This is a genomic window from Shinella zoogloeoides, assembly GCF_033705735.1.
Classification (GTDB): Bacteria; Pseudomonadota; Alphaproteobacteria; order Rhizobiales; family Rhizobiaceae; genus Shinella; species Shinella zoogloeoides_A.
Map to the genome: position 1 here is coordinate 111285 of NZ_CP131132.1, position 110258 is coordinate 221542.

The 110258-nt window shown below is 60.3% G+C and carries 73 protein-coding genes, 1 tRNA gene, 2 rRNA genes, 9 pseudogenes and 1 other annotated feature; of the genes and pseudogenes, 44 read left to right on the forward strand and 41 right to left on the reverse strand.

Annotated features, from left to right (window positions below):
• Positions 1–374 precede the first annotated feature (374 nt).
• The 6 genes from ShzoTeo12_RS27055 (at position 375) to ShzoTeo12_RS27080 (ending at position 4025) form a co-directional block, all read left to right on the forward strand.
• Entirely contained in the window at positions 375–812 is a 438-nt protein-coding gene (locus ShzoTeo12_RS27055) for a hypothetical protein (RefSeq protein ID WP_318914388.1), read from the forward strand.
• On the forward strand, positions 790–1086 hold the full coding sequence (locus ShzoTeo12_RS27060; protein ID WP_318914389.1) for a hypothetical protein: 297 nt from the start codon (positions 790–792) through the stop codon (positions 1084–1086). Before ShzoTeo12_RS27055 ends, ShzoTeo12_RS27060 begins: the two co-directional genes overlap by 23 nt.
• Positions 1087–1630: 544 nt before the next feature.
• Positions 1631–2095 (forward strand): hypothetical protein, encoded by a 465-nt coding sequence (locus tag ShzoTeo12_RS27065; protein WP_318914390.1) that lies wholly within the window; start codon positions 1631–1633, stop codon positions 2093–2095.
• Between the two features lie 134 nt (positions 2096–2229).
• A complete protein-coding gene (locus ShzoTeo12_RS27070) occupies positions 2230–2421 on the forward strand; it encodes a hypothetical protein (protein WP_318914391.1) in 192 nt (63 codons plus the stop codon).
• 1094 nt (positions 2422–3515) lie between these two features.
• The gene (locus ShzoTeo12_RS27075) at positions 3516–3749 is read left to right on the forward strand and encodes a hypothetical protein (RefSeq protein WP_318914392.1); all 234 of its coding nucleotides are present in this window, start codon (positions 3516–3518) and stop codon (positions 3747–3749) included.
• Between the two features lie 57 nt (positions 3750–3806).
• Positions 3807–4025, forward strand: a complete 219-nt coding sequence (locus tag ShzoTeo12_RS27080; RefSeq protein ID WP_318914393.1) for a hypothetical protein — start codon at positions 3807–3809, stop codon at positions 4023–4025.
• Between the two features lie 2395 nt (positions 4026–6420).
• On the opposite strand, the gene ShzoTeo12_RS27085 is transcribed toward ShzoTeo12_RS27080, so the two are convergent.
• The gene (locus ShzoTeo12_RS27085) at positions 6421–6591 is read right to left on the reverse strand and encodes a hypothetical protein (RefSeq protein ID WP_318914394.1); all 171 of its coding nucleotides are present in this window, start codon (positions 6589–6591) and stop codon (positions 6421–6423) included.
• A gap of 3468 nt (positions 6592–10059) precedes the next feature.
• On the opposite strand from ShzoTeo12_RS27085, the gene ShzoTeo12_RS27090 reads away from it, so the two are divergent.
• A complete protein-coding gene (locus ShzoTeo12_RS27090) occupies positions 10060–10350 on the forward strand; it encodes a hypothetical protein (RefSeq protein ID WP_318914395.1) in 291 nt (96 codons plus the stop codon).
• A 68-nt stretch (positions 10351–10418) separates the two neighbouring features.
• On the opposite strand, the gene ShzoTeo12_RS27095 is transcribed toward ShzoTeo12_RS27090, so the two are convergent.
• Positions 10419–10652: a hypothetical protein gene (locus ShzoTeo12_RS27095; protein ID WP_318914396.1), complete on the reverse strand. Its 234-nt coding sequence runs from the start codon at positions 10650–10652 to the stop codon at positions 10419–10421.
• A gap of 1486 nt (positions 10653–12138) precedes the next feature.
• On the reverse strand, positions 12139–12492 hold the full coding sequence (locus tag ShzoTeo12_RS27100) for a hypothetical protein (protein WP_318914397.1): 354 nt from the start codon (positions 12490–12492) through the stop codon (positions 12139–12141).
• A gap of 374 nt (positions 12493–12866) precedes the next feature.
• Between ShzoTeo12_RS27100 and ShzoTeo12_RS27105 the strand changes: the two genes are divergently transcribed.
• Together ShzoTeo12_RS27105 and ShzoTeo12_RS28335 are read left to right on the forward strand one after the other, a co-directional pair.
• The gene (locus ShzoTeo12_RS27105; protein WP_318914398.1) at positions 12867–13214 is read left to right on the forward strand and encodes a hypothetical protein; all 348 of its coding nucleotides are present in this window, start codon (positions 12867–12869) and stop codon (positions 13212–13214) included.
• Between the two features lie 4406 nt (positions 13215–17620).
• A complete protein-coding gene (locus ShzoTeo12_RS28335) occupies positions 17621–17953 on the forward strand; it encodes a Tn3 family transposase (RefSeq protein WP_413251206.1) in 333 nt (110 codons plus the stop codon).
• A 264-nt stretch (positions 17954–18217) separates the two neighbouring features.
• Here ShzoTeo12_RS28335 and ShzoTeo12_RS28340 read toward each other — a convergent pair whose 3' ends face one another.
• The 4 genes from ShzoTeo12_RS28340 to ShzoTeo12_RS27125 all read right to left on the reverse strand — a co-directional run bounded on the left by ShzoTeo12_RS28340 (position 18218) and on the right by ShzoTeo12_RS27125 (position 22586).
• Entirely contained in the window at positions 18218–18439 is a 222-nt protein-coding gene (locus ShzoTeo12_RS28340) for a hypothetical protein (protein ID WP_413251207.1), read from the reverse strand.
• A gap of 171 nt (positions 18440–18610) precedes the next feature.
• Complete coding sequence (locus ShzoTeo12_RS27115; RefSeq protein WP_318914399.1) at positions 18611–18787, reverse strand: hypothetical protein; 177 nt, start codon at positions 18785–18787, stop codon at positions 18611–18613.
• Between the two features lie 2020 nt (positions 18788–20807).
• The gene (locus tag ShzoTeo12_RS27120; RefSeq protein ID WP_318914400.1) at positions 20808–21278 is read right to left on the reverse strand and encodes a hypothetical protein; all 471 of its coding nucleotides are present in this window, start codon (positions 21276–21278) and stop codon (positions 20808–20810) included.
• Between the two features lie 1041 nt (positions 21279–22319).
• Positions 22320–22586: a hypothetical protein gene (locus ShzoTeo12_RS27125; RefSeq protein ID WP_318914401.1), complete on the reverse strand. Its 267-nt coding sequence runs from the start codon at positions 22584–22586 to the stop codon at positions 22320–22322.
• Positions 22587–24716: 2130 nt separating this feature from the next.
• Between ShzoTeo12_RS27125 and ShzoTeo12_RS27130 the strand changes: the two genes are divergently transcribed.
• The 3 genes from ShzoTeo12_RS27130 (at position 24717) to ShzoTeo12_RS27140 (ending at position 32339) form a co-directional block, all read left to right on the forward strand.
• Positions 24717–24878 (forward strand): hypothetical protein, encoded by a 162-nt coding sequence (locus tag ShzoTeo12_RS27130; RefSeq protein WP_318914402.1) that lies wholly within the window; start codon positions 24717–24719, stop codon positions 24876–24878.
• 2909 nt (positions 24879–27787) lie between these two features.
• Positions 27788–29740 (forward strand) — a sequence feature (23S ribosomal RNA rRNA prediction is too short).
• Positions 29741–29772: 32 nt separating this feature from the next.
• Positions 29773–30015 (forward strand): hypothetical protein, encoded by a 243-nt coding sequence (locus ShzoTeo12_RS27135; protein WP_318914403.1) that lies wholly within the window; start codon positions 29773–29775, stop codon positions 30013–30015.
• Positions 30016–31883: 1868 nt separating this feature from the next.
• Positions 31884–32339: a hypothetical protein gene (locus ShzoTeo12_RS27140; protein ID WP_318914404.1), complete on the forward strand. Its 456-nt coding sequence runs from the start codon at positions 31884–31886 to the stop codon at positions 32337–32339.
• A 204-nt stretch (positions 32340–32543) separates the two neighbouring features.
• Here the strand turns inward: ShzoTeo12_RS27140 and ShzoTeo12_RS28345 are convergent.
• Positions 32544–32839: pseudogene (locus ShzoTeo12_RS28345) on the reverse strand (IS3 family transposase); the annotation flags it as partial.
• Positions 32840–33720: 881 nt separating this feature from the next.
• Between ShzoTeo12_RS28345 and ShzoTeo12_RS27145 the strand changes: the two are divergent.
• Positions 33721–33843: a hypothetical protein gene (locus ShzoTeo12_RS27145; protein WP_318914405.1), complete on the forward strand. Its 123-nt coding sequence runs from the start codon at positions 33721–33723 to the stop codon at positions 33841–33843.
• 2400 nt (positions 33844–36243) lie between these two features.
• Here the strand turns inward: ShzoTeo12_RS27145 and ShzoTeo12_RS27150 are convergent.
• Positions 36244–36474, reverse strand: coding sequence for a hypothetical protein (locus ShzoTeo12_RS27150; RefSeq protein WP_318914406.1), 231 nt, complete (start codon positions 36472–36474; stop codon positions 36244–36246).
• Between the two features lie 761 nt (positions 36475–37235).
• Positions 37236–37628 carry a hypothetical protein gene (locus tag ShzoTeo12_RS27155; RefSeq protein WP_318914407.1) on the reverse strand — a complete coding sequence of 131 codons (393 nt, stop codon included), beginning with the start codon at positions 37626–37628 and terminating at the stop codon, positions 37236–37238.
• 874 nt (positions 37629–38502) lie between these two features.
• Between ShzoTeo12_RS27155 and ShzoTeo12_RS27160 the strand changes: the two genes are divergently transcribed.
• Positions 38503–38985 carry a hypothetical protein gene (locus ShzoTeo12_RS27160; RefSeq protein WP_318914408.1) on the forward strand — a complete coding sequence of 161 codons (483 nt, stop codon included), beginning with the start codon at positions 38503–38505 and terminating at the stop codon, positions 38983–38985.
• 1590 nt (positions 38986–40575) lie between these two features.
• On the opposite strand, the gene ShzoTeo12_RS27165 is transcribed toward ShzoTeo12_RS27160, so the two are convergent.
• The gene (locus ShzoTeo12_RS27165; protein WP_318914409.1) at positions 40576–41232 is read right to left on the reverse strand and encodes a hypothetical protein; all 657 of its coding nucleotides are present in this window, start codon (positions 41230–41232) and stop codon (positions 40576–40578) included.
• A gap of 380 nt (positions 41233–41612) precedes the next feature.
• Between ShzoTeo12_RS27165 and ShzoTeo12_RS27170 the strand changes: the two genes are divergently transcribed.
• The 3 genes from ShzoTeo12_RS27170 (at position 41613) to ShzoTeo12_RS27180 (ending at position 44858) form a co-directional block, all read left to right on the forward strand.
• Positions 41613–41738 (forward strand): hypothetical protein, encoded by a 126-nt coding sequence (locus tag ShzoTeo12_RS27170; protein ID WP_318914410.1) that lies wholly within the window; start codon positions 41613–41615, stop codon positions 41736–41738.
• Positions 41739–42896: 1158 nt separating this feature from the next.
• Positions 42897–43151 carry a hypothetical protein gene (locus ShzoTeo12_RS27175; RefSeq protein ID WP_318914411.1) on the forward strand — a complete coding sequence of 85 codons (255 nt, stop codon included), beginning with the start codon at positions 42897–42899 and terminating at the stop codon, positions 43149–43151.
• 978 nt (positions 43152–44129) lie between these two features.
• Complete coding sequence (locus ShzoTeo12_RS27180) at positions 44130–44858, forward strand: hypothetical protein (protein ID WP_318914412.1); 729 nt, start codon at positions 44130–44132, stop codon at positions 44856–44858.
• Positions 44859–45044: 186 nt separating this feature from the next.
• Here the strand turns inward: ShzoTeo12_RS27180 and ShzoTeo12_RS27185 are convergent, their stop codons facing one another.
• Positions 45045–45620 (reverse strand): hypothetical protein, encoded by a 576-nt coding sequence (locus tag ShzoTeo12_RS27185; RefSeq protein ID WP_318914413.1) that lies wholly within the window; start codon positions 45618–45620, stop codon positions 45045–45047.
• 1624 nt (positions 45621–47244) lie between these two features.
• Here ShzoTeo12_RS27185 and ShzoTeo12_RS27190 point away from each other — a divergent pair.
• Positions 47245–47493 carry a hypothetical protein gene (locus ShzoTeo12_RS27190; RefSeq protein ID WP_318914414.1) on the forward strand — a complete coding sequence of 83 codons (249 nt, stop codon included), beginning with the start codon at positions 47245–47247 and terminating at the stop codon, positions 47491–47493.
• A gap of 939 nt (positions 47494–48432) precedes the next feature.
• Positions 48433–48801 carry a hypothetical protein gene (locus tag ShzoTeo12_RS27195; RefSeq protein ID WP_318914415.1) on the forward strand — a complete coding sequence of 123 codons (369 nt, stop codon included), beginning with the start codon at positions 48433–48435 and terminating at the stop codon, positions 48799–48801.
• Between the two features lie 2424 nt (positions 48802–51225).
• Here the strand turns inward: ShzoTeo12_RS27195 and ShzoTeo12_RS27200 are convergent.
• Together ShzoTeo12_RS27200 and ShzoTeo12_RS27205 are read right to left on the reverse strand one after the other, a co-directional pair.
• The gene (locus ShzoTeo12_RS27200; protein WP_318914416.1) at positions 51226–51543 is read right to left on the reverse strand and encodes a hypothetical protein; all 318 of its coding nucleotides are present in this window, start codon (positions 51541–51543) and stop codon (positions 51226–51228) included.
• Between the two features lie 630 nt (positions 51544–52173).
• The gene (locus ShzoTeo12_RS27205; protein ID WP_318914417.1) at positions 52174–52764 is read right to left on the reverse strand and encodes a hypothetical protein; all 591 of its coding nucleotides are present in this window, start codon (positions 52762–52764) and stop codon (positions 52174–52176) included.
• Positions 52765–58372: 5608 nt separating this feature from the next.
• Here ShzoTeo12_RS27205 and ShzoTeo12_RS27210 point away from each other — a divergent pair.
• The 5 genes from ShzoTeo12_RS27210 (at position 58373) to ShzoTeo12_RS27230 (ending at position 65395) form a co-directional block, all read left to right on the forward strand.
• The gene (locus tag ShzoTeo12_RS27210; RefSeq protein WP_318914418.1) at positions 58373–58609 is read left to right on the forward strand and encodes a hypothetical protein; all 237 of its coding nucleotides are present in this window, start codon (positions 58373–58375) and stop codon (positions 58607–58609) included.
• Between the two features lie 5939 nt (positions 58610–64548).
• Positions 64549–64728: a hypothetical protein gene (locus ShzoTeo12_RS27215; protein WP_271082349.1), complete on the forward strand. Its 180-nt coding sequence runs from the start codon at positions 64549–64551 to the stop codon at positions 64726–64728.
• A 1-nt stretch (position 64729) separates the two neighbouring features.
• Positions 64730–64945: a hypothetical protein gene (locus ShzoTeo12_RS27220; RefSeq protein ID WP_164056977.1), complete on the forward strand. Its 216-nt coding sequence runs from the start codon at positions 64730–64732 to the stop codon at positions 64943–64945.
• Between the two features lies 1 nt (position 64946).
• Positions 64947–65132: a hypothetical protein gene (locus tag ShzoTeo12_RS27225; RefSeq protein ID WP_130521499.1), complete on the forward strand. Its 186-nt coding sequence runs from the start codon at positions 64947–64949 to the stop codon at positions 65130–65132.
• A gap of 11 nt (positions 65133–65143) precedes the next feature.
• Complete coding sequence (locus ShzoTeo12_RS27230; protein ID WP_318914419.1) at positions 65144–65395, forward strand: hypothetical protein; 252 nt, start codon at positions 65144–65146, stop codon at positions 65393–65395.
• Positions 65396–65418: 23 nt separating this feature from the next.
• Here ShzoTeo12_RS27230 and ShzoTeo12_RS27235 read toward each other — a convergent pair whose 3' ends face one another.
• The 3 genes from ShzoTeo12_RS27235 to ShzoTeo12_RS27245 form a co-directional block, all read right to left on the reverse strand.
• On the reverse strand, positions 65419–65628 hold the full coding sequence (locus ShzoTeo12_RS27235) for a hypothetical protein (RefSeq protein WP_164056900.1): 210 nt from the start codon (positions 65626–65628) through the stop codon (positions 65419–65421).
• 76 nt (positions 65629–65704) lie between these two features.
• A complete protein-coding gene (locus ShzoTeo12_RS27240) occupies positions 65705–65992 on the reverse strand; it encodes a HigA family addiction module antitoxin (protein ID WP_130521495.1) in 288 nt (95 codons plus the stop codon).
• Positions 65993–66004: 12 nt separating this feature from the next.
• On the reverse strand, positions 66005–66283 hold the full coding sequence (locus tag ShzoTeo12_RS27245) for a type II toxin-antitoxin system RelE/ParE family toxin (RefSeq protein ID WP_130521493.1): 279 nt from the start codon (positions 66281–66283) through the stop codon (positions 66005–66007).
• A 157-nt stretch (positions 66284–66440) separates the two neighbouring features.
• Between ShzoTeo12_RS27245 and ShzoTeo12_RS27250 the strand changes: the two genes are divergently transcribed.
• The 6 genes from ShzoTeo12_RS27250 to ShzoTeo12_RS27275 are packed head-to-tail and all read left to right on the forward strand — an operon-like array spanning position 66441 to position 70269.
• Positions 66441–66674 (forward strand): hypothetical protein, encoded by a 234-nt coding sequence (locus tag ShzoTeo12_RS27250; protein ID WP_130521491.1) that lies wholly within the window; start codon positions 66441–66443, stop codon positions 66672–66674.
• Positions 66675–66732: 58 nt separating this feature from the next.
• Positions 66733–68208, forward strand: coding sequence for a protelomerase family protein (locus ShzoTeo12_RS27255; protein ID WP_288193628.1), 1476 nt, complete (start codon positions 66733–66735; stop codon positions 68206–68208).
• Positions 68209–68220: 12 nt separating this feature from the next.
• Positions 68221–68640 (forward strand): thermonuclease family protein, encoded by a 420-nt coding sequence (locus tag ShzoTeo12_RS28350; protein WP_130519819.1) that lies wholly within the window; start codon positions 68221–68223, stop codon positions 68638–68640.
• Positions 68641–68655: 15 nt separating this feature from the next.
• A complete protein-coding gene (locus tag ShzoTeo12_RS27265) occupies positions 68656–69459 on the forward strand; it encodes a hypothetical protein (protein WP_130519817.1) in 804 nt (267 codons plus the stop codon).
• 4 nt (positions 69460–69463) lie between these two features.
• Entirely contained in the window at positions 69464–69718 is a 255-nt protein-coding gene (locus ShzoTeo12_RS27270) for a hypothetical protein (RefSeq protein WP_130519815.1), read from the forward strand.
• Between the two features lie 2 nt (positions 69719–69720).
• Positions 69721–70269, forward strand: a complete 549-nt coding sequence (locus ShzoTeo12_RS27275; protein WP_318914420.1) for a hypothetical protein — start codon at positions 69721–69723, stop codon at positions 70267–70269.
• A gap of 156 nt (positions 70270–70425) precedes the next feature.
• On the opposite strand, the gene ShzoTeo12_RS27280 is transcribed toward ShzoTeo12_RS27275, so the two are convergent.
• The 4 genes from ShzoTeo12_RS27280 to ShzoTeo12_RS27295 form a co-directional block, all read right to left on the reverse strand.
• On the reverse strand, positions 70426–70752 hold the full coding sequence (locus tag ShzoTeo12_RS27280; RefSeq protein ID WP_245462439.1) for a hypothetical protein: 327 nt from the start codon (positions 70750–70752) through the stop codon (positions 70426–70428).
• Positions 70749–71957, reverse strand: coding sequence for an ABC transporter permease subunit (locus ShzoTeo12_RS27285; protein ID WP_130521522.1), 1209 nt, complete (start codon positions 71955–71957; stop codon positions 70749–70751). The genes ShzoTeo12_RS27280 and ShzoTeo12_RS27285 overlap by 4 nt, the downstream gene beginning before the upstream one ends.
• 66 nt (positions 71958–72023) lie before the next feature.
• Positions 72024–73055, reverse strand: a complete 1032-nt coding sequence (locus tag ShzoTeo12_RS27290; protein WP_318914421.1) for a transporter substrate-binding domain-containing protein — start codon at positions 73053–73055, stop codon at positions 72024–72026.
• A 68-nt stretch (positions 73056–73123) separates the two neighbouring features.
• Positions 73124–73717, reverse strand: coding sequence for a recombinase family protein (locus ShzoTeo12_RS27295; RefSeq protein ID WP_130521456.1), 594 nt, complete (start codon positions 73715–73717; stop codon positions 73124–73126).
• A 154-nt stretch (positions 73718–73871) separates the two neighbouring features.
• On the opposite strand from ShzoTeo12_RS27295, the gene ShzoTeo12_RS27300 reads away from it, so the two are divergent.
• Complete coding sequence (locus tag ShzoTeo12_RS27300; protein ID WP_130521458.1) at positions 73872–76844, forward strand: Tn3 family transposase; 2973 nt, start codon at positions 73872–73874, stop codon at positions 76842–76844.
• A 288-nt stretch (positions 76845–77132) separates the two neighbouring features.
• Here ShzoTeo12_RS27300 and ShzoTeo12_RS27305 read toward each other — a convergent pair whose 3' ends face one another.
• Complete coding sequence (locus ShzoTeo12_RS27305) at positions 77133–78086, reverse strand: LysR family transcriptional regulator (RefSeq protein WP_130521259.1); 954 nt, start codon at positions 78084–78086, stop codon at positions 77133–77135.
• A gap of 131 nt (positions 78087–78217) precedes the next feature.
• Between ShzoTeo12_RS27305 and glyA the strand changes: the two genes are divergently transcribed.
• From glyA to ShzoTeo12_RS27340, 7 genes are all read left to right on the forward strand, one after another.
• Positions 78218–79495: a serine hydroxymethyltransferase gene (glyA, locus tag ShzoTeo12_RS27310; RefSeq protein WP_130521257.1), complete on the forward strand. Its 1278-nt coding sequence runs from the start codon at positions 78218–78220 to the stop codon at positions 79493–79495.
• A gap of 94 nt (positions 79496–79589) precedes the next feature.
• Positions 79590–80483, forward strand: coding sequence for a bifunctional methylenetetrahydrofolate dehydrogenase/methenyltetrahydrofolate cyclohydrolase FolD (folD, locus tag ShzoTeo12_RS27315; protein WP_130521255.1), 894 nt, complete (start codon positions 79590–79592; stop codon positions 80481–80483).
• Between the two features lie 20 nt (positions 80484–80503).
• Positions 80504–81400, forward strand: coding sequence for a formyltetrahydrofolate deformylase (gene purU / locus ShzoTeo12_RS27320; protein ID WP_130521253.1), 897 nt, complete (start codon positions 80504–80506; stop codon positions 81398–81400).
• Between the two features lie 38 nt (positions 81401–81438).
• A complete protein-coding gene (locus ShzoTeo12_RS27325; RefSeq protein ID WP_130521252.1) occupies positions 81439–82689 on the forward strand; it encodes a D-amino acid dehydrogenase in 1251 nt (416 codons plus the stop codon).
• A 51-nt stretch (positions 82690–82740) separates the two neighbouring features.
• Positions 82741–84075, forward strand: coding sequence for a D-serine ammonia-lyase (locus ShzoTeo12_RS27330; RefSeq protein ID WP_130521250.1), 1335 nt, complete (start codon positions 82741–82743; stop codon positions 84073–84075).
• A gap of 309 nt (positions 84076–84384) precedes the next feature.
• Positions 84385–84663: a type II toxin-antitoxin system ParD family antitoxin gene (locus tag ShzoTeo12_RS27335; RefSeq protein WP_130521248.1), complete on the forward strand. Its 279-nt coding sequence runs from the start codon at positions 84385–84387 to the stop codon at positions 84661–84663.
• Positions 84664–84665: 2 nt separating this feature from the next.
• Positions 84666–84959 (forward strand): type II toxin-antitoxin system RelE/ParE family toxin, encoded by a 294-nt coding sequence (locus ShzoTeo12_RS27340; protein ID WP_130521246.1) that lies wholly within the window; start codon positions 84666–84668, stop codon positions 84957–84959.
• A 117-nt stretch (positions 84960–85076) separates the two neighbouring features.
• Here the strand turns inward: ShzoTeo12_RS27340 and ShzoTeo12_RS27345 are convergent, their stop codons facing one another.
• The 5 genes and pseudogenes from ShzoTeo12_RS27345 to ShzoTeo12_RS27365 form a co-directional block, all read right to left on the reverse strand.
• Positions 85077–85415 (reverse strand): chaperone modulator CbpM, encoded by a 339-nt coding sequence (locus ShzoTeo12_RS27345; protein WP_130521244.1) that lies wholly within the window; start codon positions 85413–85415, stop codon positions 85077–85079.
• Positions 85412–86329, reverse strand: coding sequence for a DnaJ C-terminal domain-containing protein (locus ShzoTeo12_RS27350; RefSeq protein ID WP_130521242.1), 918 nt, complete (start codon positions 86327–86329; stop codon positions 85412–85414). Before ShzoTeo12_RS27350 ends, ShzoTeo12_RS27345 begins: the two co-directional genes overlap by 4 nt.
• Before the next feature lie 377 nt (positions 86330–86706).
• Positions 86707–87065 (reverse strand): annotated as a pseudogene (locus ShzoTeo12_RS27355) (TraR/DksA family transcriptional regulator).
• 305 nt (positions 87066–87370) lie between these two features.
• Entirely contained in the window at positions 87371–88486 is a 1116-nt protein-coding gene (locus ShzoTeo12_RS27360) for an ABC transporter permease (protein WP_318914423.1), read from the reverse strand.
• 39 nt (positions 88487–88525) lie between these two features.
• Positions 88526–89361 (reverse strand): IS5 family transposase gene (locus ShzoTeo12_RS27365; RefSeq protein ID WP_130521628.1). Its coding sequence is split into 2 segments (ribosomal slippage): positions 88526–88974 and positions 88974–89361, totalling 837 coding nucleotides; the frame shifts between segments, so codons are not numbered across the junction.
• Positions 89362–89463: 102 nt separating this feature from the next.
• Here ShzoTeo12_RS27365 and ShzoTeo12_RS27370 point away from each other — a divergent pair.
• Positions 89464–90195 (forward strand): annotated as a pseudogene (locus ShzoTeo12_RS27370) (PLP-dependent aminotransferase family protein); the annotation flags it as partial.
• A gap of 180 nt (positions 90196–90375) precedes the next feature.
• Here ShzoTeo12_RS27370 and ShzoTeo12_RS27375 read toward each other — a convergent pair.
• The 5 genes from ShzoTeo12_RS27375 to ShzoTeo12_RS27395 are packed head-to-tail and all read right to left on the reverse strand — an operon-like array spanning position 90376 to position 97477.
• Positions 90376–92022, reverse strand: a complete 1647-nt coding sequence (locus ShzoTeo12_RS27375) for a choline dehydrogenase (protein WP_299847703.1) — start codon at positions 92020–92022, stop codon at positions 90376–90378.
• A gap of 3 nt (positions 92023–92025) precedes the next feature.
• Positions 92026–93522 (reverse strand): aldehyde dehydrogenase, encoded by a 1497-nt coding sequence (locus ShzoTeo12_RS27380; protein WP_130521235.1) that lies wholly within the window; start codon positions 93520–93522, stop codon positions 92026–92028.
• Positions 93523–93555: 33 nt separating this feature from the next.
• On the reverse strand, positions 93556–95280 hold the full coding sequence (locus ShzoTeo12_RS27385; protein ID WP_130521233.1) for an ABC transporter permease subunit: 1725 nt from the start codon (positions 95278–95280) through the stop codon (positions 93556–93558).
• The gene (locus ShzoTeo12_RS27390; RefSeq protein ID WP_318914424.1) at positions 95273–96352 is read right to left on the reverse strand and encodes an ABC transporter ATP-binding protein; all 1080 of its coding nucleotides are present in this window, start codon (positions 96350–96352) and stop codon (positions 95273–95275) included. The genes ShzoTeo12_RS27385 and ShzoTeo12_RS27390 overlap by 8 nt, the downstream gene beginning before the upstream one ends.
• Positions 96353–96373: 21 nt before the next feature.
• On the reverse strand, positions 96374–97477 hold the full coding sequence (locus ShzoTeo12_RS27395; RefSeq protein ID WP_130521229.1) for an extracellular solute-binding protein: 1104 nt from the start codon (positions 97475–97477) through the stop codon (positions 96374–96376).
• Between the two features lie 253 nt (positions 97478–97730).
• Between ShzoTeo12_RS27395 and ShzoTeo12_RS27400 the strand changes: the two genes are divergently transcribed.
• Positions 97731–98834: an Ldh family oxidoreductase gene (locus ShzoTeo12_RS27400; protein ID WP_130521227.1), complete on the forward strand. Its 1104-nt coding sequence runs from the start codon at positions 97731–97733 to the stop codon at positions 98832–98834.
• Positions 98831–99937, forward strand: coding sequence for a mandelate racemase/muconate lactonizing enzyme family protein (locus tag ShzoTeo12_RS27405; RefSeq protein ID WP_130521225.1), 1107 nt, complete (start codon positions 98831–98833; stop codon positions 99935–99937). Before ShzoTeo12_RS27400 ends, ShzoTeo12_RS27405 begins: the two co-directional genes overlap by 4 nt.
• A gap of 41 nt (positions 99938–99978) precedes the next feature.
• Here ShzoTeo12_RS27405 and ShzoTeo12_RS27410 read toward each other — a convergent pair whose 3' ends face one another.
• A complete protein-coding gene (locus tag ShzoTeo12_RS27410) occupies positions 99979–100683 on the reverse strand; it encodes a GntR family transcriptional regulator (protein WP_130521224.1) in 705 nt (234 codons plus the stop codon).
• Positions 100684–100843: 160 nt separating this feature from the next.
• Here ShzoTeo12_RS27410 and ShzoTeo12_RS27415 point away from each other — a divergent pair.
• A pseudogene (locus tag ShzoTeo12_RS27415) lies at positions 100844–101101 on the forward strand (DDE-type integrase/transposase/recombinase); the annotation flags it as partial.
• A gap of 224 nt (positions 101102–101325) precedes the next feature.
• On the opposite strand, the pseudogene ShzoTeo12_RS27420 reads toward ShzoTeo12_RS27415, so the two are convergent.
• Positions 101326–102613 (reverse strand): annotated as a pseudogene (locus ShzoTeo12_RS27420) (IS110 family transposase).
• Positions 102614–102850: 237 nt separating this feature from the next.
• On the opposite strand from ShzoTeo12_RS27420, the pseudogene ShzoTeo12_RS27425 reads away from it, so the two are divergent.
• A pseudogene (locus ShzoTeo12_RS27425) lies at positions 102851–103686 on the forward strand (IS3 family transposase); the annotation flags it as partial.
• A gap of 197 nt (positions 103687–103883) precedes the next feature.
• Here ShzoTeo12_RS27425 and ShzoTeo12_RS27430 read toward each other — a convergent pair.
• Positions 103884–105171, reverse strand: a pseudogene (locus ShzoTeo12_RS27430) (IS110 family transposase).
• Positions 105172–105320: 149 nt separating this feature from the next.
• Here ShzoTeo12_RS27430 and ShzoTeo12_RS27435 point away from each other — a divergent pair.
• A pseudogene (locus ShzoTeo12_RS27435) lies at positions 105321–105702 on the forward strand (integrase core domain-containing protein); the annotation flags it as partial.
• Between the two features lie 15 nt (positions 105703–105717).
• Here ShzoTeo12_RS27435 and ShzoTeo12_RS27440 read toward each other — a convergent pair.
• The 6 genes and pseudogenes from ShzoTeo12_RS27440 to ShzoTeo12_RS27460 all read right to left on the reverse strand — a co-directional run bounded on the left by ShzoTeo12_RS27440 (position 105718) and on the right by ShzoTeo12_RS27460 (position 110174).
• The gene (locus tag ShzoTeo12_RS27440; RefSeq protein WP_210255084.1) at positions 105718–106182 is read right to left on the reverse strand and encodes a hypothetical protein; all 465 of its coding nucleotides are present in this window, start codon (positions 106180–106182) and stop codon (positions 105718–105720) included.
• 286 nt (positions 106183–106468) lie between these two features.
• Positions 106469–106545 (reverse strand) — tRNA-Met (locus tag ShzoTeo12_RS27445).
• 96 nt (positions 106546–106641) lie between these two features.
• Positions 106642–106756: ribosomal RNA gene (gene rrf, locus ShzoTeo12_RS27450) — 5S ribosomal RNA — on the reverse strand.
• A 230-nt stretch (positions 106757–106986) separates the two neighbouring features.
• Positions 106987–109417 (reverse strand): 23S ribosomal RNA (locus tag ShzoTeo12_RS27455).
• 2 nt (positions 109418–109419) lie between these two features.
• Positions 109420–109791: pseudogene (locus ShzoTeo12_RS28355) on the reverse strand (transposase); the annotation flags it as partial.
• Entirely contained in the window at positions 109713–110174 is a 462-nt protein-coding gene (locus ShzoTeo12_RS27460) for an IS5 family transposase (protein WP_318914426.1), read from the reverse strand. The gene ShzoTeo12_RS27460 and the pseudogene ShzoTeo12_RS28355, both read right to left, overlap by 79 nt.
• Positions 110175–110258 lie beyond the last annotated feature (84 nt).

Genomic DNA, 110258 nt, shown 5'->3' on the forward strand with positions numbered 1-110258 from the left:
GACTTTATCTTGGAAAAGGTTCGCTCCCATAAATTCGCGCAATCCACCGGAAAGTTGTCTCGGCGCTGGAAGAAAGGGCCTTATCTCTCCGCAGTATGCGGCGTACCTGACCGAACCAGCAGAGATATTTGCGCGGGCATTTGAGGCCCACGTGGCGGCTACGCAATCAATGGAACAGATGGGGGATCGCTTTCAAGCGTCGGTTCCCCAAGTTTGACGCCTACTGGCGACAGCTTGCTACCTTCATGTCGAATATGAGGGCCGTGGTGCAGGCAAGTAGGTCTGACCTTGATAGCAAGACACGAGCGCGCCCGGCTGAGCCTAGAAATGCGGCCACACCACGTATGAGTATTTTAACGTCTTAGGGGGACACAATGGCTGAGCGGCCGGATATTACCAGGCTTTTCACTCCCGAAGATTATAGTGCGGGCCTCGTATTCCTTCGGCGAATTCTTGGCTGCACGTTCGATTACCTATGGGTGCCGGGTGGTCAAGCGGCTCCGTCTGGCGGTAGCTGCGATAACACCAACGATATTCTGGCGCAGCTCGTCACAACATTGAATTGGGCGATGCTGGCTGTCATCGCTGTCGTTGCCACCTACCTCATATTCGCGGCCCTTAAAGATACGGCAAATGATGGCGAGGCCGGTGGTCGTTCAATGAACCCAAGCTGGACGCTTGTTTTAGCCGGTTTGGGCGCGATCCTCTGCTTCCCGGCCTTCAGGATACAGCGCGTTGCAAATAGGCACGATGCAGGTGGCCGTATGGTCGTCTGGCCTCGGGGACTCGATGTGGCGCATCGCTGGCGATAAAATGGCAAGTGCCAATGCCGTCAACAAGACGTTCACGAACCTGAATGAGAGCGGCTGGTGGAGTGACGGGGGGATGGCACCAGATCTGATCTGCGGACTGCTGGCAAGCTTGCAGGCGCGGGTGGGCGGCGAGCTTTGCAAACGTTCGCTGAATAAAAGTCTTGCCAGTATGGCAACGACGAACAGCCAGATTACTCCTGTTTCGGGGGCAGAGGTACGAGACACCCAGAAGTTGCGCAACGGAGCATCTCAAAGCTCCTGCTTCGCTGAATGACAGCATTGGGCTTTGCGGCGGCGTTACGGCTACCTATTCCATTGAAAAATCGGTGCCGAACGCTCAGGCGAACGCGAACGCTGATCCTTCAACATCCAGAACCAGATCGCCAGCACAATCAGCAAATATGCTGCCCGAACAGGTAAGGCCGGTGCCGATGCAATCCTCTCGTCGCTCGATACCGAAGCGCAGAGGTTGACTGACATACTGTACCCTGCAGATGGCATGCGGAAGCGGCCCGGCAGAAGTGGACGCTACCCAGACTGGTCTATCTCGACGGTTGTGGCGGCGGCTAAGCAAGCCATCAACACTCAGTTTCAGCAATCTGAACCGGAGCTGCGCCAGACAATGCGCAGGCAATGTCTGCTTCTAATCGAAACGGCTGGTTCTATGCGGTCCTCTACCAGCGTATTCTCGTGAATGCGACCTCTGCCCGCGACGGCATCCGCAAGGGGATATCCGTTTCTGCTACTCCTGCCTCGCGCGATCTGGCGGCAGCTTGGGGCTGCGTGGTCTCCAGCTCGTGGGCCTTCTGGAAATCAACGTGTTCAAATGGCATGAACTGGAAGTCTTCTTCAAGCAGTATTCGTCGGACATGGCCAACCTCGATCAGATGTCGGGCACATTCTTGAACAACGCAAACCGAGATAGCGGATTGGGGACGAACTCGTCTGATATCGCGGCTATTCGCGGTGCGGGTATGGGTTGGGGCCGTCTGACCGATTGGGTGCTCGGCATGATGGGCCAGAACAATGAAGGCAACTCTGAACGGAGAAGGTTGGGCCGATCCTATCCCCGCAACTGCAAACGACGGGCGATGCGATGCTCGGTGCCGGCGGCGCTCTCTCTCGCTGCTGCCAAAGCTGGTGAAATTGCGTCAGGATCGGCGGTGGGGATGGTGAACCCACTGGCGTATATCGGAGGAAGCTGCGAAATGGTGGGTCCCTCGGCTGGCTATTGGTCGCCATCGGCTTTCTGCTGGCTGTGGTCGTGCCGTACATGCCGCTGATCTACTTCTTTCTCGCCGCACTCTCGTGTTGATCTTGGCGGTACAGACGATCATCACGCGCCGTTCTGGCTGATGCAAATGTTCTACCCAAACCGGCAAGGTGGTTTGCAGGGGACGAGCATCGCGCGGCGTTGATGGTGCTGCTGGCATTGCTGGTGCGCCCGGCTCTCATCATCATCGGACTTATCTTCTGCATGATGCTCATGCGCGTGGGGCTGGATTTCCTCAAACTCACACGAAACGCATATGCGGCCATGGCTTATGCTGGACCGGTCAGCGCCGGGGGCAGTTGGGCAATATCGCGTTGGCAATCGGCGGGTTCATGATCTACGCCTCGGCGGCGGTAGCGCTGGTTTCCATCTGCTGCGGCCTGATCGACGGCGTTAAGGGGATGCCGTGATGGATGGCGTCGAGGCAGGTATGAGCCGGTTCCTCGGATCAAGCGCAGCGCGGCGAGGATGCTTGGAAATCCTGCTGCTGCGGCAGCATCGCAGGTGCCATCGGCGGGCGTGGAGTCGTTGGCCGGAACTGGCAGTCAGATTGCCCGGATGCGGAACCAGCCTGGCAACCCGCCCCGTCGCCTTGGTGGGGAAGTAGTTGAATGGCGAGAAGCACGAGAGCGTCCGGGCGTCGACATGCAGACGTTGTTCGCGCGCTCCCGGCGCGAAAGGAGGAAAAGCCTCACCGAATGGGTGAAGGATTGCCACAGCTCCGCTATTCTCAAGCCTATTTTTTGGCGGCTGTCGCTATGCAACTTCGCCGGTTCTTGGGCACCATTCTGGCCGGAGACTCCGGGCGGTGGCGCGACGATTCGGCTCTGTCACAGGGGCCTATGCCGCTAGTGATGGGGATGCCCGCGCACCGGGTTCCGATGGACCTCGGCAAAAAGGAGACGAGTCTACAGGCGACGTTGGCGCGGCGTCGATTTACCACCGGGTAAGGCCGGGGGTGGCCTCGGGAGGTGTGGTCTGCCGCGAGGCAATCCAGACCCACAGAGTGTTCTTGGCGGCACCGGTAACTGGAGGTCAGAGGATATTTGGACTTGTGTTATGCCACTACCTGAACAGCGGTGCGGTCCATGGTTGACGGTAGGCATCGGCCGATACTGAAAATCACCCGCAGCTCGGTAGGGATGAGGGACTCTCAGCGCAGCGGTGGCCCGGCCATTCAGCGGGTGTTGGCCCCTTTCAGCCCCTTTTCGATGGGGTCATCTGACCCGGCACACGCTGATGGAACATTCATTCCGCCAGCAGAGGATCGAACGGCGCAGCGAAGCTGGCGGCTCAGCTCGGAAAAAACTTCCCCGGCCTCTATCGACCGCTGGGGCGGGGATATGTTGACTTGCAATCGCAGGGCCGCCAGCCGGGCGCCTCGTGACAGCGCGCACGACGCTCAGCCTGCCCGGCGGATGGCGTTGAGCATGAATTTTCTTCTTGAAGCAGGCTTGCCGGAGCTGGAGCAGGTTCTTGATCTGCCGGGCTTCTTCCAGGTCCCGAAGAACGCCGCCTCCGCCGTCGACGCCAACGATGCGAAGACCTGCGATGGCGCTGCAGTCTGGCGAAAACGAGGTCAGCCGATCTGCCGGGCTATATCACAAAGAGCTGCCTCCCACCTCAACGATACGACGAAAACGAGGTCGAGCCCCGAGAAATGATAGAAAGCTATCGGAAGGGGTACGGGGCGGCGCGCGACCGAACGCTGGAACACTACAGTGACGATGAGCCTGTCGGAACCCGCTGCGATGCTGACCTATTCCTTCGGGCATGTGTTTAACGCGCAGGTCGGTGAAATCAACATGAGCGACGTTTTTCCTGAACCGTCGCATAGTGTTTGTAATGATCCCTCGCTCGAAAAAGCTCCACCAAGCACAGCGGCTCTTGGAAAGATCACGGTTGCGGCTGAAACAGGTTCTCGGCAACCTGCTCCATAAGCCGCTTGAGGGCGACCGCCGCAGTATTGTGGACGCATCACCTAGCAAATCGAACATGCCCTATCCGCTCATTTTCGATGAGTACGGATATTATGTTGTCGAGGGATTTTCTGTCGCCGCTGCGCAAGCCCGCTCTTTTGGGGTTTCATGCGTTCGGTATGCAGACGCCCCGACTCTCTCGAAAAGCCTCCCCCCCGCAGGAAGCCCAAGAGACGCTTCAGAATACCACGTTGAGCGCATATTGGCCGTTTCGTCGGGGCGAAGCAACACATTTAAGCTGATCCGGGGGTGGGGATCCAAAGTGATGACCCTGTTTCGAGAGGGATGAAGGTTGATCAGCGCGCTGCCTTCAAGACCACCCGTTTGAGTGATGAGGTCAGTTACGAAGAAGAGGACGCAACATGCCGACATCGCAGGGCAGCAAGACGGCCACCCATTTGATCAGGCACGCAGACGGGAAGGCGTCGGATTCGACGTGGTGAGGACCTTGATCCGCTATACCGCTTCATACCGGTGGGCGAGAACGGTTGACGGTGCCGGTAGTCCTCGTGATCCCGAATGATAGAGCAGCCTGCAAGCTGCGATCGCCAAGAAGACGCCGGAGGAGCCACGCGGAGCTTCGCCGCATCAACAAAGAGCGGTCATTACGCAGGTCAACGAGGCGATATCCGACCATAAGGATCGCGGTTCGCGATACCTTACCGACGTTGCGTGATCCGCGACGAAGCGGTTTGCAGGGAGCAGCCGCCGATACGCCTTACGAGGTTGCACCGAAACCCTGAAAATATGCTGGACAATTCCGGGCAAAAAGGCCGCAACCGCCCAGACAGCAGCAGCGGGCGCTGGGTAAACCGCGAGATCGGTTCAGCGGATGCGCTACGCTACGCGGATAGCATTTGTTATTGTCGGCACGGATAGCGAGCTTGCGGCAAGCTCTGCGCCTTGATTGACCAGCCTGCGCGTGGCAAGGCGCAGCTCTTCGCAACAATTTGCCTGAGCGGCGACTTTGAATACAGGGGCGCTTGGGCGCCAAGCGTATGAGACTTTAACTCGCGAGCGACCTAAAACTTGATATGATTGTCCTGAAAACGGAAATTAATGTCGAATTTTGCAGGAGGTCGCCGCCTCTTCGGAAAAACCAAGCCCCAGATGCGCTGCGGATGTTCGCGACCTCTATAACGTTCTTTTAACGGCCTGACGCTTTCTGGGTAGAGCGAAACGCAACGGCAGAAGGCATGCTGACGAAACCTCCTGATCCAAGGCGAATGCGGCGCCGCCCCGGTCGATCTGCTGGAGGAGTTCCGTGCTCTTCACGACGCAGCTTCGGAGAGCCGCCTGACTGGCGACGACTCTCGGAACGCCGCCGTGTCAACTCCGTAACCTGCGAGAGACCGAAGGGCAATTCGCCATATAAAAATGGTGCTTTTATTTGGGGTGAATCATTGACAGGAGAGGACATGCAACGAAACGAATAGCTATTTTGAAGAGCCTGCGGATCGCTTGCTGGCCGCGGAGGAGGCGGAAACCGAAGGAGCTGTGATGCCGCATGGCTAGGAGGTCGCGGCCAGTGTGGTACGCGAGCGGCATGTTATCCGCTCAGGCCGTGAAGACGTTCAATCGACAATACTGGTCTCAGGAGGTCCTTATCTTGCCGATGCGTCAGGCGCGAAGGATTACCGGGCCTGAGTTCGCGGACGATCGGCGGCGTCGTCAGCCAGTAGAGGGCGGCGCGAGGCCTCGCGAAGCGAGACACGGCATTGCCTGAAATGTTTGATGCAGGTTCGATTCTAAATCGTCGTCGTTTAGCGTGGCGAGAGCTGTTCTATGAAACCGAAGTCTATCGTGGGTTCCATGTCATGGCTGAGACCACGTCAGCGAAGGGGAACGCAGAAGATTGTTCAGGGAATTTGGGCTACGGCATCCTTCGGCGGCCTGCTGGGGGGTCTCGTTTTACCGGCAGTTTGCGCCGCAGACCGTCCATGATGGCTACCGCGCCTTCAGCCGGGCCAATATCCGCAGCAACGTGCGCCAGGACCCGCAGCCTGCAGCAGCCGGCTTTATCCGTGCCGTCAGTTCGCCATAACCTCAGTATCAGCGCAACAACTCGCTGCAGCAGCCCACAGCCTCCGCAGGTCCACCGCGCGCCGGTACAGCAGCACCGGTGCAGCAGTCGCTGGGTACGCAGCAGGCTCAGCCGAACGCCGCATCGGCGCACCTCGGTAGCGGGTCGATCCTGGGTATGAAATTGCCGACCTGATCAGCAAACCAATTGCCGACCGGCCTTGGCCTCACTGGCGAGAGCTCGACGCCGCCTCGCCGGTCAGCAGGCGAAGCGAGAAGAACACCATTGTCGTTCTCGACTCTTCGGTGCCGTTGCTTGCTGCTGCGCTGTTCGTCAGGCCTCGATCCATGCCGGTGAGCGCTCGATCACCACAGCTTGATGCGCCGCCGGGCATTCGGGGTGTCCCGGAAACAACAGGACAAGGTCGGGTTGCGCTTCACAATCTGGATGCGCCAGCGCATCGCGGTCTCGACATGTCGCCGGATAACCCGACAGCACGGTCAACCAGACTTCGAGGTTTGCTGACGCTGCGGTAATCTGCCTGATCAGGCCTCAGCTTTCGTAGTGCCGAGCAAAGTCGTTCTCGCTCCATGATGCCGGTTGTCGCCAATGGGGCTTCGATAAGAAGAAGAAATTCAAGGGTGCCAAAGTCCGCAGCCATACTCCGATAATCGCGCCTTCTATCGCGCGTGAACGTTGCGCAAAGCGTCAGCCAGACGGCGCGCCCGTGGGGACGCCGCTACGGCGAAAGAGGCCATTTTGTACACCGACCGGTAGATGCAATGCGATCTGCGGAACATGCGCCACGCTGCTGTCGTTGTTCTGATCGCATTAACGATGCGCAGGCGGTTCGTAAATCTCGGCAACTGCCTCTAAGCACGACTGACGTCATGTGCGCCCATGGCCTTACGAGCCGACGGCGGCAGACGCATCGCCGCCTGCGGGTAACGCGATCCGCACGACCATACGATTGGACTCTTGGCGCGACTATAGCACGTCGCTTTATATGACGCTTGAAGGCCGCGTCACGCCCCGGTCAGCGAGGGGCATCACCGGCATCGTCGTCATCGCAATGCCACGGCCCACGCGGTCCCGCAGCATCGAGCAAGGCCAACCCCGACAGCCGGACGGTACGTTCGCCCATGAAGCGGGAAATCGTCGTCCCAATGACGCGCCAACCTACTGGAACTCGCAGGAGCCGTCGGTCGGAAACCGCTTTATGCGTAACGATCGCCAAAATATCCCCTCACCCAAAGTAATATTGACGCAGCTCGTCGAAGAAGGGGGCGTCCATGCCGAGAATTGCCTGCGATTACCTTGGCAATCCCGGGCCTTGGTGTCGCCAGAGCTTCGCGATGACGGCCGACACCTATCTGATGAAACCTTGCCCTGGCGTGAGCGCAACGCTGCGATCAGTCAAGCGAGGTTTATTGATTTCAAGATGCCGCAGACGCACCACGCTTCTGGCTGTGCTCCTATGTTCAGGAAGTACCGGCCCTCTTGTCGCCTTTAGAGAGAACTTCGCCGGCTTGCTGACCCGGGCGTTCCGAAGAGCATAGGGGACGCCAGCGGCGATGGAGTCCCTATCGTCTGCCAAATGGACACGAGGCGGTCGGACATATTGCTGACGATGCCAGGTTCTCCGAGGCCAACCCGAACGGGACCGGGATACCAGCATCAGCGCCACACAGAATTTCAACAAGAACGAGTCCCTGATGGAGCAGGGCGAAGAGGCCCTCTCCGTACGAGGTAGGGCGGCCGTCACAAACGTAGACACGTGCCGGTTGGCATAGCGATACCCGGCCAGCAGCGCCAGGCACGCAGACCCAGGCCCGGCCTTCCAGGCCCGCGAACTCACGCGGAGGGGCGATGTACCCAGCGGGTGATGCGGCGGAACGGACCAGCAGACCTCAAGCTCGACGAGGTCGAGGACGCCATCGCCCAGTGAGTGCCGCTGTCCGGCCGATCTACTCGACCGACTGGCGCACCGTCCGGGTTGGGGAACGCCGCAAAGACACCGTCGCAGCGGATGGCCTGGTCTTTCGTCACCTTCGTTGACAGCGATGGCCATCCAGGCCGGTGGCGAACGGGTCGTATACAGCAGATGCCAGCGCAGGGATGGGCAGATGCGGAAACGGGCTATGCCAGGCGAGCGAAGCCGGTGAGCGGCCACGACCGTCCTGCACTTCCCCGCTATTTCGAGCGCTTCGGCAATCATCAACGCGGCGCTTGAGCGCGGCCATATCGTAGCGTTGACGGGGTCCGGCTTCCGGCCGCAGGGCGTCAGAAGGTGAGTATCGACATGCCTTGACCGCCGACGAGGGGCGGTCTCCGCTCGCTGAAAGAGGCCGGTTTCTCTGAAGGGGCGGAATGCGCCGAGCGGCAGGAATGTCGCCAGAAGGCCGGTGCCGCAGAGCGACTTGGCAGCATATCATCGGTAGGATACCGGCCGGGGCAAGGTCAGTAGCCTTGGAGGGTGCGCCTGATCTACGTGGCTATACCACGCCTAACGGTGATCTGGTCGTCGTCGGTCATGTTGGGAAATGCTCACTCCGCAGTTCGCGCAAAAGGTCCCCCACACCGGATGGGAGACGGCCTATAGGTTCAATGGGCTACCTTATCGCGTGCTTTTCTCCGACAGATCGGGCGTGGAGCGCCCCGCAGCAGTTCGATACTAAGAGGGTTGACCATGAATAAGCTCGTTATTGGCGCAGCAAGGGGCATTGGTCGTTGCTATCATGCTTTCGGGGCAAACGGCACCTGACCGTGGCGCTGGCACAGCCAGCAATCTTCCGAATGGCCAAAATGTGCCGCGAAACGATCAAATGACGCCGGTTGATACAAACGAGGCCAACAGGCTACCGTCACAATGAGGACGCGCGCGCTGCTCGTTCGCGCCCTACTGCGACAATGTAGCCCGCCGATAAAGGGCGAAGAACCTGTTGTTCCGCCAGAGAAGGCCGAGCCGGAAGAGCGTCATCGAGACCACGGAAAGAACCGCCCATGCAGGTCTGCGCAGCAACAGTCAGCAGCCATTCAGGCATGCGCTTGCTCGCAGGCACGGAATGGGAATGCCCCAGGGCAACGCAAAAACACAGCACCGGAAGAGAAACAGGGCAGGGCCAGTGTTGCCGCGTGACGCTGGCCCGCACTGGCGATGCTGCGCGTTGATCGGGCCATTAATCGACGATCCGGGCGCCTGATTGTCGTGCCGCTCGATGACGCGATCTACGACCTGGCCAGCACGTAGGCCGCCGACGGGCATGCGTCTGCCAGATCAGCATCTCTGGTCAGGCGGCGATCCTCAATCAGATCGTCACCAACACACTGCGACGGCACCGCCGTGTCGGAAAAAGGCCCGCACCGGAATTGCAGCAGACGTAGATAAATACGCCGCAGCGATACAGCGGGCTGTTTCTGTCTCTATCCCGCAGCGCGCCGGCAATAGCAGCTTGTCCAGGACAACAGGACTGCTGGGCGATGGTGTCGTATCTGGCCGCATGTGGACCGCACCTGCCGCTTGGCCAGAACCTTTCACAAGCCGCGTCTGCGCCGCCCTTACGATACCGGCATTTGGCGTCGCCTTCTCTGGCGCCAGTGGCCGCAGCGCGGCGGCTGCGGGAGGGCCGAACCCAAATGTAGAACCCAGAGACCACAAAGGTCGCCTGCATGAGCTTCTGGCACGCCGGTTCGATCCCCGTGACTTTCCACTTGGTCATTTGCCTGAGCACTGGCTGATGGTTCAGAGCGAAATGACGGTTTCACCGGCCACGGTGAGCAAATCGCGGCGTCAGCGATTTCTGTCTGGTGCCTGCTTCGGGGATTTCGTCGTCACCCACGCGCTTTCCAGCATTGCGGGGATAATTTCGGCTATCGGTGACCCCGGTGCGTTTTGGCGGCCTGCCCACGGCGCCAGAGCCAGAAAACCGAAGAGGGTCGAACGACCTGCCGAATTAGCATCGGCAAGGTCGCATGCCTGTTGTCTCCGGCCCACAGGATGAAGCGGCGCCATCGACGGCCGCTGCCGCCGCGAAGGCGGAGGTGAGATCCAGCGCAAAACATGGCGATATCCACGGAATGTATTTGCTCCTGACGATGGATTTGCAGTACCCCGCGCGTAATGAGCTTTGCCAGAATGCGCTCGCGGGTCAACGGCACCTGAAGAAATCGATTTTATCGTCTGTCGACAACGAAAGTCCTGAACCGCCTTACGACGCTGAGACAGGCTCGTACATTGCCAATGCGCCGATGGGGGAAGACTGATGGCGGGAGGAAAGCGTCGCGCCGACATCGAGCTGGGAAGGATGCGGCCTGGCAGCGGCTGACGGCACTCACGACGACGGTAACGGATGGGCGTCGAGCAGGCCGTCAGAAGGGTGGTTTTTCGCCGCATGGTTGAACGGAAGGCCGCGATGGAAGACGCGCGGCAGAGCCGCGTTCGGTGTCTGACCATCGGCCACAGCATCGAGCAGCACCGAGGCGCGGCAGGCGAGGCCCGACCAATCTACCGTCGAGAGACGCCATCCAGAACCCGTTCCGGGCAGTTGGGAAAACTCGATCTGCATCGGCCATGCTAATGGCTACGCAGCAGACCTTGCGTCAGCAAAAGTCTTCGAATCTCGCGGGAACGCCGGGGTATTCACGCCGCTTCGTCCAGTCGAAGGGCCTGTCCAGCTTCTATCAGATGTAGTCCGGACGCGATAGCCCAATTGAGCGCTCTGAGCGCCATGCAGAGTATTGCAGCAGACGCATACCGCACTGGCGCTGATCGAGACGCAAGGCTTCGCTTTGCATCACCAGTATAAATCTTCGAAATCTGCGACTGGCGTTAAAGGTGCAGACAAACGCGCCAGTAAGGCATATCCGGCCGCGCACAGGCTCCCGGCCGATCTATTGATTCAGCTCTGGATGGCCTTCTCGCCGACTGACGGATCATCTGACCGTCGATCTTGATCGCATATGGGTCGATGCGCATTTTTGCTCCCACAGACCGCATTCGCCGTCCAGAACGTCGCCGATCAGTGGTGGAAGACGGCGGCATGAGCAGCCTGTCAACGCTGGGAATGCCGCCTGAGCGGCAAGCCGACGGTAGAGGAGGCTGGAAGATTAATGCGTTGTTATGCTCATGCGCGAGCGTCGAAAATAACGAACGCAATTTCGCCATGCACCTTCGCACGGCCAGCCTGACAGCCAGAGCCTACGGTCAGCGTTTGCTGCCGAAAGAGGGATGGAGCCGCACGCCGCTTCAGTCGAGCGGAAGAAGCTTGCCGTCCTCCGATGAACTGGCGGCGAATGGTCACCGACAATGAAATTCGGTCGACTCACCTGCGCACTTCGTTCGTTGAAGCTCGCCGCGTCAGCAGAATACGGCCCTTCAGATGGATGATCACGTCCAGCTTGAATAAGGCGTCGAGCAGTTGTCGCCGCAGCTCGATCTGTCTCGACATCGAATCGCAAGGTCGCAGATGCCGGCGTTTGGCATACCGCATACAGCCGTAACCTTATACCGGCCAAGTTACCGCCTGAACGTTCCAACGGTGCGGGACCGCGCGCGAGGGCATCTGGCGGCTGTTAGATCGCGCCTCGCCCGCCTCCAAAGAGGCCCTGCAGGCGGCAAACCAGATTGAAGACGCACAGGAGAAACTACAGCGCCACCGCACAGGTCGACAGACAGCAGAATTCGGTGCCCGCCGTGGCCAGAAATAACGCCATCGATGCACCACGGCGACGAACAGAGCCGTCCAAGACAACTTCTGCCCGAGTTGCAGGGCAGTGAGGCTATGACAGCACTGATAGCGGGTCGGCAGGCGACCATTTCCTAATCGCCCGATGAACTTGAACATCGAGCCGAAGGCCCCGCCCAGCACGTCTCCAACACAGATCTTTGAGAATTTACCGATGACGCCGATTTAGGCGGCTTCGTATCGCTTTTGCTCTAGGACGCACATGAGCATTGTTCAACCGGGAATGCCGACCAGCCTTGCGATTTGAGCGGCCACCCGCGTCCGCTTCATTTCAGACATGATGGCCTCGACATCAGCCTGATCGAGATCAGTGGGATCTGTCGATCATTATGCCGGAAGTCGAATGGCGGAGTCGTATGGTCGACATTTTTTCGTCGAGCTGGCGCAGTGCGGGTTTCCAGCGCCCGGCCATAACATGTCGACTACATGAACGCTCCAGCACGCCGAGAAGGTGCCGGATGAGCATCTGGATCAGGCGCCCGACGAGGATGCCGCTGAAACAGCTGGGGGTGAGTACATCCGTAACGCGCGATGTTATCCTGAAAAGGGCGGTCAATGAGCGCCACGGGTTTGCCGCCGCAGCGTGAAATGATGATGCGTGCACAACGATTCGTAGCTGCTGGCGAGCGAAATGGCAGTGTGGCGTCATGTCGAGGATCATGCGACCGAAGCGAGGATCGCGACTGACATAGCGGCAATCAGGCAGGGCATGAGACCAGATGACTGCCGTTCACGGTCCCGGCGACATCCGCCGATCGCGGCTGCGCAGCCGCCGGTGTTCTTCGTCAGCTCCGCCGCTCGTATGCGTAACTGGGGGCCGCGCATTCCGCCTAGTCAGGTTCATCGCTCCCGGCCGCTCAACATACTTCGTTCAAAGCCTGCGGTCGGAAAAATGCCGGTCACCTGCATCTGGAACCCCAATCACGCGGATCGGCGTCATTGGGCTGCGGCCGCCGCGCGCCTTGCCATCTTCACCCACGACAAAACTCATCTTCAGCTCGGGAACGCAGGCGCGCGGTTCGACGAGAGCTGCTCGTGAAGCTCGCGACACGGATCGAGGCCGCAGCCCACGTGCGTGCCCTGCGGGATACCCTGGGGAGACTGTTCGGCCTCGACGTCCCGCAACCGCGGGTCAGCACGCCGGCGAGCCACATCGAGCAGGATGGCGCTCTGCGCCGGCTCGACTTGCAGCAACATGCCTTCGCACTGGCCAGCGCCGGCCGGGCCGGGGATACCTTTCACGGGCTTGCCCCTTCTGGCCACAGCTTCGCCCTGAGCAGCCAGCATGGCTCACGCTGGCGCGCCGGTGCGTTGCGTTCGGGTAGCCTTCAACCGGATGAACCTGATTCGATGGCCTGCAGGTCGCGCAGGACCGCGCCATGATGATCGCAGACGCGGGTGCGTCAACGAGCGGCGCCGCTAAGCCGAGCGTTTCCGCCTGAGCGGCAGAACGAGGCTCCTGTTCGGCCGAAAACGTCGAGCGGGCATCTCCTCGACGGCGACCTGAAGAACTCCTTGATCAGCGATCCCGATGAAATGGCGATCTACCGAGCGCTGATGACGACGCGCATTATTCTCGCGCCTACGAGGTGAAGAGCGACCCCGCGACGAACCATGTCCTGGCAGGCGAACTGGCCCTGCATATGCCGTTAATGTCGCTGGCAGGCCGCCTTGAGCGACGTTGATTTCGCGGAGCCCATGGCGTGCATTTCAACGCTACGCAGCCTGGCTCGCGGATTGCGACCACAGAAAAAAGCCGCAAACGCCAGACTTCGCGACGGAGCCGAGCGCCACCCGGGAGTGTCGCCCGCCAGCCATACACGATGGAAACCGGCGCTGCTCGAGGTCATGGCCGTCGATCTTCAAGCTTGACGGTCGGCTGTCAACGACGAGTTGAGCCGGAAAAACCCTGATGTTCTCATGATGACACGCAAACACCATCCATGACCTCCACAGACGAAAAATATTCGACGTTTCCCCATGAGGATTACTGGTCGTCAGAGACCTGAAGCGCCTGATGATGGACGAACAATTACGTAACCGGCATCGACACCATTAACATGCACCGGCGACAAATGCGCCAGGTCGTAAGCGGGAATCCCTGAAGTTTGCTTCGTCAGTCAATCATGAGGGTTCACGTCGCAGGCCACAATCATGATTTGAACTGATCCGCAGGTCATCGAGCTTGGCGGCAGAAGGCCGATGGCGCCGACGACATATGCGTAACGGTCCTGATTGACCTCGCTCGAAGGCGAATGCGCTGGTGATGTGGCGCTGCAGTTCCATCTTTACAGCGCCAAGATTCGTCGTTCTCGAGCGTGATGCTTTCGGCCCACGAAAGGATCGAGCCGTTCGTGATGAATTACCTTTGCAGGGAACCGTACTTCCGCGATGGAATGAGATCGCACGCCTGAAAGCGGAACAATCGGTCACTCGCGTGGCTGCGCTGGCGGATGAAAAACATGCAGTACGACGCAGCTGCACAGCAGCGCGAAGAATGTCAGCCAGATTACTGGCCCAGGATACGCCGTGAATGCCAGTGGGTTACCGAAATCGATTGCTCGCCCTGGAAACAGGACGAAAAAGAGACGGGAATGAGCGGAGCTGCCATACCGTGAATAAAGATGGCGCACGGCTACTGCGAGCGTATCCAATTTCAGTGCTGATCTACCGCAAGGCATCTGTGCGCCGCTCGATCTCCAGAAACAGGCGCACCGGCCGCAGTCCGAACCTGACGATGCCCACCGGGCCTGAACAATGCTCGGCTCGACCTGTACGCCGGCGCAGTGCGCTCATCATGTTTCGCGCTCTTCCGTTTCATTAAAGCGGTGGGATGTCACAGAGCCGTCACAGTGCTCGGCGATGCGGCAGCGTGCGCCGCTGGCGTGATCGGCATTGTCGGCATTCGTCGGTTGGGCTGGAGGCGGACCCTCCAGCGAGGCGTCACGACAACGAAAGTGTCCGATTTTTAACGTATCCGAACTCAGGTAATTTGACCGCGGCCGTCGCCGTTTCTCTTCGGCCTGGCATTGCAGAGTGGCGGTTTTCCCTATCTTCGTCAGGCCGCAGCCCGGACGCCCAAACCGCCGCCAGATGCCGGCGGGCTTTGCGCTCTGTCCGGGGTTACGACGACTTGTCGGCCACCGCCTGCGGCTTGCAGACCGGCACGCGTTCGTTCCGACATCGCGCCGAACTCGCCAGCAAGCGCCGAACAGAAGACCAGGCGACCGTGGTCGATGTTCTCGGGTGATGGACGAGCACGCCTTGGCCTCCAGTTCGGTGATGATCTCGATGAGGCGCTCATCGACCGGTCGAGGCGGTCGAGCTCCAGACTGCGAGCGCAACGCCGCCGGCGGCGTAGCGGGACCGCCTCGTTTTATCTTTCTCCTGCTTTGCGCAAAGCGTCAGGCGGTGTCTCTGCTCGCCGGTGGAGACCCCGCATGTAGCCGATAGAGTCATGAGAGCTCCGCCGAATCTGACATGATTGCCGCCCCATGACCAAGGCCTGGCGGACAAGAACCGCGGATGCCGCGAAACGCCTGTTTGTCGGACATCGCATTTTCCTCGCTTCGCTGCACTCTCCGCGGCGAAACGGGATATCAGTGAATGGCTGAGCGAGCATGGTAGTAACAGCGACGATCACCCAGGGATCGCCGTAGCTACGCCGGATCGACCGATCTCGACCTGATCATGCGACAGAAGCCAGCGAACAGCTGCCTGCGTTCTGGCCACGCTGTTTATACCCTGGCCGATCGTCTGCGGACGTCCTGCGCCGGCGTCTTACGACTTCGGCGTGGCGAGATCGGCGTCGATCACCACGAGATCACGCTGAGCGCCCACAGACGCGGCGCGAAGACCTGGCCCTGCTTTCACAGAACGCAGATGCGTCCGCCTGTTCGATGCGCGGGCACCACAGGCTGGCTGATGCCAGGCCGATTGCATTGAAGCGGATTATGGTCGTGCGGAAAGAACTGGTGACGCAGGAGAATTCTTGCTGAAGGCGGGCCAGCTCGAAGCCATCATTCATGCGGCATCAGGCGCGGCATTCGCCGTTCTCATCGGGCCTGGCCGACCAGAGCGTCGCGCCGGACAGGGCTTCTCGATCCGCGCGAGGGGACAGCGTGACCATTCTTCCGGGTCGAACGCCGGCATTAATGCCAGTCGTCAACCCTGTCGAGCGCATTCGCTCTTCTCCGTCTCTGCTCATTGATGGACCGAATTCCGCCAGCGTCTTTGACGAATTCTGCGGCACGCGAATGCAGCGTAGTATCTGCGCGACTTAACATCGAACGCCGACATGCTGTCCTGCACAGCTCCACCTCTCGCCATCTCACCGATTGCGCGATCGACATACCATGCTTGACGGGCGAGCCAATAATCAGGCGGCTGCTCGTGTCACCCGATCCGCCCGGCAGACGCCGCTGGCGGACGTTTCAAAGTTCCGCCATGGACATCAAGGCCAGAGAGAAGGGTGACAAAGCGCTTGATCTGGTCAGCCCCAACGGCCGCTTTGCACCGGTGCGTCCAGGCGGTTGACAGATCGCGCCGGATGCCGACGGTGGGGATCGATCAGTCCGGCGCCACAGTTCTCTCCACTCTCGTACCCGCGGTCACGCAGCGGCGGCACCTTCTGCGGGCGCTAATCTCGTATCGCGGGTCTATCGTACGGGCAAAGCGACCATACCCGACAAGGCACCGATCTCCTTGCGCTGGCTGGATGCCTCTCATACTCTGTTGCGGAAAGATTGACGCGGGCCTATGAGCTTCGTTCTCTACTGGGAAGCGCTGGCTCGATGCGGGCGATATCTGGGCGGAAGCGACAAACGCTCCGGTCTTCGAAAGCCTTCATCTCCACGCCGACATCGCCGATGCGCGAGAAGGAGCGCTTCAATCGCCGTTGATTTCGCCGATGTCGAGACTTCGCCAACAGCCGTTGAACGATGGACCGGCTGCCCTGGCGTCTGGCCGCAGCCGGCGAGCTGACGACGTAGAACGACCGGGCGGGTTTGCAAGGCTACGCCTCCGGATATCGCCAGCGTCGCCGAAGCTGCGCGGCGGAAAGCCGTTCGCCTGCGATCTCGTCATCGACCTTGTCGAGGTTGACGCCCGAATGCGCTGAACGCCTTTACCCATTTGCGCAGCGGCCGGACGGCCGACAGCTTGCGCTCTTCACCGCCATCCCGGCGGACGGCATCAATCCGGTCCACGAGAATCGGCGGACGCTTTCCGGCATGATGCGCTTCTCGCCTGGGCGCACGAAGAGCCCGCGCAGGTCGCGCACGCCATTCTGCCTGGTGTTCAGAGGCAATTGCCTCTGAGCTTAGGCGATGGAACAATGTCATCCTCCGATGGCCAGGTTTTCCGGCGGGCGGACACGCCGAGGTGATCGGCGCCCAACGGCCCCGGCGCCGGGGCTCTACCGGTTCACTTCCGACCAGTACGGCGCGCCATCATCGCCATGAATGCCATCGCATGAAGCCAGCCTATGTCCGATGGACCTTCCATTACGGCAGCGATCTCGCCATCGAAACCCACTACGTCACCGGCGTGCTGAGCTTCGCCCTGGCCTCCAGATCTTCGGCTGCGTCTCAAGGATCGCAAGCTCCCCGGGCGAGCGCCTCCCGAAAACCTGGCGCCGCTCGTTGGCGAGCACATCAACGTCGAGCGGATCAAGGCAAACTGGAACGACATCCTGCGGGAAGTCACGACGATCCGTTCCGGGCAGGTTCGGCCTTCGACCCTGTTGGCTAAAGCTGTCCGCATTCGGGCCACGCCAGAACGGACTGGCGTTGGCGCTACGCGATCTCGGTCGCATCAATCGGTCCATCTTTCTGCCCCAGTCGGTGGCAGAACCCCGAAATGCGCAGGAACGCGACGGCCGGCCTCAACGCCGAAGATCCCAGAACACCTTGGCCCGCGCACTGTTCTTCAATCGCCTCGGAGAATTGCGCGACCGGACTTTCGAGCGGCAGTTCTACCGAGCATCTGGACTGAACCTGCTAATCAACGCCATCGTCTACTGGAACACTCTATCTCGAACCGGCGTTCGCCGAGCTCAACCGCGAGGGCATTCCCACGCCCTTGACATCATCAAACACATTACCCCACTCGGCTGGCAGTAATCAGTCTCACCGGCGATTACATCTGGACCCCAACAGACGGCGTTGATCTCGGCCATTGCGGCGCGAAACACCATCCCGCAGCGATCACCATACCGCCTCAAAGTCGGACAGATCCAACAAATGCGATGCCCGAGGGTCGGCCGGTGTGATCGGGGATCGGTTCGCGTCAGGATCCCACAGGTGATGACCAGGAGGAGGGCGCTTCGGGCGCCGGCCAGGCAGCGATTTTTCCGTCGCCGTCGCGGCCTGGAGCCAGATCAGACGTCAGTGCCCGAAGGGTACTGTCGCCCATGCCTGGTTGACGAGATGGCGCAGCGTCTCGACCGCTGATCGCTCACCCAGCTCGGCGAGCGAAATCGCGGCGCGCTCGATCGGCAGGAGTACGTACTGTACCGAGCTGGCGGCGTTCGACGGCGGACGGCACAGGCGGCACTTGGCTTCCAAGCGGCGGTTCTTGGCGTGTTCAGGGCTCGTGACGGAGGCCACTTTGGTGATTTGCGGCGTCAGATCAATCTATCATCGATAGCGGTTACTTATCGGAGGTCAAGTAACCGCCGGCATATGGCGGCACAGAACGCTACTGTGATGGAAGGCTTAACAAATCATTTACCATAAATTCACGTCTTACGATCTCGCCAAACTGCTCCATCCACAGCTTCAGTTGCCGATCTCCGCCAAGCGCCTTGCCCGTCTCGACGCATTGCCCGCCCCCGCCGGCGAGGCCGGCGCAACGCATTTCTCGACGCGCCCGCCTTGGCCGACGGTGAACTCGTTCATCTCGGCCTCGTCCCGCATGACGCGCTCCGGGATATCTCGCGCTCCCACCCACACCATCTGCGACATCCTGACGCCGTGCCGCCCATCCCCCCGCCCACTTCTCTACCGCGCCCGCCTCTTCCGCGGCCAGCGCCCGCCGGAGCAGGCGGAGACCGCGGGAAGTGGGCCGGCAGTGCTGGCGCGCCGCCCGGCCGAGAGGATGGAACATCCCGAGACTGGATGGTCTGGGCGATGCGCCTGCGCGATCGATGGTGGTACTGCTCCGACCGCATCGAAGAGGCGAAAGAGCGCCAGAGCGCCAAAACGCTCCAGTGATCCGTTCGCCTATGACCTCGACTGGGATAGACGAGGCTGGAGGAGCGGCGGCCGTGTCGCGTGCCCAGGATTCTGCCGCCGGTCCTGCAGGCAATGCGGCTGGACGCCTGGCGATCGTTGTCCTCCAGCACGTGCCTTGGCTCGCTCGTCGTCCTGCGCGAGGGCGCGCCACCGGCGGTCATCACGCGAACGCCCGCGCTCTGCCCTTGTCGAGCGGCGCTGTCGAGCCGTGGAGACGCGGTTGCCGGGGCAGCGCTCGCCGCTCAGCGAGCATGACCGGTGCTGGCGCATGCGTAGGCGACCAGGCTGCCGGAGCGTCATGGCGCGGCCGCCGACTTCGGCCGGAGCCGGCGTGGCGAAGACGCTTGGATTGCAGCCGAAGCGCAGCGGGTCTTCGCGAGATGACGGCGCGGAGCCCGGGCGTGGGGACGATGAAGCCCTGGACCGGCAGACATAAAAGGTTATGCTGGTCTCGGGGCGGGGCAGACCGTCACTTAGTTCCGCGGAACGGATAGTAAGGATTAACCTTGGGGGGAATTGCGTTGCAAATTGCGCTGCAGCTGATAGTCCAAAAGCAGAACGGCGGCAGATTGCGCGATGACCACCGCTCGTTACATTGTGCCCCTCTTCTTGCCATCGCCGGCGATGGCGTTCGTCGACGGCCTTCCAGCTAGCCCATGAGTGCGGCAGGGGCATGGCAAGCTGGCGCAGGAGGCAAGATCCAGCTGATACAGCAAAGCACGCGCTACGAGCATGCGCCGGGCGGGTGCGGGGCGCCAGTAGCCGAAGGGTGAACCGCCGGCTCACCCGACACCCAACAGACATGGCCCTGGCATCCCCGCCAACGTCTGATCGTAGTTTTACCGAGCAGCAGGCGACCGCCACTGACTTCGCCGCGCCGCAAGATCCTGCTGTCGGTCAGCCGGGCGCCGGCAGATGACGGCGAGCGCCTTGAGTGGAGAACTGCATCTTCCCCTTGTTCACCATTCTCCTTGACGGCCTCATCACAAAGCTTCTATGGGCGAGACCGTCGAAGTTGCGCTGGCTGATGCCATGACCGCGACCCGCGGCGCCCTTTGATGAGTTTGATGCGATCGGAGAGGGGAGACCGGCAGGATGTCGGGGATCTGGCGTAAAGCCAATCTCTTCCCTTCACTCAGAACAGGATGAAGCCAGGCCTTACCGTCGCTGCGCGACGAACCATCCCGAACTACTGACCGGGCGTTGCGCGTTTCGACGACGTTATCGAATACACGCTTTCCGGATGTGTCATCGAAGTGATCTCGTAACAGGCTTGATCGCTTCGCAACACCGAACTGCCGTGGGTGATGTCGCGAACGCGGGCATCACGGTTTGCAGATTTTCGCCATCATTCTGATAATTCCGGCACGGTCATTGCTGCGCACGCGCTTAGCCAGCGCCGCTTGGCTTTCAAGCAGGATGCGGAGCGTGTTGAGTACTGGAGGATCGCCCGCATTTCCTGCTGAGAGATGTAATCATGCGCCATACCGGCGCCTTAAACCGTAATGATCACCGGCGCTACCTCAACGCAATAGTAGCTCATTCAGGTGCTGCTGGCGTTGGCGTCGGAGGAGCAGCTGAAACTGGGTAACAGCCTTGAGACGCGCGGCTTTATCGAATTCGACTCTGCCTCTCGAGGGGCCGCAGACAGCTCGCGAACAGACAACAAAAACGGAGGCTTGTCCGCGAGCCGGAAGGCGACGGCGGCATCGCCAAGGCCTCGGTGCCCGAGCGTGCAAAACTACTTCCTAAACAAGATTGAGCAGTATCGATCGACGGACACCGACAAAGGGCGTCCTCGAAATGAGCCTCTAATTTCAAGGATCGAAACATCCGCGCGTTCTTCACGGATGACGGCGCCAGCCCACCTGACCGCGGCGGCGGGAAATCTGCGCGAAGGCAGGCGTGAGAGCCTGAGCCATAGCGAAATATCGCGCGCCATCCGGCCTGAGCCGCCAATCTTGGCGTTGGCAAGGCCGTGCTGGATCGCGTCGTTGCTCGCAGCGATACCATCGCTGAGTTGCGCCGGGCAAAAGATACGCCAGCGTTTTTCACAGGTCTTGGAGGTGCAGAACAAAGAGCTTGGACAGACGATCTCGCTGGTCGCGTTCAGGTCTCGCAGGCCGGGTGACGTTGCTATATGCCTTTTGGACAGCGGGTCCGCCGCACTCATCCTTTGATCGAGCCGGTGTTGTCGATCGATGATTGGCATACGATCAATCCGGCTGGGGCGCCGACGACACGCCAGCTTGGCAGGGTCACGGCACGCGAATGGCCGGAGTAGCACTTATAACGATCTGATTACCCGCTTGCTTCTGAGGACGCTGTCGAACTGCAATATCGGCTGGAAAGGGCAGGAATTCTGCCACCTGGCGACGCGGATGAAACCGACCTGATCTCTACGGCGCGATTGGTGAGGCGATTGCTCGAGCCGAGATTCCAGTGCCACAGAAGCCGGGTCGTAGCGACTGCTATAACAAGCACGGGCTCCTTCGCGGGGTGAGCCTCATCCTGGTCTGCTTCGATCGACCAACTCTGCTTCGAGACGGATGCGCAGCGGTTGATCCTGATAGCTGCTGGAAACATACGGGCTGGACTTAAGCCCTGCGGATCACCTGGTTCGCAACGATATCGAACCGCTAGATGATCCAGCGCAGCTTGAACGGTCACGTCGGGGCTTTCACCGTCAGCGAGCTTGCAGCCGGCTACTCGCCGGGAACTTCCGTCACCGGGATCGTCAGCGGCCGGTCAAGGAGGGCGGAACCCGGCGCATGACGGCGTCAACTGCGAGCCGACTGATGATTCCGCGCATTTCGACGACGCACCCGGCCCGAAATCGCTGCTTCTCCATGACGACACAACCGCTGCCAAGCTCGCGGCAGAGCAGGTCGGGGCCGGCCGGGCTCTGGCCCGAGACTGTCCTGCGCTTATTGCTCATTCTGCCGAATGGACACCTGCGACGCCCGCGCCTGCCACGGCACCGTCGCAATTGCAATCGATTTTGGTGCTGCCAGGCGGTTACGGCGTCAGCTGCAGAGCGCCAGCCTTCACACCCATCCGACTTTGATGATCGACGACATCTCGACTCCAGCGAGAAGGGAGCGGATCAGCCCGTGTCGAGAGGACGGCGAAGCTCATCTGCGCCTGGCCGACACCTTGCCAGCTCCGCTGAGCCCGCGAGGTCTCGTCACGCCGTCTCATCGAGCCGAACCCGCCTCGGCGAGCGAGGTTGACTAAATCACAGACAGCGCCTTCACGGATGCTTCCAGACGAAAACAGCCACCGTCGACGAGTTCTGCGCCCTATCACCAGGCGCCGCCCGAAACGAGGAAGAAGGTACACCTCGCTGGTCGTCGGCGAAAGCTGGTTGGCCAAGACAGCGGATCGTCGCACTGATTTCGGCGGGGAACGGCGGCTGATCTCTGCCGAGCGTGACGCCATCGGCATTTATCCAGTTGGTGGTTGGCGGAGCCGGTCGCACCTGACCGACAGCCACGAGAAGCGTGCGGATCGTGACCATTCGCGCGGCCTGGCGCCGTGGTTGATCTTATGCGGTGGTCGAGACGATCTTGAAGACAGAGATCGCTCCAGTGTAGGATCCCTTCGATAATTGGCGTCACCGGCCACACAGGCCGAGGCGAGACTCAACCAAAGGCCTGACGAGCCGGTCGGTAGGCCTGGCGACAATAGCGATGGCCGTATCCCTGCCTAGCCCAACGTCTGGCGGCAGTGGCGATCACCGGTTTGGGCGTGATCCTCTGCGCCGACGTTATCGGTCGCGGGCTCGATTTGCCGGCGGTCACCGCGTGTTGGCGTCAAGCGTCCTCCCAATGCCGGTCGGCGGTGTCTCGACCTGCCTACGGTCATTGATGACGTCATCTACTTTGTAAAGAACAAACACTCCGCCGCCAGAACGTTTGCATCTTGCTGGGCCAGTGCTGGCCCCCCCTTATCATATGAAATGGAGCGAAGGCGAGTTCGGGCAGCGCATCATCCGCACGATCGGCTGCTTCGGCGGTCGTGTGTTCAATGCCGCCCATGAACATCTTCTTTCTCTGGCGACAATAATTCCGCGGAACGAACGCCGTCGTGGCTAGTGATTGGTATCACCGCCACGGTGGTGGAGATCGTCGCCGGAAACATGCTCCGTCTATGGCGACAGATGGCTGGCACAGTTCACGCACGCTGCGCCATGTTCATCGCGGCATTGGCCTATCCTTGGCGTTGCAGCACGCCCGCCGCTTCTTCCGGCACTGGCAAGCTTCTGGTCTTGCATTCCGCCAGCGCCAGCGGATCCTGGCGCGTTAACGTTATCGGCGTGTTTTCTGCAGCCCAGCCAGCGGATCAATTTCGGGGAAGCCAATATCGCGGGTGGTCGGATTGACCGCTTCCTCACAAGGATGATCACTAATACGGAAACAGATCATGGCCATGTCATGGACAGGGCACAATGCAGGCCAGATCAGAATCTGCGCCGCCTACACCACGGCTGGCTGATGCGCTGACCCTGTCTCTGGCGATCGGCGCGCTGGTTCTCGGAAGCCTCTATACCGGGCTCTGGCTTGATCCAGCCGTCGGTACCGCCGCTAACGGGATTAACGCGGGCGGCGTCCCGCCGACTACGCTGAAGGCGAGATTCTCCCCGAGGAAATACAGGAAACTTCGTCAGCTACGCGCGGGACATCTGGGCTGGGCCTGCGGAGCCATCGCCTTATCGTCGTCAATGATCTGCATGCGCCGTCCATCAGCGCCATTCACGATCTACCGCATGTGACGGCGGAGGTCGAAACCCGCGGCTGATAAAACGTTCATACCGAAGGAGACATACCATCCGCGAAAAGCAAAAGCCGATCACCGCGCATGCCGGAGCCCGCGGGCAGATGGAGCTGCGTCGAAGGGTTGTCGAGGGGCACGATCGCGGGTGCGTGGTACATCAACGGTTTGTCGGGCGAAGTCACATCATATCCGCAGTACTTCGCCGCCGAGTCAGAGCGTGAGCGCGCGGCCGAATTGACCGATGTCATTCGCGCTTATCCAAATAAGTTCATGATGAATACAAGCCGCCTTTGCACCGATCTGTGCCGCTTGATCCGCATAGTCGGTGTTTGGGCCGGATTTGGGCGGATGAAATCGGCAAAATGTCGCCCTATCACTGATTAAATTTGTCGACTGAATTGAAACGCCGCATTAAGGGATTTGCGACACCGCATCCGCTTGCCTGTAGAATTTTACACCCGGTCAGAGCGTACGAATGCGCGGACGTCCAGGATTGATGTCGATCAATTTTGCTTGCATCAGCATAGTGCGGGGCTTAAAAAACACGGCTGTTATTTCCCTGGATTGCTGGCAATCCGCAGGGAGCGTATACCCCGGCCGATCTTCAATCCGCCGGCTCGTCCATCGCCGCCTGTATGATCAAAGGGCATTGAGCGCATCATTTCTTTCCTCGCCATTGATGTTGCCGTCTGACCTGCCGTTTGTTTCGGTCGCGTCAACTGCGGGTCGATACCGATGAGTACCGACTAACGGCTTGATCCACATAAAGAATGCTATCCGCAAATACGGCACAATCTTCCCCCAACGCTTTGCGATGGTGTAATCTGCGAGTCGCCGCACGCATCTGCTCTCCGGATCGCGGCTGGCGGTGCAAATGACGGTATCCTGTCGTTATGCCAAGCCTTCCAGGGCGGGCAAGCTAATCTGGATCGCCGGCGTCGCCGGCCCGTGGCTGGTGCGCGTCGATGGCGAATATGCCCCGGTCAGCCCGCAGGCGGATACCGAACAGGCGGATCTTCGCCCGCGAACGGCTTGAGCTGGACGGCCAGCGCGAGGAACTCTGCGCGGCGTCGAGATATCTGGCCTGACCAGCAGTGCAATTAACGAAGGATTTCGCGCGGCCCGCGAAGAACTTCATCTCCGAAACAGCCAGTTGCCCGCCGATCGAGCGATTCGACGTCGCGGTTACGCGATGGTCGCCTCGCAATGGTGACAACAACAACTGGCGATGCTGGTCTTTGTAGCCCGCTTTGCGTTCGCCTGCTCGGCGGCGGATTGGTGCTGAAGGCGGAAAATGTGCCGAGGGTTACGGTACGCGTAATCTTTCTGGGGCGCTCAGTGATGGTGCTGACAGCAGACAGGCGCCTTGCGGGAACAGCCGCTAGTGCGGAATATTGATCAAGTGTTACTGTGCGGTCTCACATCTGCGGATATCGCGCGGAGCCGACGAGCGCGAGGAAGAACATGCCCACACGATAAGCGACCAACGGAATACCATTTGATAAGGTCGCACATGAAGCTGTGCTCGCGGTTGCCTGCGTCCGAAATCGACGCACGAGCGATGAATGCAGAAACTCGACGTCGATACCGGACTATCCCTGACCCTGGGTGCGTGCAACCCGAGATGGCCCTCGAGGCGATGAAGACCGAGCCGAAGGTCGGCGCGATGCCGCCCCGCAACGATCGCACCGGGGGCGCCATCGCGGTCAGCGCCACGACCCCGTGGCCTGGATGCGAAGCTACGAAAACCAGCAACTGAAGACGGTCGCGGCGCACGCGCGGCCTTGAACAGGTCGACTGCGAGCGTCCGAGGACGCGCCGGTCGCCGTTGACAGGCAAGATGTGATGTCTCTAACATTCGTCAGCGACTTCGAATAGCGAGGAGCAACAGGCCCGAATGAAACGCCTGAACTGAAACTGGGCGTTGAAGACATGAACCGAACTTGAGCCACTGCCAGCACGTCGGTTCATCGCCAGCCGAATCGTCCGGATTTGAGGATTGCGACAGCAGAAGTGAAACCCAGCTCGAGCGTTGAACTGCGCCCGCCGCCAATTCGAAAAATTCACCGGAGGCCACGATTCTCACCTGAAAGTGCCGCAGCACACAGTCGCGCGGCATGTGTTGACGGGCGACCGAGGGATCGCTTCGACTTGCGAATTTCGGTTCTGATCACGGCCTCTATCGCCAGTGCCGTCGCGCCCATGAACTTCCAGCAAACCTGCCCGTGAGACCACCAGAATTACCCGACGCCCCGAGGGCGTCTTGTCTTCTCTGATCCTTCGAACCAGGCACGCCACGTGTTCGAGGATGGCCGAAGCTGGGGCCTGCAACTCAGCGGCACCCTGGCGCTCGCCCGTTCGACCGTACCGGAGAAGTCTCGATAGAGGATACGCAGCCGTGGGTGTCGGCGCCTCGAGCGCCCGGTTCAACGCGCTTCTCAGTGCTGTCGGAAACAAAATGTGCGAGCGACTTTCGCGCCCACCCGTGGCGCTTGTGTGCGTGTCGATTTCATTTGTGCCTGCGAGACCCCACGCGGACAGGCGCAAAGTGCTCCGACAGAGGTCGCCAAGGACAACGAGGGCCGTTGTCGAGAAGTTCTTCGCGGGCGGAGCCCGGCGATGCAGACGATAGTGACCGCCCCGGATTCCCGCCGGCTATCGGTCCACCGCACAGGGGGCCCATCTTCTTCGAGAAAGACTGTCTGTCCGTCAGATTTCGGGGATGCGATTCCATCGTTGATGCGCTCATGACGATGCGCTACTGCCGTACCTGTTGCCTCAGGCAACTGCGCAGCGTCAGCCCTTCGCTTCCGTTTCGATAGCCTCGGGTCACCTGGTCAGCGTCGCCGACTTTTCCTCCACTTCGATCTCCGAGCGTCCGGCTCAGCACGCGAATCGCGGCATGGGACAGTTGCCTGTGCACCTGCACGCCCGACGTTCGGTCATCGACAGAGCGCGACGGCATTGGCAGCCGGAAATCGTCAGCAGGCACGCCATGGGTCTTAACGGACAGGGGGCGCGTTGTACATTATCCACAGCCGTTACCCGTTTTTCGTCACTGTGGATTCGTCTTCACCGAAGACCGATCTACGATCTTGAGTTCGAATTTATATTGCCGTCACCCGGTCCGGAAAAGAAGCCAGCAATTCGAGCCTTGCTTTCGGCTTTTGAGACGATCTCGGGCAAGGCAGGACGTGGACGACAGCGAACCGCCAGCGATGGATTGCGTTGAGTCCGAGGATCTGACGGATGCGGAATGGGCTCCTTGCGGAGCGTTACCCTCCAGCAAAGTGCGGGCGCCGACGCGCGAGGTCAATGTTCGCGAGGTCGTCAACGGCCTGCTGTGGCGTGCCGAGCTGGCGGGCCGCCAGTGGCGTCGTCCTCGAAAGATCCGCCGGCCGCGCCAACGCCAACTGACCACTGACCTTGAACCGGGACGGCAGCCACTCGGCCACCCCGCCGACGAACTCTGCGTGAAATGCCGCGAGGCGAGGGATCGCGGAGCCAGTCCACCGCCCGCATCATCGATATCAGTAGTGTTAAAAGCGCCGAAAAAAAAGGGGATTCGGGCATCACTCCGAAGGTGGCGATGCGGGCAAGAAGATCGAAGCGCACATCTCGCATACGGTGGGTTAGCTGCTTCACGCCCCGGCTCACCCGGCCGGCATCCAGACGGTGGCGTGCCGGTCGCCGGGAGGCACTGCCCTGCTGTTCGTCGATGGCGCCGTGACCCGTCTTTGCCAAGGGCAGGTGAAGCTCCCTGCGACCGAAATGTTCAAGCGCCTGATACGTCAGCGTTTCGAGGTCTTGCCGAGCGTCCGCGGTTGCGACCTTCGCGCGGGGTTGGGACGCCGCAGGTTGTCAAGTGACTCGAAAACATGTCACGCACGCACTGCCTTCCTAACAGCATCCATTCGTCCGCTGCCTGTTCAAACCGAACAACTCGACCGACTCTAAAGGCGCCGCATGACCGATAGCGAATAAGTACCGTGAGGAAAGCAGAAAGCACCCCGACAAGGGCGAAATAGAACCTGAAACCGCCGTCTACGCTAAAGCCGGAGTCGCAAAGGCTGACGGCGCACCCGTCAACGACTTGCGTGTCGAGCAAAGCTTGGGCCGGTAGGTGCAGCGCAGCCTGTTTAGGCCTGAACAGCGCCCAGCGGCTCGACGAAGAACACCCGAAACCGAGTACCCAGCCACGAGCAGGTTGAAGGTTGGGTAACACCAACTGAGAGCATCCGCCGCAATATCACGACCCCAGGCTGGGGCGAGCGTCAATCAAACTGAGTTCTCCGCCAGAGCGTCGACCGACCACCAGGGGCAGGTTATCGGACGGCCATGGGGACTTCACCGTCTTACTGATCCTGTTCAAACTCCGACCGCCCGGCGGCCGCCGCAGCGCGCGGTCCGTCGTGAAATCTCCACTAAGCATGGCTAAGGGGAGCGACGCATTCCAACAACCAGACGTTACAGCCATCATTTGCGCCAGTGCAACAGCTCACCGGTCCGGTTTTGCGCCGAAAACGGCCAGTTACGCACCGAGCCGGTGATTGATCCAGCGGTAGCGGAGCGTTCCGTAGCTCGCGAGCGAGGACCCGTGGGTTCTGAGGAATGTCGACACGAGCAACGACAGCGAGTGAGGAGATTCCTCGTCGAAAAGACCAAGGGTTTCGCTTAAAGTTAATCTCGGAAAGAGCCGGCCAGCACCAGGCGTGACACGCGGTCGATAACCACGTTAACATTCGTGGCCTGGTGGTGACGGATTGCGGTACTTGCAAGAGCCCCATTGATTAAGTGCGGGTGAAAGCGTCCCATTGGGGCCCACGTACCCGAAACCGACCACTAGTGGTCAGGCCGGCCAAGGCGCTTGAGAGAACCCGCCGAACTCGGCAAACGGGGCAACTCGAAGAAAGCACGGCACGCAAGTGCTGGGTGGTGGGGGTACCGCCCATCAAAAACACAGGCCCCAGAAGACGACGTAGGCCTGACGCCTCCGGTGCCAAGAGGAGAGGTGCAAGCTTGAATCGAGCCCCAGGGGTCGGCGCCGGCTAACGGTCCTAAGGTACGAAATTTCGTCGGGGTAAGTTCGATCACGAATCGGCGGCGATCTTCGCCGTCTCCAGCAGAGACCCGGCGAATTGAGCCCCCGTGAAGACAAGTTCCCGGGTGGTGACGGAAAGACCCCGTGCACCTTACTTCGGCAAGCTTTGCCGACCCGGCATTCGTGTCGGCATGATTAGCGGTACTTAGGGGACGCCAGTGCCCTGTGGAGCCATCCCAGTCACCACCCATCTTAACCGCGGTTCCGCCATCGATCCGGGACCGTATGGTGGGTAGCCTTGATCCGGGGCGGTCGCCTCCGAGCAACGGAAGTCGATGGCGGGCTTCAGATGGCCGGAAATCGGTCGTCGAGTGCAATGGCATAAGCCCACTTCGACTGCGAGACCGACAAGTCGAGCACAAGACGAAAGTCATCATAGTGATGTCCGCCGAGCGGGCCATTACCAACGGATGCTAACAGGCTGATGACCTCCCAAGAGTCCCGCATCGACGGGGTTGTTTGGCACCATCGCATCCTGGGGTCGGGCAACCTAAGGGTTTGGTTGCCCGCCAATTAAAGCGGTACGTGAGTTGAACGAACGTCGACGTCCGCCTTATCCGCCGTGGGTGTAGGAATACTGATCAGATCCGGGTCCCCGAGAGGACCGGGATGGACATTAACTTCTCGGGCGGACCTGCCGTCCCGTCAGGCTACGTGCTGGTGCCATAGCGAATGGATAACCGCCTAAGCGGGAAACCAACCCCGAAACCCCCCTTGAGTATCGCGGTTGACGACCACGTTGGGCCGGGTGCGGGTGCAGCATGAAGCTTACCGGTAATAATAGCCGATTGGGTCCTTGACCGTCTCGCGCCCGCAGCATGTTGCACTGATGATGCTGATCTTCTGCCCTGACGCCGCGCCTGGACGGGCCGCGCCATCAGGCGCACGGGTTCTTGGCGAAATCCGCCTGAAACGCCAGGCCAAAGATCAAAGATGCGTTCACAAAACTACACCAAACGAAGGCCTCTACCAGCTCAAAGAGCCCTTAGCCGACCTGGTGGTCATGGCGTGGGGTGGCGCTGTTCCTTTATCTCCGAACACGGCCGCGAAAACGCCCCAGCGCCAATGGTGACTTCGTCCAAGACGCGGGAGTAGGTCGCCGCTAGGTCTGCTAAAGGCAATCAAATCTCTCATTAACAAGCCTCGGCCTAGCCGAAATCGGGCCGCCTCAAAGCGGCCCTTTTGTACGCATAACACAACGCAGGGGTGGCGTTCGCCATCGGTGTCCAAATCCCGCCCCCGCAACCGGGGTTTCTTAAAGATCATCAAGACTTCAATCGGCCTCCTTCGGGAGTACTGGCCGCCTTTTTGACCTAGCACACGGTCGCCATCAAACACACCCCACCCGTTTGACGGGGAGGGGGCTTGATGGTGATCCCTTCTTCCCATATCATTTTTCGGGCCGCTTTAGGGCCGGAGGGCAGCGCCGGGGCCACAGTCCTCGGGCGGCCGCGTTCGGCCACTACGTCCATAAAGCGTCGCGTGAGCACCGCGCCGTTTGAGCAGCCAGTTTCTGTACACCGGCTTCCGGCCTGCGGGAAGGCGGGTATTTGAAGACCGAGTTGCTCGAGCAGGAACAGTGGCCGTCACCAAATGGGTGGAGGGTCACATCTGCCTGCGCGACGGGTTCTTCGGCAAGATGGTCCCCGGAAATCAATGCCGGCATAGCCAGGACCATCGCGCGCAAGCGCATTTCACGTCCACGACGGGGAGGCACCGGCACGCAGCGCTGCGGCGGTGGGCCGACGAGGCGGGCACGCCTCTGCGTCCTGAAAACCGCCACCGCCGCGGGGTCGGCCCAGGTCGAGCCCGCCGCCGCAGACGCAGGGAAGATACCACCGGCCAAGGTTCAGCCCCGAGCAGTTGACTCCGCCCGGCCAGGACAGAGCGTCGGCGTTTTTTGATAAGCCAAATGGCGGGGCGGGGGAGCAACCGGCGGAAACGCGGAGCCCAGGCCAAGGTTGGAGGCGATGATCCCGGCATATCCGCCGGGGTCTGCATCCGAGCGATGAGCGCGGCTGAGTTGTAGTCGCCGGTCGGCCGGCGCTGCGAGCATGATCGAAAGAACGGGCTCTTCGGGGTTGAGCAGTTCGCTGCTGAGTTCTCGACATAGCCATTTTGGCATCGGTCCCGGCGCCGACCTGCTGACCGCTAGATTTGGCATTCGATCGCCGGGTCCCGTAGCACCTGGCTGAAGGAAGAACTGGAGCCACCGAGGGAATGCGCGCGCAGCTTGCTGCAAGCGCATCGTTCGAGGTGGCCGTGGCCAGGCCGAAGTACTTAGACGTGAGTGTTCACAACTCATTCCGGAGAGACCGACCATGACCAGCCGCATACCTGCCGGCGCCGTGCCAGCCATCGACATCGCCAAGGTTCGCAATGAAGTGTTGATCGAGCTAACCCGGCTATAACGCCGCCGTTGGTTATCCGTTCCTCAATGGCGCGTACCGACGGATCGCGACTTGCAATCACATGACCGACCGGTCTGCGCCTTTGAGGCAACGGCGCTGTCCGATCGCCTGGCGGTTGGCGGAAGCCGGCTGAAACGCCCGCACGCGAGCAGGCGAACGATCCTGCTGACGTTCAGGTGATCCTACACACGTTGAGGATCCACTGGACTCAGGTCTACCATGATCCCGCGTGCCGGCATCAAGAACGAAGACACACGAGTCATTGCCAACGCCAATATCGAGATCCAACATCGCATCCCGACGATATTCGCCGCCAGCCCAGAGATCATGCTCCGGGGTAACAGTCGGTTTTCGCGTTCTCCCACACCATCGAGCATCACGACACTGACGAAGGAGAAGTTCGTCGAAGCGGCATGGGATGCTGTCGGCAGGAAAGTGAGCAGTCACAGATTTTACCGATATTTGGCGACCGCCCGCACCTCGACTGGCTGTTACTGCCGCTGGATGCGCCCGGCCCGCGACAAGCTGGATGGCTGTCGCCGAAGCCCGCAGCCTGATCCGCCAACGCAACGTGATCGAAGCACAGGCCGACGATCAGAAATCACGTGATTATCAGATCCTGCGGCAGATCCCTGATCGGCCCGATCAACGCGCTGGGCGATCATCGCGGAGGCTGTCTGCCGTTTTCATCATCACCGTCAGTTCAGTTCTCTGCGGGTCGACACCGCTAACCGGGCCAGCAACGCGGCCAAACCTCGATTTCAGCCTGCGGTCGCGCAATGCGACGAACCCTGCGGATTGCCGGGCAAGCTGCGCCATCCGCCGCATAGTCGGGTTTCGATTACAAACTGAACGCCACATCGCGAGATCGCGACAATCCCGACGCAAGGTAGCGTCGGCCACGCCGTCGTCAAAAAGTTCAGGCCCTTCGAAGGGCGGCACAGGCGGGAAGAACCTCCGTCAGCGTGAGTATCCCTTCGAATGACCCTTCTGTATCGCCAGTCTCACTGGAACAGAAGCCCGTGTTGCTGACGGCGAGGCCACGAGGGGACTTCGCAGTTATGGACGAGACCTTCCCGCCGCGGGAAAGCCGCCCGGTTCGACGACGTGATTTCCGACGAGCGTCATGCGCGTGAGTACGCTGACGGACAGAGCTTACCTTCGGGCCACCATTCGCACTTGTGACGCCGTCCGAAATCAACATGCCGGGCTTGCCCGCTCGACCGTCGTCAGTTCCCCTGCGACACGGCGACCAGAGGGCCCGGGGATCGCCGTAAGAGTTCGCGCAGACATCGTCGACCACACAGGATGGCGTTTGCCGCAGGCGAACCGATCGTGAGGCGACCAGCGAGCATTCGTTTGCTTCGACGAGCGACCGGCGCCATCGACGCCCGGCTATGCTACGCAGAGACCTTCCTCGCGATAGAGCCGATAGATGCGATTGAGGCCGATTTGCTCATCGCGCCGAAGCAGAATGAACAGCCGTCAGCACCGCCGTCGCTCATTACCAGTAGCTCGCTCGCACCCCGAGCCTTCGGCGGTCGATAACGGATCGCTGGTCGGCAATACCTGCAGGCCCGCCGCCTGAAAAGCCCTCAGATGCGCCGTCACGCAGAAGCCCTTCATTTTGAAGTTCGCGGAGGCCTGTTCGGCGAGCAGCTAGCCATACGCCCAGCGCCTTCAGGCGCTTCGGGGTTCAGATACCTTCCATACGTCGCCGCATTTGGCTTCCAGCTCATAAAAGGTCGCTTCGGGCAGCCTGCGAAGACCGCCGCTGGGTTCGTCTTCCCGTTCTTCAGCACGACCTGCTCTTCAGCGTTGCCGTCCGTCCCCGTCGGGCCGGACTCTATCCAGCCCTGAGAGTTCAGCGCGGTCATCGGCGTTCGAGGTCAGCCCACCTTCGCGCTACGAGCGAGCAACTGGTTACCGAGGGAACGGTGCGCGCAGCTTTGCCGCAAGCGCGCATCGTTCGAGGTCGCGCCGTCGAGTACCTTCAGAATGTGAGCACCACAACTTCATCTGAGAGATCGACATGACCAGTCAGAATTCTATACCTGCCGACGCTGCGTCATCGACATCGCCAAGGTTCGCAATGAGCGTTGATACCCGGTTAACGCCGTCGGCTCATTCGTTCTCAATACGCGCAGGAACATGACCATCTGATCGCGACGGTCACATGACCGACCGGCGGGTCTGCGCCTTTGAGTGCTAACGGGCAACTATCATCGCCCGATCGCTGGCGGTTGGCGGGAGCGGCTTCGAAACGCGGTTAGCGTCACCGCTATGCTTCGCCCGCACGCGAAGCCTGCACACCACCAGCCGTGACAAAACGATCCCGCTGACGCCCAGGCGATTGAGGATCCACCGTGGCCCACATCCCGCGCGCCGGCATCAACGACGAAGACGAAGTCATCGTCGAGATCCGGAACATCGCATACCGCCAGGAAGCGCTTCAGAGATCGAAGGCTCTGCAATATCGGAGCGACTGAAAGTCCGTACCGACGCCTTCCCCACATCGAATTTGACACCGACGAAGGAGAAGTTCGTCGAGCGGCATGGAGGCCATCGGCAGGAGTGAGCAAGTCACAGATTTTTAATGGATATTTATGAGACTGCCTGCTCCCGATTGGCTTCGCCGTCGTTGATGCGCCTGCGGCTCCGCATGTTTTCGGATACCGAAGCCCGCAGCCCGATCCGCCAACGCAACGAGATCGAGCACAGGCCGATTTGGGTTGCGAAACAGCCGTGATTATCAGATCCCGCGGCAGATTCGGGATCGGTCCGATCAACGCGCCAACGATCATCGCGGAGGCTGGACCTGCGCCGCTTCATCATCACCGTCAGCCCTTCAGTTCCCGCGGGCTGGATTCGTCGACATAGCAATCAACAGGATCGCGCCAAACCCGACCCTCTGTTCAACGCGTGGCTGCACGAACCTGGATTGCCGCTACCCGCCAGCGCGGCGAACGGCCTGATTACGTTCGAACGCTACATCGCGAGAGATCAGACAATCCATCTTCAATGACCGTTACCGTTAAGATGGCGTCGCACGCCGCTGTCGTCGGTCGCCCCTTCGCCGAAGGGCGGTACCAGGTGGAAGTCGCGAGGGCATCCCTTCATCGACTGTAGACCAATGCCGGGTCTTCCACCTGGAACAGAAGCCGTAAAGGCGACGGTACGCCGGCCAGTTGGCGGACGAGACCTTTCCGCCAAAGTGAGCCGCCCGGTTCGACGACGTGAGCCTGACGAGCGTCATGCAGCGGAGCATGCCGACGGACAGAGAAATCTCAGCCTGCCGTCCATTTTCTCCGCACTTGTGACGAGACGATCATGCAGGGGCACGAAGCGAGCGCGATGCGACGAGTCGCCGCCGGATAGCGAGCCAGATCATCAGGCAGCAGACCGCGCCGAATCTGTCGAGGACATACAGCTGACGGAAATGTCGCCCATCAGCGCAATCGAGACGAAGTCCATAAAATCTGTGGCGTTGGTTCGGCTCCCGGACATGCTCGTAGCCCCAGGGCTGTTTGCGCTCACGCCGCCTGCGGTCATTCGGCGCCGGTTGAACTGACTCTCCCTGAACCAGCGAATTGTGGTTGTCGCCATCTCTTTGCATTTGGCTCTGCACATTGTACAAAATGCATTCCGCGCGAAGCAGGAATGCCGCGTGGCGACTGCCAGCAAGCATTGAGCACCAAGACGATAATGAAGCTGCCGAGGAAATTGAGCCGGATCCTGAGGGCGTTTTTCTGGCCGGGGCGTCAGTTGCGTCAGGATCCGGGCGCAGGAATCATCAGCCGCATACCCATCCGCGAGGCCCTTTCGCTCTTGCCGGTTTTGGCGCCCCACCGGCGGCATTGCGCAGAGGAGGTCGAAGAATTAACACGCGCATTTTTCGAGCCGTTTTTACCGAAAGGTCGGCGCCGTACCTGCACCCGCGGATTCTCGAGAAGCCAGATCTGATCAAGGAAACGTCGATCGATGTGTTGACACCGACCGCTGGAAGAACTCCGAATTCCCCACATGCTGCCATACCCATGCGTTCACGCATAACCAGTACAACCAGAAGGTCCCTCCTCGGCGAATGCGACTGGCACACGCGAATTAGCTCAACAGGGCGCGGGCCGTCCGCGAACACAAGCGAACCGGCCTTCGTGGTGAGGCGGCCGATTTCACGCGCATGCATAACGACGTATCCGGGTTTACCGGCGCTCCATCTCGACAGGCCTGGTGGGTGAACAGGTGGGGCCGACGTCGCGCGGCGACGTCATTCTTCAGGCGCGGCCCACCGTGAACAGATGTTCACCTTCACCGGGATCGGTCGGCGCGGCCGAAGCCGCCTGACGAGCGCGGGAGGCTGGCGTGGCCGTCCGTCCGTCGTTGAAGAACGGAGTCGGGCCGGGTCGCTGCCGCCACAGCCGCGGCCGTGATGTCGCCGCCCCACACAATGAGATCGCCATTGTTCAGTTCCTGGCAGGGTCGCGCTTTCGTCAGGCTATGAGGCCGTCGAATTTGAGGTTCACGATGGCCAGCGTCATTACACGCGACAGATGTCGCGGCTTCCATCGACTCGTCGAGAACGAAAGGGAAGCGCTGATCCACGATGCGCGAGGATGCAATGGCCGCCGAGCGGCAGGGGTTACCGACATAGACTGCGAGGCCGGGCCATGCCTTGGCGAGCTCGCTGACGCAAGCGACACGCCGTTTGAATGGCCACGATGATCGTCTCGAACGCCAGCCGCTGGCGCGGGTCCGCGCACATTACGGTTGTTGCCGACGGCCCGGGAAGCGATTGATGCCGGCGGGCCGTCGCGAACTCGCCCATGGATCCTGCCAGCGCCGCCTGCAGATGCCGGCCGCCAGCCGACTGCGGCCGAGCGACGGCCACATCATCCCAGCCGATCGGCCTGGCGAAGTTCCCGCCCCATCAACGTGCTCGGCCATGGGTTGACCATTTCCGGATATTGGTTGATACCGATCAGCGCCTCCGAGAAAATAGCGCGACCTCGAATGTCATCTGAAAGGTCGGCAGGTAGATCGAGCGCCGTGATCTCGCCCTGTTCCTCGAGACCCCGGTCGGTGCGGACGACCGCGCCGCCTTTCCGGCCGCGAGCAGACATGACGTATGCTCGCGGGCATTGTGCCGACGGTATAATTGTAGATGTCCACCCCGGTGATTTTCATGGCCTTCCCAGATTGGCGGCCCGCGCAGCAGTTGCATCAGAACGGGTCATTGGGCCGGCCGACCTGCCGCCAGTGCGCCTCGGCGGCGAAGCGCCGTGACGCAGGGTGCAGTCAAGCCCTGAGTGCTGGAATTCGTCTTCGGCGCTTTGAATGTCAAAAGCCATGATGCCGGGCGGACAGTGCGACGATCAGTTCGCAGGGGGGCGCCGCCGTCGCCATCGAAGTCTGGGATCAGGCCTGTCATGGTCTTCGACTGCGGGTCGCGAGAAGCTCGATCATGCGCGAACCTCTTCAGGCCGCCGAAGCCCGCCTCGCCGATCGACGGTCTGCTCACAGGAATCGGCTGCCGGCGCCGGCGATAGGCGCGATTGGTCGCGAAGTCGAAGATGGGCAGGTCCCGTCGAGGCCGCCGGCGTCGAACTGTGGCGGCCGGGCCGCCGCCTGGCGCGATCACCAGTACCGGCGTCACGGCGGCGATGTAGACGCATCTCGACTCGGCACGAGCGGCGAGCGCGATCGAGGCGGCAACGCCGTGGCCTCGAGCTCTCGTCAAGGCGTCGATCCCCGCAAGCGACCGGCATCGACCCTGACGATGGCGATGGGCAGCAACACACCTTGCCGGCGGCGATGGTCTGCACCGCCCGGCGATGCCATGTGACGCATTCGTCACAGCCAGCGGCGGTGATGACGCTGCCGTTTACCGGCAGGTTTCGTGAGCTCGTACCCGACGAGGATGCGCGGCCAGGGCTTCGACTTCCTGCTCTGGGGTTTTCCCTTCGCCGCGGGCTGGCCTGGAGGAGAGGGAAGTCGGCCTGAAATTCAATATCCGGATTAAAGCGGCACGCGCGCGAGATTTTCGACGAGCCAACAGAATGCTGCGCAGGCGATGTGTAGTATGCGAAAGCGAGCGTAAGAAGTCGCTTTTCCAGTGAGGCAGGATCTGAAGACGGCAGCTGGCGCTCCATGGCGTAATAATCAGGAACCGAGATGTTCCCACGGATTTGAAAAACAGCGGCGTGGTTTTCGGCGGCTGCGGCAGGAACGGCAGCGCTCGCAGCGCCCGCCTCTCATTCGCGATGTCGCGCAGCATCGGAAATTACGGTCATTACCCGGGAAACATAACACGAGGACGCATGGACGCGGAATGCAGGTGGCGTCATAGTCAATGTCGCCTGTGCCGGTTCCGCGACGAGATTTTGGCCCAGACCTGTCGGGCGCGATCCAGGCCGACGTATTCCATTTCGAGTCGGGCCTCCATTCCGCGCTCGTCGGTTGTCCATTGCGCCGACTGACGCTTCAGCTTAACGCGGTCAGCTCGGCCTCAAATATCAAAAACGCAAGGATGGCGATCTCTATGGTAAATCCTTATATTGGGAACGCAGCCGCTGATCGTCGAAGTACCCATACGGCCGCGCCTGGGACGAAAAACAATCTGTTCGACATCATCTTCCCGATGATCGCGCTGCGGCGGCCGTTGCGGATCCCTTCAATCTTCGGACGACACTCGGCGCGCCCAGTGCCGCCGTCCACAGGGTTCAGCCATCGCGCGCTAACGACGCCGCGGTGACGAGCGTCGGCAGACGCGGTCACGGGTTTGCACACTTCCATCGTCTTAATCTTCCAGCGCAAGGGTAGAACTGCTACACCTTCCCGCGATAAGCCGGACGACCTGACAACGCAGCTTGACCCCGCATGGCGATCGTCCGGAAGTCTATCGCCTCCTCAAACCTGACGCTGGAATGGGTGTCCGCTTCATCTCCTTGTCACTAACAACGGCGTACTGACCGACGAGGGCGCCAGACAGGGTGGTGCGGCTGACGATATCCCGCCAAGACCAACATCATCGACAGGAATCAGCCCAGCTCTGGGAGAAGACGGTTTTCGTGCGCCTGAGCGGTCGATCGCGTCCAGATGCGGAACGACTCGCTGTTGAACCCCTCTAGTTTCCGGGCGGGGGTAACGATATGCCTGCACGTAACGACAACATCCGGGTTCGGGTGAACGTCAGCGCTACCCGGCGGACCTGCCGCCTGGTCCACCGAGCTTTTCCCGAGTCCTCGGGCCTGCGGTTCGGGCAAGACGACCGCGCCGTGCCCATCGCTGGCTTCGAGCAGGTCGATCCCGGCCGGCCTTTGCCGATGGCCAGATGTAACCGACGTGCCCCGCCGCACCGCACACAGGCCCAGTCCTATGCGCTGTTCCCGCATATGACGTTGCAGAATGTCGAATATCCACGAGGATGGTATCGAGCGCAGCCGACGTGTCGCCGAGGCGCTGGAATGGTGGCGATGGACAAGATGAGCGCCTGCCGCATCGCAGCCATGGCGGCCGGCCAGCGCGTGGCCGGCCCGGTGCCCCGGTTGGCCGCCCCAGGGTGCTTGCTCGACGAGCGCCGTCCGCGCTCGATCTTCAACCCGGCAGCAGATGCAGTACGTGCTGCAGCGTAAGACGGGTTAACGCGCGACCAGAGTTGCTGGGCATCAATGCCGGCAGCATTCAACAGCTCGACAGTCCAGGCGAGATGCGCCCAATACAGGCCCAGTTCATCAAGGTCCACCTGATCGCCGCAGGCGGCGGTTCGGCGGAGCCGGTGGTCTCGGTGCGTGGCGAAGCCAGGCGGTCCGCGCCGACCCGGTCTGGCCTCGCGGTTGAGGCGCCGACCACCCCGCCGAGGCAGCCGCGCAACCGATCGCCCCGCCTACATACTCGCGAGGTGAGCGTCGGCGACCAGGATTTCACGCCTTTGCGCCGCGCGGCGTGGTGCAATCCCGGAGCATGGCCAGCCGGTTTGGCTGTCCTTCAAGCCGGAAGACGGGGTGGTGCTTGATGACCGACGTCGCCTCTGCAGGCAAACCCACCACTGGGAAGGCCTGTTGCAAGCGTGCGGCATCTCCGCCATGAATGTCGATGCTCCGGCTTGCCCTGCTCGTGGTCCCGCCGAATAATCCCGATCGGCGTCAGCCTTCACCCGAAGGCGGATTCGACGCCGACGGCGCGGGTCGTCAGGCGTCTGGGTTCTGCTCAGTTCCCGGCCACGGCGACAAGCTACGCTGATCGCCCAACTGATGGCCTATTACGCAGCGCGCCGTTGAGCGCGGTCATGCTGTCATCCCGCTCTGGCCTGCCGACGTGCGCTCTTCGCCTCGGCGGGTGACGCCGGCATGGCAACGCACGTCGGATGGGTCTGATCTCGGCTGAGCCCCGGCGCCGCCTACAACTCGCCGTCTTCCTCACCTTCGCATACGCCAATCCTCATCTTCGTCGCCGCACATTCCCACCCTGCCCGTTCGACGGAGCGGCCGGCGCAAGCGGCTGAGGGCTTCTTCACCGTCGTACCGCTGTCGCGTCCCGGCGTGGTTGGCGGTCGGCGACTACATCACGCCGTCGATGGTCGGCGGATCGGGGACGACGTTCGAATGGTCATCGCCTCGGCAGTTCGGCATTGGCAACTGCGCCCATGGCGCGGCGCTCGCATTGGCCGTACAGCAGACGGTCGCCCGCCATCATGATCAGCGTGCGCAAGCCCGGTATCCCGACGGGTGATGTCAGGGCCGGCAGGCCAGCCGTATTTCATTCCGTCACCGCCTTGCGCTGCAGCCTCTTGCCCGGCCCTATCCTTTCATGCGCCACCGCATCATCGCCAACGACGTGACGGTGAAGTTCGCGGCACGACGTTCCGCCGGGTATCAGGATGTCAGGCTGGCTGCGGCGGAATCAACGTTTACGTCGGGCTTCCGGTTCGATGATCGCCGGAACGGGCCTGTTATCTCCGCTCGCCCATGCTTTCCTTCGGGAAGCTGGCTGTTGTCGCTGCCGGCCGCCATACCGGGTGGCGTTGGACCGCTTGTGCTTCGTTTTCCAGCTGCATCCCGACAGGCATTCCGCGCGTGGGCATTGCACACTCGTCATGCTGGTCATTGACGGTGCTCAGCCGCTCAGACCGGACCCTGCCTTGCCGAAGCATCGACCGATCTCGGCCGTGGTTTACATACCGCGTTGCTCACTGCGCGCGGCTCGATCGGCAGCGTTGCTCGGCACTACGTTGCCGGTGGACGAGGTAGGTCCTCCCTGACCGGAACGTAGACGCTGCCGCCCGCGTGGAACGATGTACCGGCTTCACCCTCCGCCTGGTCGCCGAGATCAACGGCATCGGCATCGATCGACATGCCCGCCCTCATTGCGCCGCCGACGCCAAGGGCACCTGACCGCGCTGAATCATCAAGAAGAAAGGAATCGCTACGTCGTCCACTGCTCAAGAGCGCCTGGCTGGCCGAACCAATAGACCGGAAACGAAGTCGACGGCCGCTTTGTCTTGCCAGCGGCAAGCCCGATTGGCACAAGGGCCACGCCGGGTCGCCGAAACCGACCGCGAGGACGTGATGCCGTTGCCGAGGCCCAGCAGTTGGCGCAATCTCGTCTGCGCGATCGTAGTCGCCTTGCTGCGGCTTCGCCGATTTCAGAGAAGCATCAGGAAGAAGTTCGCCGCCCTGAACGCCTCGACCCGCCGCCATCGCCGATGTCGGACGATTGCCACGCTGCGCTGGTATGCCGAGGTGATAGACAGCGAGTTTATGACCGCCGTTCTCCACTCCTCCGCCGATACCGCACCACGGTGGAACAGAGCCCATCGGCAATGTCGGCGCCGTCATCCCCCGGGCTTCGATTACCGCGGTGAAGATCGGTCCGGTTGCCATGGCAACTCCATCGTGATCGCTGCCGGCCGAGCAGACGCCGCTCACGGTCTGCGGGCCTGCGCCCTGCGGCAGAGGCCGGCATCCCCGCGTGAGCAATGGACCGTTTCAGGTTACGGCGACATCCGGACAGGGTAAGCTCGGCGTTTATCGCGACGTCGATTCGAGCTCGGTTGCAGCCCGACGGAGCGGGTATTATTTCAAGCTGAACTAACGCCAAGCGCGTGCTGCTCGGAACTGGGGCCCGCCCACGTCATGGATATCACGATCTAGGTCCTGCCGTGGAACAGACCGCTTCTGGCATCCCGTTTCCAGGGTCCGCAGGCTCTCGGCCGCTACTACGCCGGCCGCCGGAAGCCGTCAACGGCACCCAAGACCATCCCTTGCCGAAGACCAACAAGATGGGCGCCGTTGGCATGGGTGTTGTCGAGGTCGGCAAGGGCGCGTTGGTCGCGCTCGGCAACCGTATCCTCGAACACGGGCGGCTACTTTCATCGAGCCGACCGTAGCCCACGGCGTCGCCAACAGCATGACCACAAGCCTGCGAGGAAATTTCGGCCCCGCAGCGTCGACCATCACGTCAACGACGTCGAGGGCGAAACGCATCGCGAACGACACGAAATATGGTTCATCGCTACCATGCGCGCACCACACCGGCACATCGCCTTCGGGTACTTCGCTGGCGCCGGAACGCCGCTGAGCAGATCGCCTCGGCGGTTACAGCAGCCGGGTTTTGGCGGGCGCGAAAAATCCATGCTGGCGTTAATGACCAGCACCCAGTTCCGGCTGCTGATTACGGGGAACCACGACTATATCGTCGTCGGCGGGTCGGTCGCCACCGCCTGACCGAGGACGGCACGCGCAGTGCTGCCGCTCGAGGCGGACCACGCGACGGCTCGACATCTGCGGATACCCGCCACTGAGTTATCGAGTATAACTACAGCGAGTCGAGCTCCGATTGAATGGGCGAATAGCGACCAGCATCGCGGCCGGGCGTTGGCGGTCATTTGTCAACGGCATGGTTTTCGCGCGGGGGCAACCCGCTCGACGGCACAGGCGGCGAGGGATTTACCGAAAATTTTACGCGCATGTCCTGCCCACGATGGAAACCTTCGAGAAGGGTCAATGCGGTGATCGGTTCGCTGCATGCGGGTTCAACGCCGTGCCGAAAACCCGCTCTACGAGGCCTTCTGCTGCAGGGCAGGATTACCCGCCGCTCAGCACGATCAAAACGGCCTGCGCTAAGGAGTTCGCCCGTCTGCAACGGCGTCCGGCGAGGAGCACGGCAGCGTTCTGCTGGCCGAGGGGCGGCGTACCGGTGCGGACAGACGCGGTTGATCATGGATGGCAGCACAAAAATGCGAGCGATGCGAAGTTGTGCTGAGCGCCGGTGCGCTGATGCTCCCAAGAATTTCCGGCATCGGCGATACCGATTATGCGCCGGCGAGCGAGTGGCCCATCTACCTGGTAAGCCGGGAGGACATGTTATCCAGTATACGACAACCAAGCGGCGTCGCCGCCTGAAATTAGCGGCCTGTCGGGTTGCGCTGGCCGTTGACTGCTGGCTCGGCGAGCAACTATTTCGAAGTCGGAGCATTTTTCCGTGTATACGGTGTTCTATCCGAGCCACGAATTCCTCCCGATGACTCATCGCGGCGAGGGCGAGGGTGCTCGACGGCTTCGCACTTCACCAGCGTCTGGCGTCCTGGAGCGCAGGTCGCCGCCTACCTGCCGATCCGAAGGCCGCCCTGAAAATCGAGATCGGTTTCTGGACCGAGGATGCCGATCTCAACGAGATGGTCGAGGGTGCGAAGACACGCGAGATCATCCGCCGGGACTGCTCGCGGACGGGCGTCACGCCCAGCGCCGACATTCTTCCCGACAGCTGCCCTGGACCTGTCGTAAGCAAGGGGGGGGAGTAACGAACAGGACGATCAAGACGTTGCGCATTACCGGCGTGAAGGGCCGCTTCCATTGATGCCGGCGCTGACGACGGGCAATATGCCGGGCGATCGGCGAGAGATCTTCGATACGCCGCCGGTCGTCGCCGCAGAACTCCTTTATATCGGCCGGTTACCGAGCCGGCCCCACGAGCAGTGATAAAGGGGACTGACGATGGGCGTCCGTCGCACGAAATTTCGCGCGATGATTTCGCCATGTTCTCTCCTTGTACCGGGCCGGAATGAATGGCCTACTTTGTTGCAATGCGGTGATGGCGTCTGACCCATACCGGAATTCGCCAACCTTCCCGATACGGCGTGCAGGCGGCAAAGCCCATCAGGAAAGCTGGCCTGCGGATCGTTACAGCGACAGGCCAGATGCGTGATCTCAATGCGCGGCATCGATGGCCGCGCGCTCGATAGATCGGCGGTCAGCGGCCTGGCCGCCGGCCGGAATGTGTGCGGCTCGACGAAATCCGCCAGGTCTCGCCGGCCAGCACGTCGAGGCGTTCGCGAGACGCGCATGCTGCGGACGTGCGCCGAACGCCCGCCTTCCATGAAGCGGGCAAAGCGTCAATTGCGCCATGGGTGCCGCATGTTCATCCAGCAATGCGTGGTCATCGCCAGAAGCTGCGGCGGCACGATCTGGGTAGACCCGGAAATACGGCCTGGTGAAGGTGCCGATATAGATCGTCCGGTCGCGGGATCGAATTTCGCACGCAGGTCATCGTCGGCGGCTGTAATCGGTTCGCCGTAATCGTCACCTGACGGGCCGCCCACCGGGCAAGACGGCGCTCAGGCGTCGCGCCGGTAAACTGCGGAAGGCGTCAGGTGACCGCCCCAGCCGGGCGGCGTGTTTACGATCTGCCGACTTACCGCCAGGCGCAGTCGGTCCGGAAAGAAGCTGCGTAATCTGAGTCGGTTATGATCTCGGCTTTGAGATGATTTTCGGGCAAGGCGATGGACGACAAGAACTGCGGGCTGCTGCCGATGGATTGCGTTATCCGAGGATTCGACGGATGCGGAATGGCTCTGGTGGAGCCGTTGATTTCTCCAGTATGGGCGCCGAGGTCATCGCCTAAACGGCTGTTGTATGTTGAGCACGGGCTGCCGCGGCGCGCCGTTCCGGAAAGACCCGCCGGCCGCTTGTTGTGTTGTTCGATCCTCATTTCGACCTTGAACTGGGGACGGCGACACCGGCCGTTCACGATGAATTTTACAGAAAGTCGTGAGGCGATGGATCGTGAGGCCAGTCCTCACGCATCGATAGCCAGAGCAGCGCCGCAGGATTCACCGAGCGGGTATGATGCGCAAGACGGCGTCGCCGGTATTGCTCGCCGATGCCCTGCCCGGCCGACATCCAGATCGTACCTGCGGCGTCAATCCATGACGTTGCCTGGGGAGGCACCGTTGTTCGTCGACGGCGGCGCTGGTCAGGACCAGCACAAGGAAGAAGTCACGCCGGGCCTGCTATTCGAAATGTCAAGCCAAAGGCTTCGAGCTAAGCCGACGTTGGGTGGTTTGTCTCGCGCGGGGACGCCGCAGGCTGGCCAGGCGACTCGCAAACATGTCACTTTCAACTGGTATTCATCTGCCCCATGCGCCGAGGCGCTCTGCTCAATCCGATTACTTTCCGACCGACTGCACGTTGATGTGGGCGGCGAATATCCTCCAATCCGGCATGGGTGAATCTCTTTGCGCGATCCGGCGCTTGGTGCTGATTGTCTACGCCACGGCTGCGATTCCACACGGTCAGCGATGCCACCGGGTGCCGCCGACGAGGTGACGTCGACGCAACGCCGTCTTCATCCGCCATGGCGTCGTCGCTCATTTCACCGGGAGAAATGGACAGCCGCAGGCCTCGACCACGCCCGTCTACGTCGAATTTTCAGCGACGCCACGCCGCGCGCCGACGTGACACGCATGTCGCAAGCCTTCATCGGGCGGGGGATGCGCAGTCGATCGTCTCTGGCGAGGTCGGCGAAATTTCACGGCCATCGCGCGCAAATACCGGTCGCCTGAGCACCGAGCCAGCGGACGGTTCGGCGCGGACATCACCTGGATCACCATGCTGATCGCGCTGACCGCGCTGCGCTCATCCCACCTCCCGGTCAGACGTTCGAGATCATGATGAGCAAGGTCCGGCGGCGAGCCTGTGCTCGACGTACGCTTCACTTTTCCCTTGTGTTTGCGGTTGAAGCTCTGCGCCGTGCCGGTCAACGGCTCGACAATCCATTCCAGTGCCGCGCTCGACATCTGCCACGAGCTCGGCATCTTGCCAATGCCGCACTCCGCATTGCTGATGATGGCGCCAGGATGCCGCTTCGCAACTGCGCCCGGCGGCGTCACCGCGACGCCGCCACCATGCTGCCGCACTAACACGCATTTACCGTTGAGTGTTCCGCTCTTCGAAGCGACCGGTTTTAAGTCGCAGTTCGGCGATACCATCATCGGAGCGGCGCTGCTCGTCTTCCGCTTCAGTTAGCTCCGGCGCTATTCGAGAGGTTCTTCCGAACCGCGGCGTCCTCGTTCAGCGGCGGCGATGTCATCGTTCATGGAGGGGCCACGTGACCAACGCCAATCACCTGCCGTGCCGTCGTCACTGCAGGTTTTGTTGCGTGGCGAAGGCGAAAGCTCGCTCATCGCGATCGATGGTCACTGCGCTTCAGGATTATTTCGTGACTTCGCCGCGCCGATACTGCAATATCCACCCTTTGACATGATCAATACCAAGTGGTGCCCGACGACATGTAAATCGTCTCTTGTCAGTACCGAGCGGCCACCATGGCGAGATATTCCTCCAGCATCTGGAGCAAAGCGCGAAGCGAAGTATAGCAAATTTTCTCGCAAATGCGTTCGGCATGACGAGAAGCCCGGAACCGACGATGATCGCCGTAGAACGTCAACGACGAAAAGGAGCTGCAGCACTGCAAAGGAGCTTCGTCATAGAAGCCGCCTGATCGGATGAAAGAGGGCGCCTCGGTTTATGCGTCAAGTGGCCGCGTCCGCACACGCCGTGGTCAGGTTTCCGTCTGCTCCGCTGTACACCACGCCTGTCATTAACCCGGTGTGTAACCGCTGGTTGCTGAAAGTAGAGCAGATAACTTCGTTGACGGCTTCCCGATCCACCGAGGTACGAATCGGCTCGGTCGTAGACCGATGAAAATTGCGGGTGATGACAGCCAGTCATCGGTTATCCACCGGAGCGACAACACCCGAGATAAGCCCAGCACTTCCAGTACCCGCGGCATACCGTGACCGTATTGGCGCGGCCGAAGGTGGTAGGCGCCGGGATCACGGTTGTAGAGCATGGCGCCCCAAACCATGCCGAAGAGGCGGGCGAGGTGTTCACCGCACGAATGACCTTGCGAGATTACTGCGCTGTACAGATCGACAAGCATCAGACGCGTTTGCTGTTCAGCACGCAGTGCCTCACCCCGATCTGCATCCGGACGACAAGACGGTCATTCAAGGTGAACGATCTGCTCGCATAGACAGCGTCGGCGGTTCGATGCAGGCGAGATAGATGCCAGCGGTGTGAAAAAGCCCAGCAGTGTTATCGCGATTTCGCCGATGGATCACACCGCGGCCTCATCGCGCAGGATGGTTTTTCAGCAATGATGATTCGAGACGCGGCTGGCGGGGCAGCAGCAGGCGGAGAAGACCGGGCGGAGGAGATGGAGTGAAAATAACAGTTAAGCTTCATGAACGCGTCAATGGTTGCCCGCACAGCTCCTCGAAGGGAAAGACGCTGAGCGTGTCGCCGTGGGAGGGTGGCCGAAAGGCCAAGGCATTCGGCGGCGGGCCGGGGCAGACGACGCCTTGCTGAATTGCATATCGAACCGCGTTCTTCCATCGCAAGGATGACAATATCCATGTAGATGGGCCGCCAGCAGGGGCGACACTTGGCGCACGAGTCACGACGACGGGTCTCGAAAGGCAAATATCGGTCAGACGCCCCACCGCGACAAGTGGAGCTGACGAATCCGGGCAGGACACGTTTATCACTGAAAACCGCCTGCTGGCGAGAGCTTCCGAGCTGCGTGTTCTCTGAGAGTTGGCAGCCGAAGAATGCATGAGCCCGGCGACGCCGAATGATGCCGATGAAACTGTCGAGCAGACGGCGATCTCGACGCGGACGTCCGGGAGGCATCCGGCCCCAGAAGACGGCATTTTCGAGATGGAATACGCACGCATCCGGCTGATCTGCACCCTGCATTATGACGGAATTTTCCTCCGATCGTCTCCTGGCCGATCAGCTCCACCAACGCCAGCCGAAACCGACAGCTCGCTCAGGATAAGCTGCGCAGGCGGCAATTTCTGAGTATTTGAGTTGCTGGCCGATGAACAGAGTTAGCCGCGTGGCCGCTCACAGTTCCATAGGCCAGGCGCGGCGCCACGCGTGCGATGTCGCTTGATGGCCTCACGCCGACAGCGATTCCTTAAACACGATGCCTGGGAGGAAACTTCCGCCTGCAGCACGCGGACGATTTCGACTGCGCCGCCAGTGAGCCGGTAAAGAGTTGATTGCCTGAGACCAGATGCCGAATACCCGTCGTCGTCGCGCGCCATTCAGGCTGATGTCGTGATGCCAGCGCGTTCACCGTATCGAGAACTGACCGCCAGACCATAGCCAACGGCAATGCATCATTATTTCGCCCATCCTTCGGCACGATCCGCGGAGACAGAGCACATTTAGCCGCGCTGGGTGAAGATCTGCGACGGCGCGCGGCAGTCTTCGCCATTAATCGCGAGATCGCCGTCGATGTCTTCGATAAGGCTTCACCGGTAACTGTAGAAGACCACGCAGGATGCTTCACTCGCCAGCACGACCGCGCCGCACAAATCCCGCCATCTCAGGCGTCAATGCAATGGTAATCTTTCAACCGTCGTCATCGTAAAGCCTTTTTCACGTCCATGGTATGCGATTAGCGTATCGGAGGTAAGATGCCGATATGTTCAGCCCGGGCAACTACTTCGATTTTCTGGCAGCCGTACTTGCCGGCCGAGGGTCCCGGCCGGAACGTCAAGCGCGCACCGGGAGTTGCGATATTCCGTTCGAGTCCTGCGGCTTTAGCCGCTGCCGTTCCTTTCGACAGCAACCGACTGATTGAACCAGCAGCCCCCGCCAGAAGCAGCCCGCGCGGTGCCGGGCTCTGCCATTACTCGCGCTATGATGCGAGCGAAGCCCTGAAACCGCTCCGCCTCGGGCGAGCTCGTCCCGCCGCCGCCTGGGCGAAACCCCACCCTGAGCATGCCGACAATGAAATTCGACCGGTGCCCGCAGCGGCGGTTCGTGCGCCAGTGCCGGATGGGTGATGTCGTCGACGGTGAACACGCCCGCCAACATCCTGCAGACGAGCGCGACCGCCATACCATCTGCGCCCGTCCGGTTCCAGAGGCCGACATCATACTGGTCGGAAGGTCCTCTCAGGAGACGAACGAGGGCACAAGGCGATTGACCGGCTCCACGAAGAGCAATCGGTCATTGTTCGCCTTGCTCGGCGTCGCCGCCGGGCGCGCCGCCGACGGCACGGCAGGAAACAGGGATGTCCGTTATCTGTCTCGACGCCTGGTTGGCCAGGGCCGAAGCGCCGCGAGGCTGTACGAGGAGAAGCCAACGACGAAATAGACGCCGGACAGGCCCAAGAGGACAGCGGGGTATCGGCCGAGGCGTTGATAATCTTCTGTCTCGAGCCGTTGCAGCCGCCCACCCAGGGCCTGGCGTCGAGGACATGGTCGCGTTGTACCGAGGGCGCGAGCGCAACCGATCGAGTCGGTGTCGACAGCGATGGTGCGGCGCGAGATCTTCGCGTCGGTTTCCGGCGAGGCGGCGGATTTTCCTCGTCCTGCAGGGAGACCTCGCCATTGTTCGGCGAGGAGAGCGACGCAGCCGCCGCGTGCCTGATCGAGCCGGCACGGAAGGGCGTTGCCCGCTCACAAAGATGGTGCCGAAACAGCGCTGTCATACGAGGCAGTCACGCATCTGCCAGCAGATCGGAGCGGACTCGCCTTTGCAGGCTTCCAGTTCAGAGGCCCAGGCCTCGAGCCTGGCTGCTCCGCCAGCATGCGCCCGCCCAGACCCGACGGCCGGGAAGCGACCGCATTGTCCTTATAGTTCGGGTCCAGAGCGTCGGGCGGGCGCAATGGCCGGGATGGATTGCCGGGTAGCTGGATAGCCATGTTGCGATCCTGTCTGGGGAGGGGAGGCTGCGCATATCCCGGTTGATTGGGGTCAGGCGCGATCGGGGCGCCCCGGCCGATCTCGGGCGCCCAGGCGACGAGGTCGGCCGGCGGAGCCCGAGCTGCCGGCGGTGCCGTGGCCAGTGCTGGAGGAAGAGGCCGGTACCTGGTCGGGCCGATGACCGGCGTGGGCCATCCGGCGCACGGTCGAAGGCCTCGACCAGAAGCTTGCTCGACACAACACCACCTCGGCGAGGCGACGGAGGCCGTGCTCGCGGCGCTCGCCGAGGATCGTGCAGGAAGCCGAGATTTCGCGCGCCGCCGACGCGGATGCGGTCGCCGAGGCAGCGCGATGGCGATCTAGAGGTCTCGTCCATCACGGCGGATTCCTGGCGCGCGAGGGGCGTCGGTGATTGGGATGGTCAGCGAACAGCCTTGACCGGATAGGTCGGCAGGCTGCGCGGGCGTCAGGAGGGCGAGAAGCCGACGATTAACGGCATCGGCATCGAGCGCAGCCATGGGCGGTGACGACGCCGCGGGATGCGCCGCCTTCCACATCCAGGCCGCGACGATTTTCAATGAATCCGAAGCAGGACGCCGAGCGCCGCGGTCCCTTGTGGCCAGCACACATAACGCGTCGTCCGTCCTTCGGCGGGTCAGGGAGGCCGCCGCCACCTTCCGCCAAGCGCACGTGCTCGGCGTGGGTTCGACGGATGCAGCTGATCATTACTCGTGGGGAGCGCCGTCGGCGGCGAGCTCCTGACGTCTCTGGCGGAGGCGTTGAGCCAGCAGCGTCCCGCATGCGCCGTCATAGTACCCGTTCCCCGCGCAGTGCTCGCCAGCGAAATGCGCGGCAAGGCGCAGCATGCGGCTTTTGCCGGCTTAAGGCGGGCGGAGGTGGCCGCGCATCTGGGTCTGTGACACAGCCGACCTTGGGCCGCAGGACAAGGCGCAAGCGAACAGCCATTTCATCGCCTCGCGGAATCGGCCAGCGCAACGTGAGCGAGACCCATTGGCAGCTCCTTCCGTTTTCGCCGGGCTGGCACCGTACCATGCCCGCTTTGCCGCTGGTAGCGGAGGACGATGGCGCCGAGAACGATAACTTCATACCTACCCGAGATCTCTGCCGAGACCGACCACACGAGCGTTCAACTCATCCGTTCGATACGGTTGCGGGGAGAGGAAAGACGTCCTGTGCCGCCACCGATGAACACGCGCCATGCGGGATACGGGCGAATGGCACGGGCGAAGACTCCGGCTTTCGACAATCGCGGCTCAGGCTGTCGAATGCTCGTCGATAACGACGTCCTGTTCGACGATCGGGCCTTCTGTCGGCGGTCGAGAGGTCAGTTTCACGCCGCGTCGCCTGTTTATAGGGGGCGCACCCTGAAGGACGGCAGAAAGGCGGGATACGATGCGTGTCGAGCCCTGCACATCTCGCCCCAGGCGGGCGAAACGACGTGCATCTGCCGGCTTCGGGTTTGAGTGCCTTCCGCTACCTGATGGCGGAAGGATGTCGTGACCACCACGACCTTCTGGTAGTCGAAATGATTGGAGACGACGTCGATGTCGTATCACAGCGGTAGATCGCCGAGGCAATGGCCGAAGCGCGAGACCGAGCCGAGGAATCTGTGCTTCGTCGTCTCGTCGAAGAATTCTCTCCGCCCGTAAGTCGCCGCGATCCATACCGCGCAGGTGTTCAGCGCGTAGCCCCTGGACTGAAGTCGCGCATGGTGTCGGTGCGCTTGTCGACCATGCCGTCGGGCCGCCAGGTTACTGGCGGACAGGTAGTCGCGATTGCGGCGTCACGTCCGGGAAGGCGACGTGGGCGTAACGATTGGGAAGAAGCGGACATTGGCGACTTCTTCGTCGGTCAGATGGACGTGAGCGCATTGGCGAGGAGGCAGGCGATGGTCAGACGCCGCCTGGAACCGGCGTGATGCGGCGGGTCTTCCTCGAAGGCGACGTCGCCGACGACGCGACTTGCCGCGATTTCACGCCAGCCGACGTCGAGGACACCGCCCCAGGCTTGATCCAGTTCGCCGCGCGGGCTGACCGACCGCGACGACGAAGGCGTGGGCAGCTCCGTGCGTTCCTCGTGCGCGAATGGGCGACGGTCACCGTGCAGCCTTTCCGAGCAGCAGCTGCGCCATACCGGCCTGCCGACAACGTTGGATTTGCCGATCACCACGGCACGGAGGCCGGAGTTCCGCCGAGCCGGTCCTTCAGCAGCACGAGGGCAGCCGAGCGGCGCAGGGCACCAATGGCTGGCTGGTCGAAAGGCGCCCGGCAACTGGACAGGGAAGCCGTCGACACCTGGTCGGATGGCCTTGATGGCGTTGGGCATCGAGGATGGACGGCAGCGGCAGCCGCACGAGACCGTCGTCGGCGGATCGACCATTCGCCGGTCGATGCGCCGTCGGCCGCAAGCTCAGGCCTACCAGGTCTGGCAGTGGCTTCGATTCACCACGCGACGGCACTGGCGGATCCGCGCCGACAAGGACGACGGCGCGCTCGGCACGGCGGGCCGGTCGCGCCCTCTGCCGGGCACGTCCTTGGCGACTTCGCCTTCGAGCAGCCGGCCGCGAACTTTCCTGGGTCGTCGCTGTCCGGTGATTCTATCCATTCCCACGATATCCCTTGCGTGTCACCTCGACGCCTCGCCCAGGGCCTGAAGCTGCGCACCATGCGAGGGCGCGCCTTCGCGGGAGTCTTCGCGCAGACCGGGAAGGTCGCCACCGTCGGCCTCGCCTTCGACGACATCATCCGGCCTTGCCGGTTTCCGGCCTCGGCGAGGTCGGCGATGGCCCAGCGCCTGGCTTCAGGCCGGGCCGTCGCCGTGCCGGATCGGCATGCCGATCCACCTGGTGGCGTACAGTCGTCGGGATTGTTTGTTCGAGGTGTTGCTGGCGTAATCTGCTTGCCGTTGCGTTCTTTGCGCACAACATCTGGCTAGAGTTGCGCCGCACGCCGCGGTCCGCCAGCCAAGCCAGTACTGCTCACCGCGCATAGGTTCCAACGTCGCGTAGTGCCTCGCCGAGGCAGATCGCCTGGCTGCAAGCTGCGTTGCTGTGCGCGAAAGCCCCTGCACGCCGGGGAAGACGGCGGCCTGCAGTTTGAATTGCGCCCCCGTTGCTGGTGAGGGGATGCGCCGCGCGGGCCGCGAGCGTTCGCGGTCGCAGGTGACGAGATCCGCATGCGGAAGGGGATTCGGTGACTGCGCCCGGAGATTGCGCCATGTCGACCATGAACAGGCGCCGCTTGCGATCTTCGCCATGCGCCGAAGGAGTTCAGGATAATACGCACCGGTGATCGAGCTCGGGCGACTTTCCGCGATGCGTTCATCTCGTCGTATCGACGGCGAGCTGACATTGTAGTTGCGCGCCCGAACCAGCGGCCCGAGCGCGTTCATGCCGCGAGACTTCGCGAGCCCGCGTCGAGCGACAGGACCTGCCCGGCCAGCAGGAAGAAGACGGCAGCCTACCTGCGTGCCGCCGGGATCGCCAGAGGGCACAGCCGAAGAGCGCCTGGCGCGGGTCGATGGCCTGCTCGACGATCAACGAACTGCTCGCCGCCATGTCGGCCGTTGTGATAGCCGATATAACGGCCTCGCGGCCGAGCGCGGAACGGCGCGGCCGACGATGTTCTCCGAGGCGACCAGCTGATCTCGGTCTCGCTGGCGGGCGCGTTCGGCCGAGCGCCCGAGCGACGATCGGGTCGAATTCGTGCACCGGCGAATTGAAGTGGGCGCTGGCCATGACCTGTCTCCGCGAGGGTACGAGGGCTTGGAGAAGTTATGACGGCTTCGATCCAGAAAAGCACACGAGAGCCGTGCCTTCAATCATTTGCTTCGTCGTTTCGAGGAGGAGATCATGGATCTCGCCCGGCTCAGCGCTCCCGCGAACTTCGATCCGCAAGACCACGGCGGCAGTCGCCGAGGCGCTTCCATGTCCTCGTCGTCGGTGAGCCTCGCAACAAATCGCTTTCCACGAAGCACCTACCGGTGCCGTGGCCGGGGTGTCGGGTCGGCGTTCACGTGAGCGCAGGTTGGCCTCATCGAGCCGGGAGTCGGCGCGCAAGCGATTGTGGAACTGAAGAAGGTGCCGCCGGTGAGCTACGTGCGGGCGGCGTTCCCATCGGCCGCATCGGCGGCTGGCGCTATTCATGATCCACACCTTCACGGTGCAGTTCGATGAACTGGAACCCGCAATTTCGGCGGTGATCATCGACGGATTCGAACGTTCGGTGCCATCGCATTCCCAATATCGAGATTAATCCTCTGATTGAGGATAACGTGATGGTCTCGCAGACCCACGCCCCGGCATAACGTTATGTTGCACCAGACGATGCTGGGCTGATACGGCCTTCTCTTCCGTTAAATCGCAATGAGTCAGCCGAACACCGCTGCACGGCGGGCTCGAGGTAATGACGCACTTATACGCGACGGTTACGCAATATCGACCTGCTGGCCTGCGGGGCGAGCGCGACCCGGAAGACGCCCGCAGCGAGCCGGATCCGCCGCAGATCTCGGCTTTCCGCGTGGGAAGCGCAGCCCCGTAGCGTTACCGTCAGCAGGCCCGGCAGATCGGCATTATCGCCTGCCGATAAATGCCGGAAGCTGGCAGATCCCGGAGTTCCGATAGTCGTGATAACAGCCTTGCCAAAGAAAGCTGCGACCGCCTCCATCGTCCCCCGTCGATATGGGTTCGCACAGTACCGGATGCGAAGTCAATGGCGGGAACAGCGTAGCGCCGCCAGCTCCTTATCGCCCAAACAGTTCTCGGCATGGTGAACCGCTTCTGCATTCGTCAGGGGGTCGGAATACAGTCTCAACGAATGAATACGCCGCCTGAAAGGATCTCGAAAGCCGCAGGCCCAGCCTTCGCCGGTTGTTCGGTGTCCCAGGAATACGCCGGTGAGATTTATGCCCCAGCCGAGCGGTGAGATGCGCCCCGTGCCAGCACCCGCTGGCGGAGATAGACGGTGTTCCGTCGAAGATGGCGCTGACCACGCAGGTTTAGCCCGAAGCCACGGAACGCCTGTCGTCGCGATACCGATCCGAGCGTCGCGCTCGCGGAAAGAAGACAGCGCGTTTGAGTTGTAGCGGCTTCGCCATTTCGGCCTGGCAGCGCCAGGCGCAAGGCCGGTTTGAATACCATTCGATCACGAACAAGGCACGCCAATACGGCCGAGCCGCGCAAGGCTTCGGCGAGATCACTGACTTCGATCTACGGTTGGATGGTCGATGGCGCAACGGCCCGTGTCGATCGACAAGACGCAAGAACTCGCCCGCTATGATGAGATCGGGAATTGATCGGCACACCAATGTACCAGCTCCGGCAGGCATCCGCTTTCTCAAACGTACGGGAATTTCCGGTCCCGCTGCACGAGAGAAGCGCCTGTTGATAATCGCCACCACGCCGGTGTCGGTGAATCGCCCCTTCGATGTCGAGGTCGCAGTCGAATAGGGCCAATGAATATAGACGGCCTCGCCTCGGCCGGCTGATGGCGCGGATGCCAATACGTACTGGTCAGAAAGTTTCGCTGCCTGATCCCGGTTCATGGGTCGCAGGTTGATGTCACTGCGCTTGGCGGTTCTGCTGCTGGCGCGGAATTGCAGACGCGGTCGTTCGTCGTCCAGTTCTGCGAACGCGGACGCCGCGTGGGCATCGGCGACCCACGCCTGCGCCCGACAGTTCTCCGAGCGGGCGGAGTTCCGGTGGGCGCCGATACCTTGAGGGCCTCGCGCTTCGGGCCGATTGCGCCATCCGCCGTGTCGCCGCCAGCGGCGATGTTTTCGCGGCGCATTCCCGTCTGGACATCGGTACGTCGGCAAACACTTCCCGGCACTGACAGCGGATACATACTCCAGGATTCGAGTATTCGGCCGCGGCGGGAACGTCGCCTGCATGTGGCGTCACGATCGCGTGCCCTCTCCATTCCGACGCCATCTTCGAAACGGGCTGCCAAATAACCGCCTGAGGTTGACATCCGTCCGGCGAATTCGCGAAAGCCGGGTCGCCTGGGATCATCGAGGTCGAGTTCACCAGCATTGCCGGCTCGGCACGGTTCGTCTATCGGCCGGAACGACCACGTCCGCGAATCTCCAGTCGGTCTGAATGCGTAAGCGTCGCGATCTCAATGTCGATCCGGTTTTCCATCCTCGAGGTTGATCAATCCGTTCCCAGATGGCCGATAACGCGATCCGCAATATGACCATCACGCCATTTCATCGATCGTCATGGATCGTGTCGACGAAGCGAAGTGAACGAAGTGGCTCCCGTGAACTCGTGATATGCCCTCATTACTCAAGGGCCAGCACCAAAGGCGAAGCGTCGCTGCTCTTCTGATCTGCGTTCTTCGCCCGACTTTCCGATTTACCATCTCGATCGCGTCTCGTCGGCATCATTGGCGGCGCTGCAGCGCCAAAATCGCATCAGCGAATCAGTCGCAGTGCTCCACGTTTTCCACGCGGGTGTCTGCGCTTGTTGTTGACCCACGGGCCCATCACGATGAACATCATCACCGCGCCGCAGCCGTCGATACCGCGCGGCGACGGTTGGCGCTGAGCCGGTACAGGCCGGTGTTGCCTCCTCTCTATCATCGTCCCACTTCCCATCGCGCCTGTAACGGGGATCAACCAGCGAGCGCACGAAAGGCGCCACGCCTTTCGTCAAGCCGACGCGGTTCCGTTTCGGCAGGAACGCAGCCAATGATAGCGCGTTCAAACCCGGATCGCTAACGCCTAACAGGGCATCTGAATTTCGCCTGAATGCGATCCGACAGCGCGCGCTCAGCGCGACGGTAATGGCACGCGCTGCCAGCTTCCATGCCCCATACCACCGCCGGGCAGGGCGAACCCGGCGCTCCCGGTACGCGGTAATGATCACTTTGCGATCGGCGCCCTGCGTTCGATGGCCAGTCGCCGCACGACGATCATCTGCGGCCGGTGTCCCGCCATTTCCAGATAACCGAGCAGATGCGACGGGAACCATGCGCGTCCCCGCCACGATAGCACCACTCGAATGAGCAGGGTCGGCGCCGATTTGCCCAGCGGCACATAGCGGCATCGCCTTTGGGAGGCGCCTGCTGGCCATGAGCGCGCGGCCGGGTTAGCGCATCAGGTACGCACCGCAAAGCCAAGCCGATTATACCGCGTCGGCAATCCTCGATTGCCGATCGGCCGGCGATAGGCTTTCAGAAAGCTCCCGTCGATCCCATTGAGCAGGGCCCGCCGGGCCACCGCCTACAACAGGCGCTGGCGGGTCAACGCCTGTAGCGGAAACGGTCGATTTCGCACAGGGGCGCAAAACAGTTCGTCCACCGGGTTGATTGATGCTTTTGAACAGGCGGATATTCGACACCTTACCGGGATCGCGCCCGACAATGCGCACCTTGCCTACGTCCGCACCATCGCGATCGGGTAAACCAATCGAAAACCAGATTCAGAAATGAAGTCGCCGGCTAAAACATGCCGCGCCGATCGTCACCGAGACGTCGTTATACAAGCGCCGCGTTTCCCCGGCTTGGCGACGCTGTGCCGATCGCACTGCTGATGTCGGCCGCCATGTCACCGGGCGTGCGCAAGTTCATTGCCCAGCCGGCGGCACAGCTCGGCCGGCACGATGACCGCGACCGGGGCCAACGCCGTCGCCGCGATTGATCGAGCGGATAGCGCGCCAAATCGTAGCGTAGGCGGCCTGCCGATGCTCAGCGACAACAGAGCAGATGCGCGACGATCCCGCAACTGGGATGAAGGGGTGGTTTCAGCGATGTACATGGCCGTCGTATGCGGGTCTGCCCACGGCTACGCAGTTCCGACCCCCTGGGAAGTCGCGATATTCACAGGGGAACGCAATGAAAATGATCACGCCACGGCCGGTGACAGCCGGTCTCGCCGGTCACGACGGCTCGTCCGATATGGTGAAGTGAAGGCGTGGGTACTGCGGCACGGACAACACGGCGCCCGGCTCGGCCATGACGACCGGCCAGACGGAAGTTCTCGACAGCCCTTCAAAGCGTTCTCGGCGACGTCTTCGAGCGTCAAGTCTGTCACCGTCACCGGACAACTGGCTGACGCAGTGCTCACCAACTGTCGACGTCACCCGGCACACGACCATCAGGCCGGCGCGCGAATCCGATCACCGGAGCTCGTCGATCAACTTCTACGATGGGCACGGGCAGGCGAAGACGATCCCGGCGTCACTGCTCGATCCTCGACGGCTTCACGACGCAGGGCTCCAGACCGAGCATGCCTCAAGGCACGCGGCTGGGAAGGCCTAAGGTTTCGACCTACGAGTCCTCGAAAGCTTCGCCGCCCTCCCGGCCGCCGCGGAGGAGCGGACACCAGGTCACGTTGGCCGAAGCCCGACATCCCGCCCGACACGCCGACGCCGCGCGAACGATTCCTGCTGGCGCAACGCCGCGCCAACGCGAACTGAGACCACCCAGGCAAACCGAGGAGAAGCCGAAGAGCGAAGACTTCTTCGCCATGGCAAATTCGACGACTGCGCGCAAAGCTACCGGCGTTCACGGCGACCCACATCGTAATTCGGGCCGAACACCAAGATGTTCCTCGACCGCCGAACGCCCAGCGGCGGGTACCGATCTTGCTCGCCGCCCTGGAACTCGATCTTCCCCATGACCGGGCGGCACGCCGCCCCGTCCCTCCTCGGCCCTGGTACGACATGACCGCACCAACGCGCCTGGAAATGCGGCTGACGACCAGCCTGGCCCGGCCGCCGGCGCAACTGATGGCGCCACTTCCAGTTCGCCGATCGCGCTCGCTGTCGTCCTGGTGGTCCTCTTGCTCCATGCGGTAGCGAAGGCTTGCCTGGCATGGATCACCCGGCTTCGACAGCGAGCAGCAAGACCTTCGTCGCCGACGGTGGCGCTGGCCACCACGGGATTTCGCCGGCCGGGTGCAGGCCTTCGTCGCAGGGCATATTCACCGTCGATCAAGGTCGCCGTCCTCGCCATCGCGCTCACCGCCGGTACGAGCTGGTCGCCGGCCTCGACGAATGCAGCACCTCCTGGTGCGCGAGTTCGGGGCACGCCGCTTCCTGATCTGGTGCTTCGGTCTCGGTTGGGCCGCCGCCGTCCTTCCCGTCGATATCGCCGCCGGCCAGTTTCATGGTCAGCCAGCAGGGCCCGTGCCGGCGGATTCGACGCTCGCCGACCGGAACCGCGACCGCGGCTCCTGTTGCGCCGGCCTGATCTCGACCGCCACAGTTCGCTGGACGAGCGCGGCGCGGTAGCCTGTTCGTCGGCATCATCGCTGACCGGCATCTGGGCCTCGCCCGTCGAGGTCCTGCGCGCGGCAGCCCGCCGCGGCCATCACCGCTATTGAGCTGCGCGGCGCCATCGACGCGTTACCGAGCACCGAGGCCGCGGCCTGCTCGCCCCGACAAGCCGGGACGCGGTCAACGATAAAGCCCGCGTCGTCGTCCAGGCGACAGCTCCGGCGAGCATCCATCGGCTATCCCGAACTCTTCAACACTCCACGGCACCACCGCACCGGTCACAGCCCGAAGGCACGCATCGATGATGTTCCCAGTTGGCCGAGCAGTCGGCTGGCCGATCGCCTGGATGAACGGGAGTCTGCGCGATCGCCAATTCCCTGAAACGGCAGCCTGGCAAACCGTTCGACGCCCCGCTTGACAGCACGGCGCAACGGGATATCGACCGCGGAGCCAGCGTGCCAGATCGGTATCTTCCCAGCCGATCCGCATGGCGCTTGGCTGACGTCGTTTATGCTGCGCCGGATGCGTTCGCATTCAGGATCAATGCCGTCGCTACGTTCTCGCAGTGATCGCACACGCTTGAACCACGGCCATACCACCCTCGCCGCTACGCCATGCTCTGTTTCGTCGCACGACCGCTTCGACTCCGGCTGAAGAACGAACGGTCAAACCGCCAAGGGCTTCCATCGCGCGGGCGCTCAAAGCTCATTTCGGTTCGATCGACTACCGCCAAGCTGTTCTCGCAGGGAACGAAAGCCCCGCCATCACATCAATGTCTCGATGATTATCCAGCCATGAAATAGAGCGATAAAAGACCGGTTTCTCCCTGCGGAAAGCGATCTAGATTTATCGCCAGACGCCGTTGCGGCGGCACCTGGCCTCACCAGGGCAATGCGACTGCTCTTGTGCGATCGAGATAACCTGGCGTCTCTGCATCGGTTTTCGGGTTAAGGAGCGCAACGAGTGGGAAGCTCAGGATAAATTATACAGTGGATCAGCAGCCCCAGCAGCGGGGCAGGATAAATTTCACTGATCTGCGATCGTGTTGATGGACTGACCAGGTCGTGAGACGCTGTACGACCTCTTCATGCTCAATCGCATGGGCGCTGTTCAGCGTCAGTTCGCCTGGCCCCTGCCCCGCTTGCAGATAGAAGACCACGGGCATCCGCGTTCAATTGCTTCGTGCCGCCGTATGCCCGGCGATTTTCACGGGCCTGCGCGAAGCGCGCTGGGATCGCGACGGCATAGTGGTGCCAGCGGTACCGCGAGATGCGCGGGATCGTAAACTGTCAAGCGTCGGTTCATCCACATGATCCGAAGGCATGGGATCAGACCACAATATTCGCCAGCAATCATGCGGCCATCGCCGTGACGGCGAATAGCGACCTTCGCCGCGTCCATCGCCTTCCTCTGGCTTGCGGATGTCTTCCGCCGGCTGGCGCGAACATCGATCACGCGGCTTTTTCGGGTAAGCGCCGCCAGCCAAGCGCGCAAAGGTTTTCCCGGCGGATGGCTTGCGGAGCGGTAGCGGCGCCGCCGACAATACACCAAAATCCACGAGCAGCCGCGGCCGAATAGTTAATGGCGTGCCGACAGCGACGCCGCAAGGTCCGACTTGATCCAGAGTCCACCGCCATTGCGGCGATGATTTCGAAGGGTCGGCGAGACGAGCTTCCATGGGCTCATATTTTCTCACAGAGAGCCGCCATGTGGACGTGCTCATCGAGCACCGAGACCTGTACATCGTGAGGGATATTCGCGTCCCATAGCTCGCTGGCGAAGTTGTCGCTCTGGAGGGTACGTCTTACCCGTATCGCATGAAGGTAATCCGGCGGCGCTGGCGGCGCACGCCCTTCGCCGGGCCATCCCTTCCATGGTCACTGGCGGTGCGGCCGGATTGCCGGTACTGATGCGCAACGCATGGATCTCCATGACTGACACCATTGGCTTCCGATCACTGGTCCTCGCTGGCATGGCCGAGGCCGAGCTTGATCATCTGGTCTGCAATGTTCTGAGCGCCGCGTCATCACCCGTACCGTGCGGGCCATGATCTTCGCCTGGATCTCGGCATTGATGCCGGGCGTGCCATGAGACGCCGAAGGTTAGTGCGCGATCCGCGCGCCGCCCTGTTCTTCGCCAGCTTCGGTGTCATCGACGATCCGGTATTCTGGTGCCGTCCCGCCATCTCCATCGACGACGCAGGCTGACCTTCGCCGGTGATCGGCCATTGATCCTGCGTGTTGCTCGCGGGTGGAGTGCCGGCGATCCCAGCTCTGATATGCAATTTGCCCTTCAATTGTCCTCAATTTCGCCTTCGCTGCCAACGCATCACAATCGCGCCGGCATCCACCGAGGTAGCATTACGGGGGAAGAGGCCGTTCGATCTCCAGTGTACGAGCGCTCTGAAAACGGGCTTTCGCCCGACTTAGGCCGGGTCCGCGATTTCCGTATAGCTATGCGCCTGATCTGGCTCGACTGTTGCCCGGCGTAGCCGAGCGAGATTTTTAACAGGTTTTCGAGATTTTGACGGCGGAAGCGCACTTGCTTGAGCGCGCAGTCTGCTTGAACGCCCTGTCGCCGTCATCTCGCGCCATATTCCGCCACTGTCACACCGACCGGCGACCTTGCCCGTCCGAAGGACGCCACGGCCACGTGCGCCCGTGGTCGGCCATGGGCAGGGGCGAGCCTTGCAGTACGCTCTCGAAGGCGACGGCCGGTAGATCTTCGACGGCGCGTTCTCGATAGACAGAGGGCCGCTCACGAGCGCTCCGCGCTTCAAGAGGTGTCTGCGGCCGGAATAGTTTTCTGCGATCTACTTGCCGTGGCATAGGCACAGGTCGCGGTGTTGCTCAACACCGCATCTCGACAGGATTGATCGGGCGGTACCTTCGGGCGGTGACGGAAAGCGCTGCTCATCATCTGTTCCGCAGCGCTCGCCAGACGGTTGCCGCCCAGAACGGCGTTGCCTTGCGGTTTCGCGCAGCATTGCCCAGCCTGACCGAGCCCGAGGCCGCGCTTATGGGCTGGTTCCAGCCGGGTGACAACGATCGCGTCGCTCTTCTTTCGAGCGCCTGAAGCCGCCAGCCAAACGGTACCGGCGCGGGTTCGCCAAATGCCGCGAGATTCAACTGCGTACGCAGAGGCGGTCGAGGACCCAACGGCAGCGCCGGGTGATAGGTTTCTGGGCCATCAGGCCTGCATTGTGGTATGCGAGGCATAGCGTTCGCGCGTCGATCGGCGGACCTGTCCGCAAATCTCTTCCCCATTCCTTCCCAAAGGTCGGCGGTCATCGGTGCCGGCCGTCAGGTTTGCAATCAGCAACACCGGGTGACGGCCGGTTCTGCGGCTGCCACCAGTTCTTCGCGTTCACTGAACCACTCTGATGTAACACCGGCGAAGGCTTCACGAGCCACTGCGGTCTTCGTCGCCGACTGCGAAAACCACTGCTCACCTTCGATAGTGTACGGCACCTTTGTTAAGGAGTTGATCGGTCAGTGACTTCCGGCAGATCGGTTTCCACGATCTTCGGTGCAGTTAGCCTGTCGTCTTCGAAATGATTATCCATCAATCTGATGACGGGCGTGTGAACGGCGGGGCCTGACGTCATTTGCGATCTCCTGATTGCTGGAGGCAGAATAAAAATAAAAGATATGGTCGGCAACATGCTTAAAATAACGACCGCCTATCTTTAATAAACTGAAGGGAGCAAAGCCCGACCATGCTCCTTGTAGCGCGTAGCGTCACATGCTACATAGGAGCATGATATCGGCTTTCGACACAGGCTCTGAGACTTTGGCTCTGCTCCGCGGTCTCAAGGTCCATGCTTGCTGTCCCGCCCTGCTGCCCAATGCAGCGGCATCGCCCGCCGAACTGGACCAACAGCCTACAAGTTACCACCCTTGAAGGCATTGGTCGATATGGTAAATGGCACCGGAGGGTTACTTCGGCTTGTCGGAAGCCGACGTGGAGCTGGCGATCATGGATTATCACTGAAGGAGACATACAGCGATGAAGAACCATCTCATCTCGCGAGCGTTTCCCCGCGAGGATACCTTGGTGACTACCGACGCGGCGCAGCGCTCCGCGCTCTCCGGACATCAATCGGAAGGCTTGGCATTGGTCTCGATACGATCCGGTTAACGTGCTGGCGTCAGCACCTGCGAACTTTGGATGAATTCCGCAGTTGAACTACGAACTGTTCAGGCCGAAGCGTGATCGGGCCGGTGCGAGGCCATCGGCAGCGGCTTCGGTGGAATCGTTCGTCTGATTTGGCACGCCCAGCGTTACAGTTCCTTGAATATCGAGGGAACCAAGATGAACGTCGCTTGCAAAATTTGCGCCAGCCTCTTTGGCAATGCTCAAGATGCTCAAAGAGCGAAGTGAAACGCTCCGCTTTCAGGCGCAGGAGCCGTTGCGAGACCGACAGGGGACCGGAGCAGGGAGCTATGCGAGGCAGACAAGCGTTTAATCTGCGCCTAGCGGAAACCAAGAGAGCAGCTGAAGATTAATAAGGGCGACAGTCATCGCCTACGCCGGGCGGTCCCGTCATCTCTTCTGCCGTACCCCATGGGTACCCCGGCCTGAGTGGGCGATTGCCCCTGCCTTCACGCGGTTGGGGCGAGATGATATTCGCCCTCCGCTTCACGATTGTCGCGCGGGAACGTTACATCGGCTCTTATTACATCACCATGCGCAGGCCTGACTCGGCAGGAATTGCGGGCTGGCCTGAGTGCGACTTCCACGCGCGGATCTCGTCCGTCCAGGCATTTCGTCACGCCACTTGATCGCCGCTCCGCCTCAGCCGTGCGCACGTCGCATAGCCTGCGTTTTCCACCACAGTGCACCGCTCTTCATCAGCGTCCTTCGGTGATGCTGCGGGCATCGAGCGGACCGCCGTGCGCGGTACGCATCCGTTTCTCTGGTTATGCGCCGCGCTCGCGCCCAGGATATGAGACCTGAGCGATAGTAGAACCAAGATCGCCATACGGCGACGTAGAACCGGGGGCACCCGGCGTGCTGTTTAGCATTTTGTCATCTCATCGTTGCGGCTGATTTGAAGGTGTGCCTGACGGCATCTTGCGAAGAGGGGGACGGAGATTGAGGGCGATTTTGTAGAGCCGTTAGTTTGAGGGCCAGTGAGGATTACGGAGCTTGGATGGTTGCGCGGCAGAACACAGGACCTTTCGTTAGGTATCAGCGCCACTATAGTTTGAGGCCGCAGGCGGTCAACATAGTAAAATAACTGAAAATACCTTATGAGTCAGGCGATTAGCGGGGCTTGCGCCTAAAAAATATCAGGCATATTGAGACCATGAGCGGGAAAGCGGCTCCACTGATGACGACGACGAGAAAAAAGCGAGAAAAATAATTGCTGATTCCGAGCGCAGAAACGGCCATAGATTAAGCAACGCGCAAGAAAAGTAAAAAAATCGCGATATGGGCGATAAAAGTAAAAATAATGCTTGCTCAGTAAAAAATAGCTGCAATATAGTAATATATGCGTTTAACACAAAACTACACCGGTGTAGTTTTATATTAAACGCGCCGCCTGTGTCCCTTTCACCCGCATAATTTTACTATATTACCAGCTATTTTTACTAATCGCAAGCATTATTTTTACTTTTTATCGCCCATATCGCGATTTTTTTACTTTTCTTGCGCGTTCAGCCAATATCGGAGCCTTTTCCAATCCTACTATGGCCGTTTTCTGCGCTCAGGTCAACAATTATTTTTACTTTTCTCGCTTTTTTTTACTTTTCTCGTCGTCGTCATGGTGGAACCCGCTTTCCCGCTCTTCATGGTCTCAATATGCCTGATATTTTTACTAAACGCAAGCCCCTTAATCGCCTATTTCGTAAAATTATTTTCAGTTATTTTTACTTTTTATGTTGACCGCCTGCGGCCTCAAGCCTATAGTCTTCACATGGCGCTGATGCCTAACGAAAGGTCCGCAAATGTTCCAGACGTTCCAGTTCTGCCGCGCAACCGGCCGACGCCTCAAGGCTTCCTTCGCCCGTATCCTCGCAAAGCTCAAACCCAACGGCTCTACCAAAATCGCCCTCGAAATCTCCATCCCCCTCTTCCTCAAAATCACCGTCGAACACACCTTCAAATCAGCCACAAGGAAACGATGAGATGACAAAATGCCTAAACAGCGCCGGGGTAGAAATGCCCCGGTTCTACGTCGCCACATATGGCGATCTTGGCCTTGAGATCGAGTTCTACTTTGATCCGCTCAGATATGGTCGCGATATCCGCAAGGCCGAGCGCGAGCACGCCAACCAGAAGCTGGATACGTACACCTACGGCACGATCCCCTCGATGCCCGCAGCATCACCGAAAGGACGCTGATATGAAGAAGCGATACACTGTGGTGGAAAACGCAGGCTACGAGCGCGAATGCGACGTGCACACGGCTGAGAGCTACGGAGCGGCGATCAAGTGGCGTGACGAATACTACGAGACGGACGAGATCGAAAGCTTGCACGTGGAAATCGCCTGCGAGCTGCCGGACGGCACTCGAACATACGAATTCTAACCGGAGATCGAATGCACATGGTGACTGTAGCCAAAATTATCGCCGATGCTCTCAACGTTCCCACACGAAACGACAAGGCCCTGTTTGGCGCGGTGCGCGCCCTCGGCCTGACAATCAGTAAGCGGGAGGGCGAATATCGCATCTCTCGCCCCAACCTTTCGCGTGAAAGGGCAGAGGCAATCGCATACTACACTCAAGACCGGGAAGACGCATGGGGTACAGCAGAAGAGATGGCGCGGGACGCTGGTACGCTTGGCAGCTAGGCCCCGATGACCTGGCTGTGCCCTTATTGTCTTCCGCTGCTCTCTTGGTTTCCGCTAGGCGCATGGGTCGCCTTTTGTGCCACCTCGCATAGCTCCTGCTCCGGTCCCTGCAATCTGGTCTCGCAACGCTCCTGCGCCTGAAATGGTTGAGAGCGTTTCACTTCGCTCTTTTGAGCCATCGCAGGCATTGCCAAAAAGAGGCTGGCGCTTATTGCTGCAAAAACGACGTTCATCTTGGTTCCCTCGATATCCTGCAAAGACTGGTAACGTTTGGGCGTGCCAAATCCAATGAACGAACGATTCCGATTTTCAAGCCGCTGCCGACTGCAATGGCCTCACTTCCGGCTGATCCCGCGCTTCGGCCTTGGACAGTTCGTAGTTCAACTGCAAATTCATCCAAAACCGTGCGGTGCTGACGCCAGCACGTTCAAGCCGGATCGCCAGATCAGGACTAATGCCAGCCTTCCCGTTGATGATCCGAGAGAGCGTAGACCGGGCAATTCCAAGGCGCTGCGCCGCGTCAGTCACCTCAATGCCGAGAGGCACCAAAACATCCTCGCGAAGCAGCTCGCCCGGATGGGGATGGTTCTTCATCACTGTATGTCTCCTTCAATGATAATCCACGTAATCGACCAACTCCACGTCAGCTCCGACAAACCGGAAAGTAACCCTCCAGTTGCCATTTACCCATATCGACCAATGCCCCTTCAGCGTCCCTTTCAAGGGGTGTAGCTTGTAGGCTGGTTGGTTCAGTTCGGCAGGCGATGCCGCTGCATTTAAGGCAGCAAGGATACGGGACAGCTTCGGCGCATGAGCAGCTTGAACCCCACGGGCAGAGCCGGTTTTGTAAAGGGTCTCAAGCCCCTTGTGTCGAAAGCCGATTATCATACTCCTATGTAGCATGTGACGCTACGCGCTACAAGGGCATAATCGGGCTTTGCTCCCTCAATTTAATAAAATAAACAGTCGTTATTTTTACTTTTTATGTTGCCGACCATATATTTTTATTTTATTCTGCCTCCATAGTCATCCAAGGAGATCGCAAATGGCAACCTACCGTCTCGGATCAAGCCCCGCCGTTCACACGCCCGGAATCGTCGCATGGGCGATTAATGGATATCATTTCGAAGACGACAGGCCCCAACTGCGCAAGGTCATCGTGGAAACCTACAATCTGCCGGAAATCGCGGCCGATCAGCTCCTTAGCAAAAAGGTGCCGTACACTATCGAAGGTGAAACGGTGGTTTTCACAGTCAGCGATGAAAGCGAACCGCAGTGAGCGGCTTCATGAAGCCTTCGCCAATGATCACCGCACATCAAGGAAATGAGAAAGTTCAATGAACGCGAAGAAGACCGACGCCGACGAACAGCAGCGTGCAAAGACCGGCCGTCGCCCGGTGGTCAAGGATGCCATTGCAACATTTGTTGCAAACCTGACAGCCGACGCCGATGATTACGCCGACCTTTGGGAAAAGGAATGGGAGACGTTTGCGGACAAGTCCGTATCGACGCGCAACATCTATGCCTCGCGCTACCGCAATGCAATTCGTGAAGCCTACGGTGACAATCACCCGGCGCTGCACTTCGTTAAGGTCCTCGACCGCTCTGACGATCCACTCCGCACGGTTGAATCTCGCGGCGCTGGCGGGCGCAAGGCGACCCGCGCCGATAGTATTGATCTGTTTGGCACAGCAGCTCAAACGCTCAAAGAAGAGCACGATCGTTCGCTCGCAGAGGGCAAGACCGAAAAGCAGGCCAGCGCCGTCTATAAGCGCGGCCTCGGGAAGCTCTGGAAGTCGGAGCTGGACGAAATGCTGCAAACCCTCAAGAGCAACACCGTTCTGACGACAACCGCCGCCTATCGCAACGAGCTTCGCAGACGCGGACTGGATGATGAACTAACGCTTTCCATCGTCAGACCACCCGAAGATGCCCAAAAGGCCCGATCCATCCAATATCGAGATGCAATTGTTGAGCAACACCGCGACTTGGTGCCTATGCCACACTGGCAGGATATCCTAGATCGCGCAAAGGAGCTTATTCCGGCCACAGACGCCTCTTGGAGCGCCTTGGAACAAGCAGCTCGTGAAACGGCCTCTGATATATCGAGAACACGCGCCGTCGAGATCGGCGTGGCTCTCGGTATCCTGACCGGCCGTCGCCCTTTCGAAATCTTCTGCCAAGGCGTCTTCTCGCCCCTGCCGATTATGGCAGACCCGACCACGAACACAGAACATACCCGTGGCCGTGGCTACGAGACGTGGCGCGTCCTATTCTCCGGACAGGCAAAGACTCGTGGAAACGAGGGGACGCAATTCGACCAGTCGTTTCCGATCCCCGTGCTGACAAAAGCGCGAGATGTCATTTTTGCTTGGATGGTGCTCCGCTACAGTGAAAGTGGCCAGATATGGCGCGAGATGACGAGCGACGAATTCAAAGCAGACTTGCTGCGCGCTCCGAACCCCAAGTGCATCCTTCCCGCCGTCCGTGACGAAATCCTCGAAAAACTCTGGCCAAAAGTCTCGCTCGAAGACACGCCGAACGTGATCGAAGCCAAGAAAATCAAGGCGCATAACGTTCGCGCACTGTACGCGGAAATCGCGGACCAGTTTTTCCGGCCTAAGTCGAAGACGAAAGCCGCATTCTTCGCAGAAGCGCTCGGCCACACTGAGAAGGATATCGAAACGGCCTCTTCCTACATGAAATACTACCTCCCCGATCAAAAAGATGCCGGCGCGACACGCCGGGTAAAAAAACAGTTGGCGAAAAAGATCGAGGCAGCAGCCGAAGAGCGCGAAGCTGAGGACAATTGAAGGGAGCAAGAATTGCATATCAGAGCTGGAATCGCTGCTCTCGCAGCACTCACCACCTCATTACCCGCAACAGCACAGGATCAATGGCCGATCTGCACTACGGGCAAGCGGATAACCTGCATCGTCGATGGAGACACGTTCTGGCGGGACGGCATTAAGTACCGGATCGTCGGTTATGACGCACCAGAAGCTGGCGAAGGCGCTCGTTGCGGTCAGGAGCGAGCGCTTGCGGATCGCGCTACCCAACAGCTTCAGCGTCTCATGAGCACGCCCGGCATCCAATACCGAGATCAAGGCGAAGATCGCTATGGCCGCGTGTTGACGCAGGTGATGACGCAGCATGGAGACATTGCAGACCAGATGATCAAGCTCGGCCTCGGCCATGCCTATCGCGGAGGATACCGTGATCGAAACCAATGGTGTCAGTCGTAAACCGGAGATCCATCAATGCGATTGCACACAGCCCTCGAACACCTGAAATCCGGCCACTACCGCTCAATGGAGCCATGGAAGGCCAATGAGATCGATGAGATGGCCCGGCATGTTGAGGCGTGCGCCGCCAGCGCCGCCGAATTTACCTTCAGCTTTCTCGATGCAGACCCCAAAGACGATACCCTCCAAACATTCATAGACTTTGCCAACGAGCTATGGGACGCGGAAGTTGCTCCTATCCCTCACGATGTTTTTTGGGTCTCGTGGGTGCAGAAGGTGCTCGATGAGCACGTCCATATGGCGGCTCTCTGTGAGAAAAATATGAGCCCTATCGATGGAAAGCTCGTCTCGCTTTCCGTGCGCGTCATGTTCGAAAATCATCGCCGCAATGGCTTGGTCTTCCTGAATCAAGTCGGACAGAGAGTTTGCGGCGATCACAAGCACGTCCTTGTCAGCCACGCCGACAACGATTCGACGCAACTGCTCGTGGACACGGGCTTTGGTGTGTCAGCGGCGCTGATCGGCGCCCTTGCCACTCCGCAAGCCATCCGCCGGGAAGAGCCTGCCCCGGCGCGCTTGAACAAGCAGCGCTTGCAGAAGAAAAAGCCGCCTATTGGCCCAATGATCGTGATCGATGTTCGCGCCAGCCAACAGGCATCACAAAACCGGAAGGGAGAGGGCGGCTGGACCGTCAAACCACACTGGCGAAGAGGTCATATTCGCCATCTGGCTGATGGCCGCATGATCCCCATCCCGCCTTGCTGCGTCAATATGGAAACAGGCATTCCCATCAAGCCCGAATATGTTGTGAAGGTCTGATCCCATGCCTTCGGATCATGTAGATGAACCGACGCTTGACGAGTTTACGATCCCGCACGTCGCCTTCGCGGCCGCTGAGCACTATGCCGTCTTTCCTACCGCCGAGAAGCACGAGCTGATCCAAACTCTCAAGCGCGATGTTGAAGCGCGCTTCGCACGAGAACGTGAAAATGTCGCCGGACATGCGGCGGCTTTGAAAGCAATTGAAGACGCGGATGCCCGTGGTCTTCTGGAAGTGATCTACGGGCAAGGAGACTAGAAATGGAGACAGGCGAGAACTTTACGGCGCTGAACTATAGCGCCCATGCGATTGAGAGCATGAAAGAGGTCGTACAGCGTCTCCCCCCGCATTTTGTTCAGTCCATCAACGCGATCCGCATCGTCAGCGATATGCTTCGCAGATCAGTGAAATTTATCCTGCCCAACTGCGCAGAGCTGCTTGATCCGCTGCACGTATCGCAAGCGCACATAGACCTCCTGAAGCTCCCCTTCCCGCTCGTTGCTTTCGAAGCTCCTTGGCAGAAAACCGATGCAAAGGACGCGGGTTATCTCGATCACTACAAGTCAACCCGTCGCATTGCCCTTTGTTGGGAGCCAGGTGCAACGCCGCCGCAACTGGCGCATCTCAACGTCATCCTAGATCGCTTTCCGCAGGGAGGCGTCTTTATCCTTCCTATTTCATGGCTGGATGTCATCGAGACGTGGAATGTAGGTATCGGCGGGGCTTTCGTTCCCTACGAGAACAGCTTGGGCAGCAGTCGATCAGGCTCAAGTCAGCCCTTTGAGCGCCCGCGCGATGGAAGCCCTTAACAGCGCCGGTTTGCTGCCCAAAAAGCCGCAGCAGTTTGCAGCAGAGCCGTTCATTCTTCAGCCGGAGCATTTCGAAGCGGTCATTGCGAGAAGCGACCGTGAAACCGGATTCGCGAACATAATGAACGACACGAGGGATGAAGGTATGGCCGTGGTTCAAGCGTGTGCAGTCCTCAACTGCGAAAACGTAGCGACAGCGTGATATTTCCTGAATGCGAACACGCATCCGAGCCCCGCACCAACCATGGCAGCGACGATCATGATCGCGACCCAAGCGCGCCATGCCTGATCGGCTGGGAAGATACCGATCATGAGCACGCGCTGGCTCCGCGGAATGATATCCCATTGCGCTACCGTCAATGCCCAGCGGACGATCTGCCAGATGAGCCAGAGAACACCGGGGATGACCGTAAGAGACAGAAGGGCGTCGAACGGTTTGCCGAACAGGTTGTACCGCGACCATTTCAGGGAATTGGCGATCATCGCGAGGCTCCACGTTTGGTCATGCGGCGGTCGGCCCAGCCGACGGCGGCGCTTATGGCCCAGCTGAGGATCAGATAGGACATCATCACGATCACGATGCCTTCGAGGCTGTGACCGGTCTGGTTGGCAATGGTGCCGTAGATGTTGAAGAGTTCGGGATAGCCGATGGCGATGCCCAGCGCCGTGTTCTTCGCCAGGCTGATATACTGGTTGCCGAAGGACGGCAGCACGACGCGGAAAACCTGCGGCAGGATGATATCGTTGACCGCGTCCCGGCTTGTCAGGCTGAGCGAGGCCGCGGCCTCCCATTGCCCCTTCGGCAACGCGTCGATGGCGCCGCGCACGATCTCCGCGATGTAGGAAGCACTGTTGACGACGATGGCGAGGAGGAGCGCGGCCATTTCAGGGCTCATGCTCGAGCCGCCGCGCGCCTGGAACTTCGAGGCGACGGGCACGTCGAGGCCCAGGATGCCGGTCGAGAACATGATGCCGGCAAGCAAGACTACCGCGCCGGCGCAGATCCAGCGGACAGACTTGTGGCGGTCGAAAATCAGGCCGAGGAGCGCAACCCAGAATGCGGTCGCGGTTCCGATGGCGAGCGTCGAATCCCCTCCCTGCCAGGTGGGCACGGGGAAATAGAGGCCCTGCTGGCTGATCACGACGCCATAGAACTTGGCGGCGGCGGCGATCGGCGGGAAATGCAGGACAACGGCGAAGTACCAGAAGACGAGCTGGATCAGGAGCGGCGTGTTGCGCACGAACTCCACGCACCAGAAGGAGAGATTGCGCACCACCCAGTTCGTCGAGAGCCGGCCGACGCCGAGCATCGTACCGAGCACGGTGCTGAGCACGATGGCGAGGACGGCGACCTTGATCGTGTTGAATATGCCTGCGACGAAGGCCTGCGCGATCAGGCGGTCCGACGTGAAATCCGTGAAGGCCGGCCAGAAGCCGCCGTCGAAGACGAAGGTCTTGCCTTCGCTGATGTCGAAGCCGGCGGCATCCCAGAGGAACGAGAAGCTGAATTTGATCCCGTGACGGGCAAGCCCTTCCTTTACCGCATAGGCAAAGAGGACCACCAGGACGACAGCAGCCGCGATGATGGCGAACTGGGTGGCGTCGTACCGTATCCGGTTGCGCCGGCGGCGGGCCAGAACGTCATCGTCAGCCGCATTTCCGGGCGCGTTCGCTTGGTGCACAGTCATGTCGAGATACCAGAACCGAGGAAGGGACTGGGGCGGCGTGCCGCCCCGGTCCGGTCATGGGGAAGATCAGTTCCAGAGCGGCGAGTAGATCGAGCCACCCTGCGACCACTGGGCGTTCGGCGTGCCCTTGCGGTCGAGGAACATCTTGGTGTTCGGCCCGAGGTTACGGTCGTAGATCTCGCCGTAGTTGCCGGTAGCCTTGATCGCCTGCGCGACGAAGTCGTCCGGAAGGCCGAAGTCCTTGCCATAGCCGCCGCCGACGCCGAGGAACTTCTGGACGAAGGGATCTTCGCTCTTCAGCTTCTCCTCGAGATTTGCCTGGGTAATCTCGGATTCTTCAGCCTGGAAGAGACCGTAGGTGATCCAGCGCAGCGCGTTGCGCCACTTGGAATCGTTCGCCGCGACGAAGCCGCCGAAGGGCGACTTGTCGAGCGTGTCGGGCAGGATTAGGTAGTCGTCGGGCTTCGGCGAATTGCCGGCCCAGGCGGCGAGCGCGGACTTGTCGGTGCTCATCGCGTTGCAGCGGCCGGAATTGAGGGCGGCGAAAAGCTTTTCGAGGTTTTCGTAGGTCAGAACCTTAGAGCCTTCCCAGCCGCGTGCCTTGAAGGCGCTGGTTAGGACCGTCTCGGTCACGGAGCCCTGCGTCGTGCAGAAGGTGGCGCCGTCGAGATCGGCGAATTCCTTGACGCCGGAATCCGTCTTCACCATGATGCCCGTGCCATCGTAGAAGTTGATCGGCAGGAAATCGATGGTGATCGAGGATTCGCGCGCCGGCTTGATGGTCGTGTGCGCGAAGACGACGTCGACCTGGTTGGTGAGCACTGCGTCGAAGCGGCTCTTGTCCGTGACGGTGACGAACTTGACCTTCGAGGCATCGCCGAGAACGGCGGCCGCGACGGCGCGGCAGAAATCGACGTCGAGACCTTCCATCTGGCCGGTCGTCGTGTTGAGGTAACCGAAGCCGGGCGCCGTGTTGTCCGTGCCGCAGTTCAGCGTACCGCGTTCCTTCACCGTATCGAGGACGGAGGCCGATGCGTGACCTGCGGTAAGAGCGAGACCAGCAAATGCGCCGGCCGTGAGAAGCTTGATCATTTTCATTGCGTTCCCCTGTGAATATCGCGAGCGCCCTGCAAGGGGTCGGAACAAGATCTGTTCAAAATCCTGCGCTAAGGTCGAACGGATCGTGAACCCTCGTCTCGAACCCGCATAATGGTTTGACGACTGGTCATGAATTTCCTGGCGATCGCTGAAACGCTCATCCCAGTTGCGAGATCGTCGCGCACATCCTGCTTCTGTTTGTCGCTGAGCGTCGAGGGGCGGCCGAGGGCCTTTCCTTCCGATTTGGCGCGCTTGAGACCGGATTGCGTCCGCTCGATCAGCAAATCGCGCTCGAACTGGGCGACGGCGTTGAGCACGGTCATGGTCATCGTGCCGGCCGAGCTGGTGAGATCTGCGCCGCCGAGCGCAAGGCAATAGACGCGCACGCCCATTTCGGCCAGAGCCTTAACCGTGGTGCTGACGTCGATCGCATCGCGGCCGAGGCGATCAAGCTTAGTCACGATTAGAACGTCGCCGGACTCCAGCTTGTCCATAAGCCGGGAAAAGCCGCGGCGCTGCGCAATGGCGGTGCTGCCGGAAATCGTCTCGGTGACGATCCGGCGCGGCTCGACCTGAAAGCCGGCGGCTTCGATTTCCTGAATCTGGTTTTCGGTGGTTTGCCCGATCGTGGAGACGCGGACATAGGCAAAGGTGCGTGGCATAGGTCGAATTTCGTCCGAATAGGATGTCCGAAATATCCCGCCTGTTCAAAAGCATGTCAAGATAATTTGTGGACAGGCTGTTTTGCCCCTGTACGAAATCGACCGTTTCCGTACAGAGGATTGGCCACCAGCGTATGTTGTAAGGAGTAAAACGGTGGCCCGGCGGACCCTTCTCAAGCCTCAGGATCGACAGGAGCTTTTCGACGTTCCAACCGACGAAGACAGCCTGATCCGCCATTATTCCCTATCGCCGGCCGATCGACTTGAAATCGAGATTCGCCGACGCGAGCATAATCGGCTTGGCTTTGCGGTGCAGCTCTGCCTGATGCGCTATCCCGGCCGCGCGCTCATGGCCAACGAAGCACTCCCAAAGGCGATGCTCCACTATGTTGCTGAGCAAATCGGCGCCGACCCTGCTTCATTCGAGTGGTATGCCCGTCGTGAAGAGACGCGCATGAACCACGTCGCGCATCTGCTCGGTTATCTGGAAATGAGGACACCGGCCGCAGATGATCGTCGTGCGGCGTTGCTGGCAGCCATCGAGGCCGCCTCAACAACAGATAAGGGAGCGCCGATCGCAAAAGCGATCATTACCGCGTACCGGGAGCGCCGGGTTCTCCTGCCGGCGGTGAACATGATGGAACGCATGGGCTTGGCAGCGCGTGCCATTGCACGCCGTCGCGCTGAGCGCGCGCTGATCTCGGATCTCGATTCGGAAAAGCTCGAAACCCTAGATGCCCTGTTAGGCGTTGATCCGGCGATCGGACAGACGCGCTATCATTGGCTGCGTTCTGCTCCAGACGCACCGGGAGCGGGGAACCTGGTCGGCTTGACGGAGCGTATCGCCTTCGTGCGCTCGCTGGGGATTGATCCCCGTTTACAGGCTCGCATTCCTTCCGGGAGATGGGACCAGATGATCCGTGAGGGGGAGGCAACGCCAGCCTGGCTTGCCAGTGACTTCAGCGCCAACCGTCGCCGCGCGACAATCGTTGCGCAGGTCATTAAAGTCGGCCAGAAGCTTACCGACGACGCGGTGATGATGTTCATCAAGCTGATGGGCCGGCTGTTCTCTCAGGTCAACAACCGGAAAAAGCAGCGCCACATGAACACCCGCGTGGAAACATCCAAGGCACTGCGACTATTCCTTGATACGATTTTGGCGCTGCAGGCCGCCAATGATGCCGACGAAGACGCGATCGAGATGGTAAATCGGAAAGTCGGTTGGCATAGGCTGCTGCAGATCAAGCCTGGTCTCGAGGCGATGGTGGAAAGCAGCGACGCTTCGCCTTTGGTGCTGGCCGCTGAGCAACATGGGAATATCCGCAAGTTCGCAGGAGCCTTCCTTCAGGCGTTCACGTTCCACTCGCGTCGCCGACACGATCCGCTGCTCGCGGCGATCGCGACTCTGAAAATGCTTTATGTGGAAGGGCGTCGCATCTTGCCGGATCGCGTGCCCGTCGGCCATCTGGGAGCGACCGAGAAAAAGTTGATCTTCGAGGATGGAAAACCGGATCGGCGGCTTTACGAAATCGCGACGCTTACGCATTTGCGAGACCGACTGAATTCGCGAGACGTCTGGGTCGAGGGTAGCCGGTCATTCCGGCCGATAGACGAACATCTCATGCCGAAGCCGGCCTTTGTCGCCCTGAAGGAGGAAAATGAACTCGGCCTCGGTGTCCCGAGCGACGGTGCGGCTTGGCTCGCGGAAGTTCGCCAGATGATGGATGTCAACCTCAAACGGTTGGCTTGGCGAGCCCGTTTCGGGAAGCTCGATGGCGTCAGAATGGAAGACGGCACACTGATCGTGACGCCACATGCAAGCGACGTTCCCGCCGCGGCGGAAGCTCTCAACGCCGAAATCACGGAAATGTATCCGCTGGTCGAGGTGCCGGACCTTCTCAGGGAAGTGCATGAATGGACCGGATTTGCCGACCAGTTTACCCATGTCCGGACGGGAGATGCGCCGCAAAACATCGCCGCTATGCTGGCCGGCGTTTTGGCGGATGGCACCAATCTCGGCCCGAAGCGTATGGCGGGAGCCTCCAAGGGTATCAGCGCCCACCAGATCGGCTGGATGCGCAGCTTCCACGCCCGCTCGGAAACCTATCGGGCCGCGCAGGCGTGCGTCACCGATGCCCACACGCGGCATCCGCATTCGCAAATTTGGGGCGACGGAACGACCGCGTCGTCTGATGGGCAATTCTTCCGCGCCAGCGACAGGGCCGCCAAGCGCAGTGACATCAACCTGCATTATGGCAGCGAACCGGGATCGAAATTTTACAGCGGGCTTTCTGACCAATACGGCTATTACAGCATCCTGCCGATCAGCCCGACCGAGAGCGAGGCCGTCTATGTGCTCGATGGCCTATTCGACCACGACACGATCCTCGACATCGAGGAACTGTTCACCGACACCGGCGGTGTCAGCGATCAGCTCTTCGGGCTTTTCCCCATCGTCAACAGGCGCTTCTCGCCTCGCATGCGTAATCTCAAGGACCGGAAATTCCATACGTTTGAGAAAGCGGATGCCTATCCGGAGCTGGCTAAACACATTGGTGTGCCGATCAATTCCGATCTCATCCTGGAGCATTGGGACGAGTTCTTGCGTCTTGGCGTATCGATCACGACACGAACCGTTGCACCATCGACCATCCTGAAGTGGTGCTCATCGTCAAAGTCCAGTGATCTCGCCAAAGCCTTGCGCGAGCTCGGCCGTATTGAGCGTACCTTGTTCATGATCGAATGGTATTCAAACCCGGCCTTGCGCCGGCGCTGCCAGGCCGGGCTCAACAAGGGCGAAGCCGCCCACAAGCTCAAACGCGCTGTCTTCTTCCACGAGCGCGGCGAAATACGGGATCGATCCTTTGACAGCCAGGCGTTCCGTGCTTCGGGGCTAAACCTCGTGGTCAGCGCCATCGTTCATTGGAACACCGTCTATCTCAGTCGCGCGACGGCACACTTGCGCCAGCGGGGTCGGCATATTCCCGACGAGCTGCTGAGGCACATCTCACCGCTCAGCTGGGAGCACATAAATCTCACCGGCATCTATTCCTGGGACACCGAACAACAGTTGCCCGAAGGCTTCAGGCCCCTGCGGCTTCCCGGCCGAATCCTCCGAGCGGCGTGACGTTCACCGTTCGTTCGACCTTAGCGCAGGATTTTGAACAGATCTTGTTCCGACCCCTGCAAGCGGATGCAGAGCCCGGTTCTCATGCCGAGAGCTGATTTGGGCGATAGGGCAACAGCGGCTCTTGCCGTTCTGTAGCTGATGTTCCCGCCATTGGCCTAAGTTCGCATCGGTACTTGTTGCGAACCCTTATCAATCGACAGGGGGACGATAGGAATGCGCTATGTTCAGGTCTACTTAATTTTCCTGTAGTAACTCTTTAGCAAAACTGTTTCGTTATCACGACTATCAGACTCCAGGGATATCTGCCGCGCTCTGCAGCCCGGCATTTGCCATCGGCAGGCGATAATGTGTGCCGATCCTGCCGTTTACCTCTTTGATGAACGCTTGCACTGCAGGGCTGCGCTTCTCCCCTTTGCGGAAAGCCAGCGAGATCTTGCGGCGAATCTCCGGCTCGAGTTTGCAGACCCAGACATCTTCCAGGTCATAGCTCGCCCGCAGGCCGGGCAAGATCGATATTGCATAACCGTCGCGTATAAGTGCGATCGTCACCTCGAACCCCTTGCACCGTGCAACGATGTTCGGCGTAAAACCAGCCTCCTGACACGCATCGGTAATCATGCGGTTATAGGCGGAAGAGGCCGTATCGAGCGCCCAACGCTCGTCGCGCAGTTGGTGCAACATAACGGTCGGCTGCTCTGCCAGGGCGTGGGTCTGCGAGACCATCACGTTGAAGACATCCTCCATCAGAGGGATTGTCTCGATATTGGGGTCGATGGCGCCCGCAGGAACGTTCAGATCGTCGATGATCGCAATATCCGTTTGCCAGCTGCGAAGCGCCGCCAGGCTTTCTGCGGGTTCCAGTTCATCGAACTGCACCGTGAGGTGTGGATGTGCACGGTGGAGTTCATGAATAGCGCCAGCCACCACGGCCGATGCGACCGATGGGAACGCCGCCACACGTAGCTCACCGGCAATCACCTTCTTCAGTTCCGCAATGTCGGCGCGCGCCGATTCCAGCTCGATAAGAATGCGCTCTGCACGCTCCACGAGCTGTTTGCCGGCCGGCGTAAGCTCAACACCCCGGCCACGACGCTCAATAAGCGCGATGCCCACCTCCTGTTCGAGCAAAGCGATTTGTTGCGAAACCGCCGACGGCGAGACGTAGAGCGCCTCGGCGACTGCCGCCATGGTCTTGCGGATCGAAAGTTCGCGCAGGGCGCGCAGGCGGGCAAGATCCATAATCTCCTCCTCAAGCTGACAACAAATGATTAGCAAATCAGAACGTACATGCAAATATTATTAACTTTTTCTGGATCGAAGCCGTCGCTAGCCTTTCTCCAAGCCCTCATACCCTTCCGCGGAGACAGGTCATGACCGAACAGACAAACGCCCACTTCAATTCGCCGGTGCACGAATTCGACCCGATCGTCGCTCAGGCGCTCGAGAACGAACGCGCCCGCCAGCAGAACCAGATCGAGCTGATCGCCTCGGAAAACATCGTCAGCCGCGCCGTTCTCGACGCACTCGGCCACGAGATGACCAACAAGACGCTCGAAGGCTATCCTGGCAACCGTTTCCATGGCGGCGGCCAGTTCGTTGATGTCGTCGAGCAGGCGGCCATCGACCGCGCCAAGGAACTCTTCGGCTGTGCCTATGCCAACGTCCAGCCGCATTCCGGCACGCAGGCAAACCTTGCCGTCTTCTTCCTGCTGATGAAGCCGGGCGAAAAGGTCCTGTCGCTCGACCTCGCCGCCGGCGGCCACCTGTCTCACGGCATGAAGGGCAACCTTTCGGGCCGCTGGTTCGAGGCGCACAACTACAATGTCAACTCGCAGAACGAAGTCATCGACTACGACGAGATGGAGCGCATCGCGGAAGAGGTTCGCCCGAAGCTCCTGATCACCGGCGGCTCGGCCTATCCGCGTGAACTCGACTTCGAGCGCATGGCGAAGATCGCAAAGAAGGTCGGCGCCTATTTCATGGTCGACATGGCGCATATCGCCGGGCTGGTCGCCGGCGGGGCCCATCCCTCCCCCTTCCCGCATGCGGATATCGTCACCTGCACGACCACGAAGACGCTTCGCGGCCCGCGCGGCGGCCTCATCCTCACCAACAACGAGGAATGGTTCAAGAAGCTGCAGGCCGCCGTCTTCCCCGGCGTGCAGGGCTCGCTGCACAGCAACGTGCTTGCAGCCAAGGCGATCTGCCTCGGCGAGGCGCTGCGCGACGATTTCAAGACCTATGCGCATCAGGTGAAGGCGAATGCCAGGGTGCTGGCCGAAACGCTGGCGGACCGCGGCGTGCGCATCGTTTCGGGCGGCACGGACACGCATATCGTCCTGCTCGATCTCTCCAGCAAGGGCCTTAACGGCAAGCAGGTCGAAGACGTGCTCGCCCGCGCCAACATCACCTCGAACAAGAACCCGATCCCGGGCGACAGCCCGCGTCCCGCCGAATGGGTCGGCATGCGTCTCGGCACGTCGGCGGCGACGACGCGCGGCCTGAAGGAAGCCGAATTCAAGGCGCTGGGCAACGCCATCGCCGACCTCATAGAGGCGGAAGCGGCCGGCAAGGCGGATGATGTCGTCGAAGGCGCGAAGGCGACGGTGGCCAAGCTGACGGCGACCTTCCCGGTCTACGCGCACTAGGCGAAGACTTCCCACGAAGCGAAGGCGCACCCTCCTGCATAGTGCGCCTTCCAGGCCCCTAAGCGGGCATCGAGTGACGCAAAAGGGGAATATCATGGGAATGGATAGAATCACGGACGGCGCGATCATCGACGGCAAGAAGTTCGCGGCCGGCTTGCTCGAAAACGTCGCCAAGGACGTTGCCCGGCTGAAAGAGGCGACCGGCACCGTGCCGGGCCTTGCCGTCGTCCTTGTCGGCGCAGATCCCGCCAGTGCCGTCTATGTGGGCTCGAAGCACCGCCAGACGGTCGCCGCCGGCATGAATTCCTTCAAGCACGAGCTTGCGGCCGACACGACGCAGGACGAGCTGATGGCGCTGATCGACCGGCTGAATGTCGATCCCGCCGTGCACGGCATTCTCGTGCAACTGCCGCTGCCCGTCCATCTCGATGCCAACGCCGTCATCCAAGGCATCAATCCCGACAAAGATGTCGACGGCTTCCATATCTCCAATGCCGGGCGCCTTTCGACCAGCCAGCCGGCATTGGTGCCCTGCACGCCGCTCGGCTGCCTCATGCTGCTGAAGGACCGGCTCGGCGAAAACCTCTCCGGCCTCCATGCCGTGGTGATCGGCAAATCCAACATTGTCGGCAAGCCGATGGCGCAACTGCTGCTTTCGGAAAACTGCACGGTGACCGTCGCCCATTCGCGCACGAGGAACACGCCGGAGCTTTGCCGCACTGCCGATATCCTCGTCGTCGCGGTCGGTCGGCCCGGTCTCGTGCGCGGTGACTGGATCAAGCCTGGGGCGGTGGTCCTCGACGTCGGCATCAACCGCGTGGAGATCGACGGCAAGTCGCGCATCGTCGGCGACGTCGCCTTCGAGGAGGCCCGCCACGCTGGTGCCATCACGCCGGTTCCGGGCGGCGTCGGCCCCATGACCATCGCCTGCCTCCTCGCCAATACGCTCACGGCCTTCCGCCGCCAGCACTCCGTCCATATCGACTGACCGACCCGAAGGGATCGCCAATGTCCGCTCTTCCCAATCGTTACGCCCTGCGCGTCGCCTGCCCCTCCATCCGGGGCGTGACCGCCGCAATCGCGACCTACCTGTCCACCAATGGCTGCAACATTTCCGACAGCGCCCAGTTCGACGACAAGAGCACCGGCCGCTATTTCATGCGCGTCAGCTTCCAGTCCGAGGAAGGCCGCACGCTGGAGCACCTGCGCGAGGGCTTCGCCGAGATCGCGGCGACTTACGAGGCGGAGGAGGAATTCTTCGACGAGACGGCCAAACGCAAGGTGATCCTCATGGTCTCGCGCTTCGGCCATTGCCTCAACGACCTGCTCTACCGCTGGAAGATCGGCGCGCTGCCGATCGACATCGTCGGCGTCGTCTCCAATCATTTCGACTACCAGAAGGTCGTGGTGAATCACGACATCCCCTTCCACCACATCAAGGTGACGAAGGAGAATAAGCCGGAAGCCGAAGCCGAGCAGATGCGCATCGTCGAGGAGACAGGCGCAGAACTCATCGTGCTCGCCCGCTACATGCAGGTTCTCTCCGACGAGATGTGCAGGAAGATGTCCGGCCGCATCATCAACATCCACCACTCTTTCCTGCCGTCCTTCAAGGGTGCGCACCCCTATAAGCAGGCTTTCGAGCGCGGCGTGAAGCTGATCGGCGCGACCTCGCACTATGTGACCGCCGACCTCGACGAAGGCCCGATCATCGAACAGGACATCGTGCGCGTGACACATGCGCAGTCGGCGGACGACTACGTCAGCCTAGGCCGCGATGTCGAAAGCCAGGTGCTCGCCCGTGCCATTCACGCCCATATCCATGGCCGCGTGTTCATCAATGGCAACAAGACCATCGTCTTTCCGCCCTCTCCCGGCTCTTTCGTATCCGAACGGATGGGTTGAACACTCGTGTCGGGTCTCGGCAGAATCTCGGGTAAACCATGAAAGTTATCGTTCTCGGCGCCGGCATCATCGGCGTCACCTCCGCCTACCAGCTTGCCAAAGCGGGGCATGAGGTCACGGTCGTCGATCGCCAGCCCGGCCCGGCGCTGGAAACGAGCTTCGCCAATGCCGGCGAGGTCTCCTTCGGCTATTGCTCGCCCTGGGCCGCGCCTGGCATTCCCGTGAAGGCGATGAAATGGCTGTTCATGCAGCACGCGCCGCTGATCCTGCGGCCCAAGGTCGACATGGCGATGCTGTCCTGGATGACGCAGATGCTGCGCAACTGCACCTCCGCCCGCTATGCGCTCAACAAAAGCCGCATGCTGCGCCTTGCCGATTACAGCCGCATTTCGCTGGCGGCGCTGCGCGAAGAGACGGGTATTGCCTATGACGAGCGCATGCAGGGGACGCTGCAACTTTTCCGCACCGAGGCTCAGCTCGATGCCTCCGCCAAGGACGTCAAGGCGCTCGCCGCCGACGGCATTCCCTACGAAGTGCTCGATCCCGAGGGCTGCATCCGCGTCGAACCCGCACTGAAGCACGTGCGCGAGAAGATTGGCGGCGGCCTCCTGACGCCGAAGGACGAGACGGGCGACTGCTTCAAATTCTCCAATGTGCTGGCCACAAAGGCCGCGGCGCTCGGCGTCACCTTTAGATTCGGTAGCATCATCCGCGGCCTGGATGTGGAAGGCGGCCGCATCCGCGGCGTCGTCACCGCCCATGGCACGCTCGATGCCGATGCCGTTGTCGTCGCGCTCGGCAGCTTCTCGCCGCTCCTGGTACGCCCGCACGGCATTCGCCTGCCGGTCTATCCGGTCAAAGGCTATTCGCTGACCATCCCAATCACCGACGCCTCGCGCGCACCGGAATCCACCGTGATGGACGAGACATACAAGATCGCCATCACGCGCCTCGGCGACCGCATCCGCGTCGGCGGCATGGCGGAAATCTCCGGCTACACCAACGATCTCGGCGAGCGCCGCCGCCTGACCCTGCAGCACTCCGTCACCGACCTCTTCCCGGGTGGTGATGTGTCGAAGGCAAGCTTCTGGTCGGGCCTTCGACCGATGACGCCGGATGGCACGCCAGTCATCGGCCCGACCAAGGTCACCGGCCTCTTCCTCAACACTGGCCACGGCACGCTCGGCTGGACCATGAGCTCGGGCTCCGCCCGCGTCGTCGCCGACCTCGTCTCCGGCAAGGCGCCCGAGATCGACGCCAGGGACCTTGCAGTCGCGCGATACGCCTGACCCAATCAACCGGGATATGCACAGCCTCCCCTCCCCAGACAGGATCACAACATGGCTATCCAACTACCCGACAATCCATCCCGAGCCGATTTGCTTGCAGCCCGCCCGACGCTCTGGATCAACCCGAACTATAAGGACAATGCGATTGGGGACGCCTCGCTTCCCGTACGGCCGTCGGATATAGACGAGGCACATGCTAACTGGCGGAGGCTGGCTTCCCTACTCGAGGCCTGTTTTCCTGAACTGAAACCTGCAAAGGGCGAAATCCGCTCCGATCTTGTCCTGCTGGACGAGATGCGTGACGCACTCGGCTATGACAGCGCTGATTTCGGCACCATCTTTGTGAAGGCAGACAACGCCCTTCCCGTTGCCGGCTCGATCAAGGCACGCGGCGGCGTCTACGAGGTCTTCCTCCTCGCCGAACAACTCGCGATACGGGAAGGTCTCCTGCAGGACGGAGAGGACATCCGCCGCCTCGCCGAAGCCGACGCGAGAGCGTTCTTCTCGCGCCACACCATCGCTGTCGGCAGCACCGGCAATCTCGGACTCAGTGTCGGGGTTGCTGCTCGCGCCCTCGGTTTTAGCGCGACGGTTCACATGTCCTCCGACGCCAAGCCCTGGAAGGTGGAGCGGCTGCAACGGCTCGGGGTAGAGGTTATCAAGCACTCGGCCGACTATACGACAGCCGTCGAAAATGCCCGTATCGTCGCGGAGCGCGATCCGACGATCTATTTCGTCGACGATGAGCAATCCAGGCACCTTTTCCTCGGCTACAGCGTCGCGGCGCTAGAGCTTGCCGAGCAGCTACAGGCCAATGGCGTCAAGGTCGATGCTGAGCATCCCCTGTTTCTCTACCTGCCGTGCGGAATCGGCGGCGCGCCGGGCGGCGTAGCATACGGCGCCAAGACGGTCTTCGGAGACAATGTGCATTGCTTCTTCGTGGAGCCGGTTCAATCGCCTTGTGCCCTCGTTCATCTCCTGAGCGGCTCCGAGGAGCTTGTCTCCGTGTATGATGTCGGCCTCACAAACCGGACGGAGGCGGATGGCATGGCAGTCGCCCGCATGTCTGCCTTCGTCGCCGCCGTCATGCGGGAGATGTTGGCAGGCGTGTTCACCGTCGACGACGCCTCACTGTTCAAGTGGCTTTTGAAAGCGCACGAGAGCCAGAACCTACGCCTCGAACCGTCCGCCGCTGCAGGCTTCGCCGGTCCGGATTTCATTGTCCGGCATGCTCAGGGTAAAGAGTTCTGTAGGCGGCGGCGGGTTGATGAGCACCTCGCCCGAGCAACACATGTCGTTTGGACGACCGGCGGGTCCTTTGTGCCGGAGGAGCAGTTTCAGGAATTCCTTCGCATCGCGAAAGACCTGGGACACGCGAGCCCATAAAAGCGTTGTAGGCAGAGCCCGGCACCGCGCGGGGCTCTGCTTCTGGGTCACGGTTCTCTCCGCACGGCAAGGCTGCTAGTTCAATCAGTCAGTTGCTGTCGGGAAGGTTGGTAGCGGCTAAAGCCGCAGGACTATTGGAATATCACAACTCCAAATTTAGCGCCTTGATGAGATTCGAACCGCGGGCCACCTCGGCCGGCAAGCCGACGCGGAAGAGAATCAAGTAGTTGCCCGAGCTGGACATATCGGCATCTTGCCTCCGGTACGCTAATCGCATACCATGGACGTGAAGAGAAAAAGGCTTTTACGATGACGACGGTTGAAAAGATTACCATTGCATTGACGCCTGAGATGGCGGGATTTGTGCGAAGCGCGGTCGATGCTGGCGAATATGCGTCGACTAGCGAAGCCATCCGCGACGCCGTGCGTGAGTGGAAGGAAAGACGGGATTTGCTTGGTTATACAGTCGAGGATCTGCGAGCGCTTGTTCATGAAGGCATCGACAGCGGTCCGAGTTCGCGGTCTACGATGGCAGAGGTGAAAGCTGCCGCGCGCCGTCGCTTTGAATCTTCACAACGCGAAAGCTAAATGTGCTTTCTATTGTCCGCACGGATCGTGCCGATGAGGACCTGATCGAAATATGGTCCTACATTGCCGTTGAAAACATAGTCGCAGCTGATCGAGTTCTCGATGCAATTGAGGCGCGCTGGCAGCATCTCGCACGACATCCGTACTCGGGAATGGCGCGCGACGACATTGCCCCGGGTATTCGGCATCTGGTCTCAGGCGAGTATCTAACTCTTTACCGGCTCACTGGCAGCGCAGTCGAAATCATCCGCGTGCTGCACGGGCGCCGGAAGATTTCCTCCCAAGTCGTTGTTTAAGGGATCGCTTGTCAGCGTGGCTACGAGCACGAAATCATCCAAGCGACATCGCACGCGTGGCATAACGCCTATTTTATGGAACTGTGAGGGGGAGCCTCGATTAAGCAGCCACGGCAACTAACTCTGTTCATCAGTATTGCTTAGCTCAAATGCCTCAAGAATTGCCGCCTGCACCGACTTATCCTGTGTGACCACAGCAGCTGTCAGTTTCAACAGGCGTTGGCGCGCCTGGTGGAGCTGATCGACCAAGGAGACTACGATCGGGAGAGAATCTGCGTTGACCTCCAAATCATAATGCAGGGTGCAGATCAGCCGGATACGTGCGTATTCCATCTCCGAAAACACCAAATCTCCGCCATCTTCCTGGGGCGAGATCAATGCCTCCCGGATCCACGCGTCGAGATCGTTTCGCTGAAGATCACTTATCTGCTCGACAATTTCATCAACGCGCATCATTTCAGCATCTCCTTGCGGGGCTCATCCACGTTCTTCGGCTGCCAACTCTCCAGAAATTTTGCCAACTCGGGCTCCTCGCCAGCAGGCAGTACGACTTTCAGGGTGATGAGCTGATGTCCGCGATTGCCGGATTTGCGGTCGAGAACTCCCTTGTCACGCAGTCGCAGCGTCTGACCGGTGTTTGCGCCTTTCGGAATCTTCATCGAGACCGGGCCATTGATCGTCGGCACGGTGATTCGTGCGCCAAGTGTCGCTTCTTTTAGCGTGACGGGTACGTCTACATGGATATTGTCATCCTTGCGATGGAAGAACGGGTGCGGTTCGATATGCAATTCAACAAAGGCGTCACCTGCCGGCCCGCCGCCAAAGCCGGGCATGCCTTGGCCTTTCAGCCGTAACATCTGCCGGTCGGCTGCGCCCTCCGGGATCGACACACTCAGCGTCTTTCCTTCGGGCAATGTGATGGTGCGAACGGCGCCATTGACCGCGTTCATGAAGCTAACTGGCAGTACATAACTCACATCCTGTCCTCGCGCCCGGAATGTGCCCTGTGCCCGCTGCGCGCCCCCGCCAAAAGCGCGCGCCAGGAAATCCTCCAGATCATCATTGCTGGCAAAGCCATCCTGCGCTGCGTGGGAGCCGCGGTGTGATCCATCGGCGAAATCGCGGTAGTAGCGCTGCTGGGCTTTTTCCGCACCACTGGCATCTATCTCGCCTGCATCGAACCGCCGACGCTTGTCCTTGTCCTTGAGCAGGTCGTTTGCCGCCGAGATCGCCTTGAATCTATCCTCAGCCGTCTTGTCGTCCGGATGCAGATCAGGGTGAAACTTGCGTGCTAGTTTCTTAAACGCGTCCCTGATTTCCTTGTCGGTCGCAGTACGAGCTACACCGAGTGTCTCATAAGGGTCATTCATGCAGTGATCCCACCTCATCCGCCTCTTGAAATCATTCAGCATGGTTTGGGGCGCGAAAGACACGCCACTCACTCATGCTTCTACAACCGTGATCCGGCGCCCTCTGCACCTTCGAGCCGCACCAGTACGGTCACGAATTATCTGCCGCGAATGCTGGAAGTGCTGGAAGCTATCTCGAATGTTGTCCGCTCCGGTGGATAACCATTGACCTGGCTGTCATCACCCGCAATTTTTCATCGGTCCCGACCGAATTCCGATTCGTACCTCGATGGATCGAGCCGTCAACAGGGGATTCTATCCTAGATCTACTTTCAGCCTAACCAACAGAGGTTCGGCACCCACACACCGGAATTGCCAATGACGAGGCGATGAATGCTCTAGCGAAGTTGGAGCGAACGCGCGCAAGCCTGACAAAACGGCGTGTGCGGGACGACATCAATCCGTTCATCACTTATCGCGCGGCCGCACTTGACGCATAAACCGAAGGCGCCCTCTTTCATCCGATCAAGGGCGGCTTCTATGGCAAAAGCTCCTTTTGCCCGGTCTTTGCCAGCTCCTCTAGCACCTCGTCGTTGTTGCGTTCTACGGCACGATCATCGTCGTCTCGGTTCCGAGGCTGTTAAAAATCATCCTCAATCTTTGCCAGACGCGTTTGCAGCTGCTGCTGTTGGTGGACGAGGATTTGCCTATACTTCGCTTCGCGCTGCTCCAGATGCTTGGAGGAATATCTCGCCATGGTGGCCGCTCGAACTTTGATGCTAGAAGATCGAATTTACATGTCGTCGGGCGCCACTGACATTGATCATGATCAAAAGGGTGGATCAGTACAGTGTATCTTCCGGCGCGGCGGGAATCGCGAAATAATCCTGAAGCGCAGTGACCATCGATCGCGATGAGCGGCTTTCGCCTTCGCCACCTGGCAAAACCGCCATTGATGACGACGGCACGGCAGGTAGTTGGCGTTAGTCGCGCGCGATGGCCCTCCATAGGCAATGACGTCGCCACCCCATGAACCGAGAGACGCCGCGGTTCAGGAAGAACTCACTCTCGAAGATAGCGCCGGAACTGGCTAAGCGAGAAGACGAACAGCGCCACTCCGATGATGAGCATCGCCAGGAGCTGCGGCCAAACCACATCGAGTCCTGCCCCCCGAAAGAGAACGGACTGCGCTAACATGACAAAATGCGTGTTGGGTGCAGCAAGCATGATGAACTGGATGACCTCCGGCATGCTTTCGCGAGGGGTGACGCCGCCAGATAGCAGTTGCAACGGCATCAGCACCATCATCAGCAATAGTCCGAATTGCGGCATTGAGCCGGCTATGGTGGCAAGGAAGATGCCGAGGCAGGTCATGGCGAAGATGTCGAGCGCGGCGCCGGCCAGGAATAGGATTATCGAGCCGTTGACCGGCACGGCAAGCAAACCTTCAACCACAAACACAAGGGAAAAAGTGGCGGCCGTCAGAACCACAAGGCTCATCGCCAGGACCTTGCTCATCATGATCTCGAACGCGGTCACCGGCATGACCAGGAGGTGCTCGATGGTGCCGTGCTCTCGCTCGCGGATGAGCGCAGCACCAGTCAGCACGATCGACAGCATGGTGATCGAGGTGATGACGTCGCTGATCGCGCCGAACCATCCCTTGTTGAGCTCGGGGTTGAACCGGGCGCGCAGATCAAGGGCGACCGGCAGGACGGTTTGCGCACGATGGCCGGCTAGGAATTCGCCGACCTCGCCAGAGACGATCGACTGCACATATCCCCCGCCGGTGAAGGCTTGCGACATGCGTGTCGCATCTATGTTGAGCTGGAGGGTCGGCGCGCGGCCGGCGAGGAGATCGCGCTGAAAATTCGGCGGAATGTCGAGAGCGAACGTGTCGAGGCCGGCATCCATGCGGCTGTCCATTTCCTCAATTGAAATGAGCGACGGCGCCAGGAAATATGGCGGATAGAAGGCGCTGGCGATACGCGTCGACACGGCCGAGCGGTCCTCGTCAACGATGGCGATCGGCGCCCGGTTGAGCGTTTCCGGCATCGCCTTGGAGGCCGTGTAGATCGCAGCCGTGAAAGCGTAGACAATCAGCACCAGAAGCACCGGATCGCGCAAAAGGCCGCGCAGTTCCTTTATGCCGAGATGGAGGATGTTCGCCGCCCGCATCAGCGTGCCTGCTTTCTAAGAGTCGGTCCGGAAAGTTATTCAGTTTGAACAGAGCCTTCTCAGCATGAGGCGAATGGATGCCAATTTGAGGAAGGCGAGTGCGTTGCGTGACATGTTTTCGAAGTCCTTGGCCAGCCTGCGGCAACGTCCCAGCCACGCGAAGGTCCTCTCAACCACCCAACGTCTCGGCAAGACCTCGAAGCCTTTGGCAGTATCGGAGCGCTTGACGATTTCGGTCGCAAGGCCCGGCATGGCCTTCTTCTGCCCCTTGGCAAAGACAGGTCCCTGATAGCCGCCATCGGCGAACAGCCTTTTCAGGAACGGGTACCTCCCAAACAGCGTCTTCAAGACCAGCACGCCACCGTCACGATCCTGGATGTCGGCCGGGTGAACCAGGGCATGAAGCAGCAGCCCTACCGTATCGACGAGGATGTGGCGCTTCTTGCCCTTGATCTTCTTGCCCGCATCATACCCGCTCGGGTCGATGCAGATCCCCCTTTTTCGGCGCTTTTAACGCTCTGGCTATCGATGATGCAGGCGGTGGGACTGGCCTCACGATCCATCGCCTCGCGGCATTTCACATAGAGTTCATCGTGAAGACGGCCGAGTGTGCCGTCCCAGTTCCAAAGGTCGAAATAGTCGAACAACGTGCTCTTGGCCGGCAGGTCTTTCGGAACGGCGCGCCACTGGCAGCCCGTGCTCAGCACATACAGCAGGCCGTTGACGACCTCGCGAACATTGACCTCACGTCGGCGCCCGCCACGCTTGGCTGGAGGGATCAACGGCTCCACCAGAGCCCATTCCGCATCCGTCAGATCACTCGGATAGCGCAATCCATCGCGCTTGTATTTTCCACGGTTCGCTGTCGTCCACATCGCTGCCTTGCCCGAAAAGAATCATCTCAAAGCCAGGGAATCATAACCGACTCAGATTACGCAACTTCTTTCCGGACCGACACTGATGCCTGGCGGCGACCTCTCATAGTCGAGCAGATCATGGCCGCGCCGCCGGCAAGGGCGGTCTACCTGACGCCTTCCCACCAGTTCCCCACCGGCACGACGCTGGCGCTCGAGCGCCGTCTTGCCCTGATCGAATGGGCGGCCCGGCATCAGGCCTGGATCATGGAGGACGATTACGACAGCGAATTCCATTATGCCGGCAAGCCGACGGCCTGCGTGCAGGGTCTCGATCCGCACGACCGGACGATCTATATCGGCACCTTCACCAAGTCGCTGTTTCCGGGTCTGCGGATCGGTTATGTCGTGCTGCCGCCGCAGCTTGTGAAGCCGATGACCGTCGCACGCACATTGCTGGATGGACATACGGCGCCCATGGCGCAATTGACGCTTGCCCGCTTCATGGAAGGCGGGCATTTCGGCGCGCACGTCCGCAGCATGCGCGGCATCTATGCCGAACGCCTCGACGTGCTGGCCGGCCAAGTGGGCAGACACCTGGCGGATTTCATCGAGCCGCGCATTCCGGCCGGCGGCCTGCAGATGCCGTGCGTCCTGACCGCCGATCTATCCGAGCGCGCGGCCATCGATGCCGCGCGACGAGTGGGGATCGACATCCTCGGCCTGTCGGCGCTCCATGCTGCCAACGATCCGCAAGCCGGCTTCCTGATGGGCTTTGCCGCCTACACGCCGGCCGAGATCGAGGTGGCTGTCAGGAGGTTGGCGGAGGCGTTCCGGACGATAACGCGCGAATGACCGGATGGATTGAGTATATCACCGCAATACAACAAGCGTATGGAGACCATTCGATTCCGGCCCGAGCCGCAAAAAGGAAAACATGCTAAAGTCATCGCGCAGGATTTCATGCGACTGGACGCCCTTGAAATCGTCAGTCCCCTTTATCGCGAGCTCGTGGAACTCACACGGCGGCCGGCTTCAATGCCGGCCGGTATAAAAGGAGGAGTTCTGCGGCGGCAGTTGCCGGCCGAGAATGGCGTCGGCGATCTTCTCGCCGATCATGATCGTTGGCGCATTGGTATTGCCCGTCGTCAGCGCCGGCATCAGTGACGCATCGGCGATGCGCAACCCGCTCACGCCGTGTACGCAGCCGTCTTGATCGGTCACAGCCATCTCGTCGTTGCCCATCCGGCAGGTCGCGACGGGGTGGTAAGCGGTTCCGGCATTCTGACGAATCCAGGCAGCAAGATCCTTGTCGGAAGAAATGTCAGCGCTGGGCGTGACCTCCCGTCCGCGAAGCGGATCCCACGACTTCTGGCGGATGATCTCGCGTGTCTTTTTCACACCCTCGATCATCTCGTTGAGATCGGCATCCTCGGTCAAGAAGCCGATCTCGATTTTCGGGGCGGCCTTCGGATCGGCAGAGCGGAGCGAGACGCGACCGCGGCTCTTGGGACGCATGACACTGGTGAAATACTGAAAGCCGTCGAGCACCCTCGCCTCGCCACGATAGAATTCGCCGATCATCGGGAGGAATTCGTGCTCAATGTTCGGATAGGACACCGTGTCATTGCCACGGAAAAATGCTCCGACTTCGAAATAGTTGCTCGCGCCGAGCCCGGCCTTGGTCAACAGCCAGCGCAACCCGACGAAAGGCCGCCCCAATTTCGAGAGCTGTTTTGTCGGCGACACCGACTTGGTTGTCGTATACTGGATAGCCACGGCGACATGGTCCTGGAGATCCCGGCCAACACCGGGTAGATGGACCCTGCACGCGATGTCATGCGCCTTGAGCGTATCGGTATCGCCGATGCCGGAGAGCATCAGTATCTTGGGAGTATCGAACGCACCGGCGCTCAGCACAACTTCCTTTCCGGCCATCGCCTTTTTCACGACACCGCCAATCTCGTATTCGACACCCTGTATTGTGCTGCCATCCATGATCAGCCGCGTCACGGTCGCACCGGTCACGATGGCGAGATTGCGCCGCCCCTCGGCCGGACGCAGATAGGCAACTGCCGTGCTCTCGCGGACGCCGTTGCGAACCGAGGCTTGGGCGCGGTTGACGCCCTCCTGCTGGAAGCCGTTTTGGTCGGTGCTGAGCGGCAGGCCGAAATCCTGCCCTGCAGCAAGAAAGGCCTCGTAGAGCGGGTTTTCGGCACGGCATTGGTGCACATGCAGCGGGCCAGTCGCACCACGGTATTCGTTACCGCCCTTCTCGAAGGTTTCCATCTTCTTGAAGTAAGGCAGGACATGCGCATAGGACCACTTCGGCAATCCCCTCGCCGCCCAACCTTCGTAATCGAGCGGGTTGCCCCGCACGAAAACCATGCCGTTGATAGATGACGAGCCGCCCAGCACCCGGCCGCGATGCTGGTCGCTTATTCGCCCATTCAGTCCGGGCTCGGGCTCGCTCTTGTAGGCCCAGTTGTACTTCGTGCTTTCGAGTGGCAGGCCCAGTGCCGCCGGCATCCGCATGATGATCGAGCCGTCGCGTGGTCCCGCCTCGAGCAGCAGCACGCTGCGCGTGCCGTCCTCGGTCAGGCGGTTGGCGACCACGCAGCCGGCCGACCCCGCGCCGACGACGATATAGTCGTAGTTTGAGTTCTTCCCCATATCCGTCATTGCCTACCTCAATTGCATCCAGATCGTCTTGAACTGGAGATACTGGTCATGCGCCAGCATGGATTTTTCGCGCCCGCCAAAGCCCGACTGCTTGTAACCGCCGAATGGCACGGCCTGATCGCCTTCCGAGAAGCAGTTGACCGAGACCGTTCCGGCGCGGATGGCGCGGGAGACCTTATGGGCGATGTGCAGATTGTTGGTATAGAGCTGCGCGGCCAGACCATATTTCGTGTCGTTCGCGATCGCGACCGCTTCCTCGACGTCATTGAACGTGATGGTCGACAGCACGGGGCCGAAAATTTCCTCCTGGGCAATGGTCATGCTGTTGGCGACGCCATCGAACACGGTCGGCTCGATGAAGTAGCCGCCGGTCTGTTCGAGGATACGGTTGCCACCGAGCGCGACCAACGCGCCCTCGCGCTTGCCGGCCTCGATATAGCCCAACACCCGCTCCATGTGCTTCTGCTCGATCATGGCGCCCATCTTGGTGTCTTCAGCAAAGGGATCGCCAACCTTCCACGTCTTGAAATTCTCGATGACGGCTTCGAGCAGACGGTCCTTCATGCCGGCATGAACCAGCAGCCGAGAGCCTGCACTGCAGTTCTCGCCCTGGGAGAACAGGATGCCAAGAGCGATCTGTTCCACGACAGGACCTAGATCGTCGATATCGTCCATGACGATGACAGGGCTCTTGCCCCCCAGTTCCAGCAGCACGCGCTTGAGATTGGATTCAGCGGCATATTTGAGGAAATAGCCACCCACTTCCGTCGAACCTGTGAAGCTCAGGCAATCGACGTCGCGATGGCGGCCGAGCGCCTGTCCGGATGTCTCGCCATAGCCTGGCAGGACATTTATCACACCATCGGGGATGCCGGCCTCTGCCGCAAGGGCGGCAAGCCTGAGGGCCGTGAGCGGCGTCTGCTCGGCCGGCTTGATCACGATGGAGTTGCCGCCAGCAAGCACCGGACCGATCTTCACCGCGGTAATCGCGAGGGGGAAGTTCCAGGGGATGACAGCGCCGACGACGCCGATGGGCTCGCGAACCACCATCGAGACGATATCGGCGGAGGTGGGCGAAACGGCGTCATAAATCTTGTCTATCGCCTCGGCATGCCAGCGCAGCGTGGCAATCGCGTCCGGCACGTCGGCATTGAGCGCATCGAGGACAGGCTTGCCTGTGTCGAGGCATTCGAGGACGGCGAACTCTTCCTGATGCTTCTCGACCAGATCGGCAAGCCGCAGCAAGGCGACTTTGCGATCGCGCGGAGCGAGATTGCGCCAACTGCCCTTGTTGAAGGCGGAGCGTGCAGCCGCAACGGCGCGATCCACGTCCTCACGGTCGGTTTCGGCGACCGAGGCAACGACCTTGCCGGTGGCCGGGTTGATTGTATCGAAGGACTTGCCGCTGGCGGAATCGACAAAGCGGCCATCGATGAACGCCTTCGTTTCCGGTCTAATGGTTTCGGCCAGCCGGGCGAGCTCTTGAGCGGTGGACGACATGCTTGTTCCTTTCTTCTTGATGATTCAGCGCGGTCAGGTGCCCTTGGCGTCGAGGAAGCGGCGCGCAATGAGGGTGAGCATGATCGATCCGATACCGATGCAGACGAATATGGCATTGACGGAGGGAGTGAAGCCGAACCGCATCTGGTTCCACACCCAGACCGGCAGCGTCGGCTGCGTTCCGGTCAGGAAGAGCGAGACCACCACCTCGTCCACCGACAGCGTGAAACCGAGCAACGCCCCACCGATGATCGAGCCGCGCACGAGTGGCAACACGACATGCCAAACCGTTTTGGCGTAGGACGCGCCGAGATCGGTCGATGCTTCGACCAAGGCAGGATCCAGCCGTCTGAGCCGGCTGAGCACCGTCAGCATGATGACCGGCATGACGAATGTGCAATGCCCGAGCACGACGCGCGGAATACCTGTCGGGATGCGAAGCAACTGGAAAGCAAGCACAAGCGTGATGCCTAGCACTACACCCGGTATGGCGACCGGCAGCGTCAGCAATTGCTCCGAAAGCTTCCCGAAGGAAAGCCTTGCATAGGCGAGCAGGATAGCAAATCCCGTTCCGGCGGCGATCGAGATCAACAGAACCAGAAGCCCGACATAGAGCGACCGGTTCAGCGCCGCAAGCAGCGCTGTGTTGCTCAGTACCTCCTGATACCAGCGGAACGTCATGCCGCTTAGCGGGAACACCTGCACCGTCGCGTCGTTGAAAGAGAATATCGCGATGATTGCGAGTGGCGCATAGAGAAAAAGATAGGGCAGACAGAACAGCGCAAAGGCGAGCCAACGGAATAAAATGTTGCCGGCACTCCTGGCGCCTGCCGGTACTGACAGCATCCCACCCGTCTCGCCGGTCAGGATACCGGGCACGCGCGCTGTCCTGAACATGATGGCGAGAACGACGGCGACCGTCACAAGCAGCATCAATGCGAGCGCCGCGCCATAGGGCCAGTTGCCGACAATGCCGAACTGCGAGGCGATGACCATTCCGAGCATCGTCCCATTCAGTCCGCCGACCATCGACGGCGTGATGTAGTCGCCGACCGCCATGAGGAAGGCGAGCGCCACGCCCACCGAAGTGCCGGGACGCGACAGCGGCCATACGACGGTGAAGAAAGCCCTCAAGCCGCTTGCGCCGCAATCGTTGGCCGCCTCCGTCAGGCTGGGCGGAATGCGGTCGATCGCTGAATATGCAGCGACGAAGATGAAGGGGATTGAGACATATACGAAGGTGAGGAAGACGGCGAAGGAATTGTAGAGCAGCGCCGAACTCGGCTCCGAGATCAGACCCATCCGCAACAGGAAGGCGTTGAGCACGCCGCTCTCGCCGAGGATCACCCGCCAGGCGAAAACACGCATCAGCAGGCTGATCCAGAGCGGGATGACGACCAGCATGACCGACAGGAACCGGCCGCGCTCAAGAATGCGCGCTGCGTAATAGGCCATCGGATAGGCGATCAGCGTAGCAATCGCCGTGGCCAGCAGGGCGGTCGCCACTGTCCGCCAGAGCAGAACCCAGACGCCTGACGATTCCCACGCGCGCGCAAAATTCTGCAGCGTCAGATCGAAATTGGTCACGCCGTTCTTCGAGGTGAGCAGGCTGACGCCGATCAGCAGGATATTCGGCAGGACCACGAGCAGGGCAAGCCAGGCATAAAGCGACATTCGCGCGAGAATGCCGCACAGCACGGCTGGGACAGCGCTCCCAGTGTTCGGGTTTGCGCGCGATGCAAGGGCGACGTCAGTCATCAAGCACCACACAGTCTTCCGGCTTGAAGGACAGCCAAACCGGCTGGCCATGCTCAAGGATTGCACCACGCCGCGCCGGCGCAAAGGCGATGAAATCCTGGTCGCGGCAACGGGCCTTCACCTCGCAAGTATGGCCAAGAAACAGAACGTCGGAGACATGGCCTTTAAGCGCGACACCTTCGGGGCACGGCCGATCGGCGGGAGTTATGGTCAGCGCCTCGAACCGCAGGCCAAGGCTTATCGCGCCGGGTCGGCGGACCGCCGCCATGCCGAAGCTTTCGCCACACACCGAGACCACCGAGGAATCCGCCGAACCCGCCGCCTCTGCGGCGATCAGGTTGGACTTGCCAATGAACTGGGCGACGAAGCGACTGTTGGGCGCATAATAGATCTCGCCTGGACTGTCGAGCTGTTGAATGCTGCCGGCATTGACTATGGCGACGCGGTTCGACATCGACAACGCTTCGCTCTGGTCATGGGTAACATAGATGAAGGTAATGCCGATCTTACGCTGCAGGTCGACCAGCACATGCTGCATCTGCTGCCGCAGATTGAGATCGAGCGCGGACAGCGGCTCGTCGAGCAAAAGCACCCTGGGGCGGCCAACAAAGGCACGGGCCAGAGCCACGCGCTGGCGCTGGCCGCCACTGACTTGATGCGGCAGGCGCTCCGCCATCTTGTCCATCGCCACCATTTCCAGCGCCTCGGCGACACGTCGACTGCGCTCGGCCTTGTCGACCCCTGCCATCCTCAATGGATATTCGACATTCTGCCGCAACGTCATATGCGGGAACAGCGCATAGGACTGGAACACGGTATTGACGTTCCGCCGGTGCGGCGGAACGTCGGTTACATCCTGGCCATCGAGAAAGATGCGGCCGGAATCGGCCTGCTCGAAGCCAGCGATGAGGCGCAGCGCGGTCGTCTTGCCCGAACCGCTGGGCCCGAGGATCGAGAAAAACTCACCTCGCTCGATTGAAAATTCATCGATCTCAAGCGCTGGAGTCGCAGCTCCGGGATAGCGCTTGACGACATTCTCGAACCGGATGATTGCATCGTTACGTGCAGGCATGTCAGTTACCCCACCCGGAAACTAGAGGGTTCCAGCCTTGAAGTCGTTCCACATCTGGACGCGACGATCGACGCTTTCAGGCGCCTTGAAGAAAACCATCTTCTCCCAGAAACTGGGCTGATTCTGATCGATGATGTTGGTCTTGGCGAGGATATCGTCCTTCACACCACCCTGTCTGGCGCCCTCGTCGGTCAGTACGCCGTTGTTGAGTGACAAGGAGATGAAGCGGGACTGCCATTCCAGCGTCAGGTTGTCGTTGAGGAACTGATAGACTTCCGGACGATCGCCATGCGGGGTCAAAACCGCATTGTCGATCCAGGTCGGCGTACCTTCCTTGGGGAAGGTGTACTTGAAGTTCATACCCTTGCGCTGGAGATTAAAGACGATGGAAACGTTATTGCAGTAACCGATGACCGCGTCACCGGCCGCATAGATCGCCGCGGCGTCGTTGAAGCCGCGCGCGATGGTACGGACCTGTGGACGAAGGGCGGCGAGCACTTGGGCGCACCTGGCGAAGTCTTCGTCCGAAAGATTGAAGGGATCCGCAACGCCAGCCTGCAGCGCGATCATCGGGAAGGTGATATAGGCATCATCGAACAGATTGACTTTGCCGGCATGCTTTTCGTCCCAGAGCGCGGCCCAGCTGTCGGTGCCTTCGGTGACGACATCCGCGTTGAACATCAACGGCTGCGTTCCCCAACTATAGGGTACACCATAGAGATCGCCATCGACCGTGTTGCGTTCCTGATATTTGAGGCCGGGCGTTATGTTGACCGCATTGGGGAGCTTGGAAGCGTCAATCGGCACAATGAGGCCAGCTTCCTTGAAGCGCGGAATGGAACCCGACTCGAAATAGAGTACGTCGGCCTGGATCGCGCCCGACTGGGTCTGGGCAAAAATCTCGTCATTGGAGCCGGCACGAACGACATTGACCTTGACGCCGGTCGCCTTGCTCCATTCCGCGATCCATGCGTCCTCGTGATATGTTTCCCAGGTAATGATCGTAATTTCCGATGCTGCACGCGCATCGCGAATGAAGGCGGGCGCTGCGAGCGCTGCCGTTCCTGCCGCAGCCGCCGCCAGAAAGCCACGCCGCCCTATTTTCAAATCCGTAAAATTCTCCATCACTTCCCTCTTTCGGTTCCCTGATTATTGCCGGCGCCATGGAGCGCCGGGCTGAAGGCGAGCTGCCGAGCACGTCTTCAGATCCTGCCTCCGCACGACCTTCGGAAAAGCGGCTCTTGCGTTTCGCTTTCGCATACTACACATCGCCTGCGCAACAGATTTCTGACGAGCTCGTCGAAAATCTCGCGCACAGCGGCGTGCGAACCTCCGGCAGGTCGCGCAACTGAAGTCCGATTGCAGTGGTAGTTTCGAAATGACGGCGATAAGCCCATCCTCCCTCTCCTCCAAAGGCCAGCCCGCGGCAGAGGAAGCCCCAGGACACCGCGTTCTGAGTCTGCAGGAAATCCAAGCCCTGGCCACGCGCATCCTCGTCAGACACGGGCTCACGGAACCGCATGCCGATGCGCTGGCAGACGTCATCACCGCCGCTGAACGTGACGAATGCGCGTCACATGGCACTTATCGCCTCGCCGGGCTGGTGCGGACCATCGCCGCCGGCAAGGTCAATGTTGCTGCCAAGCCGAAAATCCAATCAGATCAATCCGCCATCGTCAGGGTCGATGCCGATATGGGCTTCTCCTCGCTTGCCTTCACGATGGGGATCGACGCCTTGACGGAAAGAGCTCGGAGCCACGGCGTTGCCGCCATGGCGATCAATCGCTGCTTTCATTTCACCGCACTCTGGCCGGAGGTCGAGGCTCTCGCCGAGCGGGGCCTCGTATCGCTCGCCATGACGCCGAGCCACAGTTGGGTCGCGCCAAACGGCGGCCGGACGCCGCTGTTCGGCACCAATCCACTCGCCTTCGGCTGGCCTCGGCCGGGACACCTGCCCTACATCTTCGACTTCGCGACCAGCGTCGTCGCGCGCGGCGAGATCGAACTTCATCGCCAGCGCAATCAGCCGATTCCCTATGGCTGGGCTCTCGATCGGCAGGGAAATCCGACCAACGACCCGATTGAGGCCATGGCCGGCGCGCAGATGACATTCGGCGGCCACAAGGGTTCAGCGCTTTCAACCATGATCGAGCTTCTCGCAGGCCCGCTGGTCGGAGATATGACAAGCCCGCAATCCCAGGCTTTCGATGATGGCGACGGCGGCGCCCCCTGCCATGGTGAACTGATCATCGCACTGTCGCCCGACATGTTCATGGGCACGGAACGCGACAGGCATTTCAAAAGCGCCGAACGGCTGCTTGAGGCGATTCCAGCTCAGGGCGCCCGACTACCCTCGTCACGGCGCTTCGCCGCCAGGGCGCGCACAACGCGCGACGGAGTCCGCATCTCCGGCACCCAATATGACATTCTGATGCAACTGCTTGCGCAAGACGCAGCCGCCAATCTTAAGGAAAGACCATGAAAATCACCGGGGTGGACATCTACAAGTATACCGTCGGCTATGCCCACGGAACATACGTCATGTCTGGAGACCGTGTCGCGGCCACGGAAGACGGCACGGTCATCCGCATCCGCACCGACCAGGGTCTCGAAGGCTGGGGCGAGATCACGACACTCGGCAAGATCTACCTGCCGACCTTTCCAGATGGCATTCGGATCGCGCTGAAGGACCTCTCGGAGGCGCTGATCGGTACAGATCCAACCAATATCGGAATGGTCAACCGCATCATGGCCGGCACGTTGATGGGGCAGGAATTCGCCAAGAGCCCGATCGACATCGCTTGCTGGGATATTCTTGGCAAATCGCTCGGCCGGCCGATCTCGGCGCTGATCGGCGGCGTACTCAACGACCGCTTTCCAATCTACGAGGCAGTGCCGCTGGCCGCGCCTGAATCCATGGGCGAGTTCATTCGCGAACGGCGGGCCGCCGGCATCAATCGCTTCCAGCTCAAGGTCGGCAACAACCCCATGGATGATATTGCGCGGACCCGCGCCAGCGTGGAAGCTGGCGATTCCGAGACGATCATCGTGGCCGATTCCAACGGCGGCTGGTCGCTTGCGTCAGCGAAGCTCGCACTCCAAGGCATGGCCGGCCTCGCAGTCTATGTCGAGCAACCCTGCCGCTCGACGGCCGATTGCATCCTCGCGCATCGTGGATCAGCGCTTCCACTCGTTCTCGACGAGTCGATCGTCAACCACGACGAAATCTATCGCGCCAAGTATGAGGCCAACGCTGTATCGGTGAACCTCAAATTCGGCAAGCTTGGCGGCCTCACTAACACGATCAAAGCCCGCGACCTGCTACAGGAACTGAACATGGCGGTCTCGGTGGAGGACATGTGGGGCGGCGACATCATCACGGCCGCGACCAGCCATGTGGCGGCAACGACCCGGCCGGAATCGCTGCTGATGACTCCGTTCTTCAACGACTGGACGGACGGCCACGTTGCCAGCTATCTTCCACGCTCGTCAAACGGCTTCGGCTCCGCGCCGACCGGTCCCGGTCTCGGTATCGAGGTGGAGGTCGACAAGCTCGAACATCTGTTCACGGTGGGCCGCGCCTGAGAGCGAAAACCGGCCGACGCCGCCTGCGACGTCGGCCCCTTTTACTGTTCACCCACAGTTGCTTCTGTTGCGTCAGTCTGGTCGAGATGGAGAAGCGCCATTAGGCCAACCCGGATACGATCGATATGCATGCGCATGAAATCGGCCGCCTCTGCAAAACGCCGTTCCCGGCAGAGCCTTACGAGTTCCTTGTGTTCGCGGACGGCCCGCGCCCGATCGCCAGTAATGTTGGAGAGCTGAATTCGCGTGTGCCGGTCGCATTCGCCGAGGAGGTTCTGGACTGTACTGGTTATACGTGGGCTCCGCGCATGGGTATAAAGCAGCATGTGGAATTCGGAGTTCAGATCGTTCCAGCGGTCGATATCCAGCTTATCGATCGACGTTTCGTAACGGTCAAGGATTTTATCTAGCTTCTCGAAATCCGCGGGTGCGAGATGCGGCGCCGACCTTTCGAGTAAAAACGGCTCGAAAAGGATGCGCATGTTGAAGAGTTCTTCGACCTCCTCTGCACTTAGCTCTACGACCACGGCGCCGCGATGGGGCTGGATGCGCACGATCCCCTCGCTTTCGAGCAAGAGCAGGGCCTCGCGGATGGGTATGCGACTGATTCCGAATTCCTGCGCCAATTCCTCCTGACGCAACTGACGCCCCGGCGGAAAAACGCCCTCAAGGATCCGGCTTCGGATTTCCTCGGCAGCTGCGGTCGACATCGTCTTGTGCTTCAAGCTCTTGCTAACAGTCGCCACGCGGCATTCCTGCTTCACGCAGGTGCACATTTTATACAATGTGCAGAGCCAAATGCAAAGAGATGGCGACAACCGGCATGAGATCCAACTTCGCCCCAGTTTCGGGAAAGTCCTGAGTGTCAACCGGCGCCGAATATTGACCCTTAACAGGGCGCAAGCGCGTGGCCGCAAACGAGCCCTGGGAACACGAGCGCCGATGGCAATCCCGCAGGGCCCGAACCAGCGCTGGAGCATGGACTTCGTCTCGGTTGCGCTGGTCGACGGCAGGCGCTTCCGTATCCTGTATGTCCTCGACGAATTCAGCCGCGAGTGCCTTGCCACCGTGGTCGACAACTCGCTATCCGGCGAGCGTGTCGGCCGGGAACTGGATCGCATCGCGCTCACAACCGGTTACCCCTGCATGATCGTCTCGGACAACGTCCTAAGTGCGGAAGAAAATGGGCTTGGCAGGCAAAGTTTCTCTGTCCGTCAGCATGCTCACGCTGCATGACGCTCGTCAAGTCACATCGTCGAACCAGGCGGCTTCCACTGGCAAGGGAAAAGGTCTCGTCCATAGCAAACACAGGGTCCATCATTTTGGCCCTCACCGTCCTTAACACGAGCTTCTGTTCCAGGTGGAAGACCCAAGCATTGTCTACAGGGTCATTCGAAGGATGCCCTCACGGCTCTAACTGACAGAGGTTCTTCCACCTGGTACCCGCCCTTCAACGAAGGGCCGGTAATCTGAACCGCTTTTGACGACGGCGTGTACGACACGCGCCATCTTGGCGGTAATAGCGGTCATTGCCTTGCGGCGGAGATCGGGATTGTCACGATCTCTCGCGATGTAGCGTTCGAATTTATGTCGGAAGCCGTTCTCACGCTGGCGGATGGCAACTTGCCCAGCAATCCACAGGGTTCGTCGCAGCCGCGCGTTGCCGAATTTGGAAAGTCGGGTTTGGCCGCGATACTGGCCCGATTGCTGTGTCGACAGATCCAGCCCGCAGAATTTGAGAAACTGACGGTGATGATGAAAGCGGCGCAGGTCCCCAGCCTCCGCAATGATCGTTAGCGCGTTGATCGGACCGATCCCAGGAATCTGCCGCAGGATCTGATAATCACGGCTGTTTCGCAGCAAATCATCGGCCTGTGCTTCGATCTCGTTGCGTTGGCGGATCAGGCTGCGGGCTTCGGCGACAACCATCCGAAACATGCGAATTGCAGGCGCATCCAGCGGCAATGGCAAGCCAATCGAGGTGCGGGCAGTCTCATAAATATCCATTAAAATCTGTGACTTGCTCACTTTCCTGCCGACAACATCCCATGCCGCTTCGACGAACTTCTCCTTCGTCAGTGTCGTGATGCTCGATGGTGTGGGGAAGGCGTCGAGGAACGCGAAGAACCAGTCGCTCCGACTGTTACCCCGGAAACGCTCGATCTCTGGAAAATACAGCGGCAGGTAATGCGTCAGGATGCGATGTTGGATCTCGGTCTTGGCGTTAGCAATGGCTTCGTGTGTCTTCGACAATTCTTGAACGTCGTTGATGCCAGCACGCAAGGGATCATGATAGACCTGAGTCGAGTGGATCCTCAACATGTGTAGGATCACCTGGGCATCCTTGGGATCGTTTTTGTCCCAACTGTTGTGCAAGGCTTCTCGCGTGCGGGCAAGCGCTAGCGACGACACTAACCGCGTTTCGAAGCCGGCTTCCACCAACCGCCAGGCGATCGGACGATGATAGTTACCCGTTGCCTCAAAGGCGCAGACCACCGGTCGGTCATATGATTGCAAAATCGCGATCAGATGGTCATGTTCTGCACGCGTATTGAGAACAGATAACCGACGGCGGCGTTTATGGCCGGGTGCTTCGATCAACACTTCATTGCGAACCTTGGCGATGTCGATGGCTACCAACACAGCATCGGCAGGTATAGAATTCTGACTGGTCATGGTCGGTCTCTCCGGAATGAGTTGTGAACACTCACATTCTAGAGGTACTTCGACTGGCCACGGCCACCTCGAACGATGCGCGCTTGCAGCAAAAAAGCTGCGCGCACCGTTCCCTCGGTGGCTCCAGTTCTTCCTTCCGTAGGTGCTACGGAACGGAGCTGACCTCGAACGCCATTGACCTGCCACTGAGAACTTCCTCCAGAATGGATTAGAGTCCGGCCCATTGAGGACGGACTTATGAAGAAGCAGCGATTTACGGAAGAGCAGATCATTGCGGTGCTGAAGGAGCAGGAGGCCGGAGCGAAAGCGGGCGATCTTTGCCGTAGGCACGGGATTTCCGAAGCGACCTTTTATAACTGGAAAGCTAAATACGGCGGCATGGAGGTATCTGAGGCCAAGCGCCTGAAGGCGCTGGAGGATGAGAACGCCAAGCTGAAGAAGCTGCTCGCCGAACAGATGCTGGATACAGCCGCACTCCGCGAACTTCTCTCAAAAAAATGGTAGGGCCTGCCGCCAAGCGTGACGCTGTCGCGCATCTGAAGGTCACGATGGGGCTTTCGGAACGGCGGGCCTGCCAGATTGTATGTGCCGACCGAAAGACGATCCGTTATCGATCCTCTCGACCGCCGGAGGTCGAGTTGCGAGCGAAGCTACGCGATCTGGCCAATGAGCGACGGCGGTTTGGCTACCGACGGCTGTTCATTCTGCTTCGGCGCGATGGGGAACCGTCCGGTGTCAATCGCATCTATCGGCTCTATCGCGAGGAAGGTCTCTGCGTGCGCAAACGCAAAGCCAGGCGTCGTGCTGTTGGCACGCGTGCGCCGATCCTCGTCGAAGCAAAAGCGAATGCTCGCTGGTCGCTGGATTTCGTCCACGATCAGTTCGCCTGCGGCAAACGCTTTCGCATCCTCAATGTGGTCGACGATGTCACACGCGAATGCCTGGCGGCGATCCCGGACACATCTATCTCTGGTCGCCGTGTCGCGAGGGAACTGACGACGCTTGTCGAGCGAAGGGGCAAGCCCGGCATGATTGTTTCAGACAACGTCCTAAGTGCGGAAGAAAATGGGCTTGGCAGGCAAAGTTTCTCTGTCCGTCAGCATGCTCACGCTGCATGACGCTCGTCAAGTCACATCGTCGAACCAGGCGGCTTCCACTGGCAAGGGAAAAGGTCTCGTCCATAGCAAACACAGGGTCCATCATTTTGGCCCTCACCGTCCTTAACACGAGCTTCTGTTCCAGGTGGAAGACCCAAGCATTGTCTACAGGGTCATTCGAAGGATGCCCTCACGGCTCTAACTGACAGAGGTTCTTCCACCTGGTACCCGCCCTTCAACGAAGGGCCGGTAATCTGAACCGCTTTTGACGACGGCGTGTACGACACGCGCCATCTTGGCGGTAATAGCGGTCATTGCCTTGCGGCGGAGATCGGGATTGTCACGATCTCTCGCGATGTAGCGTTCGAATTTATGTCGGAAGCCGTTCTCACGCTGGCGGATGGCAACTTGCCCAGCAATCCACAGGGTTCGTCGCAGCCGCGCGTTGCCGAATTTGGAAAGTCGGGTTTGGCCGCGATACTGGCCCGATTGCTGTGTCGACAGATCCAGCCCGCAGAATTTGAGAAACTGACGGTGATGATGAAAGCGGCGCAGGTCCCCAGCCTCCGCAATGATCGTTAGCGCGTTGATCGGACCGATCCCAGGAATCTGCCGCAGGATCTGATAATCACGGCTGTTTCGCAGCAAATCATCGGCCTGTGCTTCGATCTCGTTGCGTTGGCGGATCAGGCTGCGGGCTTCGGCGACAACCATCCGAAACATGCGAATTGCAGGCGCATCCAGCGGCAATGGCAAGCCAATCGAGGTGCGGGCAGTCTCATAAATATCCATTAAAATCTGTGACTTGCTCACTTTCCTGCCGACAACATCCCATGCCGCTTCGACGAACTTCTCCTTCGTCAGTGTCGTGATGCTCGATGGTGTGGGGAAGGCGTCGAGGAACGCGAAGAACCAGTCGCTCCGACTGTTACCCCGGAAACGCTCGATCTCTGGAAAATACAGCGGCAGGTAATGCGTCAGGATGCGATGTTGGATCTCGGTCTTGGCGTTAGCAATGGCTTCGTGTGTCTTCGACAATTCTTGAACGTCGTTGATGCCAGCACGCAAGGGATCATGATAGACCTGAGTCGAGTGGATCCTCAACATGTGTAGGATCACCTGGGCATCCTTGGGATCGTTTTTGTCCCAACTGTTGTGCAAGGCTTCTCGCGTGCGGGCAAGCGCTAGCGACGACACTAACCGCGTTTCGAAGCCGGCTTCCACCAACCGCCAGGCGATCGGACGATGATAGTTACCCGTTGCCTCAAAGGCGCAGACCACCGGTCGGTCATATGATTGCAAAATCGCGATCAGATGGTCATGTTCTGCACGCGTATTGAGAACAGATAACCGACGGCGGCGTTTATGGCCGGGTGCTTCGATCAACACTTCATTGCGAACCTTGGCGATGTCGATGGCTACCAACACAGCATCGGCAGGTATAGAATTCTGACTGGTCATGGTCGGTCTCTCCGGAATGAGTTGTGAACACTCACATTCTAGAGGTACTTCGACTGGCCACGGCCACCTCGAACGATGCGCGCTTGCAGCAAAAAAGCTGCGCGCACCGTTCCCTCGGTGGCTCCAGTTCTTCCTTCCGTAGGTGCTACGGGACCGAACTGACCTCGAATGCCATCCTTGCTTGGTCGAAGGATCACAAGGTCGAGTGGCACTACATCGCGCCGGGAAGACCGATGCAAAATGGCTATGTCGAGAGCTTCAACGGCCGCATGCGCGACGAGCTGCTCAACGAGAGCCTGTTCTTCGGTCTCGATCATGCTCGCAGCGCCATTGCGGAATGGGCCGGCGACTACAACAATTTCCGGCCGCACTCATCGCTCGGATACCAGACCCCAGCGGACTATGCCGGGATCATCGCCGCAACCGGCTCCAACGCTACGCAATGTGGAAGCTCCGCGTTTCCGCCGGTTGCTCCCACCCCGCCATTTGGCTTATCAAAAAAACGCCGACGCTCTAATCGCAGCCGGATGAAACTTCAGTGGCAGGTCAAGCTTGCTTGTACTCGGCGGGGCTGAACCATGGCCGGTGAACAATCTTCCCCTGCGTCTTATACGGCGGCGACAGGTCGGGAAGATGCTGGAGCCATTTATGGCGAATGGCGGTTTTCAGGACCTGCCGGAGCGTGCCCACCTCGTCATGCAAGGTGCTGCGTGCCGGTGCCCTCCCCGTCGTGGACGTGGCAATGCGCTGCACGCGATAATCCTGAACTGTACCGGCATTGATTTCCGAGACGCCCATCTTGCCGAAGAACGGCACCAGATGGAGCCGCAGGCGGATGCTGTGACCCTCCACCCATTTGGGGCTGCGCTCCCCCTCGGTGATGGCCGCATATTCCTGCTCGAACTTCTTGGCGGCTTCCGCGAAGGTGGTTTCGGTCTTCAAAATACCCGCCGCCGATTTCCCGCGCAAACCGAGAAGCCAGTCTTCTGCAAAAGCCTTGGCCTGCTCCAAGCCGGTTTCCTTGGTGCTCACACGATACTGACGGCCCTTTATGGACGTAGAGCAATGCCAGACGCGGCCCCGCGCCGGTAAATCTGCACCAATCCTCCGAGGATTTCATGGCTTGGCATACTGCCCTCCCATTTCGCTTATTGCTCGATATGGGAAGAGGGAATCACACCATCAAGCCTCCCGTCAAACGGGTGGGGTGTGTTTGTGCTGACTGTGTGCTAGGTCCAAAAACGACTTCAGCCTCCCGAAGGAGGCCGATTAAAGTCTTGATAGTCTTTAAGAAACTTGGTTGCGGGGGCAGGATTTGAACCTGCGGCCTTCAGGTTATGAGCCTGACGAGCTACCGGGCTGCTCCACCCCGCGTTATTGTTTATGCATTGCAAAAGGGCCGCTTTGAGGGCGGCCCGATTTCGGCTTGGGCCGAGGCTTGTTATGAGAAGATTTGATTGCCTTTAGCAGACCTGGCAGCGACCTACTCTCCCGCGTCTTGAGACGAAGTACCATTGGCGCTGGGGCGTTTCACGGCCGTGTTCGGAATGGGAACGGGTGCAGCCACCCCGCCATGACCACCAGGTCGGCTAAGGGCAATCTTTTGAGAAGCTGGTAGAAGGCTCGAGCCTTCGTTTGTCTTAATTTTGTGAACACGTCTTTGATCTTTGGCCTGGCGTTTCGGAGCGAATCTCCGCAAGGCCAGAGGCCGTCGCGCCTGATGGCGCGGCCCGTCCGGAGCGCTTTGGCGCGTCAGGACAGAAGATCAGCATCATCAGTGCAGCTATGCTGCGCCGATGAGCATGAACAATGAGAACGATCAAGCCAATCGAGCTATTAGTACCGGTAAGCTTCACACATTGCTGCGCTTCCACACCCGGCCTATCAACGTGGTCGTCTTCCACGGCTCTCAAGGGAATACTCGTTTTCAGGTTGGTTTCCCGCTTAGATGCCTTCAGCGGTTATCCATTCCATATATAGCTACCCTGCTATGCCCTTGGCAGGACAACAGGTCCACCAGAGATATGTCCATCCCGGTCCTCTCGTACTAGGGACAGATCCTGTCAATATTCCTACACCCACGGCAGATAGGGACCGAACTGTCTCACGACGTTCTGAACCCAGCTCACGTACCGCTTTAATTGGCGAACAGCCAAACCCTTGGGACCTGCTCCAGCCCCAGGATGCGATGAGCCGACATCGAGGTGCCAAACAACCCCGTCGATATGGACTCTTGGGGGTCATCAGCCTGTTATCCCCGGCGTACCTTTTATCCGTTGAGCGATGGCCCTTCCACGCGGGACCACCGGATCACTATGACCGACTTTCGTCTCTGCTCGACTTGTCAGTCTCGCAGTCAGGCGGGCTTATGCCATTGCACTCGACGACCGATTTCCGACCGGTCTGAGCCCACCATCGCGCGCCTCCGTTACTCTTTCGGAGGCGACCGCCCCAGTCAAACTACCCACCATACACGGTCCCGGATCCGGATAACGGACCGCGGTTAGACATCCATGACGATAAGGGTGGTATTTCAAGGATGGCTCCACAGAAACTGGCGTCCCTGCTTCAAAGCCTACCACCTATCCTACACATGCCGACACGAATGCCAGTGTAAAGCTATAGTAAAGGTGCACGGGGTCTTTCCGTCTAACCGCAGGAACCCCGCATCTTCACGGGGAATTCAATTTCACTGAGTCTCTGCTGGAGACAGCGGGGAAGTCGTTACGCCATTCGTGCAGGTCGGAACTTACCCGACAAGGAATTTCGCTACCTTAGGACCGTTATAGTTACGGCCGCCGTTTACTGGGGCTTCGATTCAAAGCTTGCACCTCTCCTCTTAACCTTCCAGCACCGGGCAGGCGTCAGACCCTATACGTCGTCTTGCGACTTCGCAGAGCCCTGTGTTTTTGATAAACAGTCGCTACCCCCTGGTCTGTGCCACCCCACAACACTTGCGTGCCATGGGGTCACGCTTCTTCCGAAGTTACGCGTGCAATTTGCCGAGTTCCTTCAGCAGAGTTCTCTCAAGCGCCTTGGTATTCTCTACCTGACCACCTGTGTCGGTTTCGGGTACGGTCTATACGGTGGAGCTATTTCCTGGAACCGCTTCCCTGCACACCCAATCCAATAAGAATGTACAAGTTACGCAATCCGTCACTACCACCAGGCCCACGAATATTAACGTGGTTCCCATCGACTACGCGTGTCCGCCTCGTCTTAGGGGCCGGCTAACCCTGCTCAGATTAACTTTAAGCAGGAACCCTTGGTCTTTCGGCGAGGGAGTCTCTCACTCCCTTTATCGTTACTCATGTCAACATTCGCACTTCCGATACCTCCAGAGGCCCTCACGGGTCCTCCTTCGCAGGCTTACGGAACGCTCCGCTACCACTGGACTTTAAGTCCAATCCTCAGCTTCGGTGCATGGCTTTAGCCCCGTTACATTTTCGGCGCAAAACCCCTTAATTAGACCAGTGAGCTGTTACGCTTTCTTTAAATGATGGCTGCTTCTAAGCCAACATCCTGGTTGTTTTGGGAGTCTCACATCCTTTCCCACTTAGCCATGACTTGGGGACCTTAGCTGGAGGTCAGGGTTGTTGCCCTTTTCACGACGGACGTTAGCACCCGCCGTGTGTCTGCCGACTAGTACTCTCAGGTATTCGGAGTTTGGTTAGGATCAGTAAGACGGTGAGTCCCCATAGCCCATCCAGTGCTCTACCCCCTGAGGTATTCGGTCGACGCTCTACCTAAATAGATTTCGCGGAGAACCAGCTATCTCCGAGTTTGATTGGCCTTTCACCCCTAGCCACAAGTCATCCCAATCTATTGCAACAGATGCGGGTTCGGTCCTCCAGTTGGTGTTACCCAACCTTCAACCTGCTCATGGCTAGATCACTCGGTTTCGGGTCTAATGCGTCGAACTGAACGCCCTGTTCAGACTCGCTTTCGCTGCGCCTACACCTACCGGCTTAAGCTTGCTCGACACACTAAGTCGTTGACCCATTATACAAAAGGTACGCCGTCAGCCTTGCGGCCTCCGACTGCTTGTAGGCAACCGGTTTCAGGTTCTATTTCACTCCCCTTGTCGGGGTGCTTTTCACCTTTCCCTCACGGTACTTGTTCGCTATCGGTCATGCACGAGTACTTAGAGTCGGTCCGGAAAGTTATTCAGTTTGAACAGAGCCTTCTCAGCATGAGGCGAATGGATGCCAATTTGAGGAAGGCGAGTGCGTTGCGTGACATGTTTTCGAAGTCCTTGGCCAGCCTGCGGCAACGTCCCAGCCACGCGAAGGTCCTCTCAACCACCCAACGTCTCGGCAAGACCTCGAAGCCTTTGGCAGTATCGGAGCGCTTGACGATTTCGGTCGCAAGGCCCGGCATGGCCTTCTTCTGCCCCTTGGCAAAGACAGGTCCCTGATAGCCGCCATCGGCGAACAGCCTTTTCAGGAACGGGTACCTCCCAAACAGCGTCTTCAAGACCAGCACGCCACCGTCACGATCCTGGATGTCGGCCGGGTGAACCAGGGCATGAAGCAGCAGCCCTACCGTATCGACGAGGATGTGGCGCTTCTTGCCCTTGATCTTCTTGCCCGCATCATACCCGCTCGGGTCGATGCAGATCCCCCTTTTTCGGCGCTTTTAACGCTCTGGCTATCGATGATGCAGGCGGTGGGACTGGCCTCACGATCCATCGCCTCGCGGCATTTCACATAGAGTTCATCGTGAAGACGGCCGAGTGTGCCGTCCCAGTTCCAAAGGTCGAAATAGTCGAACAACGTGCTCTTGGCCGGCAGGTCTTTCGGAACGGCGCGCCACTGGCAGCCCGTGCTCAGCACATACAGCAGGCCGTTGACGACCTCGCGAACATTGACCTCACGTCGGCGCCCGCCACGCTTGGCTGGAGGGATCAACGGCTCCACCAGAGCCCATTCCGCATCCGTCAGATCACTCGGATAGCGCAATCCATCGCGCTTGTATTTTCCACGGTTCGCTGTCGTCCACATCGCTGCCTTGCCCGAAAAGAATCATCTCAAAGCCAGGGAATCATAACCGACTCAGATTACGCAACTTCTTTCCGGACCGACACT

Bases quoted from the DNA above. Each gene is read 5' to 3' on its own strand.
- ShzoTeo12_RS27055 (WP_318914388.1), top strand. From the start codon at position 375: ATGGCTGAGCGGCCGGATATTACCAGGCTTTTCACTCCCGAAGATTAT.
- ShzoTeo12_RS27060 (WP_318914389.1), top strand. From the start codon at position 790: ATGTGGCGCATCGCTGGCGATAAAATGGCAAGTGCCAATGCCGTCAAC.
- ShzoTeo12_RS27070 (WP_318914391.1), top strand. From the start codon at position 2,230: ATGGTGCTGCTGGCATTGCTGGTGCGCCCGGCTCTCATCATCATCGGA.
- ShzoTeo12_RS27075 (WP_318914392.1), top strand. From the start codon at position 3,516: ATGAATTTTCTTCTTGAAGCAGGCTTGCCGGAGCTGGAGCAGGTTCTT.
- ShzoTeo12_RS27090 (WP_318914395.1), top strand. From the start codon at position 10,060: ATGCCTGTTGTCTCCGGCCCACAGGATGAAGCGGCGCCATCGACGGCC.
- ShzoTeo12_RS27095 (WP_318914396.1), bottom strand. From the start codon at position 10,652: ATGCAGATCGAGTTTTCCCAACTGCCCGGAACGGGTTCTGGATGGCGT.
- ShzoTeo12_RS27100 (WP_318914397.1), bottom strand. From the start codon at position 12,492: ATGATCCTCGACATGACGCCACACTGCCATTTCGCTCGCCAGCAGCTA.
- ShzoTeo12_RS27115 (WP_318914399.1), bottom strand. From the start codon at position 18,787: ATGGTGTGGGTGGGAGCGCGAGATATCCCGGAGCGCGTCATGCGGGAC.
- ShzoTeo12_RS27120 (WP_318914400.1), bottom strand. From the start codon at position 21,278: ATGCCAATCATCGATCGACAACACCGGCTCGATCAAAGGATGAGTGCG.
- ShzoTeo12_RS27125 (WP_318914401.1), bottom strand. From the start codon at position 22,586: ATGGTCACGATCCGCACGCTTCTCGTGGCTGTCGGTCAGGTGCGACCG.
- ShzoTeo12_RS27130 (WP_318914402.1), top strand. From the start codon at position 24,717: ATGACGGTATCCTGTCGTTATGCCAAGCCTTCCAGGGCGGGCAAGCTA.
- ShzoTeo12_RS27135 (WP_318914403.1), top strand. From the start codon at position 29,773: ATGATGCTGATCTTCTGCCCTGACGCCGCGCCTGGACGGGCCGCGCCA.
- ShzoTeo12_RS27140 (WP_318914404.1), top strand. From the start codon at position 31,884: ATGGCTGTCGCCGAAGCCCGCAGCCTGATCCGCCAACGCAACGTGATC.
- ShzoTeo12_RS27150 (WP_318914406.1), bottom strand. From the start codon at position 36,474: ATGTCTGCTCGCGGCCGGAAAGGCGGCGCGGTCGTCCGCACCGACCGG.
- ShzoTeo12_RS27155 (WP_318914407.1), bottom strand. From the start codon at position 37,628: ATGCTGCGCGACATCGCGAATGAGAGGCGGGCGCTGCGAGCGCTGCCG.
- ShzoTeo12_RS27160 (WP_318914408.1), top strand. From the start codon at position 38,503: ATGCCTGCACGTAACGACAACATCCGGGTTCGGGTGAACGTCAGCGCT.
- ShzoTeo12_RS27165 (WP_318914409.1), bottom strand. From the start codon at position 41,232: ATGGCAACCGGACCGATCTTCACCGCGGTAATCGAAGCCCGGGGGATG.
- ShzoTeo12_RS27180 (WP_318914412.1), top strand. From the start codon at position 44,130: ATGGACGACAAGAACTGCGGGCTGCTGCCGATGGATTGCGTTATCCGA.
- ShzoTeo12_RS27185 (WP_318914413.1), bottom strand. From the start codon at position 45,620: ATGATGGTATCGCCGAACTGCGACTTAAAACCGGTCGCTTCGAAGAGC.
- ShzoTeo12_RS27190 (WP_318914414.1), top strand. From the start codon at position 47,245: ATGAGCCCGGCGACGCCGAATGATGCCGATGAAACTGTCGAGCAGACG.
- ShzoTeo12_RS27195 (WP_318914415.1), top strand. From the start codon at position 48,433: ATGAAATTCGACCGGTGCCCGCAGCGGCGGTTCGTGCGCCAGTGCCGG.
- ShzoTeo12_RS27205 (WP_318914417.1), bottom strand. From the start codon at position 52,764: ATGAACGCGCTCGGGCCGCTGGTTCGGGCGCGCAACTACAATGTCAGC.
- ShzoTeo12_RS27210 (WP_318914418.1), top strand. From the start codon at position 58,373: ATGCAGCACCTCCTGGTGCGCGAGTTCGGGGCACGCCGCTTCCTGATC.
- ShzoTeo12_RS27215 (WP_271082349.1), top strand. From the start codon at position 64,549: ATGTTCCAGACGTTCCAGTTCTGCCGCGCAACCGGCCGACGCCTCAAG.
- ShzoTeo12_RS27220 (WP_164056977.1), top strand. From the start codon at position 64,730: ATGACAAAATGCCTAAACAGCGCCGGGGTAGAAATGCCCCGGTTCTAC.
- ShzoTeo12_RS27225 (WP_130521499.1), top strand. From the start codon at position 64,947: ATGAAGAAGCGATACACTGTGGTGGAAAACGCAGGCTACGAGCGCGAA.
- ShzoTeo12_RS27230 (WP_318914419.1), top strand. From the start codon at position 65,144: ATGCACATGGTGACTGTAGCCAAAATTATCGCCGATGCTCTCAACGTT.
- ShzoTeo12_RS27235 (WP_164056900.1), bottom strand. From the start codon at position 65,628: ATGAACGTCGTTTTTGCAGCAATAAGCGCCAGCCTCTTTTTGGCAATG.
- ShzoTeo12_RS27245 (WP_130521493.1), bottom strand. From the start codon at position 66,283: ATGATAATCGGCTTTCGACACAAGGGGCTTGAGACCCTTTACAAAACC.
- ShzoTeo12_RS27250 (WP_130521491.1), top strand. From the start codon at position 66,441: ATGGCAACCTACCGTCTCGGATCAAGCCCCGCCGTTCACACGCCCGGA.
- ShzoTeo12_RS27255 (WP_288193628.1), top strand. From the start codon at position 66,733: ATGAACGCGAAGAAGACCGACGCCGACGAACAGCAGCGTGCAAAGACC.
- ShzoTeo12_RS27265 (WP_130519817.1), top strand. From the start codon at position 68,656: ATGCGATTGCACACAGCCCTCGAACACCTGAAATCCGGCCACTACCGC.
- ShzoTeo12_RS27270 (WP_130519815.1), top strand. From the start codon at position 69,464: ATGCCTTCGGATCATGTAGATGAACCGACGCTTGACGAGTTTACGATC.
- ShzoTeo12_RS27275 (WP_318914420.1), top strand. From the start codon at position 69,721: ATGGAGACAGGCGAGAACTTTACGGCGCTGAACTATAGCGCCCATGCG.
- ShzoTeo12_RS27280 (WP_245462439.1), bottom strand. From the start codon at position 70,752: ATGATCGCCAATTCCCTGAAATGGTCGCGGTACAACCTGTTCGGCAAA.
- ShzoTeo12_RS27285 (WP_130521522.1), bottom strand. From the start codon at position 71,957: ATGACTGTGCACCAAGCGAACGCGCCCGGAAATGCGGCTGACGATGAC.
- ShzoTeo12_RS27290 (WP_318914421.1), bottom strand. From the start codon at position 73,055: ATGAAAATGATCAAGCTTCTCACGGCCGGCGCATTTGCTGGTCTCGCT.
- ShzoTeo12_RS27295 (WP_130521456.1), bottom strand. From the start codon at position 73,717: ATGCCACGCACCTTTGCCTATGTCCGCGTCTCCACGATCGGGCAAACC.
- ShzoTeo12_RS27305 (WP_130521259.1), bottom strand. From the start codon at position 78,086: ATGGATCTTGCCCGCCTGCGCGCCCTGCGCGAACTTTCGATCCGCAAG.
- glyA (WP_130521257.1), top strand. From the start codon at position 78,218: ATGACCGAACAGACAAACGCCCACTTCAATTCGCCGGTGCACGAATTC.
- folD (WP_130521255.1), top strand. From the start codon at position 79,590: ATGGGAATGGATAGAATCACGGACGGCGCGATCATCGACGGCAAGAAG.
- purU (WP_130521253.1), top strand. From the start codon at position 80,504: ATGTCCGCTCTTCCCAATCGTTACGCCCTGCGCGTCGCCTGCCCCTCC.
- ShzoTeo12_RS27325 (WP_130521252.1), top strand. From the start codon at position 81,439: ATGAAAGTTATCGTTCTCGGCGCCGGCATCATCGGCGTCACCTCCGCC.
- ShzoTeo12_RS27330 (WP_130521250.1), top strand. From the start codon at position 82,741: ATGGCTATCCAACTACCCGACAATCCATCCCGAGCCGATTTGCTTGCA.
- ShzoTeo12_RS27335 (WP_130521248.1), top strand. From the start codon at position 84,385: ATGACGACGGTTGAAAAGATTACCATTGCATTGACGCCTGAGATGGCG.
- ShzoTeo12_RS27345 (WP_130521244.1), bottom strand. From the start codon at position 85,415: ATGATGCGCGTTGATGAAATTGTCGAGCAGATAAGTGATCTTCAGCGA.
- ShzoTeo12_RS27350 (WP_130521242.1), bottom strand. From the start codon at position 86,329: ATGAATGACCCTTATGAGACACTCGGTGTAGCTCGTACTGCGACCGAC.
- ShzoTeo12_RS27360 (WP_318914423.1), bottom strand. From the start codon at position 88,486: ATGCGGGCGGCGAACATCCTCCATCTCGGCATAAAGGAACTGCGCGGC.
- ShzoTeo12_RS27375 (WP_299847703.1), bottom strand. From the start codon at position 92,022: ATGACGGATATGGGGAAGAACTCAAACTACGACTATATCGTCGTCGGC.
- ShzoTeo12_RS27380 (WP_130521235.1), bottom strand. From the start codon at position 93,522: ATGTCGTCCACCGCTCAAGAGCTCGCCCGGCTGGCCGAAACCATTAGA.
- ShzoTeo12_RS27385 (WP_130521233.1), bottom strand. From the start codon at position 95,280: ATGACTGACGTCGCCCTTGCATCGCGCGCAAACCCGAACACTGGGAGC.
- ShzoTeo12_RS27390 (WP_318914424.1), bottom strand. From the start codon at position 96,352: ATGCCTGCACGTAACGATGCAATCATCCGGTTCGAGAATGTCGTCAAG.
- ShzoTeo12_RS27395 (WP_130521229.1), bottom strand. From the start codon at position 97,477: ATGGAGAATTTTACGGATTTGAAAATAGGGCGGCGTGGCTTTCTGGCG.
- ShzoTeo12_RS27400 (WP_130521227.1), top strand. From the start codon at position 97,731: ATGACGGCGATAAGCCCATCCTCCCTCTCCTCCAAAGGCCAGCCCGCG.
- ShzoTeo12_RS27405 (WP_130521225.1), top strand. From the start codon at position 98,831: ATGAAAATCACCGGGGTGGACATCTACAAGTATACCGTCGGCTATGCC.
- ShzoTeo12_RS27460 (WP_318914426.1), bottom strand. From the start codon at position 110,174: ATGTGGACGACAGCGAACCGTGGAAAATACAAGCGCGATGGATTGCGC.